At 71.9% G+C, this 113,408-nt stretch carries 99 protein-coding genes and 1 tRNA gene (1 of these 100 running past the window's edge); 43 read left to right on the top strand and 57 right to left on the bottom strand.

What is annotated here, in order from left to right; all coding sequences use genetic code 11:
* The 6 genes from ACFVXJ_RS21510 to ACFVXJ_RS21485 all read right to left on the bottom strand — a co-directional run.
* Positions 1-1,058, bottom strand: the 5' portion of a protein-coding gene (locus ACFVXJ_RS21510) for a cysteine desulfurase (protein ID WP_389663764.1). Its footprint begins 199 nt before the window's first position; only the first 1,058 of its 1,257 coding nucleotides appear in the window; it begins with the start codon at positions 1,056-1,058; its stop codon lies beyond the left edge, outside the window.
* Positions 1,055-1,822 carry a Fe-S cluster assembly ATPase SufC gene (gene sufC / locus ACFVXJ_RS21505; protein ID WP_266630406.1) on the bottom strand — a complete coding sequence of 256 codons (768 nt, stop codon included), beginning with the start codon at positions 1,820-1,822 and terminating at the stop codon, positions 1,055-1,057. The genes ACFVXJ_RS21510 and sufC overlap by 4 nt, the downstream gene beginning before the upstream one ends.
* Before the next feature lie 7 nt (positions 1,823-1,829).
* Positions 1,830-2,147, bottom strand: coding sequence for a bifunctional 3-phenylpropionate/cinnamic acid dioxygenase ferredoxin subunit (locus ACFVXJ_RS21500; RefSeq protein WP_389663763.1), 318 nt, complete (start codon positions 2,145-2,147; stop codon positions 1,830-1,832).
* On the bottom strand, positions 2,147-3,325 hold the full coding sequence (gene sufD / locus ACFVXJ_RS21495) for a Fe-S cluster assembly protein SufD (protein WP_389663761.1): 1,179 nt from the start codon (positions 3,323-3,325) through the stop codon (positions 2,147-2,149). Before sufD ends, ACFVXJ_RS21500 begins: the two co-directional genes overlap by 1 nt.
* Positions 3,326-3,399: 74 nt before the next feature.
* Positions 3,400-4,815, bottom strand: coding sequence for a Fe-S cluster assembly protein SufB (sufB, locus tag ACFVXJ_RS21490; RefSeq protein WP_389663759.1), 1,416 nt, complete (start codon positions 4,813-4,815; stop codon positions 3,400-3,402).
* Entirely contained in the window at positions 4,812-5,588 is a 777-nt protein-coding gene (locus ACFVXJ_RS21485; protein ID WP_389663757.1) for a helix-turn-helix transcriptional regulator, read from the bottom strand. The genes sufB and ACFVXJ_RS21485 overlap by 4 nt, the downstream gene beginning before the upstream one ends.
* Before the next feature lie 186 nt (positions 5,589-5,774).
* Here ACFVXJ_RS21485 and ACFVXJ_RS21480 point away from each other — a divergent pair, with 186 nt between their 5' ends.
* From ACFVXJ_RS21480 to ACFVXJ_RS21465, 4 genes are all read left to right on the top strand, one after another.
* Entirely contained in the window at positions 5,775-6,701 is a 927-nt protein-coding gene (locus ACFVXJ_RS21480; RefSeq protein WP_389663755.1) for an ABC transporter ATP-binding protein, read from the top strand.
* Positions 6,698-7,480: an ABC transporter permease gene (locus tag ACFVXJ_RS21475; RefSeq protein ID WP_389663753.1), complete on the top strand. Its 783-nt coding sequence runs from the start codon at positions 6,698-6,700 to the stop codon at positions 7,478-7,480. Before ACFVXJ_RS21480 ends, ACFVXJ_RS21475 begins: the two co-directional genes overlap by 4 nt.
* 84 nt (positions 7,481-7,564) lie before the next feature.
* Positions 7,565-8,701, top strand: a complete 1,137-nt coding sequence (locus tag ACFVXJ_RS21470; protein ID WP_389663751.1) for a hypothetical protein — start codon at positions 7,565-7,567, stop codon at positions 8,699-8,701.
* 4 nt (positions 8,702-8,705) lie between these two features.
* On the top strand, positions 8,706-9,695 hold the full coding sequence (locus ACFVXJ_RS21465) for a heme A synthase (RefSeq protein ID WP_389663750.1): 990 nt from the start codon (positions 8,706-8,708) through the stop codon (positions 9,693-9,695).
* A gap of 36 nt (positions 9,696-9,731) precedes the next feature.
* Here ACFVXJ_RS21465 and ACFVXJ_RS21460 read toward each other — a convergent pair whose 3' ends face one another.
* The 3 genes from ACFVXJ_RS21460 to ACFVXJ_RS21450 all read right to left on the bottom strand — a co-directional run bounded on the left by ACFVXJ_RS21460 (position 9,732) and on the right by ACFVXJ_RS21450 (position 12,327).
* The gene (locus ACFVXJ_RS21460; RefSeq protein WP_389663748.1) at positions 9,732-10,853 is read right to left on the bottom strand and encodes an amidohydrolase family protein; all 1,122 of its coding nucleotides are present in this window, start codon (positions 10,851-10,853) and stop codon (positions 9,732-9,734) included.
* A gap of 163 nt (positions 10,854-11,016) precedes the next feature.
* A complete protein-coding gene (locus ACFVXJ_RS21455; protein WP_389663747.1) occupies positions 11,017-11,340 on the bottom strand; it encodes a hypothetical protein in 324 nt (107 codons plus the stop codon).
* A 39-nt stretch (positions 11,341-11,379) separates the two neighbouring features.
* A complete protein-coding gene (locus tag ACFVXJ_RS21450; RefSeq protein ID WP_389663745.1) occupies positions 11,380-12,327 on the bottom strand; it encodes a heme o synthase in 948 nt (315 codons plus the stop codon).
* A 272-nt stretch (positions 12,328-12,599) separates the two neighbouring features.
* On the opposite strand from ACFVXJ_RS21450, the gene tkt reads away from it, so the two are divergent.
* The 5 genes from tkt (at position 12,600) to pgl (ending at position 19,334) form a co-directional block, all read left to right on the top strand.
* Positions 12,600-14,705: a transketolase gene (gene tkt, locus ACFVXJ_RS21445; RefSeq protein WP_389663744.1), complete on the top strand. Its 2,106-nt coding sequence runs from the start codon at positions 12,600-12,602 to the stop codon at positions 14,703-14,705.
* Between the two features lie 34 nt (positions 14,706-14,739).
* Positions 14,740-15,858 carry a transaldolase gene (gene tal, locus ACFVXJ_RS21440; RefSeq protein WP_389663742.1) on the top strand — a complete coding sequence of 373 codons (1,119 nt, stop codon included), beginning with the start codon at positions 14,740-14,742 and terminating at the stop codon, positions 15,856-15,858.
* A gap of 2 nt (positions 15,859-15,860) precedes the next feature.
* Positions 15,861-17,390 carry a glucose-6-phosphate dehydrogenase gene (gene zwf, locus ACFVXJ_RS21435; protein ID WP_389663921.1) on the top strand — a complete coding sequence of 510 codons (1,530 nt, stop codon included), beginning with the start codon at positions 15,861-15,863 and terminating at the stop codon, positions 17,388-17,390.
* Positions 17,387-18,439, top strand: coding sequence for a glucose-6-phosphate dehydrogenase assembly protein OpcA (opcA, locus tag ACFVXJ_RS21430; RefSeq protein WP_389663741.1), 1,053 nt, complete (start codon positions 17,387-17,389; stop codon positions 18,437-18,439). The genes zwf and opcA overlap by 4 nt, the downstream gene beginning before the upstream one ends.
* 112 nt (positions 18,440-18,551) lie before the next feature.
* Positions 18,552-19,334 (top strand): 6-phosphogluconolactonase, encoded by a 783-nt coding sequence (gene pgl, locus ACFVXJ_RS21425; protein ID WP_389663919.1) that lies wholly within the window; start codon positions 18,552-18,554, stop codon positions 19,332-19,334.
* A 115-nt stretch (positions 19,335-19,449) separates the two neighbouring features.
* Here the strand turns inward: pgl and pgi are convergent, their stop codons facing one another.
* The 13 genes from pgi to ACFVXJ_RS21360 form a co-directional block, all read right to left on the bottom strand.
* Positions 19,450-21,108, bottom strand: a complete 1,659-nt coding sequence (gene pgi / locus ACFVXJ_RS21420) for a glucose-6-phosphate isomerase (RefSeq protein ID WP_389663917.1) — start codon at positions 21,106-21,108, stop codon at positions 19,450-19,452.
* A 163-nt stretch (positions 21,109-21,271) separates the two neighbouring features.
* A complete protein-coding gene (locus ACFVXJ_RS21415; RefSeq protein WP_007263454.1) occupies positions 21,272-21,607 on the bottom strand; it encodes an RNA polymerase-binding protein RbpA in 336 nt (111 codons plus the stop codon).
* Between the two features lie 181 nt (positions 21,608-21,788).
* Positions 21,789-22,010, bottom strand: a complete 222-nt coding sequence (gene secG, locus ACFVXJ_RS21410) for a preprotein translocase subunit SecG (RefSeq protein WP_190182709.1) — start codon at positions 22,008-22,010, stop codon at positions 21,789-21,791.
* Positions 22,011-22,162: 152 nt separating this feature from the next.
* Positions 22,163-22,939 (bottom strand): triose-phosphate isomerase, encoded by a 777-nt coding sequence (tpiA, locus tag ACFVXJ_RS21405; protein WP_389663739.1) that lies wholly within the window; start codon positions 22,937-22,939, stop codon positions 22,163-22,165.
* A gap of 6 nt (positions 22,940-22,945) precedes the next feature.
* Entirely contained in the window at positions 22,946-24,157 is a 1,212-nt protein-coding gene (locus tag ACFVXJ_RS21400) for a phosphoglycerate kinase (protein WP_389663737.1), read from the bottom strand.
* Positions 24,158-24,297: 140 nt separating this feature from the next.
* Positions 24,298-25,305, bottom strand: coding sequence for a type I glyceraldehyde-3-phosphate dehydrogenase (gap, locus tag ACFVXJ_RS21395; protein WP_136216877.1), 1,008 nt, complete (start codon positions 25,303-25,305; stop codon positions 24,298-24,300).
* Positions 25,306-25,537: 232 nt separating this feature from the next.
* A complete protein-coding gene (locus tag ACFVXJ_RS21390) occupies positions 25,538-28,498 on the bottom strand; it encodes a M14 family zinc carboxypeptidase (protein WP_389663735.1) in 2,961 nt (986 codons plus the stop codon).
* Positions 28,499-28,656: 158 nt separating this feature from the next.
* Positions 28,657-29,652, bottom strand: coding sequence for a DNA-binding protein WhiA (whiA, locus tag ACFVXJ_RS21385; RefSeq protein WP_030237199.1), 996 nt, complete (start codon positions 29,650-29,652; stop codon positions 28,657-28,659).
* Positions 29,643-30,707 (bottom strand): uridine diphosphate-N-acetylglucosamine-binding protein YvcK, encoded by a 1,065-nt coding sequence (yvcK, locus tag ACFVXJ_RS21380; protein ID WP_389663734.1) that lies wholly within the window; start codon positions 30,705-30,707, stop codon positions 29,643-29,645. Before yvcK ends, whiA begins: the two co-directional genes overlap by 10 nt.
* Positions 30,704-31,711: an RNase adapter RapZ gene (gene rapZ, locus ACFVXJ_RS21375; protein WP_389663732.1), complete on the bottom strand. Its 1,008-nt coding sequence runs from the start codon at positions 31,709-31,711 to the stop codon at positions 30,704-30,706. Before rapZ ends, yvcK begins: the two co-directional genes overlap by 4 nt.
* Positions 31,708-33,720 carry an excinuclease ABC subunit UvrC gene (gene uvrC / locus ACFVXJ_RS21370; RefSeq protein WP_389663731.1) on the bottom strand — a complete coding sequence of 671 codons (2,013 nt, stop codon included), beginning with the start codon at positions 33,718-33,720 and terminating at the stop codon, positions 31,708-31,710. The genes rapZ and uvrC overlap by 4 nt, the downstream gene beginning before the upstream one ends.
* A 999-nt stretch (positions 33,721-34,719) precedes the next feature.
* Complete coding sequence (locus tag ACFVXJ_RS21365; protein WP_389663729.1) at positions 34,720-35,520, bottom strand: hypothetical protein; 801 nt, start codon at positions 35,518-35,520, stop codon at positions 34,720-34,722.
* Positions 35,521-35,524: 4 nt separating this feature from the next.
* Entirely contained in the window at positions 35,525-36,142 is a 618-nt protein-coding gene (locus ACFVXJ_RS21360; protein WP_389663728.1) for a papain-like cysteine protease family protein, read from the bottom strand.
* Between the two features lie 231 nt (positions 36,143-36,373).
* Between ACFVXJ_RS21360 and ACFVXJ_RS21355 the strand changes: the two genes are divergently transcribed.
* Positions 36,374-37,312, top strand: a complete 939-nt coding sequence (locus tag ACFVXJ_RS21355; protein ID WP_389663727.1) for a hypothetical protein — start codon at positions 36,374-36,376, stop codon at positions 37,310-37,312.
* Positions 37,313-37,344: 32 nt separating this feature from the next.
* On the opposite strand, the gene ACFVXJ_RS21350 is transcribed toward ACFVXJ_RS21355, so the two are convergent.
* Complete coding sequence (locus ACFVXJ_RS21350) at positions 37,345-37,776, bottom strand: Rieske (2Fe-2S) protein (RefSeq protein WP_389663725.1); 432 nt, start codon at positions 37,774-37,776, stop codon at positions 37,345-37,347.
* 81 nt (positions 37,777-37,857) lie between these two features.
* On the opposite strand from ACFVXJ_RS21350, the gene ACFVXJ_RS21345 reads away from it, so the two are divergent.
* Positions 37,858-38,733, top strand: coding sequence for a carbohydrate kinase (locus ACFVXJ_RS21345; RefSeq protein ID WP_389663724.1), 876 nt, complete (start codon positions 37,858-37,860; stop codon positions 38,731-38,733).
* Here ACFVXJ_RS21345 and ACFVXJ_RS21340 read toward each other — a convergent pair.
* Positions 38,723-39,328: a TetR/AcrR family transcriptional regulator gene (locus ACFVXJ_RS21340; RefSeq protein ID WP_389663723.1), complete on the bottom strand. Its 606-nt coding sequence runs from the start codon at positions 39,326-39,328 to the stop codon at positions 38,723-38,725. The two genes, ACFVXJ_RS21345 and ACFVXJ_RS21340, sit on opposite strands and share 11 nt — an antisense overlap.
* A gap of 68 nt (positions 39,329-39,396) precedes the next feature.
* On the opposite strand from ACFVXJ_RS21340, the gene ACFVXJ_RS21335 reads away from it, so the two are divergent.
* Positions 39,397-40,047, top strand: coding sequence for an NAD(P)-dependent oxidoreductase (locus ACFVXJ_RS21335; RefSeq protein ID WP_389663721.1), 651 nt, complete (start codon positions 39,397-39,399; stop codon positions 40,045-40,047).
* Positions 40,048-40,147: 100 nt separating this feature from the next.
* Here ACFVXJ_RS21335 and uvrA read toward each other — a convergent pair whose 3' ends face one another.
* Positions 40,148-43,135, bottom strand: a complete 2,988-nt coding sequence (gene uvrA, locus ACFVXJ_RS21330; protein WP_389663719.1) for an excinuclease ABC subunit UvrA — start codon at positions 43,133-43,135, stop codon at positions 40,148-40,150.
* 186 nt (positions 43,136-43,321) lie between these two features.
* On the opposite strand from uvrA, the gene ACFVXJ_RS21325 reads away from it, so the two are divergent.
* The 3 genes from ACFVXJ_RS21325 (at position 43,322) to ACFVXJ_RS21315 (ending at position 46,130) form a co-directional block, all read left to right on the top strand.
* Positions 43,322-44,011 carry a maleylpyruvate isomerase family mycothiol-dependent enzyme gene (locus ACFVXJ_RS21325; protein ID WP_389663718.1) on the top strand — a complete coding sequence of 230 codons (690 nt, stop codon included), beginning with the start codon at positions 43,322-43,324 and terminating at the stop codon, positions 44,009-44,011.
* A gap of 9 nt (positions 44,012-44,020) precedes the next feature.
* Positions 44,021-44,677 (top strand): MBL fold metallo-hydrolase, encoded by a 657-nt coding sequence (locus ACFVXJ_RS21320; RefSeq protein WP_389663716.1) that lies wholly within the window; start codon positions 44,021-44,023, stop codon positions 44,675-44,677.
* A gap of 136 nt (positions 44,678-44,813) precedes the next feature.
* Positions 44,814-46,130, top strand: coding sequence for an MFS transporter (locus ACFVXJ_RS21315; protein WP_389663915.1), 1,317 nt, complete (start codon positions 44,814-44,816; stop codon positions 46,128-46,130).
* Positions 46,131-46,138: 8 nt separating this feature from the next.
* On the opposite strand, the gene ACFVXJ_RS21310 is transcribed toward ACFVXJ_RS21315, so the two are convergent.
* The 4 genes from ACFVXJ_RS21310 to uvrB all read right to left on the bottom strand — a co-directional run bounded on the left by ACFVXJ_RS21310 (position 46,139) and on the right by uvrB (position 52,223).
* Entirely contained in the window at positions 46,139-47,122 is a 984-nt protein-coding gene (locus tag ACFVXJ_RS21310) for a TerC family protein (protein WP_389663714.1), read from the bottom strand.
* 294 nt (positions 47,123-47,416) lie between these two features.
* Positions 47,417-49,318: a TerD family protein gene (locus ACFVXJ_RS21305; RefSeq protein ID WP_389663713.1), complete on the bottom strand. Its 1,902-nt coding sequence runs from the start codon at positions 49,316-49,318 to the stop codon at positions 47,417-47,419.
* A gap of 85 nt (positions 49,319-49,403) precedes the next feature.
* A complete protein-coding gene (locus ACFVXJ_RS21300; RefSeq protein WP_136217164.1) occupies positions 49,404-49,982 on the bottom strand; it encodes a TerD family protein in 579 nt (192 codons plus the stop codon).
* Positions 49,983-50,072: 90 nt separating this feature from the next.
* Complete coding sequence (gene uvrB, locus ACFVXJ_RS21295; protein WP_389663711.1) at positions 50,073-52,223, bottom strand: excinuclease ABC subunit UvrB; 2,151 nt, start codon at positions 52,221-52,223, stop codon at positions 50,073-50,075.
* Positions 52,224-52,585: 362 nt separating this feature from the next.
* Between uvrB and ACFVXJ_RS21290 the strand changes: the two genes are divergently transcribed.
* From ACFVXJ_RS21290 to ACFVXJ_RS21280, 3 genes are all read left to right on the top strand, one after another.
* Entirely contained in the window at positions 52,586-53,500 is a 915-nt protein-coding gene (locus ACFVXJ_RS21290) for a glycerophosphodiester phosphodiesterase (RefSeq protein ID WP_389663709.1), read from the top strand.
* Positions 53,501-53,547: 47 nt separating this feature from the next.
* Positions 53,548-54,111 (top strand): methylated-DNA--[protein]-cysteine S-methyltransferase, encoded by a 564-nt coding sequence (locus ACFVXJ_RS21285; protein ID WP_389663708.1) that lies wholly within the window; start codon positions 53,548-53,550, stop codon positions 54,109-54,111.
* 247 nt (positions 54,112-54,358) lie between these two features.
* Positions 54,359-55,672: an MFS transporter gene (locus ACFVXJ_RS21280; RefSeq protein ID WP_389663706.1), complete on the top strand. Its 1,314-nt coding sequence runs from the start codon at positions 54,359-54,361 to the stop codon at positions 55,670-55,672.
* Positions 55,673-55,729: 57 nt separating this feature from the next.
* Here the strand turns inward: ACFVXJ_RS21280 and ACFVXJ_RS21275 are convergent, their stop codons facing one another.
* Entirely contained in the window at positions 55,730-56,107 is a 378-nt protein-coding gene (locus tag ACFVXJ_RS21275; RefSeq protein WP_389663705.1) for a cupin domain-containing protein, read from the bottom strand.
* A gap of 158 nt (positions 56,108-56,265) precedes the next feature.
* Here ACFVXJ_RS21275 and ACFVXJ_RS21270 point away from each other — a divergent pair, with 158 nt between their 5' ends.
* Both ACFVXJ_RS21270 and ACFVXJ_RS21265 read left to right on the top strand, forming a co-directional pair.
* Positions 56,266-57,210, top strand: a complete 945-nt coding sequence (locus ACFVXJ_RS21270; RefSeq protein ID WP_389663704.1) for a pseudouridine-5'-phosphate glycosidase — start codon at positions 56,266-56,268, stop codon at positions 57,208-57,210.
* Positions 57,207-58,169 carry a carbohydrate kinase family protein gene (locus ACFVXJ_RS21265; protein ID WP_389663703.1) on the top strand — a complete coding sequence of 321 codons (963 nt, stop codon included), beginning with the start codon at positions 57,207-57,209 and terminating at the stop codon, positions 58,167-58,169. The genes ACFVXJ_RS21270 and ACFVXJ_RS21265 overlap by 4 nt, the downstream gene beginning before the upstream one ends.
* Positions 58,170-58,190: 21 nt before the next feature.
* Here ACFVXJ_RS21265 and ACFVXJ_RS21260 read toward each other — a convergent pair whose 3' ends face one another.
* The 3 genes from ACFVXJ_RS21260 to ACFVXJ_RS21250 all read right to left on the bottom strand — a co-directional run bounded on the left by ACFVXJ_RS21260 (position 58,191) and on the right by ACFVXJ_RS21250 (position 60,180).
* On the bottom strand, positions 58,191-58,826 hold the full coding sequence (locus ACFVXJ_RS21260) for a hypothetical protein (protein ID WP_389663701.1): 636 nt from the start codon (positions 58,824-58,826) through the stop codon (positions 58,191-58,193).
* A gap of 175 nt (positions 58,827-59,001) precedes the next feature.
* Positions 59,002-59,655: a uridine kinase gene (locus ACFVXJ_RS21255; RefSeq protein ID WP_389663700.1), complete on the bottom strand. Its 654-nt coding sequence runs from the start codon at positions 59,653-59,655 to the stop codon at positions 59,002-59,004.
* Positions 59,656-59,808: 153 nt separating this feature from the next.
* On the bottom strand, positions 59,809-60,180 hold the full coding sequence (locus tag ACFVXJ_RS21250) for a cupin domain-containing protein (RefSeq protein ID WP_389663698.1): 372 nt from the start codon (positions 60,178-60,180) through the stop codon (positions 59,809-59,811).
* A gap of 141 nt (positions 60,181-60,321) precedes the next feature.
* On the opposite strand from ACFVXJ_RS21250, the gene ACFVXJ_RS21245 reads away from it, so the two are divergent.
* Positions 60,322-61,017 (top strand): DUF2293 domain-containing protein, encoded by a 696-nt coding sequence (locus ACFVXJ_RS21245; protein WP_389663697.1) that lies wholly within the window; start codon positions 60,322-60,324, stop codon positions 61,015-61,017.
* A 102-nt stretch (positions 61,018-61,119) separates the two neighbouring features.
* On the opposite strand, the gene ACFVXJ_RS21240 is transcribed toward ACFVXJ_RS21245, so the two are convergent.
* The 3 genes from ACFVXJ_RS21240 to ACFVXJ_RS21230 form a co-directional block, all read right to left on the bottom strand.
* Complete coding sequence (locus tag ACFVXJ_RS21240) at positions 61,120-61,815, bottom strand: chaplin (protein WP_389663695.1); 696 nt, start codon at positions 61,813-61,815, stop codon at positions 61,120-61,122.
* 147 nt (positions 61,816-61,962) lie between these two features.
* Entirely contained in the window at positions 61,963-63,168 is a 1,206-nt protein-coding gene (locus tag ACFVXJ_RS21235; protein WP_389663694.1) for an SWIM zinc finger family protein, read from the bottom strand.
* Positions 63,165-66,167: an SNF2-related protein gene (locus ACFVXJ_RS21230; protein ID WP_389663692.1), complete on the bottom strand. Its 3,003-nt coding sequence runs from the start codon at positions 66,165-66,167 to the stop codon at positions 63,165-63,167. The genes ACFVXJ_RS21235 and ACFVXJ_RS21230 overlap by 4 nt, the downstream gene beginning before the upstream one ends.
* Positions 66,168-66,406: 239 nt before the next feature.
* On the opposite strand from ACFVXJ_RS21230, the gene ACFVXJ_RS21225 reads away from it, so the two are divergent.
* Positions 66,407-66,667: a DUF6343 family protein gene (locus ACFVXJ_RS21225; protein ID WP_389663691.1), complete on the top strand. Its 261-nt coding sequence runs from the start codon at positions 66,407-66,409 to the stop codon at positions 66,665-66,667.
* A 30-nt stretch (positions 66,668-66,697) separates the two neighbouring features.
* Here the strand turns inward: ACFVXJ_RS21225 and ACFVXJ_RS21220 are convergent, their stop codons facing one another.
* The 4 genes from ACFVXJ_RS21220 to rpsA form a co-directional block, all read right to left on the bottom strand.
* Positions 66,698-67,030, bottom strand: coding sequence for a tetratricopeptide repeat protein (locus tag ACFVXJ_RS21220; protein WP_389663913.1), 333 nt, complete (start codon positions 67,028-67,030; stop codon positions 66,698-66,700).
* A 164-nt stretch (positions 67,031-67,194) separates the two neighbouring features.
* The gene (gene coaE / locus ACFVXJ_RS21215) at positions 67,195-67,803 is read right to left on the bottom strand and encodes a dephospho-CoA kinase (protein WP_389663689.1); all 609 of its coding nucleotides are present in this window, start codon (positions 67,801-67,803) and stop codon (positions 67,195-67,197) included.
* Positions 67,804-67,845: 42 nt separating this feature from the next.
* Positions 67,846-68,784 carry a PAC2 family protein gene (locus tag ACFVXJ_RS21210; protein ID WP_136217145.1) on the bottom strand — a complete coding sequence of 313 codons (939 nt, stop codon included), beginning with the start codon at positions 68,782-68,784 and terminating at the stop codon, positions 67,846-67,848.
* A gap of 197 nt (positions 68,785-68,981) precedes the next feature.
* Positions 68,982-70,499 (bottom strand): 30S ribosomal protein S1, encoded by a 1,518-nt coding sequence (rpsA, locus tag ACFVXJ_RS21205; protein WP_329194365.1) that lies wholly within the window; start codon positions 70,497-70,499, stop codon positions 68,982-68,984.
* 296 nt (positions 70,500-70,795) lie between these two features.
* Here rpsA and ACFVXJ_RS21200 point away from each other — a divergent pair, with 296 nt between their 5' ends.
* Complete coding sequence (locus ACFVXJ_RS21200) at positions 70,796-71,722, top strand: class I SAM-dependent methyltransferase (RefSeq protein ID WP_389663687.1); 927 nt, start codon at positions 70,796-70,798, stop codon at positions 71,720-71,722.
* Positions 71,723-71,726: 4 nt separating this feature from the next.
* Positions 71,727-74,279 carry an ATP-dependent helicase HrpB gene (gene hrpB, locus ACFVXJ_RS21195; RefSeq protein ID WP_389663685.1) on the top strand — a complete coding sequence of 851 codons (2,553 nt, stop codon included), beginning with the start codon at positions 71,727-71,729 and terminating at the stop codon, positions 74,277-74,279.
* On the opposite strand, the gene ACFVXJ_RS21190 is transcribed toward hrpB, so the two are convergent.
* From ACFVXJ_RS21190 to ACFVXJ_RS21180, 3 genes are all read right to left on the bottom strand, one after another.
* On the bottom strand, positions 74,269-75,240 hold the full coding sequence (locus ACFVXJ_RS21190) for a DUF3068 domain-containing protein (RefSeq protein WP_389663683.1): 972 nt from the start codon (positions 75,238-75,240) through the stop codon (positions 74,269-74,271). The genes hrpB and ACFVXJ_RS21190 overlap by 11 nt on opposite strands.
* A 14-nt stretch (positions 75,241-75,254) precedes the next feature.
* On the bottom strand, positions 75,255-75,395 hold the full coding sequence (locus ACFVXJ_RS21185; RefSeq protein ID WP_361313605.1) for an SPW_0924 family protein: 141 nt from the start codon (positions 75,393-75,395) through the stop codon (positions 75,255-75,257).
* Positions 75,396-75,471: 76 nt separating this feature from the next.
* A complete protein-coding gene (locus ACFVXJ_RS21180) occupies positions 75,472-76,695 on the bottom strand; it encodes a lytic transglycosylase domain-containing protein (RefSeq protein WP_389663681.1) in 1,224 nt (407 codons plus the stop codon).
* Between the two features lie 148 nt (positions 76,696-76,843).
* Here ACFVXJ_RS21180 and ACFVXJ_RS21175 point away from each other — a divergent pair, with 148 nt between their 5' ends.
* Positions 76,844-77,743 (top strand): DUF4184 family protein, encoded by a 900-nt coding sequence (locus ACFVXJ_RS21175; protein ID WP_389663680.1) that lies wholly within the window; start codon positions 76,844-76,846, stop codon positions 77,741-77,743.
* 41 nt (positions 77,744-77,784) lie between these two features.
* Here the strand turns inward: ACFVXJ_RS21175 and polA are convergent, their stop codons facing one another.
* Positions 77,785-80,505 (bottom strand): DNA polymerase I, encoded by a 2,721-nt coding sequence (polA, locus tag ACFVXJ_RS21170; protein WP_389663678.1) that lies wholly within the window; start codon positions 80,503-80,505, stop codon positions 77,785-77,787.
* A gap of 146 nt (positions 80,506-80,651) precedes the next feature.
* On the opposite strand from polA, the gene ACFVXJ_RS21165 reads away from it, so the two are divergent.
* The 8 genes from ACFVXJ_RS21165 (at position 80,652) to ACFVXJ_RS21130 (ending at position 90,341) form a co-directional block, all read left to right on the top strand.
* The gene (locus tag ACFVXJ_RS21165) at positions 80,652-82,940 is read left to right on the top strand and encodes an FdhF/YdeP family oxidoreductase (protein ID WP_389663676.1); all 2,289 of its coding nucleotides are present in this window, start codon (positions 80,652-80,654) and stop codon (positions 82,938-82,940) included.
* 58 nt (positions 82,941-82,998) lie between these two features.
* The gene (locus tag ACFVXJ_RS21160) at positions 82,999-83,475 is read left to right on the top strand and encodes a PaaI family thioesterase (protein WP_389663675.1); all 477 of its coding nucleotides are present in this window, start codon (positions 82,999-83,001) and stop codon (positions 83,473-83,475) included.
* A gap of 156 nt (positions 83,476-83,631) precedes the next feature.
* On the top strand, positions 83,632-84,048 hold the full coding sequence (locus ACFVXJ_RS21155; protein WP_389663673.1) for a hypothetical protein: 417 nt from the start codon (positions 83,632-83,634) through the stop codon (positions 84,046-84,048).
* A gap of 531 nt (positions 84,049-84,579) precedes the next feature.
* The gene (locus ACFVXJ_RS21150) at positions 84,580-85,815 is read left to right on the top strand and encodes a branched-chain amino acid ABC transporter substrate-binding protein (RefSeq protein ID WP_389663671.1); all 1,236 of its coding nucleotides are present in this window, start codon (positions 84,580-84,582) and stop codon (positions 85,813-85,815) included.
* Between the two features lie 111 nt (positions 85,816-85,926).
* Entirely contained in the window at positions 85,927-86,859 is a 933-nt protein-coding gene (locus ACFVXJ_RS21145; RefSeq protein WP_389663670.1) for a branched-chain amino acid ABC transporter permease, read from the top strand.
* Positions 86,860-86,864: 5 nt separating this feature from the next.
* Complete coding sequence (locus ACFVXJ_RS21140) at positions 86,865-88,595, top strand: branched-chain amino acid ABC transporter permease (protein WP_389663668.1); 1,731 nt, start codon at positions 86,865-86,867, stop codon at positions 88,593-88,595.
* Positions 88,596-88,599: 4 nt separating this feature from the next.
* Positions 88,600-89,628 (top strand): ABC transporter ATP-binding protein, encoded by a 1,029-nt coding sequence (locus ACFVXJ_RS21135; protein ID WP_389663666.1) that lies wholly within the window; start codon positions 88,600-88,602, stop codon positions 89,626-89,628.
* Positions 89,625-90,341, top strand: a complete 717-nt coding sequence (locus ACFVXJ_RS21130) for an ABC transporter ATP-binding protein (protein ID WP_389663664.1) — start codon at positions 89,625-89,627, stop codon at positions 90,339-90,341. Before ACFVXJ_RS21135 ends, ACFVXJ_RS21130 begins: the two co-directional genes overlap by 4 nt.
* Positions 90,342-90,413: 72 nt before the next feature.
* Here the strand turns inward: ACFVXJ_RS21130 and ACFVXJ_RS21125 are convergent, their stop codons facing one another.
* Positions 90,414-91,091, bottom strand: coding sequence for an ANTAR domain-containing response regulator (locus ACFVXJ_RS21125; protein ID WP_136217190.1), 678 nt, complete (start codon positions 91,089-91,091; stop codon positions 90,414-90,416).
* Between the two features lie 75 nt (positions 91,092-91,166).
* Here ACFVXJ_RS21125 and ACFVXJ_RS21120 point away from each other — a divergent pair.
* Together ACFVXJ_RS21120 and ACFVXJ_RS21115 are read left to right on the top strand one after the other, a co-directional pair.
* Positions 91,167-91,241: transfer RNA gene (locus ACFVXJ_RS21120), tRNA-Leu, on the top strand.
* Between the two features lie 110 nt (positions 91,242-91,351).
* Positions 91,352-92,038 carry a transcriptional regulator gene (locus ACFVXJ_RS21115; protein ID WP_389663663.1) on the top strand — a complete coding sequence of 229 codons (687 nt, stop codon included), beginning with the start codon at positions 91,352-91,354 and terminating at the stop codon, positions 92,036-92,038.
* Here ACFVXJ_RS21115 and ACFVXJ_RS21110 read toward each other — a convergent pair.
* Positions 92,035-92,652 (bottom strand): hypothetical protein, encoded by a 618-nt coding sequence (locus ACFVXJ_RS21110; protein WP_389663661.1) that lies wholly within the window; start codon positions 92,650-92,652, stop codon positions 92,035-92,037. The genes ACFVXJ_RS21115 and ACFVXJ_RS21110 overlap by 4 nt on opposite strands.
* 36 nt (positions 92,653-92,688) lie before the next feature.
* On the bottom strand, positions 92,689-93,150 hold the full coding sequence (locus ACFVXJ_RS21105; protein WP_389663660.1) for a MarR family transcriptional regulator: 462 nt from the start codon (positions 93,148-93,150) through the stop codon (positions 92,689-92,691).
* A 64-nt stretch (positions 93,151-93,214) separates the two neighbouring features.
* Here ACFVXJ_RS21105 and ACFVXJ_RS21100 point away from each other — a divergent pair, with 64 nt between their 5' ends.
* Positions 93,215-93,724 carry a GNAT family N-acetyltransferase gene (locus ACFVXJ_RS21100; RefSeq protein WP_389663658.1) on the top strand — a complete coding sequence of 170 codons (510 nt, stop codon included), beginning with the start codon at positions 93,215-93,217 and terminating at the stop codon, positions 93,722-93,724.
* A gap of 114 nt (positions 93,725-93,838) precedes the next feature.
* Here the strand turns inward: ACFVXJ_RS21100 and pyk are convergent, their stop codons facing one another.
* Positions 93,839-95,266 carry a pyruvate kinase gene (gene pyk / locus ACFVXJ_RS21095; RefSeq protein ID WP_389663656.1) on the bottom strand — a complete coding sequence of 476 codons (1,428 nt, stop codon included), beginning with the start codon at positions 95,264-95,266 and terminating at the stop codon, positions 93,839-93,841.
* A 156-nt stretch (positions 95,267-95,422) separates the two neighbouring features.
* Positions 95,423-96,127 (bottom strand): SIMPL domain-containing protein, encoded by a 705-nt coding sequence (locus ACFVXJ_RS21090; protein WP_389663654.1) that lies wholly within the window; start codon positions 96,125-96,127, stop codon positions 95,423-95,425.
* Between the two features lie 128 nt (positions 96,128-96,255).
* On the opposite strand from ACFVXJ_RS21090, the gene ACFVXJ_RS21085 reads away from it, so the two are divergent.
* Positions 96,256-98,070, top strand: a complete 1,815-nt coding sequence (locus tag ACFVXJ_RS21085; RefSeq protein ID WP_389663652.1) for a bifunctional metallophosphatase/5'-nucleotidase — start codon at positions 96,256-96,258, stop codon at positions 98,068-98,070.
* Between the two features lie 22 nt (positions 98,071-98,092).
* Here the strand turns inward: ACFVXJ_RS21085 and ACFVXJ_RS21080 are convergent, their stop codons facing one another.
* From ACFVXJ_RS21080 to ACFVXJ_RS21060, 5 genes are all read right to left on the bottom strand, one after another.
* Positions 98,093-99,502 carry a lysine N(6)-hydroxylase/L-ornithine N(5)-oxygenase family protein gene (locus ACFVXJ_RS21080; RefSeq protein WP_389663650.1) on the bottom strand — a complete coding sequence of 470 codons (1,410 nt, stop codon included), beginning with the start codon at positions 99,500-99,502 and terminating at the stop codon, positions 98,093-98,095.
* An 85-nt stretch (positions 99,503-99,587) separates the two neighbouring features.
* On the bottom strand, positions 99,588-100,982 hold the full coding sequence (locus ACFVXJ_RS21075; protein ID WP_389663649.1) for a pyridoxal phosphate-dependent decarboxylase family protein: 1,395 nt from the start codon (positions 100,980-100,982) through the stop codon (positions 99,588-99,590).
* 174 nt (positions 100,983-101,156) lie between these two features.
* Positions 101,157-103,685 carry an aminopeptidase N gene (pepN, locus tag ACFVXJ_RS21070; RefSeq protein ID WP_389663647.1) on the bottom strand — a complete coding sequence of 843 codons (2,529 nt, stop codon included), beginning with the start codon at positions 103,683-103,685 and terminating at the stop codon, positions 101,157-101,159.
* A gap of 32 nt (positions 103,686-103,717) precedes the next feature.
* On the bottom strand, positions 103,718-104,050 hold the full coding sequence (locus ACFVXJ_RS21065; RefSeq protein ID WP_389663646.1) for a chorismate mutase: 333 nt from the start codon (positions 104,048-104,050) through the stop codon (positions 103,718-103,720).
* Between the two features lie 244 nt (positions 104,051-104,294).
* Positions 104,295-105,113: a serine protease gene (locus ACFVXJ_RS21060; protein WP_389663644.1), complete on the bottom strand. Its 819-nt coding sequence runs from the start codon at positions 105,111-105,113 to the stop codon at positions 104,295-104,297.
* 120 nt (positions 105,114-105,233) lie between these two features.
* Here ACFVXJ_RS21060 and ACFVXJ_RS21055 point away from each other — a divergent pair, with 120 nt between their 5' ends.
* Positions 105,234-106,124 (top strand): hypothetical protein, encoded by an 891-nt coding sequence (locus ACFVXJ_RS21055; RefSeq protein ID WP_389663642.1) that lies wholly within the window; start codon positions 105,234-105,236, stop codon positions 106,122-106,124.
* Between the two features lie 35 nt (positions 106,125-106,159).
* Here ACFVXJ_RS21055 and ACFVXJ_RS21050 read toward each other — a convergent pair whose 3' ends face one another.
* The 3 genes from ACFVXJ_RS21050 to ACFVXJ_RS21040 form a co-directional block, all read right to left on the bottom strand.
* Positions 106,160-107,014 (bottom strand): alpha/beta fold hydrolase, encoded by an 855-nt coding sequence (locus tag ACFVXJ_RS21050; protein ID WP_389663640.1) that lies wholly within the window; start codon positions 107,012-107,014, stop codon positions 106,160-106,162.
* Between the two features lie 174 nt (positions 107,015-107,188).
* Positions 107,189-108,100, bottom strand: coding sequence for an SDR family oxidoreductase (locus ACFVXJ_RS21045; RefSeq protein WP_389663638.1), 912 nt, complete (start codon positions 108,098-108,100; stop codon positions 107,189-107,191).
* A 1-nt stretch (position 108,101) separates the two neighbouring features.
* Positions 108,102-108,890, bottom strand: coding sequence for an SDR family oxidoreductase (locus ACFVXJ_RS21040; RefSeq protein WP_389663636.1), 789 nt, complete (start codon positions 108,888-108,890; stop codon positions 108,102-108,104).
* 56 nt (positions 108,891-108,946) lie between these two features.
* Here ACFVXJ_RS21040 and ACFVXJ_RS21035 point away from each other — a divergent pair, with 56 nt between their 5' ends.
* From ACFVXJ_RS21035 to ACFVXJ_RS21015, 5 genes are read left to right on the top strand one after another with little or no spacing between them, the layout of a single operon-like run.
* Positions 108,947-109,696: an enoyl-CoA hydratase family protein gene (locus tag ACFVXJ_RS21035; RefSeq protein WP_389663634.1), complete on the top strand. Its 750-nt coding sequence runs from the start codon at positions 108,947-108,949 to the stop codon at positions 109,694-109,696.
* The gene (locus ACFVXJ_RS21030; RefSeq protein WP_389663632.1) at positions 109,693-110,547 is read left to right on the top strand and encodes a CoA transferase subunit A; all 855 of its coding nucleotides are present in this window, start codon (positions 109,693-109,695) and stop codon (positions 110,545-110,547) included. The genes ACFVXJ_RS21035 and ACFVXJ_RS21030 overlap by 4 nt, the downstream gene beginning before the upstream one ends.
* Positions 110,544-111,275, top strand: coding sequence for a CoA-transferase subunit beta (locus tag ACFVXJ_RS21025; protein ID WP_389663630.1), 732 nt, complete (start codon positions 110,544-110,546; stop codon positions 111,273-111,275). The genes ACFVXJ_RS21030 and ACFVXJ_RS21025 overlap by 4 nt, the downstream gene beginning before the upstream one ends.
* A 4-nt stretch (positions 111,276-111,279) precedes the next feature.
* On the top strand, positions 111,280-112,347 hold the full coding sequence (locus ACFVXJ_RS21020) for an NAD(P)H-dependent flavin oxidoreductase (RefSeq protein ID WP_389663628.1): 1,068 nt from the start codon (positions 111,280-111,282) through the stop codon (positions 112,345-112,347).
* Between the two features lie 31 nt (positions 112,348-112,378).
* Positions 112,379-113,326, top strand: a complete 948-nt coding sequence (locus ACFVXJ_RS21015) for a tyrosine-protein phosphatase (RefSeq protein WP_389663626.1) — start codon at positions 112,379-112,381, stop codon at positions 113,324-113,326.
* Positions 113,327-113,408 lie beyond the last annotated feature (82 nt).

The raw sequence follows: 113,408 nt of genomic DNA, 5'->3' as shown, positions 1-113,408 counted from the left end.
TCCCCGAGGACGAAGGAGATCGCGGCGCCGCGGTCCTCGGCCGTGGTCGGGCCGATGATCCGCAGGTCCGGCACCTCGGCGAGGCGCTTGACCGCGTATTCGGTGATCGCGTGCTCATGGGCGGCGATCTTGTCCATGCCGATCGCGGTCAGGTAGTCCACGGCCGCGCCGAGGCCGACGGCCTGGGCGATCGGGGGCGTACCCGCCTCGAACTTGTGCGGCGCGGGAGCGTAGGTCGAGGCGTGCATCGACACGGTCTCGATCATCTCGCCGCCGCCGAGGAACGGCGGCAGGTCCTCCAGGAGCTCCTGGCGGCCCCACAGGACGCCGATGCCGGTCGGGCCGCACATCTTGTGGCCGGTGAAGGCCACGAAGTCGGCGCCGAGCGCCTGTACGTCGAGCGGCATGTGCGGCGCGGCCTGCGAGGCGTCGATCAGCACGAGGGCGCCGACGTCCTGGGCGCGCCGGACGATCGCCTCGACCGGGTTGACGGTGCCCATGATGTTGGAGACCAGCGTGAAGGAGACGATCTTCGTCTTCTCCGTGATGACCTCTTCGATGTTGGACAGGTCGAGCCGGCCGTCGTCGGTGAGGCCGAACCACTTCAACTTCGCGCCGGTGCGCTGCGACAGCAGCTGCCACGGGACGATGTTGGAGTGGTGCTCCATCTCCGTGATGGCGATCTCGGTCTCGCGGTCGACCCGGTAGGGCTCGTCCGCCCAACCGAGCATGTTCGCGACCAGGTTGAGCGACTCCGAGGCGTTCTTGGTGAAGATCACCTCATCGCGGCTCGGCGCGTTGATGAAGGCGGCGACCTTGTCGCGGGCGCCCTCGTACAGCGCCGTGGCCTCCTCGGCGAGCACGTGAACGCCGCGGTGGACGTTGGCGTTGTGCTGCTCGTAATACTCGTTCAGCGCGTCGAGCACCTGGCGCGGCTTCTGCGAGGTCGCCGCGTTGTCCAGGTAAACGATCTTCTTCCCGTCGTGGACCACACGATCCAGCAGGGGGAAGTCCTTGCGGATCGCCTCGATGTCGAGGAGGCCAGGCAGCTGTGTCACGCGGTCGCGCCACCCTTCGTGCTGTACGCCTCGTAGCCTTCCGCCTCCAGCTTGTCGGCGAGCTCGGCGCCGCCGGACTCGACGATGCGGCCTTCCGAGAAGACGTGGACGAAGTCGGGCTTGATGTAGCGGAGGATCCGCGTGTAGTGCGTGATCAGCAGCGTGCCGACCTCGCCGGTCGCGCGGACGCGGTTGACGCCCTCGGAGACCTGGCGCAGGGCGTCGACGTCGAGGCCGGAGTCCGTCTCGTCGAGGATCGCGATCTTCGGCTTGAGGAGCTCCAGCTGGAGGATCTCGTGGCGCTTCTTCTCACCGCCGGAGAAGCCCTCGTTGACGTTGCGCTCGGCGAAGGCCGGGTCCATCTGGAGCTGCTCCATGGCGGACTTGACCTCCTTCACCCAGGTGCGCAGCTTCGGCGCCTCGCCGCGGATGGCGGTGGCGGAGGTGCGCAGGAAGTTGGAGACCGAGACGCCGGGGACCTCGACCGGGTACTGCATGGCGAGGAAGACGCCGGCGCGGGCGCGCTCGTCGACGGACATCTCCAGGACGTCTTCGCCGTCGAGGGTCACGGTGCCACCGGTGATGGTGTACTTCGGGTGACCGGCCAGCGAGTACGCGAGCGTGGACTTGCCGGAGCCGTTGGGACCCATGATGGCGTGCGTCTCACCCTGCTTGACGGTGAGGTCGACGCCCTTGAGGATCTCGCGGGCACCATTCTCGGCCTCGACGGAGACGTGCAGGTCGTGGATTTCAAGCGTTGCCATGGATACCTCAGGACTCCTGGGTGAGGGAGACGAGCACGTCGTCCCCTTCGATCTTTACGGGGTATACGGGGACGGGGCGCGTGGCGGGGAGGCCGGACGGCTTGCCGGTGCGCAGGTCGAAGGCCGAGCCGTGCAACCAGCACTCGATCATGCAGTCCTCGACCTCGCCCTCCGAGAGGGAGACGTTCGCGTGCGAGCAGATGTCGTTGATCGCGAACACCTCCCCCTCGGCGCGGACGATGGACACCGGCGTGCCGTCGAGCTCCACCCGCTTGGGGGTGCTCTCCTCCAGCTCGCTCAGCGCGCATGCCTTGACGAAATTCATCAGACGGAACCCTGGAGCTCGGCCTCGATCTTGGCGAGCAGGCGCTCCTCGATGTCGGGGACACCGATGTGCTGGACGAGCTCGGCGAAGAAGCCGCGCACGACCAGGCGCCGCGCCTCGTCGGCCGGGATGCCGCGGGCCTGGAGGTAGAAGAGCTGCTCGTCGTCGAAGCGGCCGGTCGCGGAGGCGTGGCCGGCGCCGACGATCTCGCCGGTCTCGATCTCCAGGTTCGGCACGGAGTCGACCCGGGCGCCGTCCGTGAGGACGAGGTTGCGGTTCATCTCGTACGTGTCGGTGCCCTCGGCGGTCTTCTCGATGAGCACGTCACCGATCCAGACGGCGTGGGCGTCCTGGCCCTGGAGCGCGCCCTTGTAGACCACGTGGGACTTGCAGTGCGGGGCGTCGTGCGTGACCAGGAGGCGGTGCTCCTGGTGCTGGCCGGCGTCCGTGAAGTACAGGCCGAGCAGCTCGGCCTCGCCGCCGGGGCCCGCGTAGCTGATCCGCGGGTGCAGGCGCACGACGTCGCCGCCGAAGGTGACGACGATCGACTTGAAGCTCGCGTCGCGGCCGACCAGCGTGTTGTGCTGGGAGCAGTGCACGGCGGTGTCGTCCCAGTCCTGGACCGACACGACGGTGAGCTTGGCGCCGTCGCCGACGACGAACTCGACGTTGGCGGCGCGCACGCCGTCACCGGTGTGGTCGATGACGATGACGGCCTCGGCGAAGGCCTGCACGTCGAAGACGGTGTGACCGAAGGTGGTGCCGCCCTCTCCGTGCAGCGAGACGCGCACGGGCTCGTCCAGGACGGTCTCCTTGGGCACGGTGACGACCGTGGCCTTGGCGAAGGAGGAGAACGCCTGGGCGGCGACCCGGTCCACGGGGGCGCCGGCCCTGCCGATGCGGGCGTCATCGCGCTCGACCGACTCGATCGTGACGACGTCGGGGGCGTCGATCTGGGCCTTCATGGTGCCGTTGGCGACCGCGGTGCCGTCGTGGAGACCACGCAGGCGCGCCAGCGGAGTGAAGCGCCACTCCTCCTCGCGGCCGTGGGGGACGGGGAAGTCCGCCACGTCGAAGGACGGGGGTGCACTCATCCGGGTGGCGACGGTGGACTCTGCGGCCACCGCGATCGCGCCGGCGGTGGTCGAGCCCGCCGGGATGTTCTGAGCCTCAGCCATGGCTGTCGTGTTGCTCACTCTCTTGTAAAGCGCTGCCTGCGTCGAAGAATTGCCGCTGATGCGGGGTGGTCGGACTAACCGACCGATCCCTCCATCTGCAGTTCGATCAGCCGGTTCAGCTCCAGCGCGTACTCCATGGGCAGCTCACGCGCGATGGGCTCGACGAAGCCGCGCACGATCATGGCCATGGCCTCGAACTCCGTCAGGCCGCGGCTCATCAGGTAGAAGAGCTGGTCGTCGGAGACCTTGGAGACGGTGGCCTCGTGGCCCATGGAGACGTCGTCCTCGCGGACGTCGACGTACGGGTACGTGTCCGACCGGGAGATCGTGTCGACCAGCAGCGCGTCGCACAGCACGTTGGACTTGGAGCCGTGCGCGCCCTCGCCGATCTCGACCAGGCCGCGGTAGGAGGTGCGGCCGCCGCCCCGCGCCACCGACTTGGAGACGATGTTGGAGGAGGTGTGCGGCGCCATGTGGACCATCTTGGAGCCGGCGTCCTGGTGCTGGCCCTCGCCCGCGAAGGCGATGGACAGGGTCTCGCCCTTGGCGTGCTCGCCCATCAGGTAGACGGCCGGGTACTTCATGGTGACCTTGGAGCCGATGTTGCCGTCGATCCACTCCATGGTCGCGCCCTCGTACGCCACGGCACGCTTGGTGACCAGGTTGTAGACGTTGTTCGACCAGTTCTGGATGGTCGTGTAGCGGCAGCGGCCGCCCTTCTTGACGATGATCTCGACCACGGCGCTGTGCAGCGAGTCCGAGGAGTAGATCGGGGCGGTGCAACCCTCGACGTAGTGGACGTAGGCGTCCTCGTCCACGATGATCAGCGTCCGCTCGAACTGGCCCATGTTCTCCGTGTTGATACGGAAGTAGGCCTGGAGCGGGATGTCGACCTTGACGCCCTTGGGGACGTAGATGAACGAGCCGCCCGACCACACGGCGGTGTTCAGCGACGCGAACTTGTTGTCGCCGACCGGGATGACCGTGCCGAAGTACTCCTGGAAGAGCTCCGGGTGCTCCTTGAGCGCGGTGTCCGTGTCGAGGAAGATCACGCCCTGCTCCTCCAGGTCCTCGCGGATCTGGTGGTAGACGACCTCGGACTCGTACTGGGCCGCGACACCGGCGACGAGGCGCTGCTTCTCCGCCTCGGGGATGCCGAGCTTGTCGTAGGTGTTCTTGATGTCCTGCGGCAGGTCCTCCCAGGAAGCGGCCTGCTTCTCGGTGGAGCGCACGAAGTACTTGATGTTGTCGAAGTCGATGCCGGAGAGGTCGGAGCCCCAGTTCGGCATGGGCTTCTTGGCGAACAGCTTGAGGCCCTTGAGGCGGAGGTTCAGCATCCACTCCGGCTCGGACTTCTTGCCGGAGATGTCGCGGACGACCTCTTCGGACAGACCCCGCTTGGCAGCGGCACCGGCCGCGTCGGAGTCGGCCCAGCCGTATTCGTAGGTGCCCAGGCCATCGAGCTCAGGGTGAGCAGTCTCCGTGGTCATGCGGGGTTCCTCCCGGCCGTGCTTGCAGATACTGATGTGTCGGTCTGTGCGGCGCCCGTGGCGCCGGCGCTTCCGCTTCGCGGAATGAACGTCGTGCACACCCCGTCGCCGTGGGCGATGGTGGCGAGTCGCTGCACATGTGTCCCGAGCAGGCGGGAGAAGACCTCGGTCTCCGCCTCGCAGAGCTGCGGGAACTGCTCGGCTACGTGGGCCACCGGGCAGTGGTGCTGGCAGAGCTGTTCACCGCTGTGCGGACCGGGAGCGCTCTTCGCCGTAGCAGCGTACCCGTCCGCGGTCAACGCCTTGGCCAGGGCCTCGGTGCGGGCCTCGGGGGCGGCCGACGCGACGGATTCCCGGTAGGTCTCCGCCTGTGCGGCCATGCGCGCCCGGGCGAAGGCGGCGACGGCCGCTTCGCCCTGCTCGCCCCCGCCGGCGGCCTGCGCGATCCAGCGCATGGCGTCCACGGCGAGCGAGTCGTAGGACTGGTCGAAGGCGTCCCGACCGCAGTCGGTGAGTGCGAAGACCTTGGCGGGCCGCCCCCGGGTGCGCGCCCCGTAGACGCGCTGCGCGCGGGGTGCGACCACGTCGTCCGCGACGAGTGCGTCGAGGTGACGGCGCACGGCGGCCTGGGTGAGGCCGAGGCGCTGCGCGAGGTCGGCGACGGTGGACGGACCGTGGTCCAGGATGGAGCGAGCGACCCGGTCGCGGGTTGACCGCTCCCCGGTTGCGAGCTCCCCCTGAGGGGTCTCGATCATCCGTCCGCCGTATTTCACAACGCCATTGTTGCGTAATTAGTCGAGGCCAGACAAGCCGTGACGGACGCCACTCCTGGTGTCCTCCATCACTAAGGGTTACCTTATTTACTTAAAAGATCACCGAAAGCCGCACGTGAGAGCGAGTTCCGGCCCCCTTCACCCCACGGCCCGGGGGGCCGTCCGGCCCTCCGTAGACTCACCCGCATGAGTAACGACCCCGCCGTGGAGATCCGCGGACTGGTGAAGCGGTACGGCCCGAAAACCGCGGTGGACGGCCTCGACCTCACCGTCCGCAAGGCCTCGGTCACCGCCGTCCTCGGCCCCAACGGCGCGGGCAAGACCACCACCGTCGAGATCTGCGAGGGCTACCTGCGCCCCGACGCCGGCGCCGTGCGCGTCCTCGGCCTCGACCCGATCGCCCAGGCCCCGGCCCTGCGCCCGCGGGTCGGCGTGATGCTCCAGTCCGGCGGCGTGTACTCCGGCGCCCGGGCCGTGGAGATGCTGCGCCACATGGCGAGCCTCTACGCCGACCCGCTCGATGTCGCCGGCCTGGTGGAACGCCTCGGCCTCGGCGGCTGCGGACGCACCCCCTACCGCCGGCTCTCCGGCGGCCAGCAACAGCGCCTGGCCCTGGCCATGGCCGTCGTGGGCCGCCCCGAGCTGGTCTTCCTGGACGAGCCGACCGCCGGCCTCGACCCGCAGGCCCGCCGCGCGACCTGGGACCTGGTACGGGAACTGCGCGCCGACGGCGTCGGCGTCGTGCTCACCACCCACCACATGGACGAGGCCGAACAGCTCGCCGACGAGGTCGCCATCGTGGACGCGGGCAAGGTCATCGCCCACGGCAGCCCCGAGCTGCTGTGCCGCGGCGGCGCCGAGAACACCCTGCGCTTCACCGGCCGTCCCTCCCTCGACCTGGCCTCGCTGCTCAAGGCGCTGCCCGACGGCACCCAGGCGGCCGAGCTCGGCGCGGGCGTCTACCGGGTCACCGGAGAGGTCGACCCGCAGTTGCTGGCGACCGTGGCCTCCTGGTGCGCGCAGAACGGGGTGATGCCGGACAGCCTCACGGTGGAGCGGCACACCCTCGAAGACGTCTTCCTGGAACTCACGGGCAAGGAGCTGCGCGCATGAGCGCCGGTACGTTCACCCCCCGCCCCGCGGCCGCCCCCGTCTCCCGGATGATCAGGGCGCAGGCCCTGCTGGAGACGCGGATGCTGCTGCGCAACGGCGAGCAACTGCTGCTGACCGTGATCATCCCGGCCCTGCTGCTGGTGCTGTTCTCGACCGTGGACATCGTCGATGTGCCCGTCACCGGCGGCGGAACCGGCAAGTCGGTCGACTTCCTCGCGCCCGGCGTCCTCGCCCTCGCCGTGATGTCCACCGCCTTCACCGGCCAGGCCATCGCCACCGGCTTCGACCGTCGCTACGGGGTGCTCAAGCGGCTCGGCGCCTCCCCGTTGCCGCGCTGGGCGCTGATGGCCGCCAAGACCCTGTCGGTCCTGGTCACCGAGGTGCTCCAGGTCGCCCTGCTCACGGTGATCGCCCTGGCGCTGGGCTGGTCGCCGCACGGGAACCCGCTCGCCGTCGCCGCGCTGCTCCTGCTGGGCACCGCCGCCTTCTCCGGGCTCGGGCTGCTGATGGCGGGCACGCTGAAGGCCGAGGTGACCCTGGCCGGCGCGAACCTGGTGTTCCTGCTGCTGCTGGTCGGCGGCGGGGTCATCGTGCCGCTGGAGAAGTTCCCGGGCGCGGTGCGCTCCGTACTGGAACTGCTGCCCATCTCGGCGCTGTCCGACGGGCTGCGCGAGGTACTCCGGCACGGGGCGGCGATGCCGTGGGGCGACGCGGCCGTGCTGGCCTGCTGGGCGGTGCTGGGCCTGGGCGCCGCCGCCCGCTTCTTCCGCTGGGAGTGAATCCCTTCCCCCGTTCGTTGTCCGGGCGCGAGGATGGGCGCCGCCGCACATCGGCGACGCACTCCAGGACACCGGGAGCGGGGCATGGGACAGCGCGAAGCCGTTCTGCGGCTGGACCGGCAGTGGGCGAGGATCCGCTCGGGGGCCGCGCAGGCCGAGCCCGGCGAGGACGACCGGCTGCTCGCCGAGCTGATCGGCGCCCTGCGCGAGCCCGCCCGCACCGATGCCGAGTGTGCGGCGCGTCTCGGCCTGCGCCTGGGTGACCTCGCGGCCCGCCGGTTCGCCGCCGGGGACCGCGCGGGGGCCCTGTCCGCCGTCGAGGAGGCGCTGCGGCACGCCGGGGACGCGGCCGGGCACGATCCCGAGTACGCCCGCTGGTACGCCCGGGCCCTCATCAACCAGGGCGTCTGGCTGGCCTGGCCGCTGAGCGACGCGGACCGACTGCCCCGCTATCCGCTCGGCTCGGCCGGGGAGACCGGCCCGAGCCCCATGGAACGGGCGGCCGGTGAGCGCGCCCGGGACGTGACCCGGGCCGCCGTCGAGGTCTGGGCGGCCCTCGACCGCGACGATCCGGTCAACCGGCGCGGGCTCGCGCAGGCCGAGGTGTTCCTCGGGGACCGGCTCGCCGAGCTGGGCTCCACCGAGGACGCGGTGGCCTGGGCGGTGGACGCGGAGGCCGGCTTCCGTCGCATCCTGCGCTCCGCGCCGGGCCCGGAGGAGGCGGAGGAGGCCGAGGCCGCGCTCGACCACATCGGCCGCCAGGTGGAGCTGCGGCTGCGCCACCTGACCTTCGACTCCCTCGCCCGCCTGCGCGCCGGCGGGCGGCTGCCCGATCGGCTGTTGCCCCTGGCCGTGGTGGCCGCCCGCGTCCAGGGCGCCCCGGAACCCGAGATCGCGGCGCGCTTGGGCCTGGGAGCCGAGCAGGTCGCCACGATGCTGGAGGTGACGCCCTGGACGGCGGTGTGGCGCGTCGAGGTGCGCGGCGCGGACGGACTGTGGACCGTCCCGGGGCAGCCCTGGCACGGCGCGTCCGAGGTCCGCGACCGTACGGCCGAGGAGGTCGCGACCGAGTTGATCCGCGGGTTCCGGGCCTCCGCGCGGTACCCGGGCGAGGAGGGCTTCTGGCGCGTGCGGGTGTGGTGGCACGAGGAGGGCGACCCGGCCGCCGCCAAGTTCCGCCTGGTCATCGGCCCGGACGCACCTCTGGGCACCCCCTCGTGAAACTTTGCACAAGGCGCGGCCTACGATAGGGGCCGTGTTGAACCCCCTCGCCTTCCTCGCCCGCCGCTGGACCCCGTCACCCCGGATCGTCCGCCGGGCCGCGTTCGCCGCGCTCCTCATGAGCGTGGCCATCGTGGTCACCGGTGGCGCGGTGCGGCTGACCGGATCGGGTCTCGGCTGCGACACCTGGCCCAAGTGCACCGGCGACAGCCTGATCGTCACCCAGGAACAGGGGTTCCACGGGGCGATCGAGTTCGGCAACCGCATGCTGACGTACGTGCTCTGCGCGGCCGTCGGCTGGTGCATCCTGGCCGCCCGCTCCGCCAAGCCGTGGCGCCGCTCGCTCACCGGGCTCGGCTGGCTCCAGTTCGCCCTCGTGATGGGCAACGCCGTTCTCGGCGGCATCACGGTGCTGACCGGCCTGAACCCGTACAGCGTGGCCGGGCACTTCCTGCTCGCCACCTCCCTGCTCACGGTCACCACGGTCACCTGGCAGCGCACCGGCGAGGGCGACTCCGCCCCCCGGCCCCGGGTGCCCGCGCCGGTGCGCAGGCTCTCCTGGGCGCTGGTCGCGGCCACCTTGGTCCTGATCGCGGCGGGCACGGTCGTCACCGGTTCCGGCCCGCACGCGGGTGACAGCAGCGAGATCAAGCGGATGCCGTTCGACTGGGCGACCACCGCGCACGTCCACGCCGTCTCCGCCTGGGTCGTGTGCGCGCTGGCGCTGGCCATGTGGCTGGTGCTGCGCGTGGCCGACGCCCCCGTCGACACCCGGGCGCGCGCCCGTGACCTGCTGGTCGTGCTGCTGGCCCAGGGCGCCGTCGGTTACGTGCAGTACTTCACCCACGTGCCCGAGGTGCTGGTGGCGGTGCACATGCTCGGCTCGTGCCTGGTGTGGATCTCGGTCCTGCGCGTGGTGCTGAGCCTGCGCGAGCGGTCGCCGGAGCGGGCGGGCATCCCGGCCCAGGGCGACAGCCGGCTCTCCTCCGTCTGAGCCGCGCGGGCCTGCCCGAGCCCGCGCGAGCCGGGGTCAGGCCCGCTCGTCCAGCCGGTAGACGCGGCGGGCGTTGCCCGCCGCGATCATCGCCGCCACCCGGTCCGCGTCCCGCCAGGACCAGGCCCCGTCGCCGACCCACCCGCGCAGCACCCGGCCCAGCGCGTCGCGGAACGCCAGGGCGCCCACCGCGTGCAGCTCGGGCACCTGCCGGCCCCCGCTGGAGAACAGCAGCTTCCCGAACGGCGCGAGCTCCAGCAGCTCCGCGAGCACGGAGGCGGCTCCCGGGCCGGCCCGCGCCAGGAACGGTCCCAGGTCGGCGTGCACGTGCGCGAACGCCTCGGCCAGCCGGGCGGCGGCGCGGTGGTGCGGGTAGCCGCCGAGCAGCACCAGCGGGGCGCCCAGCCCGGCTGTGGCCCGTACGAAGCCGGTCAGCAACGCGGGGTCGGCGTGCTCGGGCCGCTGCCCCGGCTCCCCGGCGCCGGTGTGGAGCTGGATCGGCAGCCTGGTCGCCACGGCGCTCCACAGCAGGTGCCGCAGGAGGACGGGGTCGCGTACGGCGCCGCCCTTGGTCCGGCCGGCCAACCACCGCCCGGCGGCCGCGCGCACCTCTCCCGGGCCGGGCGGCTCCGGGGACTGGGCCAGGGCGGCGGGATACCGGGCGTCGGCCCCGCAGGTGAAGGCGACGGCCCCGGCGGCGGCGTGGTGGACGGCCTCCGCGAGGTTGGCGAGGAAGGCGGCGACGGTCCCGGAGGTGTCGGCGACCTGCTCGGCCAGCGGCTCCAGCCGGACGACCTCGAACGCCTCGGCGTCACCCGCGCGGGCCAGCTCCTTGGGCGGGGTGAGGTCGCCGGGCACCCCGGTGTCGACGAGGTAGACCCCGACCCCGGCGCCCCGCAGCAGCCGCCGCCCGGCTTCGGCGACACCGAGCTCGCGTCGCCGGGCGAGGTAGCGGGCGGGCGGGCAGTGGGGTTCGAGCCCGAGCAGCGGCGGGCACCAGCGGCGCACGGCGAAGCCGGTCTGTGTGTCGAAGAAGGTGGTGCCCGCGGCGGGCGGTCCGGCCGAGCGGATCAGCTGGGCCTCGAAGGTGCCGAGGCCCAGCTCCGTGCGGAGCACTCCCTGGCAGTGCTGGTCCACCAGGGGCGGCGTTTCGATCATCCGGGCATCCCGTTGCGGACGTGAGGAAGCGGCTTCCACACGTCCTAACGGGTGAGCGGCGCGCCAGGTGTTGCTCGCGCGCTTGACCGAGCCGCCCCTCTTCCGGACCGCGGGCGGGAAGCTCCGTTGCACCACCGGAGTCGGCACGCGAACCGAGCCCCGATCAGAGCTGGATTCCGGCCATGCGCGACCACTCGTAGGGGCCGGTCCTCACCCGGGCGGCGAACTCGCCGTCGAACTCCTCGTGGAGGGTCAGGCCCGCCTTCTCGGCGGCCCGCTCGGCCACCGCGTAGGTCGGGGCGACCAGGTCGCCCCAGCCGCCGTCCGTGCCGACGAGCACGATCCGGGTGCCGGCCTGGCCGATGTGCGCGAGCTGCCCCTCGGCGCCGCCGTGCCGCGCGGCGAACGCGCCGATCCGCTTGGCCAGCTTCGCGGCCTTACGGTCCTGCTTCTTGGTGTCTGCGGTGTCCGCGGTGGTGTCTGCCATGAACGGCATGCTACCGGCGGGTAATGAAGGGAGGAAGTATTAGCGGAGGAAGGGATCCACGGCCACGGCGACGAAGAGCAGCGACACGTAGGTGATCGACCAGTGGAACAGCCGCATCTCCTTGAGCTTCGCGCCCGTCACGCCGGCCTTGGCCCGCGCGTTCAGCGCGTGCGCCTCCCACAGCCACCAGCCGCCCGCCAGCAGCGCGACCGAGGTGTAGAACCAGCCCGTGTAGCCCAGCGGCGTCAGCAGCAGCGAGACGGCCACCATCACCCAGCTGTAGAGGACGATCTGACGGGCCACGACCTTGTTGCCCGCGACGACCGGCAGCATCGGCACGCCGACCCGCGCGTAGTCGTCCTTGACCTTCATCGACAGCGGCCAGTAGTGCGGCGGCGTCCAGAAGAAGATGACGAGGAAGAGGATGACCGCGGCCCAGGAGACCTCGTTCTTCACCGCCGACCAGCCGATGAGCACCGGCATGCAGCCCGCGATGCCGCCCCAGACGATGTTCTGGGCGGTGCGCCGCTTCAACAGCATCGTGTAGACGACGACGTAGAAGAGGAGCGCGCCGAGCGAGAGCGCGGCGGACAGCCAGTTGATCAGCAGGCCGAAGAACAGGGTCGACACGACGCCGAGGGTGATGCCGAAGACCAGGCACTCGCGCGGGCTCACCATGCCGGTGACCAGCGGGCGCTGCGACGTACGGTCCATCAGCGCGTCGATGTCGCGGTCGATGTACATGTTCAGCGCGTTGGCGCCGCCGGCCGACAGGTATCCGCCGAAACAGGTCGCGAGGACCAGCCACAGGGACGGCACGCCCTGTTCGGCGAGGAACATCACCGGCACTGTGGTGATCAGCAGAAGTTCGATGATCCGCGGCTTGGTCAAAGCCACGAAAGCCATGACCCTGGCCCCGAACGGCCGGTGACCGGGAGGGCTCCCCAGCACCCCCGCTGGACGGGATTCGACGGCCGTCACACGCACCCCTGACAGAGAATTCAGCGAGCCGCGGGCAGGAGGCCCGGCAAGGCTCGCACGTACCACGCCACTCTAGACGTTGCCCTCACCCCGCCCGGCGCCGGGGTCGCCTCGTGTTGGGCCGATCGGCCCGAGCGCAGGTGAACACCTGTGGCCGACAAGGCGACGCACTACCGGCTCTCGAATAGTGGCACGCCGTCTCGGGGGTAGGCTCGGAATCGCGCCGGTGCACCGTTCGTCACCGGGAAACAACATGTGGAGAGGAGCCCTGACTCACGGTGAGCACCAAGCCGACCACCACAGAGCTCGAGTGGACCGAACTGGACCAGCGGGCCGTCGACACCGCCCGCATCCTGGCCGCCGACGCGGTCCAGAAGGTCGGAAACGGCCACCCGGGAACGGCGATGAGCCTGGCCCCCGCCGCGTACACCCTGTTCCAGAAGGTCATGCGCCACGATCCGGCGGACCCCCAGTGGGTCGGCCGCGACCGTTTCGTGCTCTCCGCGGGGCACTCGTCCCTCACCCTCTACACCCAGCTCTACTTCGGCGGCTTCGGCCTGGAGCTGGACGACCTCAAGGCGTTCCGGACGTGGGGCTCCAAGACGCCCGGCCACCCGGAGTACGGGCACACCGCCGGTGTCGAGACCACGACCGGCCCGCTCGGCCAGGGCGTCGCCAACGCGGTGGGCATGGCCATGGCCGCCCGCTACGAGCGCGGCCTGTTCGACCCGGACGCCGCCCCGGGCACCTCCCCGTTCGACCACATGATCTACGCGATCGCGGGCGACGGCTGCCTCCAGGAGGGCATCTCCCACGAGGCGTCCGCACTGGCCGGCCACCAGAAGCTCGGCAACCTGGTGCTGCTGTGGGACGACAACCACATCTCCATCGAGGGCGACACGGAGACGGCCGTCTCGGAGGACACCCTCAAGCGCTACGAGGCGTACGGCTGGCACGTCCAGCGCGTCGCCCCGAAGGAGAACGGCGACCTCGACCCGAAGGCGCTGTTCGAGGCGCTCAAGGCGGCGAAGGCCGAGACCCGGCGTCCGTCCTTCATCGCCATGCGCTCGATCATCGCCTGGCCGGCCCCCGACGCCCAGGGCACCGAGGCCGCGCACGGCTCGGCCCTCGGTGACGACGAGGTCGCCGCCACCAAGCGCGTCCTCGGCTTCGACCCGGAGCAGACCTTCGAGGTCTCCGACGAGGTCATCGCGCACACCCGCAAGGCGCTGGACCGCGGCCGCGAGGCCAAGGCCGCCTGGGAGAAGGACTACTCCGCCTGGCGCACCGCCAACCCGGAGCGCGCCGCCGAGTTCGACCGCATCGAGGCCAACGAGCTGCCCGCGGGCTGGGAGGACAAGCTCCCCGTCTTCGAGCCCGGCAAGGGCGTCGCGACCCGCGCGGCCTCCGGCAAGGTGCTCCAGGCGCTCGGCCCGGTCATCCCGGAGCTGTGGGGCGGCTCGGCCGACCTGGCCGGCTCCAACAACACCACCATCGACAAGAACTCCTCGTTCCTGCCGGAGGGCAACCCGCTGCCGGAGGCCGACCCGTACGGCCGCACGATCCACTTCGGCATCCGCGAGCACGCCATGGCCGCGTCCATGAACGGCATCGCGCTGCACGGTCACACGCGCATCTACGGCGGCACCTTCCTGGTGTTCTCCGACTACATGCGCAACGCCGTGCGGCTGTCGGCGCTGATGCACGTGCCGGTCACCTACGTGTGGACGCACGACTCCATCGGCCTCGGCGAGGACGGCCCGACCCACCAGCCGGTCGAGCACCTCGCCTCGCTGCGCGCCATCCCGGGCCTGAACGTGGTCCGGCCGGCCGACGCGAACGAGACCGTCGTCGCCTGGCGCGAGATCCTGCGCCGGCACACCAAGGTGTTCGGCAAGGGCGCCCCGCACGGGCTGGCGCTGACCCGTCAGGGCGTGCCGACGTACGAGCTGAACGACGACGCCGCCAAGGGCGGGTACGTGCTGTTCGAGGCGGAGGGCGGTGCGCCCGAGGTCGTCCTCATCGGCACCGGTTCCGAGGTCCAGCTCGCCGTGGCCGCCCGCGAGGCGCTGCAGGCCGAGGGCATCCCGACCCGGGTGGTCTCGATGCCGTCCGTCGAGTGGTTCGAGGAGCAGGACCAGGCGTACAAGGACAGCGTCCTGCCGCCCTCCGTCCGCGCCCGCGTCGCGGTCGAGGCCGGCATCGGCCTGACCTGGCACCGCTACGTCGGTGACGCGGGCCGCATCGTGTCGCTGGAGCACTTCGGTGCCTCGGCCGACGCGAAGGTGCTGTTCCGCGAGTTCGGCTTCACCCCCGAGGCCGTGGCCGCCGCCGCCCGGGCCTCCCTCGACGAAAGCCGTGGCACCGCAGCCGCTGCGCGCTGACGCCCGTACCCGACCAGTAGGAGATGCAATTCCCATGACAGACGCACTCAAGCGCCTCTCCGACGAGGGCGTGGCGATCTGGCTGGACGACCTGTCCCGCAAGCGCATCACGTCCGGCAACCTCGCCGAGCTGATCGACCAGCAGCACGTGGTCGGTGTCACCACCAACCCGTCGATCTTCCAGAAGGCGATCAGCCAGGGCGACGGCTACGACCAGCAGCTCTCGGACCTCGCCGCCCGCAAGGTGACCGTCGAGGAAGCCATCCGCATGATCACCACGGCGGACGTCCGCGACGCCGCCGACATCCTGCGGCCGGTCTTCGACGCGACCGAGGGCCAGGACGGCCGGGTCTCGATCGAGGTCGACCCGCGCCTCGCGCACCACACGAAGCCGACCGTCGCCGAGGCCAAGCAGCTGGCCTGGCTGGTGGACCGCCCGAACACCCTGATCAAGATCCCGGCGACCATGGGCGGCCTGCCCGCGATCACCGAGGTCATCGGCCGGGGCATCAGCGTCAACGTGACGCTGATCTTCTCCCTGGAGCGCTACCGCCAGGTCATGGACGCCTACCTGGCGGGCCTGGAGAAGGCCAAGGCCGCGGGCTTGGACCTCTCTCAAATCCACTCGGTGGCCTCCTTCTTCGTGTCCCGCGTGGACACCGAGATCGACAAGCGGCTGGACGAGATCGGCACCCCCGAGGCGAAGGCCCTCAAGGGCAAGGCGGCGCTGGCCAATGCCCGGCTGGCCTACGAGGCGTACGAAGAGGTCTTCTCCTCCGAGCGCTGGGCCGCCCTGGACCGGGCACACGCCAACAAGCAGCGCCCGCTGTGGGCCTCGACCGGCGTGAAGGACCCGGCGTACAAGGACACCCTGTACGTGGTGGACCTGGTCGCCCCCGGCACCGTCAACACCATGCCGGAAGCCACCCTGGAGGCCACGGCCGACCACGGCGAGATCACCGGCGACACCATCCGCGGCACCTACGAGCAGGCCCGCGCCGAGCTCGACGCGATCGCCAAGCTTGGCATCTCGTACGACGATGTGGTGCAGCTGCTGGAGGAAGAAGGCGTCGAGAAGTTCGAGGCGTCGTGGAACGACCTGCTGAAGTCGACCCAGGCGGAGCTCGAGCGCCTCGCCCCCGCGGAGGACTGAGTATTTTGTCGGTGAACGGAGCGAACCCGCTTCGTGACGCACAGGACCGGCGGCTCCCGCGCATCGCGGGGCCGTCCGGCCTGGTCATTTTCGGCGTTACGGGTGACCTGTCGCGCAAGAAGCTGATGCCCGCCGTCTACGACCTCGCGAACCGCGGCCTGCTGCCCCCGGGCTTCTCGCTGATCGGGTTCGCCCGTCGCGAGTGGCAGGACGAGGACTTCGCCCACGAGGTGTACGAGGCCGTCAAGCAGCACTCCCGCACCCCCTTCCGCGAGGAGGTCTGGCAGCAGCTGGTCCAGGGCTGCCGGTTCGTCCAGGGCGAGTTCGACGACGACGCGGCCTTCGAGACCCTCAAGGCCACGATCGAGGAGCTCGACAAGGCGCAGGGCACGGGCGGCAACTTCGCCTTCTACCTGTCCGTGCCGCCCAAGTTCTTCCCCAAGGTGGTCCAGCAGCTCAAGGACCACGGTCTGGCGCAGAAGGAGGGCTCCTGGCGGCGTGCCGTCATCGAGAAGCCCTTCGGCCACGACCTCAAGAGCGCCGAGGAACTCAACAAGGTCGTCCACGAGGTCTTCCCCCGTGACGAGGTCTTCCGGATCGACCACTACCTCGGCAAGGAGACCGTCCAGAACATCCTGGCGCTCCGCTTCGCCAACACCATGTTCGAGCCCATCTGGAACCGGTCGTACGTCGACCACGTACAGATCACGATGGCCGAGGACATCGGCATCGGCGGCCGGGCCGGGTACTACGACGGCATCGGCGCGGCCCGTGACGTCATCCAGAACCACCTGCTGCAACTGCTGGCGCTCACCGCGATGGAGGAGCCGGGCTCCTTCCACCCCAAGGCGCTGGTGGCCGAGAAGCTCAAGGTGCTGACCGCCGTGGAGCTGCCGGAGGACCTGGGCAAGCACACCGTGCGCGGCCAGTACTCGGCGGCGTGGCAGGGCGGCGAGAAGGTCGTCGGCTACCTCGAAGAGGACGGCATCGACCCCAAGTCGAAGACCGACACGTACGCGGCGATCCGGTTGGAGATCAACAACCGCCGTTGGGCGGGCGTTCCGTTCTACTTGCGGACGGGCAAGCGCCTGGGCCGTCGGGTGACCGAGATCGCGGTCGTCTTCAAGCGGGCGCCGTACCTGCCGTTCGAGTCGGGTGCGACCGAGGAGCTGGGGCAGAACGCCCTGGTCATCCGGGTCCAGCCGGACGAGGGCGTCACGGTGCGGTTCGGCTCGAAGGTTCCGGGCACCTCCATGGAGGTCCGCGACGTGACGATGGACTTCGCGTACGGCGAGTCCTTCACCGAGTCCAGCCCCGAGGCGTACGAGCGGCTGATCCTCGATGTCCTGCTGGGTGACGCGAACCTCTTCCCGCGCCACCAGGAGGTGGAACTGTCCTGGAACATCCTCGACCCGATCGAGGAGTACTGGGACAAGCACGGGAAGCCCGCGCAGTACCCGGCGGGCACCTGGGGGCCGGTCGAGGCGGACGAGATGCTCGCACGAGACGGACGGAGCTGGCGCCGGCCATGAAGATCGATCTTACGGAGACCACCTCCAGCAAGATCAACGCCGCGTTGGTGCAGGCGCGCCGGGACATCGGCACGCCGGCCATCGGCATGGTCCTCACGCTGGTGATCGTGACCGACGAGGAGAACGCGTACGACGCGCTCAAATCGGCGAACGACGCGTCCCACGAACACCCTTCGCGGATCATCGTCGCGGTCAGGCGGGTCAGCCGCTCCCCCCGCAGCCGTCGCGACGCCCGGCTCGACGCGGAGCTCCGCGTCGGGGCGGACTCGGGCACCGGCGAGACGGTGGTGCTGCGCCTGCACGGTGAACTGGTCCACCACGCCCAGTCGGTGGTCCTCCCGCTCCTCCTGCCCGACGCCCCCGTGGTCGTCTGGTGGCCGGAGGGGGCGCCGACGGACCTCGCCGGCGACCCGCTCGGTGCGCTCGGTCAGCGCCGGATCACGGACACGTACTCCTCCGAGGACCCCATCGGCGCCCTCGGTGCCCGGGCGGAGGCCTACGCGCCCGGCGACACGGACCTGGCCTGGACCCGGATCACTCCCTGGCGCTCGATGCTGGCCGCCGCCCTGGACCAGCAGACGGTGTCGGTCGTCTCCGCCACCGTCGAGGGCGAGGACGAGAACCCGAGCTGCGAGTTGCTGGCCATGTGGCTGGCGGACCGGCTGGACGTGCCGGTGACGCGCACCCTGTCCCAGGGGCCGGGTCTGACCGCCGTACGCCTGGAGACCAAGGACGGCCAGATCGTCCTGGACCGCGCGGACGGCGCCCTGGCAACGCTGTGCATGCCGGGTCAGCCCGACCGGTCGGTGGCGCTCAAGCGCCGCGAGACCGCCGAGCTGCTGGCGGAGGAGTTGCGCCGGCTGGACCCGGACAACACCTACGAGGCGTCGCTGAAGTTCGGTGTGACCCGGCTGGAGACGGCGCCGGCGCCGGTCGCCGCCGCGCCGGCCGCCGAGGCCCCCGCGGCGACCGGCGGCGCGTCCGCCGACGCTCCGGCGGCGAAGCCGGCCGCCAAGTCCGCGGCGAAGAAGGCCGCGGCCAAGCAGTGACGTTCCACGGCCGCCGGTCGGGCCCCCGCACGGGGGTCCGACCGGCGGCCGTTTCCGTTCCGTCCGGCGCCGAGGCGTCCGGCACGAGCAAGAAGGCGGCACGCACATGGGTATGACGACTCCGCAGGTCGTCGTCCACCGGGACAAGGAGCTGATGGCCCAGGCGGCCGCGGCCCGGCTGATCACGAAGGTCGTGGACGCGCAGGCGGCCCGCGGCAGCGCCTCGGTGGTGCTGACCGGAGGCCGCAACGGCAACGGGCTGCTCGCCGCGCTCGCGGCGGCCCCGGCCCGGGACGCCATCGACTGGTCCCGGCTCGACCTGTGGTGGGGCGACGAGCGCTACGTCCCCGCCGACGACCCCGAGCGCAATCACGTCCAGGCCCGGGAGGCGCTGCTGGACGCGGTCCCCGTCGATCCGGCACGGGTCCACGTGATGCCGGCCTCGGACGGCCCGTACGGGGCGGACGTGGACGCGGCCGCCGCGGCCTACGCCGAGGAGCTCCGCAAGGCCGCGGGGCCTGAGGACCACGGCCCCGTTCCCCGTTTCGACGTGCTGATGCTGGGCGTGGGCCCGGACACGCACGTGGCGTCCCTGTTCCCGGAGCACCCGGCGGCGCGCGAGAGCGACCGCACGGTGGTCGGGGTGCACGGTGCGCCGAAGCCGCCGCCGACCCGGGTGTCACTGACCCTCCCGGCGATCCGGGCCGCGCGTGAGGTCTGGCTCCTCGCGGCGGGCGAGGACAAGGCGGGCGCGGTGGCCATCGCGCTCGGCGGCGCGGGGAGCGTCCAGGCCCCGGCCGCGGCCGCGTACGGGCGCAGCCGCACCCTGTGGCTGCTGGACCGTCCGGCGGCGGCCAAGCTGCCGCCGGGCCTCTACCCGCCGGCCTCGGCCTGACGGGGCGCCCGGGAGCCCTACGGGTCGCCCCGGCCCGACGGTCGCCCCGGTCTGACGGACGGCTGCCGGACGGCGGGGGCGAGGGCTCCGGGCCCCCGCCCCCGCCGTCACCGGGTCAGGACCGGCCGCGCAGCTCCCGGTAGGTGGTGACCAGCGCCCGGGTGGACGGGTCGAGATCCTCCAGGTGGGAGCCGTCGACCAGGGCGGGCTCGACCCGCTTGGCCAGCACCTTGCCCAGTTCCACACCCCACTGGTCGAACGAGTCGATGTTCCACACCGCCCCCTGGACGAACACCTTGTGCTCGTACAGGGCGATCAGCTGGCCGAGGACCGCCGGCGTCAGCTCCTCCGCGAGGATCGTCGTCGTCGGGTGGTTCCCCCGGAACGTCTTGTGCGGGACCAGCGCCTCGGGAACGCCCTCGGCCCGCACCTCCTCTTCCGTCTTGCCGAAGGCCAGCGCCTGGGTCTGCGCGAAGAAGTTCGCCATCAGCAGGTCGTGCTGGGCCGTCAACTCCGGTTCCAGCTCCGCCACCGGACGGGCGAAGCCGATGAAGTCCGCCGGGATCATCCGGGTGCCCTGGTGGAGCAACTGGTAGTAGGCGTGTTGCCCGTTGGTGCCCGGCGTGCCCCAGACGACCGGCCCGGTGTTCCAGTCCACCGGGTTGCCGTCCCGGTCCACGGACTTGCCGTTGGACTCCATGTCGAGCTGCTGCAAGTAGGCCGTGAACCGGGAGAGGTAGTGGCTGTAGGGCAGCACCGCGTGCGACTGCGCGTCGAAGAAGCCCCCGTACCAGACGCCCAGCATGCCCATCAGCAGGGGCGCGTTCCGCTCCGGCGGCGCCGTACGGAAGTGTTCGTCCACGGTGTGGAAGCCGCCCAGCATCTCCCGGAAGGCGTCCGGGCCGATCGCGATCATCAGGGAGAGTCCGATGGCGGAGTCGAAGGAGTAGCGGCCTCCGACCCAGTCCCAGAACCCGAACATGTTGGCCGGGTCGATGCCGAACTCCTCGACCTTCTCGGCGTTGGTCGACAGGGCCACGAAGTGCCGTGCCACCGCGGCGTCTTCGCCGCCCAGTCCGGCCAGCAGCCAGGTGCGCGCAGAGGTGGCGTTGGTGATGGTCTCGATCGTCGTGAACGTCTTGGAGGCGATGATGAACAACGTCTCGGCGGGGTCGAGGTCCCGTACCGCCTCGTGCAGGTCGGCGCCGTCCACGTTGGACACGAACCGCACGGTCAGGTCGCGGTCGGTGAAGGCGCGCAGTGCCTCGTAGGCCATCGCCGGACCGAGGTCGGAACCGCCGATCCCGATGTTGACGACGTTCTTGATGCGCTTGCCGGTGGACCCGGTCCACTCCCCCGACCTGACCTGCTCGGAGAAGGCGGCCATCTTGTCGAGGACGGCGTGGACGGCGGGGACGACGTTCTCGCCGTCCACCTCGACCACCGCGTCCCGGGGGGCCCGCAGGGCGGTGTGCAGGACCGCCCGGTCCTCCGTCGTGTTGATCTTCTCGCCGCGGAACATCGCGTCGCGCAGCTCGGCCACGCCCGTGGCCGACGCCAGGTCGCGCAGGAGCGCGAGCGTCTCGTCGGTGACGAGGTGCTTCGAGTAGTCGATGTGCAGGTCCCCGACCCGCAGGGTGTAACCGGTGCCCCGGTCCGGATTCGTCTCGAACAGCTCCCGCAGATGCGTCTGACCCAGCGCTTCCCGGTGCTTGCCGAGTGCCGACCACTCGGGCGTCCGGTTGAGCCTCGTCCTGCGGCCGTCTGCGTTCATCTCGGACATCAACCCACTTCTTCCGTCCTGTTGTGCCCCGCCACGCCCCAACTTAAGGGATGTGAAGGGGGACAACGCGCACAAAGGGGCCCGGCCCGCGGGATTGTCTCTTCCGCGGGCCGGGCCCCAAGTCACTCTCCGGTGCGACGGCGTGGGCCGACTCTCAGATCTCGCCCCGGAGTTTGGCGAGCGCCTCGGCGAGGATCGCCTCGCCGTCGGCGTCGGTACGCCGCTCCCGCACGTACGCCAGGTGCGTCTTGTACGGTTCGGTGCGCGGCGGCGCCGGCGGGTTGTCCCGGTCCTGTCCGGCGGGGAACCCGCAGCGCGGGCAGTCCCAGGTGTCCGGCACCTGCGCGTCGCTGGCGAAGCTCGGCTGCGTCTCGTGCCCGTTCGAGCACCAGAAGGAGATGCGCAGGCGGGGCGCGGATTCGCCGCGCTCGGCCTCGCCCATCGGCCCCGCTCCGACCCGACTTCCACGGATCGCGTTGCCACTTGCCACGGTCGTAACTCCCTGCCTGATGGTGCCGCGGAGCGTGAGGGGTATTCCGCTGCGGGCGCCCAAGTCTACGTAAGGCCGGGCGGCCGTCCAGCAACTGGAGGGGGCGCCCCCGCAGGAGCCCATGATAGGCCGCAGGGGGCGTACCGGACCGGCACAATGGCCGGAACGGTCGACTTCCGGCTTACTTCCGCAGCAGGCCCAGGGCGACGATGCAGGCGAACCACAGCAGACCGATCACGACGGTGATGCGGTCCAGGTTGCGCTCGGCGACCGAGGAGCCGCCGACCGACGACTGCATGCCACCGCCGAACATGTCGGAAAGGCCACCGCCCTTGCCCTTGTGCATCAGCACGAGCAGCATCAGCAGGGCGCTGAAGACGATCAGGGCGATCGAGAACCCCAAAATCACGGCTGATTCCTACTTTCTGGCTTTCCGGCTTTCCGGTTCCGCCGGGAGGTGCGCGGGGGCCAGTCGCCGGCAGTGCGGCCTCCTGGCCCCCGCAAGGGTACGACGGATCCGTCCCGCCGCCTACTCGCTGCGGGGACGGCCCGGCTCTACTGGTCCCGGAACCGGACGATCTTGACGAACTCGTCCGCGTCCAGTGCCGCGCCGCCGACCAGGGCGCCGTCGACGTCGGGCTGGGCCATGATCGCGGCGATGTTGCCGGCCTTGACGGAGCCGCCGTACTGGATGCGGACCTTGTCGGCCAGCTCCTGCGAGTACAGCTCGGCCAGCCGGCCGCGGATCGCCCCGCAGACCTCCTGGGCGTCCTCGGGGGTGGCGACCTCGCCGGTCCCGATGGCCCAGACGGGCTCGTAGGCGATCACGATGGTCTCGGCCTGCTCGGCCGGGAGGTCCTTCAGACCGCCGTCGACCTGCGCGAGCGTGTGCTCGACCTGGCGGCCGGCCTTGCGGACGTCCAGGCCCTCGCCGACGCACAGGATCGGGGTGATCCCGTGCCGGTAGGCGGCCTTGACCTTGGCGTTGCAGAGCTCGTCGGTCTCGGCGTGGTACTGCCGGCGCTCGCTGTGGCCGACGGCCACAAAGGTGCAGGAGAGCTTGGCCAGCATCGGGCCGGAGATCTCGCCGGTGTAGGCACCGGAGTCGTGCGCCGAGATGTCCTGGGCGCCGTACTTGATCTTCAGCTTGTCGCTGTCGACGAGGGTCTGGACGGAACGCAGGTCGACGAAGGGCGGCAGGACCGCCACCTCGACGGCGTCGTAGTCCTTGTCGGCGAGCGCGAAGGCGAGCTTCTGGACGTGCGCGATGGCCTCGAGGTGGTTGAGGTTCATCTTCCAGTTGCCCGCCATGAGCGGGGTGCGCGTGGTCATTGAGGGTCAGACCTCCAGTGCGGCGAGGCCGGGGAGCGTCTTGCCCTCGAGGTATTCGAGGGAGGCGCCGCCACCGGTCGAGATGTGGCCGAAAGCGTTCTCGTCGAAGCCGAGCGTGCGCACGGCGGCGGCGGAGTCCCCGCCGCCGACGACGGTGAACGCGTCGCTGTCGACGAGGGCCTGCGCGATCGCGCGGGTGCCTCCGGCGTAGTCGGGGTGCTCGAAGACGCCGACGGGACCGTTCCAGAAGACGGTCTCCGCGTCGGCGATCTTCGACGCGTACAGCTCGCGGGTCTTGGGACCGATGTCCAGACCCTCCTTGTCGGCGGGGATCTGGTCCGCGTCGACGGTGGTGAAGTCGGCCGGGGTCTTGCCCTTGAGGTCGGGGAAGTCCGTCGAGGCGAGGATGTCGACCGGCAGGACCAGCTCGACGCCGTTCTTCTCGGCGCGCTCCATGTACTCCTTGACGACGTCCACCTGGTCCTTCTGGAGCAGGGAGATGCCGACCTCATAGCCCTTGGCGTAGAGGAAGGTGTACGCCATGCCGCCGCCGATGAGGATGCGGTCGGCCTTGCCGAGGAGCTGGTCGATGACGGCGAGCTTGTCGGAGACCTTGGCGCCGCCCAGGACGACCACGTACGGGCGCTTGACCTCGGCGGTCAGCTTCTTCAGGACGCCGACCTCGGTGGCGATGAGGTAGCCGGCCGCGTGGGGCAGCCGCGCCGGGAGGTCGAAGACCGAGGCGTGCTTGCGGTGGACGGCGCCGAAGCCGTCGCCGACGTAGAGGTCGGCGAGCGCGGCGAGCTCGTCCGCGAACGCGCCGCGCTCGGCGTCGTCCTTCGAGGTCTCGCCGGCGTTGAAGCGCAGGTTCTCGATGACGGCGACCTTGCCGTCGGCGAGGGCCGCGACGGTCTCCCTGGCGGAGGGGCCGACGGTGTCGGTGGCGAACGCGACGTCGGTGCCGAGCAGCTCGCCGAGCCGCTCGGCGGCCGGGGCCAGCGAGAACGCCGGGTCCGGGGCGCCCTTGGGGCGGCCCAGGTGCGAGGCGACGATCACCCGGGCGCCGGCTTCGGCGAGCTTCGCGATGGTCGGCTGCACGGCACGGATGCGTCCGTCGTCGGTGATCTCGGTGCCCGCGAGCGGCACGTTGAGGTCCGCGCGGACGAACACCCGCTTGCCGGAGACGCCCTCGGCGAGAAGTTCGTCGATCGTCTTCATGTGTTTCTTACTCCTTATCCCCACGCGGGGTTTCCGTCCCGACCTGGGTGAGAGGGTACGAGACAAGCCACAGGGCCCGTGCGGCGCCTCGTCGCGCCACTCGGACCCTGTGCCTCACATCGTGCTGCCTGCCGTGACGATCAGAGCTGACCGCCGACGAACACGGTCAGGTCGACGAGGCGGTTGGAGTAGCCCCACTCGTTGTCGTACCAGCCGATGACCTTGACCTGCGTACCGTCCTGAACCATCGTCAGGGACGCGTCGAAGGTGCAGGACGCGGGCCAGTTCACGATGTCGGAGGAGACGATCGCGTCCTCGGTGTAGTCGAGGATGCCCTTCAGCTGGCCCTCGGCGGCCTTCTGGAAGGCCGCGTTGATCTCTTCCTTGGTGGTCTCGCGGGAGAGCTCCAGGACGAGGTCGGTGACCGAGCCGGTGGGGACCGGGACGCGCATGGCCATGCCGTCCAGCTTGCCCTTGAGCTGCGGCAGGACCAGCGCGGTGGCCTTGGCGGCACCGGTCGAGGTCGGGATGATGTTCTCGGCGGCGGCGCGGGCGCGGCGCAGGTCCGAGTGCGGGAAGTCGAGGATGCGCTGGTCGTTGGTGTAGGCGTGGACCGTCGTCATCATGCCCTTGACGATGCCGAAGTTCTCGTCGAGGACCTTGGCCATCGGCGCCACGCAGTTGGTGGTGCAGGAGGCGTTGGAGATGACGTGGTGGTTGGCCGCGTCGTACTTGTCCTGGTTGACGCCCATCACGATCGTGATGTCCTCGTCCTTGGCCGGGGCCGAGATGAGGACCTTCTTCGCGCCGGCCGCGATGTGCTTGGCGGCGTCGGCCTTCTTGGTGAAGATGCCGGTCGACTCGATGACGATGTCGGCGCCCAGCTCGCCCCAGGGCAGGTTGGCGGGGTCGCGCTCGGCGAACGTCTTGAAGGTGTTGCCGTTGACGGTGATGGTGTCGTCGGTGTGCGAGACCTCGGCCTTGAGGCGGCCGAGGATCGTGTCGTACTTGAGCAGGTGCACCAGAGTGGCGTTGTCAGTCAGGTCGTTGACACCGACGATCTCGATGTCCGCTCCCTGCTCAAGGAGCGCCCGGAAGTAGTTGCGGCCAATTCGGCCAAAACCATTGATGCCTACGCGGATCGTCACGAACCGATCTCCTCGTTGGTGCGCCGGTAAAAGTCCCCCGGCGAGCTGTATGGGATGTCCCCGACCGCTTACGACCCTACCTCTCCGTGAGCTTCTGAGTGACATCGGCCGACGGCTGACACTCCCCTGCTTCCCAGGAATGACACCGCGAGGCCCCGTACCGGACGTACCGGTACGGGACCTCTGGGACCTTGTCCCCGTTACCCGGAGTGAGGGCCCGCTAAGCCTCGGATCAGTGGTTCAGCGAACGGAGTGCCCTACCGACGAGTACGGCTCGGTCCGCCGCCGCCGGGACGTGTTCCAGGCCGAAACCGAAGAGGACGGTGTCACGCGTAGTGACAGCCGCGTACGACTTGAAGAGCTCCCCGGACCTGTACCAATCCCCCGGGATGACGGGACTTCCGGCCGGTGCGCCCTGGGCCGTCCACGCCCCCAGCGAGGTCTCGAAGCCCTCGACGGTCTGGTCCGTCCCGCCGACGGAGAGCCGCGCCTCGTCCGCGAAGACGCCCCGGCCGCCCGCCCCGCCGTCGGTGACGTACGACAGCGAGACCTCGACGGACTTGCCGGCGTAGGCGCTCAGGTCGAAGGAGACCTGCTTCCAACCGCCCGAGGAGCCGGTGAAGCTGTTCCACGCCCCGCTGCTGCCGTGCGGAGTGCAGCCGCCCGCGGTCAGGTCGAGGTAGTGGCGCAGGAAGGGGTGTCCGTTGACGAAGAACCCGGCGTCGCACTCGGCGGGGACGGCGGCGCTGCTGAGGCCGGTGGCCTCGGGGAGCGTGGTCCAGTCCTCCGCCCCGGTGGTGTGCGCCTCCAGGAGGGCGTGGTCGTAGCCCTGCTCGGTGTTCCAGTTGAGGGCCATCTTGAGCTGCGGCCGGTCGGCGGCGGAGACCTTGGTGAGGTCGAGCGTGCGGGTCAGCCGCTTCCACTCGTTGTCCTCGTGGGTGACCGCCGCCATCCCGGTGCCCGCGTAGGGGGCGTACGGGTTCACGACCCCGGCGTACTGGCCCGCCTGCGCGCTCTTGAACTGCGGGAACCGCGCCGGTGGCAGCGTTTCCGAGGTCACCGAGAAGGACCCCGGGGCGTCCAGGGGGTTGCCCGCCGCGTCCCCGAGGCCGCCCTTCGCCCCGGCGAGGGCGCCCGCTCCGGTGAAGGCGGTGGGCCCGCTGACCCCGGCCCGGCCGTAGGCGCCGAGGTAGTACTGGCTGAAGTCGTCGGTGACGGCGCGGCCGACGCGGGCGTTGCCGCCCGCCTGCTCGCCGGCCTCGATCAGCTTGCCGCCCTCGTTGAGGAAGTCGCGTACGGCGAGCTGGGTTTCACCGCCGGGGGTCTTGGCCCCGGTGTAGTGGACGACGGTGCCGAAGTGGGAGAGCACCCCGAGGTGGTGCGGGACGCCTTGGGTGGCGACGTCCCAGACGGCGGCCTTCTTGCCGTTGGCGCGCAGGGCGTCGACGTACTCCTGGGCGTGGGTGGCCTTGGCGCCCTCCTCGGCGATCACCAGGACGTCCGCGTCGCGGGGCCGCTCGGCCACCGTGTAGGTGAAGTGTTCGCTGGAGAGTTCCCTGCCCCGGTCGCGGCCGGTGAACCAGACCTCGACCTTGTCGCCCGGCTTGGCGCCGTCGACCTTGGCCCGGTACTCGTCGAACCAGTTGTTGTCGTCGCCGCCGTAGACGTCACCGCCCTTCCACGCCTTCAGCCCGTCGTCGTGCGTACGGCCGCCGTTGACGCGGAACTTGAGCTGCTTGTCCTGGAGCGCCTTGCGGGCGGTGACCGAGACGGTCTGGTCCTCGCCGCGCTGTACGTAGGAGGTGGTGAAGGGATCCACGGTGAAGTCGGCGGCGCTCAGGCCGACGGAGGACACCGGCCGGTCCGGGTGCGCCGCGCTCTCGGCGACCGACAGCGCGAAGGGGACGTTCTTGGCGAACTCGGCCTGGATGAGCTTCTCGTCGTCCGGGAAGTTGAAGACGGACGGACAGTCCTCGGGCTTCCAACGGTCGTTCGGGTCGACGGCGGAGGCCGTCTGGCAGGTGCTCATCTCCGGGGTGAACATCATGACGCCGTTGACGTTGGCCGCGTGGCCGTCGGCCTCGCCGTTGGTGGTGTAGAGCTCGGAGGACACCTGCGGGTAGTAGCCCGGGATCGCCGAGTGCTCGGGGGTGCCGGCGAGCGCCTTGTAGGCGACGTCGTCGGGGGTGGGGGTGGCGACCTGCCAGCCCACTCCGTAGAGCAGCAGCTCGGCGGCCGAGTGGTAGTTGATCGCGTACCTGAAGCCGACGCGCTTCTCGAACGCGTCGAGGGCGACGGTCTCGGGTTCGGAGTTCGGCTTGGGGCCGCGGTAGGTCTCGCTCGACGGGCTCTCGGAGGAACCCTCGTCGTCGTAGCCCCACCGGTAGGCGAAGTTGCGGTTGGGGTCAACGCCGTCGACGGCCGTGATCTTGCCGTCGCCGTCGTTGTCCCGCAGGTTCTTGCGCCACAGCCGCTGCCCGTCGGGGGCGTGCGTGTAGTCGTAGCCGTCGGGGTTGGCGGAGAGCAGGAACCACATCTCGGTGGAGTCCACCAGCTTGGTGATGCGCTGGTCCTTGCCGTAGCCGTCCAGCGTGGTGTGCATCAGCCGCCGGGTCATCTCGGGGGTGATCCACTCGCGGGCGTGCTGGTTGGACATGTAGAGCACCGACGGCTTGGCGCCGTCCTTGGTCTTCTTGGCGTCCTTGGTGACCTTCAGGGCGAGGATGTCCTTGCCCCGGCCGGTCTTGCCGATGGAGACGACCTTGGTGAGCGACGCGTTGTCCCGGGCGGTCTTGAGGATCTCCTCCTGGAGGCCGCCCTTGCCGCTGTACGGGCGGAAGACGCCGTCGCCGGGGGCCTCCGCCCGGGCGGACGGGGCGATCTTGCGCTCGGCGATCTTGACGCCCTGTGCGGCGAGATCCCCGGCCTGCCGGGCGGTGAGGAACAGTTCGACCTTCGCCGTCCCGGTCGCCGGCGGGCGCTCGGCCAGTTCGTGGGCGTCCTGGCCGGCGGCGAGGACGAGCGGGACCTGTTCCTTGGTGATGTCGGCGTCGTAGACCCGGACCTCGTCGGATGCCGGTCCGGCTCCGCCGTCCGCCGCGGGTCGGGCGTGTGCCGCCACGGGTAACGCGGCGAGTGTGGTTCCGATGACGAGTGCGCTTGCGGCGAGGATCGATCTCGCGCGGTGCCTCATGTGCCCCCCTGGGCGTCGTCTGCCACGAAAGCGTTGGCAGCCAGGCTCACGACAGCCCATGCGCATGTCAATGGGGCATACGGCGGGGGACCCGCACGATCACCCGTGCGGGTCCCTGCCGGCCCTGCTCCGTGACGTGGTCAGCCCGGGGAACGCGGTCAGCCGGCCATGTTGTCGGCCAATTCCTCGCTGAGGTCGAGGTTCGACTCGGTGCCCGGGATGCCCAGGTCCTGCGCCCGCTTGTCGGCCATCGCCAGCAGCCGACGGATCCGGCCCGCGACGGCGTCCTTAGTCAGCGGCGGGTCGGCGAGCGCGCCCAGCTCCTCCAGCGACGCCTGCTTGTGCTCCATGCGCAGCCGGCCGGCCGCGGCGAGGTGCTCGGGGACCTCCTCGCCCAGGATCTCCAGGGCGCGCTGGACCCGGGCACCGGCGGCCACCGCGGCCCGCGCCGAGCGGCGCAGGTTGGCGTCGTCGAAGTTGGCGAGGCGGTTGGCGGTGGCCCGCACCTCGCGCCGCATCCGGCGCTCCTCCCACGCCAGCACCGACTCGTGGGCACCCAACCGGGTCAGCAGCGCGCCGATCGCGTCGCCGTCGCGGACCACGACCCGGTCCACCCCGCGCACCTCGCGCGCCTTGGCGGCGATCGAGAGCCTGCGGGCGGCGCCCACCAGGGCCAGGGCGGCCTCCGGACCCGGGCAGGTGACCTCCAGGGAGGAGGACCGGCCGGGCTCGGTGAGCGAGCCGTGGGCCAGGAAGGCGCCGCGCCAGGCCGCCTCGGCGTCACAGGTGGCCCCGGAGACGACCTGCGGCGGCAGACCCCGGATCGGCCGGCCGCGACCGTCCACGAGGCCGGTCTGGCGGGCCAGCTGGTCCCCGCCGGCGACGACGCGGACGACGAACCGGCTGCCGCGGCGCAACCCGCCCGGGGCCATCACCACCAGGTCGGAGGAGTGCCCGAAGATCTCCAGGATGTCCTTGCGCAGGCGCCGGGCGGCGATGCCCGTATCGAGCTCCGCCTCGATGACGATGCGGCCGCTCACCAGGTGCAGCCCGCCCGCGAACCGAAGGATCGCCGAGACCTCCGCCTTCCTGCAGCAGGTCCGGGTGACGGGGAGGCGGGAGATCTCATCCTTCACCGCGGGCGTCATCGCCATGGGCCGATCCTTCCATGCATCCGAAAAATACGGTCGTACGCGGCGGCCAGCAGCTCCGGATCGTGCTTCGGAGCCCCGTCCCGCCTGGCCACGGGCGCCAGCTCGACCGCGGCGCCGAACCGTTTGGCGGCATCGGCCAGGGAGTCGCGATCGGGCACGGCGGCCTCGTCGGCCAGCACCACGTCCAGGGCGAGTTTAGGGGCGTGTCGGGCCAAAACCTCCAAATGACGCTGCGGAGAGAAGCCCTCTGTTTCACCGGGCTGCGGCGCGAGGTTCAACGAGAGCACCCTGCGGGCCTTCGTCGCGATGAGCGCGTCGAGCAGTTCCGGCACCAGCAGGTGCGGGATCACCGACGAGAACCAGGAGCCCGGACCGAGCACCACCCAGTCGGCGTCGAGCACGGCGGCGACCGCCTCCGGCACGGCCGGCGGATCGCCCGGGACGACCTGTACGGACAACACCTCGCCGGGGGTCAGGGCCACCGTGGCCTGCCCCCGCACGGTGTCCACGTCCTCCGGGCGCGCCGGGTCGTGGCCCTTGACCAGCGCCTGGAGCTCCAGCGGGACCGCGGACATCGGCAGCACCCGGCCCTGCGCGCCGAGCAGTTTGCCGACCAGGTCCAGCGCCTGCACGGGGTCGCCGAGCTGCTCCCACAGGGCGACGATCAGCAGGTTGCCGACCGCGTGCTCGTGGAGGGCGCCGGCGGACTGGAAGCGGTGCTGGATGACGCGGGACCAGGTCTGGCCCCATTCGTCGTCCCCGCACAGCGCGGCGAGCGCCTTGCGCAGGTCGCCGGGCGGCAGCACGCCGAGCTCCTCACGGAGCCGGCCGCTGGAGCCGCCGTCGTCGGCGACGGTGACCACGGCCGTGAGCTCGCCGGTGATCCGGCGCAGCGCGGCGAGCGAGGCCGACAGGCCCATACCGCCGCCGAGGGCGACGACCTTGGGCGCGACCACCTTGGCGGCGGCGCGGCGCCCGGTGCGGCCCGCGCCGTCCTCGCCCCGGCCGGGGGCGAGCCGGCGCAGGCGGCGCAGGCGCAGGGAGCGTCCGGTCACTCGCGCCCCATGTCCCGGTGGACGACGACGGTCTCTACTCCCTCGGCGGCGAGGCGGGCCGCGAGCTTCTCGGACATGGCCACGCTGCGGTGCTTGCCGCCCGTGCAACCGACCGCGATGGTCACGTACCGCTTGCCCTCACGGCGGTAGCCGGTGGCGATGAGCTGGAGCAGCTCGGTGTACCGGTCGAGGAACTCCTTCGCGCCGGGCTGGCTGAAGACGTACCCCGACACCTCCGCGTTGAGCCCGGTGAAGGGGCGCAGCTCCGGGACCCAGTGCGGGTTGGGGATGAAACGACAGTCGACGACGAGGTCGGCGTCGACGGGGAGGCCGTACTTGTAGCCGAAGGACATGACGGTGGCCCGCAGCTCGGGCTCCTCGTCGCCCGCGAACTGGGCGTCCATCTTGGCGCGCAGCTCGTGCACGTTGAGGCTGGAGGTGTCGATGACGAGGTCGGCGTCACCACGCAGCTCGCGCAGCAGGTCGCGCTCGGCGGCGATGCCGTCGACGATGCGCCCGTCGCCCTGGAGGGGGTGCGGGCGGCGGACCGACTCGAAGCGGCGGACCAGCGCGTCGTCGGAGGACTCCAGGAAGACGATGCGACGGGTGACGCCGCGGGCCTCCAGGTCGGCGAGGGACTCGCGCAGGGCGTCGAAGAACTGGCGGCCTCTGACGTCGACGACGACGGCGATGCGTGCCACGTTGCCCTGCGAGCGGGCGCCGAGTTCCACCATGGTGGGGATCAGCGCCGGCGGGAGGTTGTCCACGACGAACCAGCCGAGGTCCTCCAGGCACTTGGCCGCGGTACTGCGGCCGGCCCCGGACATCCCGGAGATGATCACCAGCTCGGGGATGGCCGCCTCGGCGGTATCGCCGGGCTCCACTGTCGTGCCCGTACTCACCTGTGCTCCGTCTCGGTCGTGCTCGGTCTCGTTCTGATCCGCGACGTGTTCGTCGGTCGCGTTCTGGTCGGTCGCGTTCTCGTTGGTCGGGCGCTCGGTCATGGCGTTGTCCCCCGTTCGGACGACGTTCCCGCAGACGCGGGAGTCTCATCCTCAATGATCTCTCCTGTCGCCATGTTGACGGCAGGACGGGCGGGGACGGCCCGGGCGAGCGCGGCGGCCACGGTCTCGGCCGTCTTGCGGCCTATGCCCGGAACCTCGCAGATCTGGTCGATTGTCGCCGCTCTCAGCTTCTTCACCGAACCGAAGTGCTTGATCAGGGCCTGCTTGCGGCTCTCCCCGAGGCCGGGCACCTCGTCCAGCGGACCGGCCTTGAAGCGCTTGCCTCGCTTGTTGCGCTGGTACTGGATGGCGAAGCGGTGGGCTTCGTCACGTACCCGCTGGAGCAGGTAGAGGCCCTCGCTGGTACGGGGCAGCACCACCGGGTCGTCCTCGCCGGGCAGCCACACCTCCTCCAGCCGCTTCGCGAGGCCGCACACCGCCACGTCGTCGATCCCCAGCTCCTCCAGGGCCCGCTGGGCGGCCGTGACCTGCGGCCGGCCGCCGTCGACCACGACGAGCTGCGGCGGGTACGCGAAGCGCTTGGGACGCCCGTCGTCCTCCTCGGGGCCGTCCGTCTCCCCGTCCTCGGGGGACCACTCGCCGGTCTTCAGCTTCTCCTGGAGGTAGCGCCGGAAGCGCCGGGAGACCACCTCGTGCATCGAGCGGACGTCGTCCTGCCCCTCGAAGGACTTGATCTGGAAGCGCCGGTACTCGCTCTTGCGGGCCAGTCCGTCCTCGAAGACGACCATGGAGGCCACCACGTCGTCGCCCTGGAGGTGGGAGATGTCGAAGCACTCGATGCGCAGCGGCGCGCCGTCCAGCTCCAGGGCCTCGGCGATCTCCTCCAGGGCCCGGGAGCGGGTGGTGAGGTCGGCGGCCCGCTTGGTCTTGTGCAGGGCGAGGGACTGCTGCGCGTTGCGGTGGACGGTCTCCATGAGCGCCTTCTTGTCGCCGCGCTGCGGGATGCGCAGGCTGACCTGGGCGCCGCGGCGCTCGGCGAGCCACTGGCTCAGCACCGGCGTGTCCTCGGGCAGGGCGGGGACCAGCACCTCCTTGGGGACGGCCTCGCCCTTCTCCTCCCCGTACAGCTGCTGGAGGGCGTGCTCGACGAGCCCGGCGGTGTCGACGGCCTCCACCTTGTCGGTGACCCATCCGCGCTGGCCGCGGACCCGGCCGCCGCGTACGTGGAAGATCTGCACGGCGGCTTCCAGCTCGTCCTCGGCGACGGCGATGAGGTCGGCGTCGGTGGCGTCGGCGAGCACGACGGCGTTCTTCTCCATGGCCCGGCGCAGCGCCCCTATGTCGTCGCGCAGCCGGGCGGCCTTCTCGTACTCCATGTCCTCGGCGGCCTCGTGCATCCGCGCTTCGAGCCGGGAGAGGTAGGTGCCGGTGCGGCCGGCCATGAAGTCGCAGAAGTCCTCGGCGAGTTCGCGGTGCTCGTCGGGGGTGACGCGGCCGACGCAGGGGGCGGAGCACTTGCCGATGTAGCCGAGCAGACAGGGGCGGCCGATCTGCGCGGAGCGCTTGAACACGCCGGCGGAGCAGGTCCGTACCGGGAACACCCGGAGCATCAGGTCGACGGTCTCGCGGATCGCCCAGGCGTGGCCGTAGGGGCCGAAGTAGCGCACGCCCTTCTTCTTCGGGCCGCGCATGACCTGGACGCGGGGGTACTCCTCGTTCATGGTGACGGCGAGGGAGGGGTAGCTCTTGTCGTCCCGGTACTTGACGTTGAACCGGGGGTCGAACTCCTTGATCCAGGAGTATTCGAGCTGGAGCGCCTCGACCTCGGTGGAGACGACGGTCCATTCGACGGACGCGGCGGTCGTCACCATGGTGGCGGTACGGGGGTGCAGGTTCGCGACGTCCTGGAAGTAGCTGGCCAGGCGCTGGCGCAGGCTCTTGGCCTTCCCGACGTAGATCACCCGGCGGTGCTCGTCGCGGAACTTGTAGACCCCCGGGGAGTCGGGGATCTGTCCCGGCTGGGGGCGGTAGCTGGAAGGGTCGGCCATGCCAACCACCCTACTGTCGCCCACGGACAACCCACCCCACGCCCCGGCCGGGGCCGCCGAGCGGTAGTGCGGGGCCCGGCCTCCCCCGCCCGGGAGGCCGGCCCGAACCCCCCGGGCCCGGCCGGGGTCCGCCCGGGGGCGGTGGCGCGAGCATGCGGACCGCCCCGGCCCGGGGGCCTTGGTGCGGACCGCTCCCGCCGGGGCCCCCGGGGGTGGTGCGGGGCGGACACCGCGCCCCGGGGCCCCTCCACTGGCTCGCTCCGGCCCGGGACGGTGGCGCGCTCACCGGGCCCGGCCGGAGGTCGCGCCCGGGGCCGGTGACGCGAGCATGCGGACCGCCCCGGCCCGGGGGTGGTGGTGCGGACCGCTCCCGCCGGGGGCCATCGGGGGCGGTGTGGGGAACTGGCTCCCGTCGGCCGGGATCGGGACGGTGGCCCGAACCCACTGGGCCCGGACCGGGTCGCGCGGCGGGAGCACCCCGCCGTCCGGGCCCGGGGGGTCACGGCCCCGGGGGCGGGACCCGGGACCCCCCGGGCCCCTGCCGGCGCTCTGTCCGCGGAGGCGCCCCGCCGGTGCCGCCCCGGCGTCGGGGCAAGGCGTCTGGGGTGCAACGCCGAGGCGCGGAGCCGCAGGAGATGGGGAAAGGGCGGGGCCCGTCGCCTTGGCGGGGCGGCGGGGCCGTGTCGCGCGGGCCACCCCTTGGCGCCCGGGCCGGACCGCCGACTTGCCGGAGGCGCGGAGCACGGCCGCGCAGACCACCGAACGGTCCGCCCGGGCGGCCGGGCCCGCCGGCCCCCGACCCACCGAGGCGAGGCTCGGGCGGGTCCGGGCGAGCGGGGCGGGGAGCACCCCGCAGGGGCGCCGGGCTGCGCCGCTCGCGGAGGGAACGGCCCTCGGGGAACCGGGTCGGAGCCACGCTCGCGCTCCGGCCCGGCCCCGCTTCGGAGGGACACCGCCGGACCCGCCGTCCTGGCGGGACGGCGGGTCCGGCGGGGGCGGTTACGCCGGCGCGCGGCGGTGGTGGCGGCGGAGGAACAGCACCCCCGCCCCGCCCAACGCCAGCGCCCCGGCGGCCCCGGCCACCCCCGCGGCGTCACCGGCGGAGCCACCCGCCGAGCCGGCCGCCGAGCCGTCCGCGTACCCCCCGGCCCTGCCGGCCTTCGCGTACGCCGACCCCGGCAGCTTGTCCCCGTACGCCCGCGCGACCCGCGCCCGGTACGCCGCCAGGCTCGTGCCCCCGGCGCCCACGGCCCGCTCCGCGTCCTCGTCCAGCGGCAGCACGCTCGCGCCCCGGGCCACGTACCACGCGTCGATCTGCGGCTCGCGGAACACCGTCCCGCCCGGCAGCCTCCGCTCCCCGAGCCGCGCGTAGCGGAACTCGTCGTCGCCGGTGGCGATGTTCACCACCCGCCAGCCGGCCTCCGTCCGCGCCGTCCACAGCGCGGCCAGTTGGCCGTCCGAGGAGACCGCCTCGCTGGCGAGGAACTCCAGCCGGGCGACCGGCGCCCCGGGCTTGCCCGCCACGAAGTCCGGCGAGAGGTAGTTCACCGGTATCGCCTCGCCCTCCAGCCTCGGCTGCGCCGCGCTCACCGCGACCTTGCCCTCCCGCGCGAAGAACCGGGACAGGGTGGCCAGGGACTCGGGTGCGGCGGCAGCCTGCCCGGCCGCCGCTTTGACCTCGGCGGTCGCGGACAAGGGCTGGGGCACGGGGGCCGCCTGCGCCTGCGCGGGCAGCGCCAGGCAGGCGGCGGCGGTGGCGAGGACCGCGACGGCGGCGGCACGCAGTCGGTCGGCGTTCACGCGGTCACGCTCCGATCCGGTAGAGCGAGTGGGTCCAGGAGAAGGTGCTGTTGTCGACGTACCAGGCGTGGGAGGCCCAGTTGTAGCGGTCGTTGGAGGGCCACGGGTCACCCCAGTACACCCAGCTGTCGGCGGTGTCGTAGCCGTACAGGACGTGCATGTGGCCGCCGCCGTTGGACCACTGGATACGGGTCTCCACCGGGCGGTTGGCATTGATCTCGGTCTGGACGGTGGCGTACTGGAGCCATCCGGTCACGTACGAACCGGAGTTGATGCCCGCCCAGCGCAGGGCCGTCTGGACGTTGCCCAAGGTGGCCTGGTTGTTCGGGCACTCGGTGCCCTGTTGGCGGTTGAAGGCGGCGTTGCAGAACTGGTTCTGGCTGTAGCCGCGGCCGAACCAGGTGGCGATGGTGTTGCCTGAGGCGGCCCAGCACCAGTTGGTCTTCTGCTGGGCCTGCATCGTGATGTTCAGGCGGTTGGCGGACAGGGTGGACACGGTGGACGGGGCGGAGGTGGCCTGCGAGCCGGCATCGGCGGCGGTGGCGGTGCCGGCGGGCAGGGCGAACAGCAGGACGGTGAGCAGGGTGACGGCCAGGGACGGCCGCCGGTGGGGATGGCGCATCGCGTTCCTCCCGTGGGGGGAGTGGGGATGGAGGAGCGCGTCCGGACGCTGGTGAGGAGCATCAGGGTGTTGTTGCGAACAGGTCAACAGGCTTCAATGCGAGGTGACATCGCGGTGTGAACGGCGGGGCGTCGGTGTGAACGGCGGCGGTCCCGTCACCTGGACCACAGCAGTCACCGGCGTGGTCCCCCGCCCCGCCACCCGTGAACGTTCACAGGAAGGAGCGCCGGCGTGCGGCCGACCGTCGAGAGCGACCCGGACCTGCCACGACTGCTGCGCGCGGGCCCCTTCCACCTCGCGCTGCGCGCCGCGCTGACCGCCCGCGGCCTGCCCCTGCACCGGGTGCAGCACCGGCTCGCGGCCCGGGGCATCAAGGTCGGCGTGACCAGCCTCAGCTACTGGCAGCAGGGGGCCCGGCGCCCGCGGCGCCCCGAATCACTGAAGGCCGTGGGCGCCCTGGAGCAGATCCTGGAACTGCCCGAGGGAACGTTACTGCGGCTGCTGTCCGCCCCCGGGACCGCCGGGCCGGTCACCCACCGTCCGGCCGGCCGGCCGTACCGGGCCCTCGTCGACGCCGGCGCGGCGGTGGACGAACTGCTCGCCGGCCTGGAGCTGCCCACCGACGGCGGCCTGCACACGGTGGGACACCACGAACGGGTGCGCGTCGGCGCGGGCGGCGAGCTGCTCGACCGCGCCTCGCAGCACGTCGTACGAGCCCACCGCGACGGCGTCGACCGCTACCTCGCCGTCCACCACGGCGATCCGGGCTGCGACCCGGCGCGGGTCCGGGTCCGCGCGGGCGAGAACTGCCGGACCGGGCGCGTGCGGTGGCACCGCGAGGCCGGGGTGACGGTCGCCGAGCTGCTCTTCGACGCCCGGCTGCGCGCGGGTGACACGTACCTCTTCGGCTACGGCTTCGAGGACGGCACGGGCGGGCGCTGCACCGAGTACGTGCGCGGCTTCACCTACACCGGCGGTCAGTACGTGCTCCAGGTCCGCTTCGACGAGGCCGCCCTGCCGGTGCGCTGCCGGCGCTTCACCCGAACCGGTCCGGGCGCGCCGCGCACGGGACTGGCCGACCTGACCCCGAGCGGGCGCCACCGGGCCGTACACCTCGTGGAGGAGGCGGTACGGCGCGGGATCGTGGGCATCGCCTGGGACTGGGACTGAGCCGTCCCCCGCACCGTCCGCGGACCCGCCGCTCAGCCCGCGACGATCTTGCCGCCCTCCGCCTTGACCGGGACCGGCGTCAGCGGGTCGGCGGCCGGGCCGCGCAGCACCTTGCCGGTGGTCACGTCGAAGCGGCTGCCGTGACAGGGGCAGCTGCCCTGCCCGTCGACGATCTTGTCCAGGATGCAGCCCGCGTGCGTGCACTGGGCGGTGAACGCCTTGTACTGGCCCGCCGCCGGGCAGCTGACGACGAGCTTCTGCTCCCGGTACAGCTTCGCGCCCCCGACCGGGACGTCCGCCACCGCGCCGAGTTCGACCGGCTCGCCCGGCACCGCCGGGGAGCCCGCCGCGCCGCTCGCCGCGGTGGAGCAGGCCGCGAGGGTCAGGCCGGCGCCGGCGGCCCCGGCGAGGGCGGCCGCGCCCTTGAGCACGGTACGGCGGGCGGCGGGCTGGGACGCGGACATGCGCTGCTCCTGGTGTCGGGGGGCCGGCGGCCGGCCGGGCCCACCCGACGATACCGCCGCCCGATGGGGTACTTTCCCCGCGTGATCGTCGTCGGTGGAGAAGCCCTGATCGACCTGGTGCCCCTCGCGGACCCGCCGGGGGCCCTCGTGCCCCGACCGGGCGGCGGGCCGTACAACACCGCGCTGGCGCTCGGGCAGCTCGGGGAGCGGGTCGCCTTCTGCTCCAGGGTGTCGACCGACGGTTTCGGCGAGAGCCTGCTGGCCGGGCTGCGGGCCGCCGGGGTGGACCTCTCGTCGGTCCAGCGCGGGCCCGAGCCGACGACGCTGGCCGTGCCCTCGCTGGCGCCGGACGGCTCGGCACGGTACCGCTTCTACGTCGAGGGCACCGCCGACCGGCTGTTCGCCCTGCCGCCCGCGCTGCCCTCCGGTGCCCGGGCCCTCGCGCTGGGGACCTGTTCGCTGGTGCTGGAGCCGGGGGCGAGCGCGTACGAGGCCCTGCTGCGCCGGGAGTCCGCGCGCGGGCTGCTGACCCTGCTGGACCCCAACATCCGGCCGGCGCTGATCGCGGATCCCGCCGCGTACCGGAGGCGCTTCCTGCGCCGGCTCCCGTACGTCAGCGTGCTGAAGCTGTCGGAGGAGGACGCGGCCTGGCTCGGCGGCCGGGTCGAGGACTGGCTGGCCGCCGGACCCTCGGCGGTGGTGCTGACCCGGGGCGCCGAGGGGCTGACGGTCCGGACGCGGGAGGGGGCGGAGCACACGGCGCCGGCCCGCCCGGTGACCGTGGTCGACACGATCGGCGCGGGCGACACCGTCAACGCGGCGCTGTTGCACCGCCTGGTGGGCTCCGGCGGGCCGGTGGACTGGCCGCGGGTCCTCGCCTACGCCGCCCACGCGGCCGCGCTGACCTGCACCCGGGCGGGCGCGGAGCCCCCGTACGCGGCCGAGCTCAGCGGATAGCCGCCCAGAGGGTGCCGGCCACGGCGGAGGCGAACTCCTCGACGGGGCGCACCACTTCCTCGCCCGAGAAGTGCAGGAAGAAGGCCCGCTGGAAGCAGGCACCGAGCAGCAGTGCGGCGGCGGCCTCCGGATCGGCGTCCGGCCGCAGCCGCCCGCGCTCGCGTTCGCGGCGCAGGTGCCCGGCCAGGGCGTCGCGGATGACGTGGGGCCCGGTGCCGATCTGCTGGACGCCTTCGCGGTGGCGGGTCAGCAGGGTGGGCTCGGCGAAGAGCGAGGCGGCCATGGGCATGGCGTCGGCGTAGAAGAGCGAGGCGTGGCGGGCGATGGAGACGAGGCCCTCCTCGACCGGGCGCCCGTCGTGCTCCGCGCCGAGTTCGGCCATGAGCGGTCCGGCGTTGGGGGTGCGTTCCATGAGGACGCGGACGAACAGTTCCTCCTTGTTGGCGTAATGCTTGTAGAGCGCGGCCTCCGAGCAGCCCGCCTCGCGGGCGATGGCCTTGGTGGTGGTGTTGGCCAGGCCGACGGTGCGCATCAGCGTCTCCGCCGCGTCGAGCAGCCGCTCGGGGGTGGGACGGCTTGACTTCGAGGTGAGCATTCACTCACTCTAAGGGTGTTCCTGGGTGAGTGAATACTCACCCACCTACGGGGAGACAGGAGCCAGACATGAAGCTCACGGTGTTCGGGGCCACGGGCGGGGTGGGCCGCGAGGTCGTCCGCCAAGCGCTCGATGCCGGTCACGAGGTGACCGCGGTGGTCCGCGACCCGGCGCGGCTGCCGGTACCGGCGCACGAACGGCTCCGGGTGGCGGTGGTGCCCGACCTGACCGACGAGAGCGCGCTGGTGCCCGTACTCACGGGGCAGTCGGCGGTCATCTCGACGCTGGGCTCCCCGAGCAACAAGCAGGCGCGGCTGACGCCGGTCACCGGGCCGGCGGTACGGGCCATCGTGGCGGCCATGGCGCAGGCGGGGGTGAGCCGGCTGGCGGCGGTCAGCGCGGCCCCGGTCGGGCCGGACGTGCCGGGAGACGGGGTGCTGGCCCGCAAGGTGTTCCTCCCGCTGCTGCGACGCGCGCTGCGGGACCTGTACGCGGACCTGGCGGTGATGGAGGCGGTGATCCGTTCTAGCGACATCCGGTGGACGGTGGTCCGCCCGCCGCGCCTGCTGAACCGGCCGGGTACGGGGCGCTACCGCCGGGTGATCGGGGCCAACGTGCCGGGCGCCCGGGTCATCGCCCGCGCCGACGTGGCGGACGCCCTGCTGGCCTGCCTGACGGATCCGTCCACCTTCGACCGCCCGGTGGGCGTCGCGGACTGAGCCGCTGCGGGCGCGGGGACGGCGCGGACCGGGAGGCATGCCGGGACGGCGTGCCGGGACGGGGTGGGCCGGGGAACACCCCGGCCCACCTCCTCCCGCGTCAGCTCTTGCGGGCCCGTACCGCCTTCTTCGGCGCGGCGGCGGCCGTCTTGGCCGGTGTCGCCGCCGTCTTCTTGGCCGCGGCCGTCTTCTTCGCCGCGACCCGCTTCCGGGCCGGCGCCGCGACCGGCGCCGCGTCCGAGATCCGGTCCGCCCCCAGGATGTCCCGCAGGAACTTGCCCGTGTGGCTGGCGCCGACCGAGGCGACCTGCTCCGGCGTCCCCTCGGCGACGACGAGGCCGCCCCCGTAACCACCCTCCGGGCCCATGTCCACGACCCAGTCCGCGGTCTTGATGACATCGAGGTTGTGCTCGATGACGATCACCGAGTTCCCCTTGTCCACCAGCCCCGACAGCACCTTGATCAGCTTCGAGATGTCCTCGAAGTGCAGGCCGGTCGTGGGCTCGTCCAGCACGTACACCGTCCGCCCCGTCGACCGCTTCTGCAGCTCCGACGCCAGCTTCACGCGCTGCGCCTCGCCGCCCGACAGCGTCGGCGCCGACTGGCCGAGCCGGACGTACCCGAGGCCCACCTCGTTCAGCGTCCGCAGGTGCCGCGCGATCGTCGGCACCGCCTCGAAGAAGTCCAGGGCCTCCTCGATCGGCATGTTCAGGACCTCGGCGATGGACTTGCCCTTGTAGTGGACCTCCAGCGTCTCGCGGTTGTACCGGTCGCCGTGGCACACCTCGCACGGGACGTACACGTCCGGCAGGAAGTTCATCTCGATCTTGATGGTGCCGTCACCGGAGCAGTTCTCGCACCGGCCGCCCTTGACGTTGAAGGAGAAGCGGCCCGGCAGGTAGCCGCGCACCTTCGCCTCCATCGTCTCCGCGAACAGCCTGCGCACGTGGTCGAAGACCCCGGTGTACGTCGCCGGGTTGGACCGCGGGGTCCGCCCGATCGGCGACTGGTCGACATGCACGACCTTGTCGACCAGGTCGTCGCCCTCCACGCGGGTGTGCCGGCCGGGCACCGACCGGGCGCCGTTCAGCTCGCGCGCCAGGTGCGTGTAGAGGATGTCGTTGACCAGCGTGGACTTGCCGGATCCGGACACACCGGTCACGGCCGTGAGCACACCCAGCGGGAAGGACACGTCGATGTCCCGCAGGTTGTTCTCCTTGGCACCGTGGACGGTGAGCTTCCGCTCCCCGTTCACGGGACGGCGTACGTCCGGCAGCGGGATGGACCGCTTGCCCGACAGGTACTGCCCGGTCATCGACTCGTCGTTCTTGAGCAGTTCCTTGAGCGAGCCGCTGTGCACCACCTTGCCGCCGTGCTCGCCCGCGCCCGGACCGATGTCCACGACCCAGTCGGCCACCTTGATGGTGTCCTCGTCGTGCTCGACGACGATCAGGGTGTTGCCCATGTCGCGCAGCCGCACGAGGGTCTCGATCAGCCGGTGGTTGTCCCGCTGGTGCAGGCCGATGGAGGGCTCGTCCAGGACGTACAGCACGCCGACCAGGCCGGAGCCGATCTGTGTGGCCAGCCGGATGCGCTGGGCCTCGCCGCCCGAGAGGGTGCCGGCGGCGCGGTTCAGGGAGAGGTAGTCCAGGCCCACGTCCACCAGGAAGCGGAGCCGCTCGTTGACCTCCTTGAGGACCCGCTCGGCGATCTTCTTGTCACGGGCGTCGAGCCGCAGCTGCCCGAGGAAGTCGGCGCACTCGCTGATCGACATCGCGGCGACGTCGGCGATGGACTTCTCCATCACCGTCACCGCGAGCACGATCGGCTTGAGCCGGGTGCCCTCACAGGTCGGGCACGGCACCTCGCGCATGTAGCCCTCGAAGCGCTCCCGGCTCGCGTCGCTCTCGGACTCCGCGTGCCGCCGCTTGACGAACGGCACGGCGCCCTCGAAGGCGGTCGTGTACGCCCGCTCGCGCCCGTACCGGTTGCGGTAGCGGACCTCGATCTGGGTGCGGTGGCCGTAGAGCAGGGCCTTCTTGGCGCGCTGCGGCAGCCCGGCCCAGGGGATGTCCGTACGGAAGCCCAGCTCACCCGCGAGGGCGCCGACCAGCCGCTGGAAGTAGTCCTTGGTGTGACCGAGCGACCAGGGGGACACCGCGCCCTCGTCCAGCGACTTGTCCTCGTCCGGGACGATCAGGTCCGGGTCCACCTCCATGCGCGTGCCGATGCCCGTGCACTCGGGGCAGGCGCCGAAGGGCGAGTTGAAGGAGAAGGAGCGCGGCTCCAGCTCCTCGAAGGACAGGTCGTCGTACGGGCAGTAGAGGTGCTCGGAGAACATCCGCTCCCGGTCCGGGTCGTCCTCGGCGAGGTCGACGAAGTCCAGGATCACCATGCCGCCGGACAGGCCGAGGGCCGTCTCCACGGAGTCCGTGAGCCGGCGCTTGGCGGAGTCCTTGACGGTCAGGCGGTCGATGACCACCTCGATGGTGTGCTTCTCCTGCTTCTTGAGCGTGGGCGGCTCGGAGAGCTGGATCGTCTCGCCGTCCACCCGGGCCCGGCTGTATCCCTTGGTCTGGAGGTCGGCGAAGAGGTCGACGAACTCGCCCTTGCGCTCACGCACCAGCGGCGAGAGCACCTGGAAGCGGCTGCCCTCGGGCAGCGCGAGCACCTTGTCGACGATCGCCTGCGGCGACTGGCGCGAGATCGGCCGGCGGCACTCGGGGCAGTGCGGCTTGCCGATGCGGGCGAACAGCAGGCGCAGGTAGTCGTAGACCTCGGTGATCGTGCCGACGGTGGAGCGCGGGTTGCGCGAGGTGGACTTCTGGTCGATGGAGACGGCCGGGGAGAGGCCCTCGATGAAGTCGACGTCGGGCTTGTCCATCTGCCCCAGGAACTGGCGGGCGTACGACGAGAGCGACTCGACGTAGCGGCGCTGGCCCTCGGCGAAGATCGTGTCGAAGGCCAGGGAGGACTTGCCCGAGCCGGAGAGTCCGGTGAAGACGATGAGGGAGTCGCGGGGCAGGTCGAGCGAGACGTTCTTCAGGTTGTGCTCGCGAGCGCCACGAACGATGAGACGGTCGGTCACGCCGGTCCGCACCTTTCTTGAGAGAGCGGGGGGCACGGGCCCCCGTCCCAGGGTATGGGGGGCGCGTTAGCGGTGGAGTCGTGCTTGACTTCCGAGCGTATAGCACGCGCATTCGATTTACGGCACGCGCAAGTGGGCTTCACCCGATCGTGTGGCCGACGCCCCGCGCGCACTAGGCTCGGCCCCATGACTGATCATGTGCACGACCTGCGATCTGTACGTGAAGCCACGGACCGACTGCTGACCGCTGTCGCGAAACTGGACAACGCGGCCCTCGCCGAGGAGTCACTTCTGCCCGGCTGGACCCGCGGCCACATCCTGGCCCACCTCGCCCGTAACGCCGACGCCCTCGTCAATGTCTTCGAGGGTCGGCCGATGTACACGAGCGGGGAGGCGCGGGACGCGGACATCGAGCGCGATTCCGGCCGGCCTCTGGTGGAACAGTCGGAGGACGTCCGTCATTCCGCGGACCGCTTCCTGGCCGTCGCCGAAGCCGACCAGGACTGGTCGCGGACCGTCGAGCTCCGGGGCGGTGTGACCGACCTCGCCTCCAACGTACCGTTCCGCCGGCTCGTGGAGGTGGAGCTGCACCATGTCGACCTCGGGATCGGCTACACGCTCGAAGACCTCCCGCGGGAGTTCACGGGCCGTGAGATCGCCTTCCTCGCGGACCGCTGGTCCGGCCGCCCCGAGGTGCCGCCCACGGCCCTGGTCGCGACCGACGGTCGCACCTGGCGGACCGGGTCCGCCGGGGAGGCGGCCGTCACCGTCTCGGGCAGCGCGGCCCAGCTCCTGGCCTGGCTGGCCGGCCGCGCCGACAAGGGCGCCGCCCTGACCACCACCGGCGGCCCCCTGCCGACCCTTCCCCCGCTCTAGGATCAAGACATGACGTACAGCGGAGCGGTCAAGGTCGGCGGTCCTGCCGACGTGCACGAACTCGCGGACCTGATGATTTCCAAGGTCGCGGTGGGCGAGATGAACAACAACGCCTACCTGTTGCGCTGCCGGGCCACCGGCGAGCAGCTGTTGATCGACGCGGCCGCCGAGGCGGACACGCTGCTGAGCCTGATCGGGGACGACGGCATCGCCTCCGTCCTCACCACCCACCGCCACGGCGACCACTGGGGCGCGCTCCGGGCCGTGGTCGACGCGACGGGCGCCCGCACCTACGCGGGGGCACACGACGCCGAGGGGATCCCGGTCCCCACCGACGTCCTGGTCGAGGACGGCGACACGGTCACGGTGGGGCGGGTCTCGCTGACCGCCCGCCACCTGGTCGGCCACACCCCCGGCTCGATCGCGCTGATCTACGACGACCCGCACGGTCACCCGCACGTGTTCACCGGCGACTGCCTCTTCCCGGGCGGCGTCGGCAACACGTGGGGCGACCCGAAAGCCTTCGTCCGGCTCCTCGACGACGTGGAGGAGAAGCTCTTCGCGCGGCTGCCGGACGAGACCTGGGTCTACCCGGGGCACGGGAACGACACCTCGCTCGGCGCCGAGCGGCCGCACCTGGCCGAGTGGCGCGAGCGCGGCTGGTAGGCACCGTGGCGCGGGTCAACACGGCTCGCGCGGGCACTCCTTCCGGTCGTTCATGACCGAGCGCACGCCCTGAGGCTCCGGGGCGGGGTATTGCCGCACCATGCGACAAGACCCCTCCCCGGGCCACTCCCCCTCGATGCCGCGCCTCGCCCTGGCCTCGCTCGCCGGGACCGCCATCGAGTTCTACGACTTCTTCGTCTACGGCACGGCCGCCGCCCTGGTGCTCGGCCCGCTCTTCTTCCCGTCCCTCTCGCCCCTCGCCGGGACCCTCGCCGCCTTCGGCACCTTCGGCATCGGCTTCCTCGCCCGCCCGGTCGGCTCCGCCCTGTTCGGCCACATCGGCGACCGCCACGGGCGCCGCCCGGTGCTGCTCGGCTCCCTCCTGCTCACCGGCCTGGCCACGGTGGCGGTCGGATGCGTGCCCTCCTACGCCTCCATCGGCACGGCCGCGCCGGTGCTGCTGCTCCTGCTGCGCTTCCTCCAGGGGCTCGGGCTGGGCGGCGAGTGGGGCGGCGCGGTCCTGCTGACCGCCGAGCACGCGCCCGAGGGCCGGCGCGGACTGTGGTCGAGCTTCCCGCAGATGGGGCCGCCGGTGGGTTTCGTCCTGGCCAACGGCATGATCCTGGCGCTGTCGGCCGGCCTGACAGAGGGTCAGTTCATTTCGTGGGGCTGGCGGGTGCCGTTCTGGGCCGCCGGGCTGCTCGCGCTGACCGGGCTGTGGCTGCGCCGATCGGTGGAGGAGACGCCGGAGTTCCGGGCGCTCGCGGAGACGGGGCGGCGCTCACGGGCCCCGCTCGCCGAGGTGGTGCGCGGCCACTGGCGGCTGCTCCTGCTGACCGGCGGGGCCCTCGCTTCGGGCTACTCCGTCTTCTACGCGACCACCACCTGGTCCTTGGCGTACGCGACGACGCACCTCGGCCTGGATCGCACGGTTCTGCTGGCCTGCGTCATGACGGCCGTCGCACTCACGGGTTCGCTGACCCCGCTGCTCGCGGTGCTGGGCGACCGCTACGGCCGCAAGCCGCTGTGCCTGATCGGCTGCGCGCTCTGCGCGGTGTGCATGCCGGCCTTCGTCGCGCTGTTGTGCACGGGCGATCCGCTGCCGATGACGCTGGGCTTCCTGGGCGCGCTGCTGGGCATGGTGACCACCGTCGCCGTGGTGGGGGCCTACCTGCCCGAGCTGTACGCCCCGCGCGTGCGGTGCACCGGGGCGGCCGTCGGCTACAACCTGGGCGGCGTGCTGGGCGGCGCCCTCACCCCGATCGTGGCGACGGCGCTGGCGGACGGCGCCGGTCCGCCGTGGGGCGTGGCCGGGTACTTGAGCGGTATGGCCCTGCTCAGCCTGGCCTGCTTCGCGCTGCTGCCGGAGACGAACCCCCACGTCGCGGGACCCGGGGCGGACCGGGGCGCGGGTACGGAGAAGAGGGCGGCCGAGACGGCCGCCCCCGCATAGCCGTCGGGTCAGGCGTCGACGCTCTCCGTGCGGGCGGTCGCCTCGGCGGCCTCCTGCTTCCCGGACGCGATCAGGCTGGTGGCGGTCGTGACGACCAGGACACCGCAGATGACGCCGAGGGACACCGGGATGGAGATCTGCGGGACGTGCACCCCGGTCTCGTGCAGCGCGTGCAGCACCAGCTTGACGCCGATGAAGCCGAGGATGACGGACAGGCCGTAGCTGAGGTGGACCAGCTTCTTGAGCAGCCCGCCGATGAGGAAGTACAGCTGGCGCAGACCCATCAGGGCGAAGGCGTTGGCGGTGAAGACGATGTACGGGTCCTGGGTGAGACCGAAGATCGCGGGGATCGAGTCCAGGGCGAACAGCACGTCGGTGGTGCCGATGGCGAGCATGACGACCATCAGCGGGGTCAGGACGCGCTTGCCGTTGCCGCGGATGAAGAGCTTGGTGCCGTGGTACTTGTCGGCGACGCCGAACTTCTTCTCGACCGACTTGAGGAGACGGTTCTCCTCGAACTCCTCCTCGGCTTCGTCCTTGCGTGCCTCCTGGATCAGCTTCCAGGCGGTGTAGATCAGGAAGGCGCCGAAGAGGAAGAAGACCCACGAGAAGCTCGCGATGATCGCGGCGCCGGCCGCGATGAAGACCGCGCGGAGCACCAGGGCGATCAGTACGCCGATCAGCAGGACGCGTTGTTGGAGGTGGGACGGTACGGCGAACTTCGCCATGATCAGGACGAAGACGAAGAGGTTGTCCACACTCAGGGACTTCTCGGTGACGAAGCCGGCGAAGAACTCCTGGGATGCCTGGCCGTTGCCGAAGACCGACAGGCCGAGGCCGAAGAGCACGGCGAGGACGATCCAGACGACCGTCCAGACGCCGGCCTCCTTGACCGATACGTCATGCGGCTTGCGGCCGATCAGGAAATCGGCGCCGATGAGGATGCCCAGACCCACGATGGTCAGCACCCAGAGGGTCAACGAAACGTCCATGTCTACACGCCTCCGGCGGATGGCTCAGCACTGTGTCAGCGTCATCGCTGCCGGAGGTCTCTTCCACCCGGGCGGCCTGGAGGCCGGGGGCCGGCGCCCCGGGACCGGCCGCGGTCGGATGACCGGGCGGGGTCCGTATTGACGGGAACGCCGTAGCAGGAAAGCAGGAATACTCCCCTCCGCGCTCCTCACAGTAGCCGCCGGGAGGGGCAAAGGTAAAGAGGAGACCAAAGAAAGGTCAGCGAACGGTCACTGTGAGGTCATGGGACAGCCGGGTCGCGTGGCGCCGCGGCCTCATGGCCGGGCGCCCCGTCGGGCCTGCGCGATCCGCTCCAGCGCCCGGTCGAGGACCGCGCTCCGCTGCGGGGGCAGGTCCGGTTCGAAGGTCCAGGCGTGGTGCACCCACGGGTCGGCCAGGTGGTGGTCCGGTACGGGCGACAGGCGCGTCAGCGACCGCCACAGCGGATCGAGCAGCGGTCCGTAGGCCGACGCCTCGTCGCGGTCGGCCACCATCAGCAGGTGTACGCCGACCGCCGGCCCCTCGTCCGCCAGGTAGCGCAGCCGGGTGACGGCGCGGTCGTCGAAGCCGTGCGGGAAGTCGTGGACGATCAGCAGTCGGTCGGCCGGGTCCACGTCCGGGGGCAAATCCTCGGGTGCCCCGGCGCGCACCGCCATCTGTACGAGGTCCACCCGACGGGTCAGCCGCTCCAGGGTCTCGGCGACGCCCTCGGCCCCGGCGGCGGGCGGGGCCGCGAGCACACCCGCTCGTACGAGGGGTGCCAGCGCGGCGCTCCCGGCGCCGGCCGCGTCGATGACGTGGACGGAGAACCGGCCGGCGGGCTGGACGGCGAGCAGCCGGACCGCGTGGGCCACGGCCATGTCCATCGCGAGGCGGCGCAGCCGGTCGGTGTCCATGGTCATGGCGGCCTCGGAGCCGGTGCGGCCGTTGTCGATCCACAGGCCGCGCTCCAGCGGGAGCCGCATCAGCATCGGTACCCGCAGGCCCGGCGCCTCGGGCAGGCTCAGGTCGCCCAGGCGCAGCGCGAGCGGGCTCTCCGCGGGTACGCCGGCGCCGTGCCAGACGGGGTTGTCCCAGCGGGCGTACGCGGCCGGCAGCGCGGGTTCGACGACATCGGATTCGGCGCGCAGTTGGGCGAGGTCCCGGTCGAGGACGGCTTGGGCCCGGGCGACGAGTTCGTCACGGCGGGTGCGGGCGGCGTCCCGTGCCGCGTTGCCGGCCCCGCCGAGGCGGGCGCGCGGGTCGGACAACGCCGCGTCGAGTTCCCGGTCGAGCCGGGAGTCGGCGAAGTCGACGGCGCCGCGGTAGGCGGCCACCGTGCGGGCCAGATCCTCGAACATGCCCCAGACCTGGTTGTAGAGCCGCTCCTCCATGGACCAGCCGCTCGCGTCCCCGGCGACGGGGCGCGGGGGTGTCCCGGGCTCCCGGGGCGCCTCGGGGGCGGCCGCCGGCTCGGGCGGCTCGGTGGTGGTGCGGCGGCGGCGCGGGTGGGCGTAGTCGATGGCCGTCGGGCCGGGGGCGTCGGCCATGGCCGCACCGCCCCGGGTTTCGCCGGACCGGGCGTCCCCGGACCGGGATGGTCCGGGCAGGCCGGGCGGGGCGGTGGGCGCCGGCGTCGTCACGGCAGCCGCGAGGGAGAAGTCCTCCAGGGCCGCCGTGGCCAGCGCGCCGGCGGTCGGGCCGGCCAGTCCGGCGTCGGCGAGCAGGGCGCTCAGCCCGTCGGCGTAACCCTGGCCGACGGCGCGGACCTTCCAGGCGCCCTGCCTGCGGTACAGCTCAAGGGCCACCACGGCGGTCTCGGAATCGAGGCCGGTGATGGTGTAGCCGGCGACCTCGACGCCATCGGGGCCGGCCACCACCACGTGCGGCGCCGGCACCGCGCCGAAGCGGGCCGGTCCGCCCGGCGGTAGCGCGAGCACCAGGCGGACCCGGTGGACGGCCGCACCGACGGCGTCGAGATCGACGGGGAACCGGTGCCGGTCGGCGGCCGACCCCGGCACCCTGAGCCCGGGCAGGGTGCGGGCCCCCGGGTGCGCCAGCGCCTCCGGGCCGGGCAGCCGGCCCTCGTCGTCACCGGCCGAGACCAGGGCCAGTACGGGCGCACCCGCGACGACCCCGATCTCCACCTGATGCCGGGACAGGGGGTGGTTCTGCCCCCGGACCAGTTCGGCCGTCATCGTGCAGCCCTCCCCCGTGCCCTCTGTGCTCTTGGTCGCCCGCGTGCTCTTGGTCGTCCGCGCCGTTCGTTACAGGTGCGGCTCTTTACAGGTGCGGCAGGATCGCCGGCATCAGGTCCTGGAAGGTCCGGCCGTTCGCCGGGGTCCCCAGGGCCGTCATCTGCCAGCCCGCGCCGACGCGCGACACCTTCGCCATGATCTGCGCGGTGTACGCGCCGCCGCCGTCGAGGGTGTAGCGGGCCAGTTCCTGGCCGTTGGTCTCGTCGACGATGCGGCAGAAGGCGTTCTGCACCTCTTGGAAGGTCTGCCCGGTGAAGGAGTTCACCGTGAAGACGATCTGGTCGATGTGCACCGGAACGCGCTGGAGGTCGACCAGGATCGCCTCGTCGTCGCCTCCCTGGCCGACGCCGCCGACGAGGTTGTCACCGGTGTGCCGCACGGAGCCGTCGTCGCTCTGCAGGTGCCGGAAGAACACCACGTCCACCGGCTGCTTGTCGGCGAAGAGCACCGCCGACGCGTCCAGGTCGATCTCGCGGGTCCGCGAGCCGAACAGCCCGCGGCGCTTCGCCGCCTGCCAGCCGAGACCCATCCGGACCGCGGTCAGCGTGCCCCCGTCCTGCTTCTGCAGACTGATGGCCTGACCCTTGGTCATGTTGACCGTCACGCGCTGTCCCCTCTCCTCTACCCGCCCCGATGAGGGCCCGCGGCACGTACCCGCGGCTGCCCGTGGCCCACCCTACTGACCTGCCCCGGGTCAGGCGAGGCCCGCTTCCCTCATCTGACGGAGCTCCTTCTTCAGCTCGCCGACCTCGTCCCGGATCCGGGCCGCGACCTCGAACTGGAGCTCGGCCGCCGCGGCCCGCATCCGCTGCGTCATCTCCTCGATGATCCCGGCCAGTTCGGCGGCCGGACGGTCGGTCAGCACCTCGGCGGCCTTGGCCCCCTTGGCGCCCTTCGCCTTGGCCGCCTTGCCGCCGGTCACCGCCCCGCCCAGGGCCGGTACCGGCGTCTTCGCGCCCTTGCCGTCCCGCGCCTGGCGGTAGCCGGTCCCGAGCAGCTGTTCGGTGTCGAGCTCCTCGCGGGCGATGGTGGCGACGATGTCGTTGATCTTCTTGCGCAGCGGCTGGGGGTCGATGCCGTTGGCCGTGTTGTAGGCGATCTGCTTCTCGCGGCGCCGGTTCGTCTCCTCGATGGCCTTCTCCATCGCCGGGGTCATCTTGTCCGCGTACATGTGGACCTGGCCGGAGACGTTGCGCGCGGCGCGGCCGATGGTCTGGATCAGGGAGGTCCCCGAGCGCAGGAACCCCTCCTTGTCGGCGTCGAGGATCGCCACCAGGGACACCTCGGGCAGGTCGAGGCCCTCGCGCAGCAGGTTGATGCCGACCAGTACGTCGTACTCGCCGGCGCGCAGCTCGCGCAGCAGCTCGATGCGGCGCAGCGTGTCGACGTCGCTGTGCAGGTAGCGGACCTGGATGCCGAGCTCCAGGAAGTAGTCGGTCAGGTCCTCGGCCATCTTCTTGGTGAGGGTGGTGACCAGGACCCGTTCGTCCTTCTCCGTCCGCTGACGGATCTCGTGCACCAGGTCGTCGATCTGGCCCTCCGTCGGCTTGACCACCACTTCGGGATCGATGAGGCCGGTGGGGCGGATGATCTGCTCGACGAAGCCGTCGCCGCGCGAGAGCTCGTACTTGCCGGGGGTGGCCGACAGGTACACCGTCTGGCCGATCCGCTCCTGGAACTCCTCCCACTTGAGCGGCCGGTTGTCCAGCGCCGACGGGAGCCGGAAGCCATGGTCGACCAGGGTCCGCTTGCGGGAGGCGTCACCCTCGTACATCGCGCCGATCTGCGGCACGGTGACGTGGGACTCGTCGATGACGAGGAGGAAATCCTCGGGGAAGTAGTCGATGAGGGTGTTGGGGGCGGAGCCGGGCGCCCGGTCGTCCATGTGGAGCGAGTAGTTCTCGATCCCGGAGCAGGACCCGATCTGGCGCATCATCTCCAGGTCGTAGGTGGTGCGCATGCGCAGTCGCTGCGCCTCCAGCAGCTTGCCCTGCTTCTCCAGCTCGGCGAGGCGTTCGGTCAGTTCCGCCTCGATGCCGCGGACCGCCTTCTCCATGCGTTCGGGGCCGGCGACGTAGTGGCTGGCGGGGAAGACGTACAGCTCGCGGTCCTCGCTGATGACCTCGCCGGTCAGCGGGTGGAGGGTGGAGAGGGCCTCGATCTCGTCGCCGAACATTTCGATGCGGACGGCGAGTTCCTCGTAGACCGGGAAGATCTCGATGGTGTCGCCGCGGACCCGGAAGGTGCCGCGGGTGAAGGCCAGGTCGTTGCGCGTGTACTGGATGTCGACGAAGCGGCGCAGCAACTGGTCCCGGTCGATCTCCTCGCCGACCTTGAGGGCGACCATCCGGTCGACGTACTCCTGCGGGGTGCCGAGGCCGTAGATGCAGGACACGGACGCGACGACGATGACGTCGCGCCGGGTCAGCAGCGAGTTGGTCGCGGAGTGGCGCAGCCGCTCCACCTCCTCGTTGATCGAGGAGTCCTTCTCGATGTAGGTGTCCGACTGCGGTACGTACGCCTCGGGCTGGTAGTAGTCGTAGTACGAGACGAAGTACTCGACGGCGTTGTTCGGCAGCAGCTCGCGGAACTCGTTCGCGAGCTGGGCGGCGAGGGTCTTGTTCGGGGCCATCACCAGGGTGGGGCGCTGGAGCCGCTCGATCATCCAGGCGGTGGTCGCCGACTTGCCGGTGCCGGTCGCACCCAGGAGCACGACGTCCTTCTCACCCGCACGGATGCGCTTCTCCAGCTCGGCGATGGCCGCCGGCTGGTCGCCGCTGGGCTGGTAGGGGCTGACGACCTCGAAAGGCGCCACCGTGCGTTCGATCTTCGATACGGGCCGCATGACTCCACCGTACGACCCTCCACTGACACTCACGCACTCGCGCCGGTCGGCCGGGTCGGGCGCGGGCGCCCGGACCGATCGCCGTACCCGTCCGGTCGGCGGTGGCCTGGTCCGTTTGTCGTAGTTCGGTGGCGGCGCGGTGATCTTCACGCCCATGATCGCCATACAGCGGATCTCCATGGGGCAGATCTCCGTGAAGCGCATCTCCGTGAAGCGCGTCGCCGTCCACCGCATCACCGTCGACCACACAGCCGTCCACCGCACAGCCGTGAAGTGCATCGCAGTGAAGTGCACCGCCGCAACGTCTGCCGCTTCGCGCCTGTTTGAGGCAGGGGCAGGGGCTCACGACCCGAGGAGAACGCATGTACGTCGTCCGACCCGCCGCCGCGGCCGCGGCCGCCTTCCTGGGCCTGACCCTCACCGTGCTCGGCACGACGGTCTCGTCCGCCGCCGGCCCCACCGGCCGCCCCGCCTCGGGCAACGGCCCGCTCGGCTCGGCCGCCCCCGTCGTGTACGCCCACCGGGGGGCTTCGGCGTACGCCCCGGAGAACACCCTGGAGTCGATCGACCTCGCCATGCGGCTCGGCGTGACCTGGGTCGAGAACGACGTCCAGCGCACCAAGGACGGCGAACTCGTGGTCGTCCACGACGACAGTCTGGCCCGCACCACCAATGTCGAGCAGCTGTTCCCCGATCGCAAGCCGTGGCTCGTCAAGGACTTCACGGCGGCTGAGATCGCCCGGCTGGACGCGGGCAGTTGGTTCAGCGAGGAGTACACGGGCGCCCGGGTGCCGACCTTGCGGGACTACATGAACCGGGTCCAGCGCAACCGCCAGCGACTGCTGCTGGAGATCAAGAAGCCGGAGCTCTACCCCGGGATCGAGCGGCAGACCCTCGACCTGCTGGATCGGCTCGGCTGGCTCGACGAGGCGCACGTCGGCCGCCGGCTGGTGGTGCAGAGCTTCAGCGCCGACTCCATCCGGATCGTGCACGACCTGCGCCCGGACATCGTGACGGCCTTCCTGGGCACCCCCAAGGTCGCCGACCTGCCGCGCTACGCCGCCTTCACCGACCGGATCAACCCCTGGCACACCACGATCTCGGCCGACTGGGTCGCGGCGGTGCACCGGCTGCGGGGCGCACACGGCAAGGCGATGGAGGTGGACACCTGGATCGTGGACGACGCGGCGACGGCCCGGAAGGTCCAGGACATGGGGGTGGACGGGATCATCACCAACGCGCCCGACGTGGTGCGGGACGCGGTCGGCTGGTTCTGATCCGCGGGCGGGGCCGGGCTGTCGGTGGCGGGCCGTACGGTGGACGCGTGGACAGCTCCGAGCGGCCCCGCGGGCCGCATCTCGAATGGACGGTCGTCGCCGGTGGCGTCGGCCCCCTGCTCCTTGCCGCGACCCCGGAAGGACTGGTCCGGGTCGGGTTCCATGCCGGGCCGGACCGGGTCGACCGGATGATCGGCTCGCTGGTTTCCCGGCTCGGCGCGGACCCCTGGCGGCCCGAGCCGGGCCGCGAGGTGCTGCTCGCCGAGCCGATACGCCAGGTGGAGGCGTACTTCGTCGGTTCGCTGCGGCGCTTCGAGCTTCCGCTGGACTGGCGGCTCAGCTCCGGGTTCAACCGCCAGGTGCTGCTGGAGCTCGACCGCTCGGTGCCCTACGGCCAGGTCGTCGGGTACGGGGAGCTGGCCGCCCGGGTCGGGCAACCGGGCGCGGCCCAGGCGGTGGGCAACGCCATGGGCTCCAATCCGCTGCCGGTGGTGGTCCCCTGCCACCGGGTCGTGGAGAACGACGGCGGTATCGGGGGCTTCGGGGGCGGGGTGGAGGCCAAGCGGACGCTGCTCGCGCTGGAGGGGGTGCTGCCCGAGCCGCTGTTCTGAGGTCCGGAGCGGGCACGCGGGCGGCGCGGCTCGCGGGGACTCGCAGAGGAGCGGCGCGGGGCTCGGGGCTCGCATGGCGGCGCGGGGGTCGGGGCTCCCTTGGCGGCGGGGTTGACTCGGGCTCGTGTGGGGCTGCCTGCCGGGTTCCGCCCCGCGGTAAGGGGTGGGAAACTGCGGCGGTGACTACTCCTGCCGCCGCGCGCGGTCGCCTCACCCCCTCCGTCCGCGTCCCGCTCCCGGCCGGGAGGTGTGGCGCGTGACGGCGTCCCTCGGTACGGAGCGCACCGCCGCGCCGGTCACGGCCGCGGACGTGCCCCGGCTGCGACGGCGGATCACCGGGGTGCTGATCGCCAGTCAGATGCTGGGCGGCCTCGGCGTGCCCATCAGCATCGCCCTGGCCCCGGTCCTGGCCACCGAGGTCAGTGGCACGGAGTCCCTGTCCGGCTTCGCCTCCACCGCCGCCGTCATCGGCACCGCCCTGGTCTCGCTGCCGCTGGCCGCCTTCATGACGGCGCGGGGCCGCCGGGCCGGGCTGGTCCTGGGGTACGCCATCGGCACCTGCGGGGCCCTCCTCGTGGTGCTGGCCGCCTCGGTCAAGAGCTTCCCGCTGCTGATGCTGGGCATGGCCTGCTTCGGCGCCGCCTCGTCCGCCAATCTCCAGGCCCGCTTCGCCGCTGCGGACCTCGCCGACCCGGACCGCCGCGCGCGGGCGATCTCCGTGGTCGTCTGGGCCTCCACGATCGGGGCGGTCGCCGGGCCGAACCTCTCCGCCCCGGCCGCCGCCGGCTTCGCCGGCACCTCCATACCCCGGACGGCGGGCCCCTTCCTGTGGGCCGCCGTCGTCTTCGTGCTCACCGGGACGCTGCTCGCCGTCTTCCTGCGGCCCGACCCGCTGCTGACGGCGCGTGCGCTGTCGGCGCCGACCGCGCTGCCCGCGGCGGGCCGCTCGCTGCGCGCCGGGCTCGCCGCCGTCAAGGCCACGCCGCGGGCCCGTCTCGCCCTGCTCACCGTCGCGGTGTCCCACACCACCATGGTCTCGATCATGGTGATGACACCGATGGACCTCGGGCACCACGGAGCCGGGCTGAAACTGGTGGGGCTCGTCATCAGCGGCCACATCGCCGGCATGTTCGCCTTCTCGCCGGTCATGGGGTGGCTCTCGGACCGGCTCGGGCGGCTGTCCGTGATCGGTCTCGGGGCCGGGCTGCTGTCGCTCGCCGCGCTGCTCGCGGGCACGGCGGGCGACCGCCACGGGCAGAGCGCACTCGGGTTGTTCCTGCTCGGACTGGGCTGGTCCGCCGGGATGGTGTCCGGCTCGGCGCTGCTGACCGACTCGGTGCCGCAGGCCGCCCGGGCCGCCGTACAGGGCCTGAGCGACCTCACGATGAACACCGCAGCGGGCGTGGGCGGCGCCGCGGCCGGTCTGGTCATGTCCCGGGCCGGCTACGGCTGGCTCAACGCGATCGGCGCCGCGCTGCTGCTGCCGATGGCGGCGCTGGCCCTGTTCACCGCCCGCCGCCACCCCGGGCCCGTGAAGACGGGGGCGCGGGCGGACGCGTAGGCCCCGTACCGTCCGGACCGCGGCGCTCGCGGCGCCCGGCCGGTGGAGCGGCGGCGCTCAGCAGTTGATGTGGTACGCCTTGCGCAGCGTCTCGTGGACGGTCCAGGTCGTCTTGTCGCCCTCGCGGAGCACACAGGCGGAGCCGGGGCCCACCTCCAGGGTCGCCCCGCCCTCGATCTCGATGGTGGCGCGTCCGCTGACCACCACGAACAGCTCGTCGGCCTCGGTGTCGGTGACCACTCCGGGGGTGATCTGCCAGATGCCGCGGATCTGCGAGCCGTCCTCGGCCTCCCACAGCACCTTGCCGGTCACCACCGGTTCGCCCGCGACGATCCGGGCCGGATCCAGCTCCTCCGTCTCCAGTTCGGCATCCGGGACGTCCGGTACGGAGACGGCGAGGGAGGCGGGGCGGGCGCTGTGATCACTGGTGCTCATGGGGCGCAAGCGTAAGGCCGGTGTAGGGCCTGCGGGGTGGCCAGAGCGTCCAGCGCGGGCGCGTGGAACGCGTCATCCTGTCCAGGGAGCGGGTACGGGCGCGGGTGGGGCGCCGGCCCCGCGTTTGGCGGCGGCGCTCCCGTGCCATGGATGGGGACATGTCACAGCAGAGAGCAGCCGCATCCCCGTCCGGAGTCCCGGTCCTGTCCGAAGAGGTAGGCGAGGCGCTCGCCGGGGGCCGTCCGGTCGTCGCACTGGAGTCGACGATCATCGCCCACGGCCTGCCCCGGCCCCGCAATCTGGCGGTGGGCCTGGAGCTGGAGGCACTGGTCCGCGCGGAGGGCGCGGTCCCGGCGACGGTCGCGGTCCTGGACGGAGTGGCGTACGCGGGCCTCGACAAGGCCGCGTTGGAGCGGATCGCGAGCGGCGACGGCGTGCGCAAGCTCGGTCACCGGGACCTGGCGCCCGCCCTCGCGACGGGCGCGACCGGGGCGACGACGGTGTCGGCGACGGCCTTCCTGGCCGCGCGGGCGGGACTGCGGGTCTTCGCCACGGGCGGGCTGGGCGGCGTACACCGGGACTGGACCCGGAGCCAGGACGAGTCGGCGGACCTGTCGCTGCTGGCCCGCACGCGCCTGACGGTGGTGTGCGCGGGGGTGAAGTCGATCCTGGACGTCCCGGCCACCCTGGAGCGGCTGGAGACCCTGGGCGTGGGGGTGCTCGGGTACGGGACGGACCGATTTCCCGGCTTCTACCTGGCCAGTTCCGGCGAGCCGGTGGACTGGACGGTTACCAGTCCGGAAGAGGTGGCGGAGGTGATGGCCGGCCAGGACGCCCTCGGCGGCCCGGAGTCCGCGCTGCTGGTGGCGAATCCGGTGGCGGAGGCGGAACAGTTGGATCCGGAACTCCACGACCGGGTGCTGGCCGAGGCCCTCGCGGAATGTCGGGAGCGGGGGCTCACGGGGCAGGCGGTGACCCCGTTCCTGCTGGGGTTCCTGGTGCGGGCGACGGGCGGGGCATCGTTGGAGGCGAACCTGGCGGCGGTACGGGGCAACGTGCGGCTCGGCGCGCGGATCGCGCGGGCGTGGGCGGCGCGGGCATGACCGGGGCACGGTTAACCACCGGGCCGGGCCCGGCCGCCGGACCGTGCCCGGCCTCCGGACCGGGCCCGGTCGGGGCGCTGCTGGTCGTCGGGGATGTGGTGACGGACGTGGTCGCGGTGTATCGGGAACCCCTGGCCCCGGCCACCGACACGGCGGCCCGCATCCGGACCCTGCCCGGCGGCGCCGGGGCGAACGCGGCCTGTTGGGCGGCCCGCACGGGCCCGGCGGAAGTACGCCTCCTCGCGCGGGTGGGCGTGGAATCGGCAGGCTGGCACGAGCGGGCGCTGGTCGACGCCGGGGTGCGGCCGAAGCTGGTGATCGACCGGGAGGAGCCGACGGGGACGGTGGTGGCGCTGGTCGGCAAGGACGCGGAGCGCACGTTCCTGACCGACAGTGGGGCCTCCCTGCGGCTGTCCCCCGACGACTGGGCGCCCGCCCTGCTGGACGGGGCCGCGCACCTGCACCTGTCGGGGTACCTGTTCTTCGCCGACTCCAGCCGGGACCTGGCCCTGATCGCGCTGCGGGCGGCGCGCGCCCGGGGGGTGCCGGTGAGCGTCGACCCGGCCTCGGCGGGGTTCCTCGCCGCGCTGGGGCCGGAGCGCTTCCTGGCCGCCGTGGCGAGGGCGGACGTACTCCTGCCCAACGAGGACGAGGCCGGGCTGCTGGCCGGCCTGCCGGAGTCGGCCGGGGTGGCGCGCGCGGCGGTGGAGCTGAGCCGGCGGGTACCGCTGGTGGTGGTCACACGGGGGGCGGCGGGGGCGCTGGTCGCCGAAGCGGGCCGGATCACCGCCGAGGTGGCGGCGGAGGCCGCCGAAGCGGTGGATTCCACGGGCGCCGGGGACGCTTTCACGGGTGGCTTCCTCGCGGCCCGGTTGGCCGGCGCCGACCCCGCGGCGGCCGCCCGCGCGGGTTGCCGCGCCGCGGCCGTGGCGGTCACCCGGCCGGGCGGCCGGCCCTGATCCGTCAGACACCTCTGGCGCTCACACCGTGTACTCCTCCTGCCCGAGGGTCTCGATCGCGCCCGATTTGCCGACGTCGTAGTGGAACACCAGGCCCTTGTCCGGGTGGGCGATGAGCCACTCGGTGAGCTCGTGGAGGGTGATCGGCTTGCTCACGGTGCTCGCGACGATGGGGGTGACGGCGGTGATCTTGGCGTCCTCGGCGATCGGGATGAAGGTCTCCTCGCCGACCGTGTCGAAGTGGGCGCCGCCGCCCGGGCCGGGGCAGCCCCAGTGGCCGTGCTTGACGATCAGGCTGGAGAAGCCGCCTTCGGGGGTGTAGCGGTAGACGGCGATCTCGTTCGGCGAGATCGCCGCCTTGGCGGTGCAGCCGGGCGCGGGGGCCGACGGCGCGGCCTTTTCGGGCATGCCGGCGGACGCGGTGGTGGACGCGGACGCGGCCGGTGTCGACTTCGGCGTCGGCTTCGCGGGCGCCGCCGGCGGACCGCCGACCGGGGCCGAGGACGGGGCCGAGGACGGCGCGGGGGTCGCGCTCGGGGTGCCGCCGGGCGTCGAGCCGGCGGCTCCCGCGTCCGTGTCACCGTTGCAGCCCGTCAGGGCCAGGGTGGCGCACAGGGCCAGTGCGGCCAGTGCCGCTGCCTTGGGACCTCTGCTCATTGCCGTCTCCCTCTGCCAAGGCGCCGGATGTGGCACCCGTTGAAGCGTCCCGGTCAACGTAGCGATGGCTATCGGCCACCACGATGGCCTGATCCGGTTCGTCGCCGTGCGGGGATCGGGCTGTTGCGGAGTGCGGACGTCCGTGACGGTGCGGGAGGGCGCGGGAGGGCCGCCGTCAGCCGGCCTGCCCGCGGATGCCGGTCCACGCCGGGTGGCGCGGGTCGTCGGCCTGCACCAGCGCGTCGGCGATCGAAGCGGGATCGGTCTCGGCCTCGTAGCGCGCGAAGGCGGGCAGGGTCCAGCGCGCGGACTCCTCGGTGCGGCGGGCCAGCGCCCCCGCGGAGAGGCGGATGTGCACGCTGAGGTCGAAGGGGAACCAGTGGCCCAGCAGCAGCGGCCCGTGCACGATCAGCACCGCGCCCGGTGGCAGTTCGATGTACGGGCTGCGCGTGGCCCGGTCGGTCACGGGGTCCCACAGGTCGGGCAGTACCCGCCCGGTACCGCCCGGGTCGGTCGGACCCAGCACCTCGCGCCACAGGGCGGCCGTGTCGTACCAGCCGCCGAGGTACGCGTCCACGTCCTCACGGCCGTACTCGAAACGCAGGGACGCGGGGCGCAGGAAGCCGTCGGCGGCCACCACGAGGACCGGGCGGCCGTGCGAGCGCAGGGCGTCGGCGAGGTGCTCGGCCGCCGCCGCGGTGTCGGCGGCGGGCGCGCCGTCGATGCCGACCCGCTGCCAACCCGCCTCACCCTCGGGTGATTCGCGTGCGTCGAGGTGGTCGGCGAGCCGCTCGGCCAGCCGCTGCCAGGTGATCGGTTCCCACTGCACGAGCCCATTGTCGGGGGTGGCCCGTGGCGTCCGGGCGGGCGGGGAGGTACGCCGACTGCGCCCATGCCCGGCGGCGGGCAGCGGGCAGCGGGCAGCGGGCAGCGGGCAGCGGGCAGCGGGCAGCGGGCAGCGGGATGGCACGAGGGGTTCTCGTCAGCCGTCGTGGCCGGGGCAGCCGCAGTGCGTGGCGGTGGGCGGGGCCGGGGTCGACACCGACCAGGGTGCGTCCTCGGCCAGGGAACAGGTCACCTGGAGCACGACCGGTTCGGTGCCGAGATTGCGGCCGAGGTGGATGTGGTCGATCCCCGGGGGCTCCACGAAGGTGGTCCCGGCCGGATGCACTTCGACCGTGTCGTCGTGCAGGACGCGGGTCAGGGTCCCGCACTTGACCACCGCCATCAGCGGTACGTCGTGGTAGTGCCATCCCGTGCACTCCCCGGGGGCTATGACGATCTCCCGACCGATGAGATCCGATGCCCCGGTCGGTCTCGGACGCCGTACCGTCGCCTGCCCGCCACCACCCATGTGCCCCTCCTTCGTGGGCTGAAAAATGACCCATCCGAGTGACGTTAGGCGGACATGATGACGTCCCGAGTGAATTGATGAAAGGCCAACAACCCATCCCCGCAAGGTGATATAAGCGCCGATCGGCGGTATCACTCCGTCATGAGTCTCGTCGTCTTCGAGTCGCCGAAGCCCGTCCATTGCGCCGAGTGCCGGCGGGGGCCGCAGCGGCTCCTCGTCCGCGAGGCGGGCGTCCCCCGTTGTCTCGACTGCGCCGACCTCGGACACCTGGTGTACCTGCCGCGCGGGGACGCGGCGCTCACCCGGCGGGCCCGGGAGGCCAGTTCGCTGTCCGCCGTCGTGGTCCGTCTCCACAAGCGGCGACACCGCTACGAACGGCAGGGGCTGCTGGTGGAGGAGGCGGCATTGGCCCGCGCGGAACGGGCCTGTCTCGCCGACGCCGACGCACGGGCCCGGCGCCGGGCCCGGGACCGGCTGCGGCGCGCGGCCGAGGACACCCGGTTCACGGCGGCCTTCGCCGCGGAGATCCTGCGGCTGTTCCCCGGGTGCCCCGCCGACCGTGCGCAGGCGATCGCCGCGCACGCCTCCCTGCGGGGCAGCGGCCGGGTGGGACGCACGGCCGCCGGCCGCGCCCTCGACGAACAGGCGGTGTCGGTGGCGGTCCGGGCCGCCGTGCGCCACCTGGACACCGAGTACGACGCGCTGCTGATGGCGGGCGTCCCCCGCTTCACGGCCCGGGCCCGGCTGGCACCGCGGATCGACGCGATCCTCGACGCCTGGCGCGCCTCCCGGCCGGAACCCGCTGCCGGGCCGGTCCTCTCGGACCGGGCGGGTTGAGGACCCGGAGGACCGGTCCGGGCCCGCCGGATCGGGGGGGCGGGGCCGGGGGGGCGGGGCCGGGGGCTGCGACTGCGGGCCCGCCGACCCCGAGCCGCCGGGCTACTGACCGACGCGGAAGCGGCGGTAGAGCAGGACTCCGCCGAGGAGGAGCGCCCCGCCGCCGGGCAGCAGGTACCCGACGGCGTCCGCGCCGGTGTGGGCCAGCGCGCCGGCGGCAGGCTGCGGGGCCGGCGGGGTGACCGGCCGGGAGGTGACGGGCGGTACGGGGGCGGGCGGCCGGACCGGCTCGGCGGGCCCGCCTCCGTTGACGGAGGTGTTGCCGGTGGCTCCGTTGCCCACCCCGACGACACCCACCGAGTTGCCGCTGATGTTCAACGGCAGGTCGACGGGAAGCTGGATGCCGTTGCCGGACAGCACCCCCGGCGAATCCTTTCCGCTCCCATGGGCCACGGCTCCCGAACCGTTGGCCGCCCCGGGTTTCGAGGGATGTGAGGACGGGCCGGGCTGCGATGGCCTCGATCCCGGACGGCTACCGCCGCCCCCGGGCGCGTCGTTCACGCAGCGGTTGCCGGCGGCGGAGTTGAGCACCCCCACGACGCTCACCGTGTTGCCGCACACGTTCACCGGCGTGTGCACGGGCAGCTGCACCAGGTTCCCGGAGAGCAGCCCCGGCGACTGCGACGCGGCGCCGCCCGCGTCCGCATCGGCATAGGCGAAGCCGCTCATTCCCGCGACCGCCACGCCACCTCCCGCGACCACCGCCGCGATCAAGCCGTTCCGTCGACTGTGACGCATCAGTTTCCCTGCCTTCCGGAGGAGTTCACGGGCGACTCACCCGCACCGGAGACAACGGCGTAGGCCCATTCGAGTTATAGAGCCGGTACGTATTTCACTCCATCGTGTACTGGGTAACCCGTACTGAATGACCGCGGGGAACCGGGCTCATTTCCGCAACGCGGTGACCGGGTCCGGGGAGGGCGTGCCGGTGGGCCACCAGTCCTCCTCGTCCGACCTGGACTCGTACGCGTACCAGAGGCCCCGGCGGCCCAGCCGGAGCTGCCGGCTGCGTGCGCTGAGGCGGTTGCGGTCCGGTCGGAAGGAGCCCTGGCCCGCCGCGATCAGAGCGGGCCGGGCCCGGTCGAAGGGACCCGCCGGGGGGTCCCAGGGCTCTTCGAGGACGGTCAGGGCCTCCAGGCCTCCCTGGCGCCAGGCCGCCGCGCCCCGCGCGAGGTCGGTCGTGGTACGCCCGGTGGCGCGGGCCAGGTCCCGGTAGAGGGCGCGGGCGGGCCCGGTGAGGCCGGCCGTGGGGTGCGCGGACGCCAACCGGACGGCGTCCTGCCAGAGCGTGAGCCCCGCGAGGGGGTCCTCGCCGGTCCGCAGCAGCGCCAGCGCCCGGGCGGCGGCGTCCGACGCGAGCTGGTCCAGCACCAGCGGGTCCGGCGCCGCCGGGTCCGACGGATACGCCGGCGGCAGACCCACGGCGCCGGGCACCCCCCACGGGGCCGGCAACGGAGGCAGCGCGGTCCGGGCCAGCGCCGCGCGGGCCGCGACCCCGGGGAACTCGGGCTCGGCGTCGGGCCGTTCGCGGGCGGCGTGGGCGGCGTTGCGCCGGGCCAGCTCCGCCAACAGCTCCCGCTCCCCGCGTCCGCGCAGGAGCAGCAGCACGAACGGGTCCTCGTCCAGGAGCCGGGCCGCCCGGTAACAGAGCGCCGCGGCGTGCTTGCAGGGCGGGCGGCCCACGTCCGGGCAGGAACAGCGGGGGGCCAGTTCCCCCGCGCCCGGCAGGACCGTATCCGCGAGGGACCGCGGTACCTCCCCCTCCAACAGTCCGGCCAGCGCCGCCGGATCGGCCGCCACCGCCTCCAGTACGTCACCCCACTCGGCGTCCGCGAAGGCCGGCAGCGCCAGCTCGGTGCGGTACGGGCGGGCCCGGCTGCCCCGCACGTACGCCACGATCCGACCCGGGGTGATCGTCACCGCGTCGACATGGCCCTCCGCCGCGTACGCCCGCCCGCGGGCCAGCCGGGCCGCGTCGTGCGAGCGCTCCTCCAGGGCGGCCACCCAGGCCCGCCCCCACCACGTCTCGGCTTCGACACCGGGCGGCACGGTCTCGAAGGTCCGACGGCGGTCGTCCCGGGCGGTGATCACGCGGGCCTCCGCAGCGAGACGAGGTCGGCCAGTTCGCGGTCGGTCAGCTCCGTCAGGGCGGACTCGCCCGAGCCGAGGACGGCATCGGCCAGGGCTCGCTTCGCCTCCAGCATCTCGGCGATCCGGTCCTCGACGGTGCCCTCCGCGATGATCCGGTGGACCTGCACGGGCTGTGTCTGCCCGATCCGGTAGGCCCGGTCGGTGGCCTGTTCCTCGACGGCGGGATTCCACCAGCGGTCGAAGTGGATGACGTGTCCGGCCCGGGTCAGGTTGAGGCCGGTGCCCGCCGCTTTCAAGGACAGCAGGAACACGGGGACTTCGCCGGCCTGGAAGCGGTCGACGAGCCGCTCCCGGGCGGCGACGGGCGTCCCCCCGTGCAGGAGCTGATGGGGGACCCCCCGGGCGGCGAGGTGCCGCTCGATGATGCGGGCCATCGTCACGTACTGGGTGAACACCAGCACCGAACCGCCCTCGGACAGGATCGTGTCGAGCAGCTCGTCGAGCAGGGCCAGCTTGCCGGAGCGGTGCGCGATGCGCGGCTGCCCCTCCCGTATGCCGCGCCGGTCCCCCGCATGGTGCCGACCCACGCCGTGCCGACCCACGCCGTGCCGACCCACGCCGTGCTCAGCCAAGCCGTACTCAGCCGAGCCGTGCTCAGCCGAGCCGTACTCACCCAAGCTGTACTCACCCAAGAACTGAGCCGGGTGGTTGCAGATCTGCTTGAGCGAGGTGAGCAGCTTCATGATCATGCCGCGTCGTTCGATGCCCTCGCTCGACTCGATCACCGCCATCGCCTCCTCCACCGCCGCCTGGTACAGCGACGCCTGCTCGCGGGTGAGGGACACCGGGTGGTCGGTCTCCGTCTTGGGCGGCAGCTCGGGGGCGATCCCCGGATCGGACTTCTTGCGGCGCAGCAGGAACGGGCGGACCAGGGCCGCCAGTCGGGCGACGGCCTCCTCGTTGCCGCCGTCCTCCTCCGTCTGGTGCTCCACCGGACGGGCATGGCGGGCCCGGAATGTGGTCAGCGGGCCCAACAGACCGGGCGTGGTCCAGTCGAGCAGCGCCCACAGCTCGGACAGGTTGTTCTCCACCGGGGTGCCGGTCAGCGCCACCCGGGCCGGGGTCGGGATGGTGCGCAGCGCCTTCGCCGTCGCGGAGTGCGGGTTCTTGACGTGCTGGGCCTCGTCCGCGACGACCATGCCCCAGCTCTGCTCCGCCAACTTCGCGGCACTGGCCCGCATGGTCCCGTACGTGGTGAGGACGAACCCGCCGGGCAGGCCCTCCAGACTGCGGCTGCCCCCGTGGAAGCGGCGCACCGGGGTCCCCGGCGCGAACTTCTCGATCTCCCGCTGCCAGTTGCCCAGCAGTGACGCCGGGCACACGACCAGCGTCGGCTCGGGTCGGTCCCGGTGCAGGTGCAGCGCGATCAGGGTGACGGTCTTGCCCAGCCCCATGTCGTCGGCGAGGCAGGCGCCGAGGCCGAGGGAGGTCATCAGGTCCAACCAGGCCAGGCCCCGGGCCTGGTAGTCGCGCAAGGTCGCCCGCAACGCGGCTGGTTGCGCCAGGGGTACCGGCTCGCCCGTGAGCCGCTCGCGCAGCGCGGCCAGCGCGCCGACCGGAACCGCTTGCACCGGCTCGCCGTCGACCTCGGCCGTCCCGGTCAGTACGGTGGCCAGCGCGTCCACCGGGTCCAGCAGCCCCAACTGGCGCTTGCGGGCCTTGCGCACCAGCTCGGGGTCGACCCGCACCCACTGGTCGCGCAGCCGCACCACGGGCCGGTGCGCCTGCGCCAGCGCGTCCATCTCCCCCGGGGTGAGCCGGTCGCCGCCCAGCGCCAGCTCCCAGGAGAAGGAGAAGAGGTTCCGCGCGTCGAAGAAGGCGGTGCCCTCGATCGCGGATCCGGGCGCGGTCGAGCGTACGACGGCGGTCGCCGACAGCGTACGGGCCAACTCGCGCGGCCAGTGGACCGTGACCCCGGCCGCCGCCAGCCGGGTCCCGGCCACCCCCAGCAGGTCGTCCAGCTCGGGATCGGACAGCGCCAGTGCGTCGGGGACGGGCTGGTCCGGCAGGCGCAGCAGCGGCGGCCACACCCGCGCGGCCCGGCGCAGCGCCAGCACGGCGTCGATGCGGGCGCGCGGGCCGAACCCGGCGGCCGCGGTTCCCGCCCAGAGCTGCTCCGCGTCGGTGACCAGCGTCGGGTCGGCGAGGCTGTGCACCTGGACGACGGCGGCCCCGGCGCGGCGGACGTCCTCGGGCTCGGCCTCGTCGAAGAGGCGGAAGGAGGACAGGTCCAGTCGCAGGGAGATCCCCACCCCGGTGTCCGCCCCGGCCGCGACCTGCGCGGCCCATTCCGCCATCCCGGGCACCCGTTGCGGTTCCCGAGCCGCGAAGGGCCGCCCGGCGGCCACCGGCGCGGCCGGGGTGCGGGGCAGGCCGTCCGCGACGGCGTCGAGGAACGCCCTTACCAGGGCCTCCGGTTCGGGTAGCCGGAGCGGGCGGCGACCGGCGAGCGGGGTGGCGTACCCCTCGGGGGGCAGCGCGGCGGCGATCGCGCGCAGGTGGGCGACGTCCTGCGCGTCGAGCGGGCCGGCGCGCCAGGCGTCGATGCCGTCGGGGGTCAGGCCCGGCAGCAGCCGCCCGCGCGCGACCAGCGCGAGCGCCTGCACGGCGGCGGTACCCCACGCGCGGGTGGCGGGGTGGGCGGCGCGGCTGCGGGCCGCCCGGACCAGCAGCGGCAGCGCGGCGCTCACCGACAGGCTGACGGAGGCGACCGTACGGGTACGGACACCTTCGCCGTGCGGCCGCACGACCGCGAGCGGGGCCGCCTTACCGGCCTCGGGAAGCGCGTCCCCCTCGGGGCACCAGAACGCCACCCGCCCCTCGCGGGGGACGGCCGCGGGGAGGAACACGGCGGCGTGCCGCAGCAGCGCCTCCGGCGCGGTCGCCGCCGGTTCCCCCGGCCGCGCGTACGCCCGGGGTGCCGGTGTCGCGGTACTCACAGTGCCCTCCCTCCGGGTCGGTTCGCCTGGTTCTCTTCTGCCGCCGAGTCTAGGCGGGCCCACCGACAACGGCCCTGACCTGCGTTTTCACCGATCCGCGCGGCCCGGTGAGACGGCCCCCGTCGGCTTCCCGTGTCCCGATTCCGCCCTGATCCGCTCCCCGCCGTCCGCCTCCCTACCGGTCCGCGCGGCGGGTGGGACGATGGAACCGAGGACTACGGTGATCCGAGGCGATGGTCATGCGAACCGGAAACGAGCCGGTGACCGCCCGCAGTCCGCTGCGGCTGCGGCTCTGGCTCAGCTTGTGGGGGCTGCTCTGGGCGGCGGGCGGGGCGGCCGTCTTCGCGCTGGCCGGCCGGCCCGGGTGGGCGGCCGCCTGCGGGGCGCTCGCCGTGCTGGCGGCGGTGGACCTGATCGTGGTGGTCCACCACATCCGCCAGGGCCCGCACTACCAGCCCGGCCGCGACGTGCCCCCGTACGAGCCCCCGCGCTCCCGCTGAAGGGCGGCGCCGCCGGCGTCGGCCGACGGCCTAATCCTCGAAGCGCGCCGCGGCCAGGTACTCGGGCTGCGGGTCGAGCGCGGCGGCCAGCCGGAAGTGCTTGCGGGCCTGCGCGCGCCGCCCGGACCGCTCATGGGTCCGGGCGAGCGCGAAGTGCGCGTACGCGTTGTCCGGTTCCCGCTCCAGCACCAGCTCGAACTCCAGCGCGGCCGGGCGCAGTTGCGCGGCCGCGAAGAAGGCCCGGGCGCGCAGCAGCCGGGCCGCGGTGTTCTCGGGGTGGGCGGCTATCACCGAGTCGAGGAGTTTGACGGCGCCGCGCGGGTCGCGGGCGGCCAGGAGGCGCTCGGCGGCGCGGAAGTCGATGACGTACGTCTCCGGGCTGGTGGCGCCGGAGGGGCCCGGCGCGCCGGACGGGCCGGAGGGCCCGGACGACGGCGGCTGCGACGGAGGCGTGGTGTCGGACACGTTGTCTTACCTTCCCCCTGCGGGCGCCTTCACGCCCCTTCCGGCTCCGCCCGCGGGCCCCCTCAGCCCCGCTTGGGGGCGGCCCGCTCGGTCAGCGTTTCCCAGACCTTCCGGACCTGCGGTTCCAAAGCCTCCAGCGGCCCGTCGTTGTCGATCACGAGCGTCGCCACCGCCAGCCGCCGCTCCCGGGTGGCCTGCGCCGCCATCCGGGCCCGCGCCTCTTCCTCGGCCATGGCGCGCAGCCCGGTCAGGCGTGCCAGTTGGGTCTCCGGCGCCGCGTCCACCACCACGACCAGGTCGTACAGCGGGGCCAGGCCGTTCTCCGCGAGCAGTGGTACGTCGTGCACCACGATGGCGTCGGCGCCCGCCGCGGCTTCCAGCTCGGCGGACCGGGCCCCGACCAGCGGGTGCACGATCGCGTTGAGCGTCCGCAGTTTCTCCGGGTCGGAGAAGACGATCGCCCCCAGCTTCGGCCGGTCCAGCACCCCGTCCGCGGTGAGCACGGACTCCCCGAACGCCGCGACGACGGCCGCGAGCCCGGGCGTCCCGGGCTCCACGACCTCCCGCGCGATGCGGTCGGCGTCCACGACGACCGCCCCGTACCCCGCCAGCAGCCGCGACACTTCGCTCTTGCCGGCTCCGATTCCGCCCGTCAGGCCCACTTTCAGCATGCCCGGCAGCCTAGTGCTGTGGCCCGTGCGAACGCCGGCGGATCAGCCTTCGCCCTCGCGCTCCGCCAGGAACCGCTCGAACTCGCGCCCGAGCTCCTCGGCGGAAGGGATCTCCGCGGGCTCCGCGATCATGTTGCCGCGGCTCTCGGCCCCGGCCGCCGCGTCGTACTGGTGCTCCAGCCCCTGGACCAGGGCGACCAGCTCCTCGTCGCCCTCCCGGATCTGCCGGTCGATCTCCGTCTGCGTGCGGTGGGCCTCGGTGCGCAGGGCGTGCGCCACGGCCGGCAGGACGAGTCCCGTCGCCGCGGTGATCGCCTCCAGGACGGTCAGCGCCGCGTCCGGGTACGGGGAGCGGGCGACGTAGTGCGGTACGTGGGCGGCGACGCCGAGTACGTCGTGCCCGGCCTGGCCGAGCCGGAACTCGACCAGCGACTCCGCGCTGCCCGGCACCTGCGCCTCGTCGAACGGGCTGCGGTGCCCGGGCATCAGGTCGGTGCGGTTGCCGTGCGGGGTGATGCCCACGGGGCGGGTGTGCGGGACGCCCATCGGGATTCCGTGGAAGTTGACCGAGAGCCGCACGCCCAGGCGCTCGACGATCTGCCGGACGGCGACCGCGAAGCGCTCCCATTCCACGTCCGGCTCGGGGCCGGACAGCAGCAGGAACGGCGCGCCGGTGGCGTCCTGCACGAGGCGGACCTCCAGCTTGGGCTCCTCGAAGTCCGTCCAGTGGTCGCGCTGGAAGGTCAGCAGCGGGCGCCGGGCCCGGTAGTCCACGAGCCGGTCGGCGTCGAAGCGCGCCACGACCTGGTGGGGCAGGGTGTCCAGGAGCCGCTCGACGATCTGCTCGCCGGCCTCACCCGCGTCGATGTACCCCTCCAGGTGGTAGAGCATGACCAGCCCGGCCGAGTCCTGGGCGAGCGCCAGGTCGGCCACCGCCAGGCCCTTGGCGTCCCATTCGTACAAACCCTGTGGATCAAGCACCGCCACCACTCCTCCTCGCCGCGTTCTCTGCAAGAACGCCCAAGGGGGCGTCGCCATTCCCCAGTTGGCCGCTTTCACAGGAATCAACCCCCCGGGCCCGGGAACGCGGTAAGGCCCGCCCCCCGAAGGGGACGGGCCTTACCGTTCGGCTCAGCTCACTCGCGCGCCGGGGCGCGGAGCGTGGCGCGCTGCTGCGATCAGCTCTGGCCGCCGGCCAGCTTCTCGCGGAGCGCGGCGAGGGCCTCGTCCGACGCCAGGGCGCCGGAGGTCTCGTCCGAACCCTCGGAGGAGTAGGAGCCACCCGAGATGTTGCCCGCACCGGCGTTGCCACCGGCGGCCGGGGCGGCAGCGCCCTCGGCGGCAGCGGCCTCGTCGGCCTCGCGGCTCTTGATGACCTGCGCCTGGTGCTGCTCGAAGCGGACCTGCGCCTCGGCGTACTGGCGCTCCCACGTCTCGCGCTGGGTCTCGTAGCCCTCGAGCCAGTCGTTGGTCTCGGGGTCGAAGCCCTCGGGGTAGATGTAGTTGCCCTGGTCGTCGTAGGACGCGGCCATGCCGTACAGGGTCGGGTCGAACTCGACCGACGCCGGGTCGGCACCGAAGGACTCGTTGGCCTGCTTGAGGGACAGCGAGATCCGGCGACGCTCGAGGTCGATGTCGATGACCTTGACGAAGATCTCGTCGTTGACCTGGACGACCTGCTCCGGGATCTCCACGTGGCGCTCGGCCAGCTCGGAGATGTGGACCAGACCCTCGATGCCCTCGTCCACGCGGACGAACGCACCGAACGGGACGAGCTTGGTGACCTTACCCGGGACGACCTGACCGATCTGGTGGGTCCGGGCGAACTGCTGCCACGGGTCCTCCTGCGTCGCCTTCAGCGACAGGGAGACACGCTCGCGGTCCATGTCGACGTCGAGGACCTCGACGGTGACTTCCTGACCGACCTCGACAACCTCGGAGGGGTGGTCGATGTGCTTCCAGGACAGCTCGGAGACGTGCACGAGACCGTCGACGCCACCCAGGTCCACGAAGGCACCGAAGTTGACGATCGAGGAGACGACGCCGGAGCGGACCTGACCCTTCTGCAGGGTGGTGAGGAACGTCTGGCGAACCTCGGACTGGGTCTGCTCGAGCCAGGCACGGCGGGACAGGACCACGTTGTTGCGGTTCTTGTCCAGCTCGATGATCTTCGCCTCGAGCTCCTTGCCCACGTAGGGCTGGAGGTCGCGGACGCGACGCATCTCGACGAGGGAGGCCGGCAGGAAGCCGCGGAGGCCGATGTCGAGGATGAGACCACCCTTGACGACCTCGATGACGGTACCGGTGACGATGCCGTCTTCTTCCTTGATCTTCTCGATCGTGCCCCAGGCACGCTCGTACTGAGCGCGCTTCTTGGACAGGATCAGACGGCCTTCCTTGTCCTCCTTCTGGAGAACCAGGGCCTCGATCTCGTCGCCGACCTTGACGACCTCGTTCGGGTCGACGTCGTGCTTGATCGAGAGCTCGCGGCTCGGGATCACGCCCTCGGTCTTGTAACCGATGTCGAGGAGAACCTCGTCCCGGTCCACCTTGACGATGACGCCGTCGACGATGTCGCCGTCGTTGAAGTACTTGATCGTCTCGTCGATCGCCGCGAGGAACGCGTCCGCGTCGCCGATGTCGTTGACCGCTACCTGCGGAGGGGTGGTGGCGGTGGTCTCGGTGCTGCTCGTCATGTGGGAAAGGGCTCCGGTTACGGACAGAAAGTCGTAGGTACTGCTACGCCGGGAGCCCTTATCGGCAACTGCCGAAGCCGGACAGCCAAGGAAGCCCCTTTCCGCGAGAGCGGGGAGGGCCTCGAAAACCGAGGGGACATCAACAGAAGCAAGCGCAGCCTGCTAGGTCTGAGGAGCACAGGCTCGCAGCGCAACTTGTAGCATACGGGGGCAGCCGGACAGGGTCAATGCGCGAAGGCGCACACCCCGGGCACATCGCCGCATTACCGGCACAAATCGCCGACGCGGAAGGCCCGATGGCCCTCGCCCCCCACTTCTCGCAGACTACGACGACGGGCCCCATGAACAAAGAGGACTATCTCCCCGAAGACGCGTTCGAAATCGCCGCCGCCGACACGGTCGCCGAGGGCGACGAGGGCGACGAGGGTGACGACGGCGCCGAGGCGACCCGCCGCGAGGCGGGCGAGGCCGAGAGCAGCCGGGCGAGCCGGGGCTGGTGGGACCGCAACGCCGACGAGTACCAGAGCGAGCACGGCGCGTTCCTGGGCGACGACCGCTTCGTCTGGGGGCCCGAGGGCCTGGACGAGGAGCAGGCGGCCCTCCTGGGCCCGGCCGCCTCGCTCCAGGGCAAGGACGTCCTGGAGATCGGGGCCGGCGCGGCCCAGTGCTCGCGCTGGCTGGCCGCCCGGGGCGCCCGCCCGGTCGCGCTCGACCTCTCGCACCGCCAGCTCCAGCACGCCCTGCGCATCGGCGATGACGTCCCGCTCGTGGAGGCCGACGCCGGCCGGCTGCCCTTCCGCGACGCCTCCTTCGACCTGGCGTGCTCCGCCTACGGTGCCGTCCCCTTCGTGTCCGACCCGGTGAACGTCATGCGCGAGGTCCACCGCGTGCTGCGCCCCGGCGGCCGCTGGGTCTTCTCCGTCACCCACCCCATCCGCTGGGCCTTCCCCGACGAGCCCGGCCCGGAGGGGCTGTCCGTCGCCGCCTCCTACTTCGACCGGACGCCGTACGTGGAGCAGGACGAGCAGGGCCGCGCGGTGTACGTGGAACACCACCGCACCCTCGGGGACCGGGTCCGGGACGTGGTCGCGGGCGGGTTCCGCCTGGTGGACCTGGTCGAGCCGGAGTGGCCGGCCTGGAACAGCCAGGAGTGGGGCGGCTGGTCCCCGCTGCGCGGCAACCTGATCCCCGGCACCGCGATCTTCGTGTGCGAGAGGGACTGAGCCCTTGATCCGCACCACCGACCTCGACGCCCTCCCGGTACGGGAGGCCGTGCCCGCCCTCGTCTCGGCACTGGACGCACACGGCGCGGCCGTGCTGTGCGCACCGCCCGGGACGGGCAAGACCACGCTGGTGCCACTGGTGCTGGCGGGACTGGTGGGAGGCGGCGAGCGGCGCCGGGTCGTGGTGGCCGAGCCCCGGCGGATCGCCGCCCGGGCCGCCGCGCGCCGGATGGCGTGGCTCCTGGGCGAGACCGTCGGGGAGTCGGTCGGCTTCACCGTGCGGGGCGAGCGGACGGTCGGCCCGCGCACGACGGTGGAGGTGGTGACCACCGGGGTGCTGCTCCAGCGGCTCCAGCGCGACCAGGAGCTGACCGGCGTCGACGTGGTGATCCTGGACGAATGCCACGAGCGGCACCTCGACGCGGACACGGTCGCCGCCTTCCTCTTGGACGTACGCGCGACCCTCCGCCCGGAGCTGCGGCTGGTCGCGGCCTCCGCGACGACCGACACGGCCGGCTGGGCCCGGCTGCTGGGGGACGCGCCGGTGGTGGCGGCCGAGGGGGTCTCGTACCCGGTGGAGACGGTCTGGGCGCCCCCGGCGCGGCCGGTGCGGCCCCCGCACGGGACGCGGGTGGACCCGGCGCAGCTGGCGCACGTGGCGTCGGTGGTGCGGCGGGCGCTGGCGGAACGTTCCGGCGATGTGCTGTGCTTCCTGCCCGGAGTCGGCGAGCTCGCCCGGGTCGCCGGGCAGCTCGACGGCGTGGCCGCGGAGGTGCTCCAGGTCCACGGCCGGGCGCCGGCCCCGGTGCAGGAGGCCGTGCTGACGCGGGCCGCCCACCGCCGGGTGATCCTGGCGACGGCGGTCGCGGAGTCGAGCCTGACCGTGCCCGGCGTACGGGTGGTCGTGGACTCGGGACTGGCCCGCGAACCCCGCGTGGACCACGCGCGGGGGCTGGGCGCCCTGGCGACCGTACGGGCGTCCCGCGCGGCGGGCCGCCAGCGCGCCGGGCGGGCCGGGCGCGAGGCGCCGGGCACGGTGTACCGCTGCTGGTCCGAAGCCGAGGACGGGCGGTTGACGGCGTACCCGTCGCCGGAGATCCGGCTCGCGGACCTCTCTGCGTTCGCGCTCCAGGCCGCCTGCTGGGGCGATCCCGACGCGTCCGGGCTGGCCTTGCCGGACCCGCCGCCCGCCGGGGCGATGGCCGCCGCGCGGGAGGTCCTCACCGCGGTCGGCGCGGTGGACGGCGCCGGCCGGCCGACCCCGCGCGGGCTGCGCATGGCCCGGCTGGGACTGCACCCGCGACTGGCGCGGGCCCTGCTGGACGGCGCGGCGGCGCTGGGCGCGCGGCCGGCCGCGCAGTTGGTGGCGCTGCTGAGCGAGGAGCCACCGCGCGGGTACGGGGACGACCTGGCCGCCGCCTGGCGCGCGGCCCGGAGCGGTGGCGACGCCTACGCGGCGCGCTGGCGCGCGGAGACCCGCCGGCTGGAGCGCGCGGTGGGTGACGCCGCCCCGGACTCCCGCACCTCGCACGCCGACGGGACGCGGGCTCCGGGACGGAGCCCCGGCTCGCTCCCCGACGACGCCGCCGCCGGGCTCGTCGCCGCGCTGGCGTTTCCCGAGCGGGTGGCGAAGGCCAAGGGCGCCGGCGCCTTCCTCATGGCCTCCGGGACCGGAGCCGAGCTCGGCGAGGGGTCGCCGCTGCGCTCCGCGCCCTGGCTGGCGGTGGCCGTCGCCGACCGGGCCCCGCACTCCGCCTCCGCCCGGGTCCGGCTGGCCGCCGTCCTCGACGAGGATGGCGCCCGGACGGCCGCCGCGCACCTGCTGACCTCCGGCGCGGAGGTGCGCTGGGAGAGCGGGGACGTGGTGGCCCGGGCGGTGGAGCGGCTCGGGGCGATCGAGCTGGTCGCCCGGCCCCTGCGCGACCCCGACCCCGGGTCGGTCCGGGACGCGCTGCTCGACGGGCTGCGCGCCGAGGGGCTCGGCCTGCTGCGCTGGTCCCCGGACGCGCGGGCGCTGCGGGCCCGGCTGGGCTTCCTGCACCGCACCCTGGGCGGCGCGTGGCCCGACGTACAGGGCGACGGAGCGCTGCTGGAGCGCGCCGACGACTGGCTGGAGCCGGAGCTGTCGCGGGCCCGACGCCGGGCCGATCTCGCGCGGATCGACGCCGGCCAGGCCCTGAACCGACTGCTGCCCTGGACGACCGGCGAGGCCGCCCGTCTCGACGAGCTGGCCCCGGAGCGGATCGAGGTGCCCAGCGGTTCGCGGATCCGGGTCGACTACACGGCGGAGCACGGGCAGCCGGTGCTGGCCGTGAAGCTCCAGGAGCTGTTCGGGCTGGCCGAGACCCCGCGTGTGGCCGGGGTGCCCGTCCTCGTCCACCTGCTGTCCCCCGCCGGGCGGCCCGCGGCCGTCACGGCCGACCTGGCCTCCTTCTGGCAGGGCGGCTACCGCGCCGTCCGCGCGGAGCTGCGCGGACGCTACCCCAAGCACCCCTGGCCGGAGGACCCCGCCACCGCCGAGCCGACCCGGCACACCAACGCCCGGCTCAGACGGTGAGTTCCCCCGCCCGGCGCCGGCCGCGCGCTTCCAGCCACAGCGCGAGGGCCAGGAAGGCGAGCGCGCCGACCGCCAGACCGACGGGCGCGTAGGTGTGCAGGGCGAGGACTTTCACCCGGTTCGACCGCACCAGGTCCACGGTGTAAGCGGAGTAGTCCGGGCGGATCTTCACGTCGCCGGCGAAGACGGTCAGCCTGCCGTCGGGCGCGCCGGCCGCGATGCCGCCCCGCATCTCCTGCCGGATCCGCTGCTCGGCGTTGACGGGCGCGCCGGTCACCGGGTCGACCCAGAACATCGCCTTGACCGTGTACCAGAGGCTGGTTCCGGTGCTCGCCTCGAACGTCTTGGGGTCGATGCCCTCGATCGGCATCTTCTTCGGCAGGGGGACCTTCGTCCAGGGCACGGTCTGCTCGAAGTAGTAGACGTCCATGCCCTTGAACGTGCGCGGGCCGACGTAGTGGATGGGTGAGGAGCTGCGCGTCTGGGCGTCGAAGTAGAGGTAGTCGCGCGGCTCGGTGAAGAAGGGCCACTTGAACTCGATGCCCTCGCGCCTGACCGGGTCGCCGTCGACCATCTCGCCGGTGGCGTGCACCGGGTCCTGGGTGTGGGCGTCGAAGATGTACCGCTCGGGGATCCGGGAGACCATCTTGCCGTCCGGGCCCATGATGTAGGACAGCGTGTCCCAGACGACGACGTCCTTGCCGGCGCTCGCCTCGATCTCCTTCGACGCCTCGACGTTGCCCTTGAGCGTCTGGACGATCGTGACCTTGTCGACCTTCTTCGGCTGCATGCCGGCCGTGTAGTCGAGGAGGGTCGCGTCCTTCGCCTCCAGGACCATCTCCTGGTACTGGTTCGGCGGGATCTTGGCGAGACGGGGGTACGCATACCAGCGCAGCAGCGGTGCGAGGGCTGCGCAGAACACGGCTACGGCAAGCAGGACGAGGCTCGCTCCGCGTCGCATGGCCGGGCCCTCCTCTACTTTCCGGGCGCGGCGGGCGCGGTGGTGAGCAGGGGCTTGGGGGAGGTCGTACCTTCGGGCACCCCGAGCGCCGTGACGGCGAGGACGAGGGCCAGCGCGGCGGCCAGCCCGATGGCGGCGGCGAGGAGTGCGCGCATGCCGGGCCTCCGGATCTGATGGGGTGTCAGGGAGGGGGCACCGTAGCAACGCGGGGCGGAGATGAGAACCGTTCGACTACGGGGTTTCGGACGGGCTCGGAAGGCTCGCGGTGGGTGTGGGGCTCGACTTCGGGGTGGCCTTGGCGGTGCGGGTGGGGGAAGGCTTCGGCGTCGTGCTGGAGGTGGGACTCGGGGTGGGCTTGGGCGTGGGCTTGGGGGTGGGCTTGGGGGTGGACGTCGGGCTGGGCGTCGGAGTCGGGGTGGGCTTGGGGGTCGGGGTCGGGGTCGGCGTGGGGCTGGGGGTGGGCGTGGGCTTCGGCGTCGGGGTCGGGGTCGGTGTGGGCGTCGGGGTGGGGCTGGGCGAAGGCGTGGGGGTCGGCTTGGAGGCCGGTGCAGAGGGGCTTTCGGTGCCCGTGCCGCTCCCCTTCGTACCGCCTTCGTCCGGGATCTCGTGCGTCCCGCCCAGGTAGTACGCGTACCAGGACCGGAGGGTCCTCAGGTACTCCCCGGACTGGTTGTACGACAGCACCGCCCGGTCGAGGTCGGCGCCCACCCGCAGGTCCCGGCCGCCCGCGCACAGGTAGCGACCGGCGGCCAGCGCCGCGTCGTACACGTTGTTCGGGTCCCGGCGGCCGTCGCCGTTGCCGTCCTGGCCCCACGCCGCCCAGGTGGAGGGGATGAACTGCATGGGCCCGACGGCCCGGTCGTGGCGGGTGTCGCCGTCGTACGCCCCGGCATCGGTGTCCGATATGTTCGCGAAGCCGTTGCCGTCGAGCACGGGGCCGAGGATCGGCCACAGCGTGGTCCCCGCGGCGTCCACCCGGCCGCCCCGCGCCTGCCCCGACTCGACCTTGCCGATCGCGGCGAGCAGCTGCCAGGGCAGTCCGCAGCCGGGGTCGGTGCCCGCGATCGTCCGCTCGGCGCGCCGGTACGCCGCGAGCACGCTCGCCGGTATCCCCCGCGCGCCCTGCACCCCGTCATCGAGGGCCACCTGCTCGGTGTGCGCCGGCCCGGCCGGCTCCGTGGGCGCGGCCGGTGCGGCCGACCCCTGGGCCGCCGGGCCCTGGGTCCGCCGCGGTTCGACGGGGGGCGGCAGTTCGGTGGAGTAGGCGGAGTCCCCGCCCCGGGACGTGGTCGCCGAGGGGGCCCCGCCCTCACCGGCGGCGACGGGCGCCCGGTCCTCGCTGCCCGAGGCCGGCCCCTGGGAGGCGCTCACGGCGGCCACCACCAGCGCGGACACCAGGGCGGCGGCGCCGCTCCGGCGCAGCCGACCGAACCGGGCCGATATTCGTCCCCGCATGAGCGTGACTCCTCCCCGTCGACGTCCGCGTGACCCTACGTCAACTGCCTGCACAAGGCACGTACAGGCGGGGTGGCTTCACCAATTCCCCACGTCCTGCGCGGGTCCCGCATACTGTGCGGACCGTTCGGGGACCGGAAGGGGCGCCATGCCGTTCACTCTCAGCCATGCGGCGGCCGTACTTCCGGCCGTCCGGCGGACCGGGCGGGCCCGTGGGCCGCTGGTCGCCAGTGCGCTGGTGCTGGGTTCGTTCGCCCCGGACACGTTCTACTTCCTGGACGCGATCGTGCAAGGCGTCATGGGGTACGGCGACTTCACCCACTCGCTGCTCGGTGTGGTGACGGCCGACGCCGCGCTGACCGCCGCCCTGGCCGGCTGCTGGCTGCTCCTGCGCGAGCCGTTGATCGCCCTGTTGCCGCGTGCCTGGCGGGGCAGGACGTACGCCTTCGTACGCGGTGAGAAGTGGCGCGCGGGCCGTCGGCTGCCGGGGCTCGCGCTGCGGTTCTACCTCTCGGCGGTGCTCGGTTCGCTGACGCACGTGGTGTGGGACAGCTTCACCCACCTCGACCGGTGGGGCACCGACGCGCTGCCCGCGCTGGGTGAACCGCTCGCCTTCGGACTTCCCCTCTACTCCTTCCTCCAGTACGGCAGTTCGGCGCTGGCCGGGTGCGCCCTGCTGTGGTTCACGGTGACGGCGCTGCGCCGGCTGCCGGAGTCCCCGGTTCCGCCGTCCGTGCCGTCGCCGGGGCGGGCGGAGCTCTGGTGCGCGGTCGCGCTGGTGGTGGTGTGCGTGGGGGCCGGGGTCACGCTGCGGGTGCTGCGCTTCTTCACGTTCTTCGACCGGATCCGTACGCCCCTGGACATCGTCCCGACCGTCTGTTTCGGCGCGGGTGGCGGCCTGATGGTGGCGCTGCTGCTCTACGGGACCTTCGTCCGGCTCCGCCGGCGCGGCGGCGGGCCGGCCGGGAACGGCCACGCGGGGGATGGGCACGCCGACGACCCGCACCGCACCGACGAGGAGACGCGGACGCCCGTCCCCACCAGGTAGTGGGGACGGGCGCGGTGCCGGGGCCGGGGGGCCGGGCCGGGTCAGTGCGCGGCGGACTCCCAGTCCGGGCCGACGCCCACGGACACGTCCAGCGGGGCGCGCAGCTCGACGGCTGCCCCCATCTCGCGGCGCACCAGCTCCTCCGTCTTCTTGCGCTCGCCGGGCGCGATCTCCAGCACGATTTCGTCGTGGACCTGGAGCAGCATGCGCGAGGTGAGCCCGGCCTCGGTGAGGGCCCGGTCGACGCGCAGCATCGCGACCTTGACGATGTCGGCGGCGGTGCCCTGGATCGGCGCGTTCAGCGCCATCCGCTCGGCGGCCTCGCGGCGCAGCCGGTTGTCGCTGTTGAGGTCCGGCAGGTAGCGGCGGCGCCCCAGGACGGTCTCGGTGTACCCGGTGGCGCGGGCTTCCTCCACGACGCGCTGGAGGTAGTCGCGCACTCCGCCGAACCGCTCGAAGAACGTCTCCATCAGCCCGCGCGCCTCGGCGGGCTCGATGTTCAGCTGCTGCGAGAGACCGAACGCGGAGAGCCCGTAGGCGAGGCCGTACGACATGGCCTTGATCTTGCGGCGCATCTCGGCGTCGACCGCCGACCGCTGCACGCCGAACACCTGTGAGGCGACGGTGGTGTGCAGGTCCTCACCCGACAGGAACGCCTCGATCAGGCCCTCGTCCTCGGAGAGGTGGGCCATGACGCGCAGCTCGATCTGGCTGTAGTCGGCGGTCATGAGGGACTCGTAGCCCTCGCCGACGACGAAGCCCCGGCGGATGGCGCGGCCCTCGTCGGTGCGCACCGGCACGTTCTGCAGGTTCGGGTCGGTGGAGGACAGCCGTCCGGTGGCGGCGACGGTCTGGCTGAAGCTGGTGTGCACCCGGCCGTCGGCGGCGATCGACTTGACCAGGCCCTCGACGGTGACGCGCAGCTTGGCCTGCTCGCGGTGCCGGAGCATGATCACGGGCAGTTCGTGGTCGGTCTGCGTCGCCAGCCAGGCCAGCGCGTCCGCGTCCGTGGTGTAGCCGGTCTTGGTCTTCTTCGTCTTGGGCAGGTCCAGCTCGCCGAAGAACACCTCCTGGAGCTGCTTGGGCGAGCCGAGGTTGAACTCGTGGCCGACCGCCGCGTGCGCCTCCTTCACCGCCTGTTGCACGGCGCCCGCGAACTGCTGCTCCATGCCCTCCAGGTGGTCGCGGTCGGCGGCGATGCCGGCCCGCTCCATCCGCGCCAGCAGCTCGGAGGTCGGCAGTTCCATGTCGTGGAGCAGTTCGAGGGCCCCCACCTCGGCGAGCTTGTCGGTGAAGGCGTCCCCCAGGTCCAGGACGGCGCGGGCCTGCGCCATCAGGGCCTCCGCCTCGGCGGTCTCGTCGGCGCCGAAGGCGAGCTGGCCGTCTGCGGCGGCCGGGGCGAGTTCCCGGTGCAGGTACTCGTTGGACAGGGCGTCCAGGGCGAAGGAGCGGCGGCCGGGCTTGACCAGGTACGCGGCGAGCGCGGTGTCCATGGTGACGCCGGCCAGCGTCCAGCCGTGTTCGGGGAAGACCCGCATCAAACCCTTGGCGTTGTGGACGACCTTCGGCTTGGTCTCGTCGGCCGCCCAGGCGGCGAAGGCCCGCTCGTCGGCCTCGTCCAGTTCGGACGGTTCGAACCAGGCGGCGGGGCCGCCCGCCGACGCCAGCGCGATCTCGCTGATGTTGCCCTGGCCCAGGCCCCAGCTGTCGACGGTCGCGACGCCGAGGGCCGCACCCGCGTGGCTCTCCAGCCAGGGGGCGAGCTCGCCCGCACCCAGCACCGATCCGTCCAGCTCCACGCCGGCCGCCGGGGCCGGGGCCGGCTCCTCGGCCGCGCCCGGGTCCATCGCCAGCAGCCGCTCGCGCAGCGAGGCGTTGCGGATCTCCAGCACGTCCAGCACGCCGGTCACGGCCTGCCGGTCGTAGGGCAGGCGCCCCAGATCGGCGGGGCCCTTGTCCAACTCGACGTCCTTGACCATCTCCGTCAGGACGCGGTTGAGCTTCACCGACTCCAGGTGGTCACGGAAGTTCTGCCCGGCCTTCCCCTTGACCTCCTCGGCGCGCTCCACCAACTCCTTGAACGACCCGAACTGCGTGATCCACTTGGCCGCCGTCTTCTCACCGACGCCCGGGATGCCCGGCAGGTTGTCGGACGGGTCGCCGCGCAGCGCCGCGAAGTCCGGGTACTGCTGCGGGGTGAGCCCGTACTTCTCCTCGACCTTCTCCGGGGTGAACCGGGTCAGCTCGGAGACGCCCTTGGTCGGGTACAGGACGGTGGTGTGCTCGGAGACGAGCTGGAAGGAGTCCCGGTCGCCGGTGACGATCAGCACCTCGAAGCCCGCCGCCTCGGCCTGCGTGGCCAGCGTCGCGATGACGTCGTCGGCCTCGAAACCGTCGATCGCGAACCGCGGCACCTTCATCGCGTCCAGGAGCTCGCCGATCAGCTCGACCTGCCCCTTGAACTCGTCGGGCGTCTTGGAACGGTTCGCCTTGTACTCGGGGAACTCCGTCGCCCGCCACGTCTTGCGGGACACGTCGAAGGCCACCGCGAAGTGCGTGGGCGCCTCGTCGCGCAGCGTGTTCGCCAGCATCGACGCGAAGCCGTAGATGGCGTTGGTCGGCTGGCCCGTCGCGGTCGTGAAGTTCTCCGCGGGCAGCGCGAAGAACGCCCGGTACGCCAGGGAGTGCCCGTCCATGAGCATCAGGCGGGGGCGGTCCGCTGCGGTCGGCTGGTCGGTCTTCTTCGATGCTGAATCTGCCACGCCTCCGATCCTAGGCGCCCCCTGTGACATTCCCGGCCGGCCCCTCTCGCCGCCCGGGATGTCGGCGGGGCGTGACAGGATCCCTCCGATACGCGAACGCGCCCGGCCCCGCCGACGCGATGCCCGACTGCTCAAAGGGGAGCGACATGGCCACGAAGCCGCCCGCAGGTGATCCCGTACAGGACGCGCCGCAGGTCGCGCCCCCGCAGCACGCGGCGGCCGGCCTGCCCGCGATCGTGCACACCCTCAAGATCGCCGAGCGGCAGATGGGCCTGACCCGCACCGCCCGCACCCTCCTCAAGGTCAACCAGAAGGACGGCTTCGACTGCCCCGGCTGCGCCTGGCCCGAGGGCGACAAGCGCCACACCGCCGAATTCTGCGAGAACGGCGCGAAGGCCGTCGCCGAGGAGGCGACGCTGCGCCGGGTGACCCCGGACTTCTTCGCCGAGCACCCGGTGTCCGAACTCGCCGCCCGCAGCGGGTACTGGCTCGGCCAGCAGGGCCGCATCACGCAGCCCATGTACCTGGCCGAAGGCTCCGACCACTACGAGGCCGTGCCCTGGCAGCGGGCCTTCGAGATCATCGCGGACGAGCTGCGCGCCCTGGACTCCCCCGACGAGGCCCTCTTCTACACCTCCGGCCGCACCAGCAACGAGGCGGCGTTCCTCTTCCAGCTCTTCGCCCGCGAGTTCGGCACCAACAACCTGCCCGACTGCTCCAACATGTGCCACGAGTCCTCGGGCTCCGCGCTGAACGAGACCATCGGCATCGGCAAGGGCAGCGTCTCCCTCGAAGACCTCCACCAGGCCGACCTGATCATCGTCGCCGGGCAGAACCCGGGCACCAACCACCCGCGCATGCTCTCCGCCCTGGAGCAGGCCAAGTCCGCGGGCGCGAAGATCATCTCGGTGAACCCGCTGCCCGAGGCCGGCACCGAACGGTTCAAGAACCCGCAGAAGCCGCTCGGCATGCTCAAGGGCACCGCACTGACCGACCTGTTCCTCCAGATCCGCATCGGCGGCGACCAGGCCCTCTTCCGCCTCCTGAACCGGCTCGTCGTCGAGACCGACGGCGCCACCGACGAGCAGTTCATCCGCGAGCACACCCACGGCTACGAGGACTTCGCGGCCATCGCCAAGAAGGCCGACTGGGACGAGACCCTCACCGCCACCGGCCTGACCCGCCCCGAGATCGAACGCGCCCTGGCCATGATCCTGGCCTCCGAGCGCACCATCGTCTGCTGGGCCATGGGCCTCACCCAGCACAAGCACGCCGTCGCCACCATCCGCGAGGTCGTGAACCTGCTCCTGCTGCGCGGCAACATCGGCCGGCCCGGCGCCGGCGTCTGCCCCGTCCGCGGCCACTCCAACGTCCAGGGCGACCGCACCATGGGCATCTTCGAACGGCCCGCGCCCGCCTTCCTCGACGCCCTCGACCGGGAATTCGGCATCACCTCGCCCCGCCACCACGGCTACGACGTGGTCCGCTCCATCGAGGCGCTGCGCGACGGCAAGGCCAAGGTCCTCTTCGCCATGGGCGGCAACTTCGTCGGGGCCACCCCCGACACCGAGGTCACCGAAGCCGCGATCCGCCGCGCCCGCCTCACCGTGCACGTCTCCACCAAGCTGAACCGCTCCCACGCGGTCACCGGCGAGCGCGCCCTGATCCTGCCCACCCTCGGCCGCACCGACAAGGACGTGCAGCCCTCCACTCCCGGTAAAAAGGGCACAGCGCAGTTCGTCACCGTCGAGGACTCCATGGGCATGGTCCACGCCTCGCGCGGCAACCTCCCGCCCGCCTCCCCCCACCTGCTCTCCGAGCCCGCGATCGTCGCCCGCCTCGCCCGCGCCGTCCTCGGCGACGCCTCGCACACCCCGTGGGAGGAGTTCGAGCAGGACTACGCCGCCATCCGAGACCGGATCTCCCGCGTCGTCCCCGGCTTCGAGGACTTCAACGCCCGCGCCGCCCGCCCCGGGGGATTCCGGCTCCCGCACGCCCCGCGCGACGAGCGCCGCTTCCCCACCACCACCGGCAAGGCCAACTTCACCGCCGCGCCCGTGGAGTACCCGAAGGTCCCGGCGGGCCGGCTGCTGCTGCAGACCCTGCGCAGCCACGACCAGTACAACACCACCATCTACGGCCTCGACGACCGCTACCGCGGCATCACCGGCGGCCGGCGCGTCGTCATGGTCCACCCCGAGGACGCGGCCGAGCTGGGTCTGGCCGACGGCGCCTACACCGACCTCGTCGGCGAGTGGTCGGACGGCGTGGAGCGGCGCGCCCCCGGCTTCCGCGTGGTGCACTACCCGACGGCCCGCGGCTGCGCCGCCGCGTACTACCCGGAGACCAACGTGCTGGTCCCGCTGGACTCCACCGCCGACACCAGCAACACCCCCGCGAGCAAGTCCGTCGTCGTGCGCTTCGAACCGGCCTGATAGAACGACCTCAGGACAAGATGGTTAACGAACGTTGACACACGAACGGAGCCGGCCCATGGGCGAGCAGCACGCAGTGAAGTTCCCGCAGGAGGTCCTCGACGAGTACGCGGCCCTGGGCATCGACCTGCCGGCCCTGTTCTCGGCGGGCGACCTCGGCGCCCGCATGGACATCCGCATCCTGGAGGCCTCCGCCGACCGCGTGGTCGGCACCATGCCGGTCAAGGGCAACACCCAGCCCTACGGCCTCCTGCACGGCGGCGCCTCCGCCGTCCTCGCCGAGACCCTCGGCTCGGTGGGCGCGATGATGCACGGCGGCATCAACAAGATCGCCGTCGGCGTCGACCTGAACTGCACCCACCACCGCGGCGCCCGCTCCGGCCTGGTCACCGGCGTCGCCACCCCCGTCCACAAGGGCCGCTCCACCACCACCTTCGAGATCGTCATCACCGACGAGCAGGACAAGCGCGTCTGCACGGCCCGCCTCACCTGCCTCCTGCGCGACGCCGCCCCGGCCGGCGGAACCGGCGCCTGAACGCGTCCACAGGCCCACCCCGCGGGCCCGGACCCGCCCCCGCGAGGGGCGGATCCGGGCCCGCGGCGCGCCACCGGCCGCCCGGAATCCGCCAGTCCGCACCCGCCGCGCCCGCGACTGTTGTGTCACCGAAGGTGACCGCCTACCGTCCTTCCCATGGGCACCCCGCCAGGCACGACCCTCCGGTACGGCGCCGCCGCCCTCCTGTGGGCGCTCGCCCTCTCCGGTTGCACCGCGTCCGCCCCCCGCACCCCACCGACCACACCGTCCCCCACCCCCGACTCACCTGCCCAGATCTGCACGAGCCTGGTCTCGTACTGGGTCGGGGAGACGCTCAAGGGCGGCAAATGGGCCGGACTCGACTGGGAACAGAAGGGCCTGTCCAACGAGCAGTACGCGATCCACGAGGACGCCGTCGCGGCCGGCCGAGCCGAGGAGCGAACTGCCGGACCGGACAAGGCACTTGAGGTCGCCGACCGCGTCGTCGCGCAGCGCTGCGCGGCCCAGAACGGGGCGACGTGGAGCTCGGAGAACTGGCGACCGCCGAGCGAGGCCGGCCACTCCCCCCGGTGACCGGAATCCCGCGTTCACTGTCCGCCTTCCGGGCACCCCCGACGCGAGGACGGAACCGCAGGTCGCATGCGGTGCGCGCCGATCCCGAAGATCCACCGGAGCGAAGTGGATCAAGAAGTTCAATTACCGTCAGTAATGCGCACGCCCCACAGAATCCCCTTTTTCCCCGGCGGAATGGCACCGCCCGGATTCTTTCGGACACGGACCGCGACATTCCGCACGACCACCCCCATGACAGGAGCATGAGCCCCTCAAGCCCCTTAGAGGCACTATCAATTCTCACCATGCGGACGTTCTCGGAAGTGGCCAAACGTCCGATCTGTCCACACTCCCACCACACATTCTTGGCCTTGGCATAACAAGACAGTCACATCCTCCTTTCTCCGCTCCCCGCACTCGCCACCCCCGCCTAGAGTCACGGCCAGTCACCGCGCCGCAAGGCGCGACCAGCACGGCCGTGAACATCCCAGTGCGGCCCGGCGACCCAACGGCACCTCATCTGAGGGGGCCGCGCCAGGGAAAGGAAGAATCGTGCGACACCGTTCTCTGCTCGTCCTCACCACCGTGATCACCACGGGAGCACTGACCCTCACCGCTTGCGGATCGCGCGACGAGGCGAAGGGCGGGGACAAGGCCGACGGCTCCAAGACCGTCGTCGTCATCGGCGTGGACGCCCCCCTCACCGGCTCGCTCTCCGCGCTCGGCCAGGGAATCAAGAACTCCGTGGACCTCGCGGCCAAAACGGCCAACAAGAACAACGAAGTCCCCGGCATCGAATTCAAGGTCGAAGCCCTCGACGACCAGGCAGTTCCCGCCTCCGGCCAGGCCAACGCCACCAAGCTCGTCGGCGACAAGGACGTCCTCAGCGTCGTCGGCCCGCTCAACTCCGGCGTCGCCCAGTCCATGCAGGGCGTCTTCGGCGCCGCCAACCTCGCGCAGGTCTCCCCCGCCAACACCAACCCCTCGCTCAGCCAGGGCGACAACTGGGGCAAGGGCGAATTCAAGCGCCCCTTCAAGACCTACTTCCGCACCGCCGCCACCGACGTGGTCCAGGGCAAGTTCGCCGCCCAGTACCTCTTCAAGGACGCCGGCAAGAAGAAGGTCTTCGTCGTCGACGACAAGCAGACCTACGGCGCCGGCCTCGCCGCGATCTTCTCCGACGAGTTCAAGCGCCTCGGCGGCGAGGTCGTCGGCACCGACCACATCACCGTGAAGGAGACCGACTTCTCCTCCACCGCCGACAAGGTCAAGTCCTCCGGCGCCGACTCCGTCTACTTCGGCGGCCAGTACCCCGAAGGCGGCCTGCTCGCCGACCAGGTCAAGAAGGCCGGCGCCAACATCCCGCTCATGGGCGGCGACGGCATCCAGGACCCCGCCTTCATCAGCGCCTCCGGCGAGGCCAACGAAGGCGACCTCTCCACCTCCATCGGCTACCCCGTCGAGAAGCTGGACACCGCCAAGACCTTCATCGCCGACTACAAGGCAGCCGGCTACAAGGACCCCTACGCGGCCTACGGCGGCTACTCCTACGACGCCGGCTGGTCCGTCGTCCAGGCCGTCAAGGCCGTCGTCGCCGCCAACGGCGGCAAGCTGCCCACCGACGCCCGCGCCAAGGTCGTCGAAGCCCTCGGCAAGGTCTCCTTCGACGGCGTGACCGGCAAGGTCGCCTTCGACGAGTACGGCGACACCACCAACAAGCAGCTCACGGTCTACAAGGTCGAGGGCGGCAAGTGGGTCGACGTCAAGAGCGACACCTTCAACCAGTAACACCAACGCTCCGACCGCCTGACCCACACACCACCTGAACCAGCCCGCGCGAGGGCGCAAACAGCGCCCTCGCGCGGAGTCATATCCGACACGCTCATCGGAGGCCCTGCGGTGCACGAACTGCCGCAACAGCTGGCCAACGGCCTTGCCCTCGGTGCCCTTTATGGCCTCATAGCCATCGGGTACACCATGGTCTACGGCATCGTCCAGCTCATCAACTTCGCCCACGGCGAGATCTTCATGATCGGCGGCTTCGGTGCCGTCACCATCTACACCGCTCTCCCGAGCGGAACCTCCCTGCTGGTGGCGATACCGCTCATGATCGTCGGAGGCGCCCTCGCCTCCGTGGCCGTTGCCACCGCCGCGGAGCGGTTCGCGTACCGCCCCCTCCGCAACGCCCCCCGACTGGCCCCGCTCATCACCGCGATCGGCCTGTCCATCGTCCTTCAGCAGCTCGTCTGGGGCTTCTACCCCGACGCCAAGAAGGCCGTCAGCTTCCCCGAGTTCACCGGCGCGGCCTTCAAGATCACGTCCAACCTCTCCATCCAGCGCTCCGACGCCTTCGTGCTCATCCTCGCGCCGCTCTGCATGCTCGCCCTCGGCGTCTTCGTCTCCAAGAGCCGCAGCGGCCGCGCCATGCAGGCCACCGCCCAGGACCCCGACACCGCCAAGCTCATGGGCATCAACACCGACCGCATCATCGTCATGGCCTTCGCCATCGGTGCCGCGTTCGCCGCCGTCGCCGCCGTCGCCTACGGCCTCGACAAGGGCCAGATCAACTTCGAGATGGGCTTCATCCTCGGCCTCAAGGCATTCACCGCCGCCGTCCTCGGCGGCATCGGCAACATCTACGGAGCCATGGTCGGCGGCATCGTCCTCGGCCTCGCCGAAGCCCTCTCCATCGCCTACATCGAACACATCCCCGGCATGCAGCAGCTCGGCGGCGGCGCCTGGTCCAACGTGTGGGCCTTCGTACTCCTCATCGTCGTCCTCCTCGTGCGGCCACAAGGCCTGCTCGGCGAACGCGTCGCGGATCGGGCGTGACAACCATGACCAACGAAGCAATCACCATAGAGCCCGCCGCGGCCGACGAAGCCGCCGCGACCTCCAGCACCGCCCTGCACTACACGATCATCGGCGGCAGCCTCCTCGCCATCGTCTCCACCTTCCTCGCCTGGACCTGGACCACCAAGTTCCCCGGCGACCTGACGATCTACGGCAACCCCGCCCCCCTCCAGATCCTCACCCTGCTCGGCGCCGCCCTGACCGCCCTGCACGCCCTCTCCGCCCTCGGCGTCAAGGGCCTCGGCTGGCTCACCCCCGCCGGCTCCCGCAAAGCCCTGACGATCCTCTCCCTCGGCGCCTTCGCGACCGCCCTCTACACAGTCCTCGCCATCGCGTGGGTCCTCGGCGGCCTCGTCAACCTCGAACCCGGCGCCTATCTCGCCGTCATCGCCACGCTCGTCCCGGCCCTCGCCGCGTACAAGCTCCCCGACGACACCCGCAAGCCGGCCCCGGCCACAAAGCTGTCCTCCTGGACCGAAATCCTCATCATCGTCGGCGTCTTCGCCCTCGGCCTCTACGTCGTCACCTTCGGCATCGGCACCGACGACAAGGAACCGCAGCTCTTCACCGCCTACCTCATCCTCGTAGGCTTCGCCGCCTACGCCCTCACCAAGTCCGGCCTCAACGCCCGACTCACCGCGATCACCGCGAACAACCGGCAGATCACCGTCATCGCCGCCTTCGTCGCAGCCATCGCCTTCCCGCTCACCCAGCAGGGCGGCGACACCTACACCCTCCTCGCGGTCAACATCCTCATCTTCGCGACCGTCGCCCTCGGCCTCAACGTCGTCGTCGGCCTCGCCGGCCTCCTCGACCTCGGCTACGTCGCCTTCCTCGGCGTCGGCGCCTACACCGCCGCCCTGGTCTCCGGAAGCACCTCCTCCGCCTTCCACATCCAATTCCCCTTCTGGGCAGCCGTCCTCACGGGCGCCCTCGCCTCCCTGGTGTTCGGCGTCATCATCGGCGCCCCCACCCTCCGCCTGCGCGGCGACTACCTCGCCATCGTCACCCTCGGCTTCGGAGAAATCTTCCGCATCGCCATGGGCAACCTCGACGGCGTCTCCGGCCCCAAGATCACCAACGGGCCCAACGGCATCACCAACATCCCCGACCTCGACCTCTTCGGCTGGAACTTCGGCGAAGCCCACACCGTCTTCGGCATCGAACTCGGCGCCTACGCCAACTACTACCTGCTCATGCTGCTCGTGATGGTCCTCGTGGTCGTCGTCTTCAGCCGAGCCGGCAGCAGCCGCATCGGACGCGCCTGGGTCGCCATCCGCGAAGACGAAACCGCCGCCACCGCCATGGGCATCAACGGCTTCCGCGTCAAACTCATCGCCTTCGCCCTCGGCGCCACCCTCGCCGGCCTCGCCGGCACCGTGCAGGCCCACGTCCAGCACACCGTGGTCCCCGAGATGTACCAGTTCGCCGGCCCCGTGCCCCCCAACAGCGCCTTCCTCCTCGCCGCCGTCATCCTCGGCGGCATGGGAACCATCCGCGGCCCCCTCCTCGGCGCCTCCCTCCTCTTCCTGATCCCGGCCAAGCTGTCCTTCCTCCAGGACTACCAGCTCCTCGGCTTCGGCATCGCCCTCATCATCCTCATGCGCTTCCGCCCCGAAGGCCTCATCGCCAACAAGCGCGCGCAACTCGAGTACCACGACGACACCGCTGACCAGGCCCCCACGGACCTGGCCACCGCCAAGGCGGGGGCGTAACACCATGACGAACACCACCGAAACCACCACCCCCGCCGCCACCCCGACCGGCGAAACCGTCCTCGAAGCCAGCGGCGTCACCATGCGCTTCGGCGGCCTCACCGCCGTCCGCTCCGTCGACCTCAAAGTCAACGCGGGCGAAATCGTCGGCCTCATCGGCCCCAACGGCGCCGGCAAGACCACCTTCTTCAACTGCCTCACCGGGCTGTACGTCCCCACCGAAGGCACCGTCAGCTACAAGGGCACCGTCCTGCCCCCCAAGCCCCACCTCGTCACCAAAGCCGGGATCGCCCGCACCTTCCAGAACATCCGACTCTTCTCCAACATGACCGTCATGGAGAACGTCCTCGTCGGACGCCACACCCGCACCAAGGAAGGCCTCTGGTCCGCCCTCGTACGCGGACCCGGCTTCAAGAAGGCCGAAGCCGCGAGCGAAGCCCGCGCCATGGAACTCCTCGCCTTCATCGGCCTCGAACACAAGGCCCAACACCTGGCGAAGAACCTCCCCTACGGCGAACAGCGCAAGCTCGAAATCGCCCGCGCCCTCGCCAGCGACCCCGGCCTCCTGCTCCTCGACGAGCCCACCGCCGGCATGAACCCCCAAGAAACCCGCGCCGCCGAAGAACTCATCTTCGCCATCCGCGACATGGGCATCGCCGTCCTCGTCATCGAGCACGACATGCGCTTCATCTTCAACCTCTGCGACCGCGTCGCCTGCCTCGTCCAAGGCGAAAAGCTCATCGAAGGCACCGCCGCCGAAGTCCAAGGAGACGAACGCGTCATCGCCGCCTACCTCGGCGAACCCTTCGAAGGCGACCCCGGCGCAGCCGAAGCCGCCGAAGTCGAAGCCGCCGAAGCGCACGCCGCCTCCGACCCGGACGCCGCGAAGACGGACGCAGTGGAGACGGACGTAACAGAGACGGACGCAACGGACACCGACGCAGCCGACACCGAAACGGCCGCCGACGCACCCGACACCACCAGCACCACCGGCACCACCGGCACCACCAGCACGGAAGGAGAGGCCAAATGACCGCGCTGCTCAAGGTCGAAGACCTCAAAGTCGCCTACGGCAAGATCGAAGCCGTCAAGGGCATCTCCTTCGAAGTCAACGAAGGCGAAATCGTCTGCCTCGTCGGCACCAACGGCGCCGGCAAGACCACCACCCTGCGCACCCTCTCCGGGCTCCTCAAGCCCACCGCGGGAACCGTCACCTTCGACGGCAAACCCCTCACCAACGTCCCCGCCCACAAGATCGTCTCCATGAAGCTGGCCCACTCCCCCGAGGGACGCCACATCTTCCCCCGGCTGACGATCACCGAAAACCTCCAACTCGGCGCGTTCCTCCGCACCGACAAGGACGGCATCGAAAAGGACATCCAGCGCGCCTACGACCTCTTCCCCATCCTGGGAGAGCGCCGCAAGCAGGCCGCCGGCACCCTCTCGGGCGGCGAACAGCAAATGCTCGCCATGGGCCGCGCCCTCATGTGCCAACCCAAACTGCTCATGCTGGACGAGCCCTCCATGGGCCTCTCCCCGCTCATGATGCAGAAGATCATGGCCACGATCGTCGAACTCAAGGCCACCGGCACCACCATCCTGCTCGTCGAGCAGAACGCCCAGGCCGCCCTCTCCCTGGCCGACCAGGCCCACGTCATGGAGATCGGCAAGATCGTGCTCTCGGGCACCGGCCAGGAACTCCTGCACAACGAGGACGTCCGCAAGGCATACCTCGGCGAGGACTGAGCCCTCCCCGCGCAGACACACGTGAGGCCCGCCACCGCGATCCGGTGACGGGCCTCACACACGTTCCACGCCCTACTGTGCGGCGTTCTGCTTCTTCTCCTCGGCGTCCTCGATGACCGCCTCCGCGACCTGCTGCATGGACATACGACGATCCATCGAGGTCTTCTGGATCCACCGGAACGCCGCCGGCTCCGTCAGCCCGTACTGCGTCTGCAGGATGCTCTTCGCCCGGTCCACCAGCTTGCGGGTCTCCAGCCGCAGCGAGAGATCCGCGACCTCCTTCTCCAACGCCTTCAGCTCCGCGAAACGAGACACGGCCATCTCGATGGCCGGGACGACGTCGCTCTTGCTGAACGGCTTCACCAGGTACGCCATGGCACCGGCATCCCGGGCCCGCTCCACCAGGTCCCGCTGCGAGAACGCGGTCAGCATCAGGACCGGGGCGATGGACTCCTCCGCGATCTTCTCGGCGGCGGAGATCCCGTCCAGGACCGGCATCTTCACATCGAGGATCACCAGGTCCGGCCGGTGCTCCCGGGCCAGCTCGACGGCGGCCTGGCCGTCCCCGGCCTCACCGACGACCGAGTACCCCTCCTCTTCGAGCATCTCTTTCAGGTCGAGACGGATGAGCGCCTCGTCCTCGGCGATGACGACGCGGGTCGTCAGCGGCGGAACGTGCGACTGGTCGGCGTCGGGCGTGGGCGTCGACTCGTGCTCGGCGGTCACGGGTGGCTCCTCGTTGCGGGGCATTCAAACTCCCATGAGCCTACCGAGCTGCGGTAAGGTGGTCTCGCAGCGGGTCGAGGGCAACCTTCGATTCGTTGGGCCCCGGTAGCCCAATTGGCAGCAGGCGATGGATTCAAAACCCATTCAGTGTCGGTTCGAGTCCGACCCGGGGCACTTTTCCTTTCTTTCGAAGGTCACGCGCGAAACGCGTGACCTTCACTCGTTCCAGCGAAGCTCGCCGAAATCGTCCACGTGCGCGAAACGCTCACGCCAGCGTCGGGCGTATGTACGACATGCTCACCCGGAACCACGTGATCGGGCTGCTCGCCGGCGGACGCAGTCTGAACTCCGTCAGCAAAGAGACCGGCATATCCCGGTCGGCCATCCGGGCCTGGCAAACCCGGCTCGAACCCCGGCCCCACCTGTTCAACCAGGCAGCGCACTGCTCGGCCTCCACCGACACGCCCGCCTACGCCTATTTGCTCGGCCTCTACCTCGGCGACGGGTGCATCAGTCCTCACCCCCGGGGCGGGCACCACCTGCGCATAGCCTGCGCAGATGCCTGGCCGGGTCTTATCGAACAGTGCGTGGCCGTCACGAGCTACGGACGGCACTGGACGTGCATGTTCCCCCAGCACGGCCCCGGCAAGAAACACGAGCGGCGGATCGTCCTCGAAGACTGGCAGCAGGAGATCGTCGACGCTCACCCCTGGGAGTTCCTGCGGGGGCTGATCCATTCCGACGGGTGTCGGGTCACCAACTGGACCGTGCGGAACGGGAAGCGCTACGAGTACCCGCGGTACTTCTTCACCAACAGGTCCGATGACATCCGGCGGCTGTGTACGGACACCCTCACCAAGGTCGGCGTGCGGTACACGGTCCTCGCCCGGGGCAGTGACCCCTTCAACGTCTCCGTCGCCCGCAAGGAGTCGGTGGCCCTGATGGACGCGCACATCGGGCCCAAGCACTAACCGAGGTGGACCGCCACGCCGCAGAGGCCGAGGTTGCTCTCGGCGGCGGTGCGCCAGACGCGGAGGGGGCCGTCGAGGACGCTTTCCTCGTCCTTCGCGTAGTCGAGCCAGTCCCGGGCTTCGGCGAGGGCCCGCTCGGGCGGGGTGAAGGTCAGGGCTTGCTCCACCTGGGGCAGGGCCTGGCGGGCCTGGGCGGCGCTGAGGAGGAAGTTGCCGCACCAGCCCGGGAGGAGGGCCGCCCGGGTGGGTCCGATGGCGTGGAAGAGGGAGGTGACGGCGTAGTCCTTGCGGTGGACGGAGAGGAAGATGCCGTCCTGCTCCTGGCCCTCCCAGACGTCGTCGACGACGTAGAAGGTCGGGTCGGTGATGCCGGCGCAGACGTCGTCGACGTGGCGGCCGGGTGCGGTGAGGGCGTGGAAGGAGTCGACGGCCGCGCGGTCGGTGTCGTGCCACGTGTGGTGGTCGGGGAGGGGTGCCCGTTGCCACTGGTGCCATCGGCGTCGGGCGTCGGGGTGGTCGCTGTCGGCGCGCAGGGCGGGCAGGAGGTGGGGGGTGAGTTCGGCGATGGTGTCGTCGGTGTGGCTGCTGATGGCCCAAGCGCTGGTGAAGCCCATGGGTGGGACGGTAGCGCCCGGGTCTGACAGCGGGCGTCAGGGGAGGTCGGCGTTGCCGCCGAGGTTGGCGACCATGTGGCGCAGGGTGTCGATGGTGGTGGCGTAGGCGGGGTCGTCGATGCCTTGGCGGATGCGGGCGTGGACGGCGGCGTTGCGGTCGTGGGCGCGGAGGCGGCCGGCTTCGCCTTCGACGGTGAGGGCGAGGGTGTGGGTGTCGTGGGTGGTGGTGAGCCAGCCTCGGGTGGTGAGGTCGTCGTAGACGGCTTCGAAGTCGGTGTTCTGGTCGTCGAAGCGGGTGAGTTTCGCGGTGAGGGCGGTGCGGGTCCAGGCGCCGGGGGCGCCGGCTACGTGGTTGAGGATCCACCAGTGGGGTTGGGTGAGGTGTTCTTCGGCGAGGGCGGTGCGCAGGCCGGTGATGACGTGGTGGGCGGTTTCGCGGCTCCAGTAGCCGATGGCTTGGGCTGCGAGCTGTTCTTGGGGGTAGGGCTTGATGTCCATGCGGTGAAGGTAGGACCTCAGGTTTGGTTGAGGTCAAGTGTGGTGGCGATGTGGAGGAGTGCGCGTGTTGTTGCGGAACGTGGAGTTGGGGGATGTGGAGGCGTATGTGCGGATGCGGTGTGATCCGGTGATGATGGCGGATCTGGGGGGGCCGTTGCCGCGTGCGGGCATGGCGGAGAAGGTCGCGCGGGATGTGTTGGGGGCGGCGGCGGATGTCGATTGGATCAGGATGATCGTGCCTGATCCGGCGGTGCCGGAGGTGGTGGCGGGGTCGGTGACGCTGTGGTCTCACGATTCGGCGGAGGGGCCGGTGTCGGAGATCGGGTGGATGGTCCTGCCGGAGTTCCAGGGGCGGGGTCTGGGGAAGCGTGCCGTCCGTGCGTTGCTCGAAGAGGCGCGGGAGGACGGTCGTTGGGGGGTGGTGAACGCGTTTCCGGCGGTGGGCAATGGTGCTTCGAACGGGATCTGCCGGTCTCTTGGTTTTCGGTTCGTGGCCGCGCGGGAGGTGGAGTTCGCGGGGCGGGTTTTGGCGGCCAACCATTGGGCCGTTGATCCTCGGACCGATTTGGGGTGAGGGTCGCCCCGCCGGGGGTTTTCCCGGCGGGGTGTTCGCGGCCCCCGGGCCCGGTGGCTCGGTGGCACGGCGAGCCCCCGGGCCCGGGGGCCGGTGGGCTGTCGGCTCGGTCGGTCAGCTGACGGCGTCGCCGATGTGGTGCACGCGGACGAGGTTGGTGGAGCCGGTGACGCCGGGGGGTGAGCCGGCGGTGATGACGACGATGTCGCCGGGTACGCAGCGGCCGATCCGCAGGAGTTCTTCTTCGACTTGGTCGACCATGGCGTCGGTGGAGTCGACGTGGGGTCCGAGGAAGGTTTCGACGCCCCAGGTGAGGTTGAGCTGGGAGCGGGTGGCGGGGTCGGGGGTGAAGGCGAGGAGGGGGATGGGTGAGCGGTAGCGGGAGAGTCGGCGGACGGTGTCTCCGCTCTGGGTGAAGGCGACGAGGAACTTGGCGCCGAGGAAGTCGCCCATTTCGGCGGCTGCGCGGGCGACGGCGCCGCCTTGGGTGCGGGGTTTGCTGCGTTCGGTGAGGGGTGGCAGGCCTTTGGCGAGGATGTCTTCTTCGGCGGCTTCGACGATGCGGGCCATGGTGCGGACGGTTTCGACGGGGTATTTGCCGACGCTGGTTTCGCCGGAGAGCATCACGGCGTCGGTTCCGTCGATGATGGCGTTGGCGACGTCGGAGGCTTCGGCGCGGGTGGGTCGGGAGTTGTCGATCATCGAGTCGAGCATTTGGGTGGCGACGATGACGGGTTTGGCGTTGCGCTTGGCGAGTTTGACGGCGCGCTTTTGGACGATGGGGACTTGTTCGAGGGGCATTTCGACGCCGAGGTCGCCGCGGGCGACCATGATTCCGTCGAACGCGGCGACGATGTCGTCGATGTTGTCGACGGCCTGGGGTTTTTCGATCTTGGCGATGACGGGGAGGCGGCGGCCTTCTTCGTCCATGACGCGGTGGACGTCTTCGATGTCGCGGCCGCTGCGGACGAAGGAGAGGGCGATGATGTCGGCGCCCGCGCGCAGGGCCCAGCGGAGGTCGTCGATGTCTTTTTCGGAGAGGGCGGGGACGGAGACGGCGACGCCGGGGAGGTTGAGTCCCTTGTGGTCGGAGACCATGCCGCCTTCGATGACGAGGGTGTGGACGCGGGGGCCGTCGACGCCGGTGACCTGGAGGGTGACGCGGCCGTCGTCTACGAGGATGCGTTCGCCGGTGGTGACGTCGGCGGCGAGGCCCTTGTAGGTGGTGCCGCAGGTGTGGCGGTCGCCTTCGTGGTCTTCGACGGTGATGGTGAATTCGTCACCGCGTTCAAGGAGTACGGGTCCTTCGTGGAAGCGGCCGAGTCGGATCTTCGGGCCTTGAAGGTCGGCGAGGATGCCGACGCTGCGGCCGGTCTCGTCGGATGCCTTGCGTACGCGCTGGTAGCGCTCCTCGTGTTCGGCGTAGGTGCCGTGGCTGAGGTTGAAGCGGGCGATGTCCATTCCGGCTTCGACCAGGGCTTTGATCTGGTCGTACGAGTCGGTGGCGGGCCCCAGGGTGCAAACGATTTTCGCTCGGCGCATGGAGCGAGCGTATGCCCCTACCAGGGAGTAGGAAATTGGTTCCGGGTGACCGGGCAACAACCGTTGGGTAAAAGGTTGTTGACATTTGTTGAATGTGCGTGGGGGTGCTCCGATGAGCACCCCCGGGGGTGGCGTGGAGGGGGTTTTCCGGGGCGGTCAGAGCTGGGGAGGGGTCATGGTGAAGCGGGCGTTGACTTGGGCGTAGACGGTCTGGCGTTGGGGTTCCAGGTCGAGGGGGGGTGCGCCTGCGTCTTCGGCGGGGGCGCCGTAGGCCATGGTGCGCATGCCGGAGCCGGGGGCGGCGGGGAAGGGGGTGGCGTTCTCGGCGCCGAGGTCGGCGAGTTCGACGAGGGCGGCGAGTCGGGCGCCGAGGGCTTCGGCGTATTCGCGGGCGCGTTGGACGGCTTCGAGTACGGCTTGGCGGCGGGCTTGGCCGTGGGCGGGTGAGGTGGGTCGCAGGGCCCACCAGGGGCCGTCGACGCGGGTGAGTTCGAGGTCGGCGAGGCGGGTGGTGAGTTCGCCGAGGGTGGTGAAGTCGCTGAGTTCGGCGGTGATGTGGACGCGGCCGTGGTAGGCGCGGACGCGTTCGGCGCGGCCGTGGCGGGTGAGTTCGGGGGTGATGGAGAAGGCGCCGGTTTCGAGTTTTTCGACGGGTTCGCCGTAGCTCTTGACGAGGTCGAGTACGGCGTTGTTGCGGCGGGTGAGGTCTTCGAGGGCGGTGCGGCGGTCGGTGCCGCGGGCGTTGACGGTGATGCCGATGCGGGCGATCTCGGGGTCGACTTCGAGTCGGGCTTCGCCGCGGACGGCGACGCGGGGGACTTCGGGGGTTCCGTAGGGCTGGTGCGTGGGGTCCTGGGTCATGGCTTCACTCTCGCACTGCCGCCCGTACGGGTGTGGTCATCGGATCGAAACCTGGCGGGGGTGTTGTGCCTTGTTACCTGTCGGTCAGAATCTACGCGCGTTGTTCACGCCTCAAAAGGGGAGATGGCATGGCGTTCGACCGCAGGACATTTCTGGGTACTTCGGCCGCGACCGGTGCGGCCGTGGCATTGACGGGGGCCGCGGGCGCCCCGGCGGCGGCCGCGGGGGACGGGGTCGCGGCGGGCGGGTCGTCCGGGCAGCGGACGTACTCGTTCACGGTGATGGGGACGACCGACCTGCACGGGAACGTCTTCAACTGGGACTACTTCACCGACAAGGAGTTCGACGACAAGGCGCACAACGACGTCGGTCTGGCGAAGATCTCCACGCTGGTGGAGCAGGTGCGGGCGCACAAGGGGCGTGGCAACACGCTGTTGATCGACGCCGGCGACACGATCCAGGGCACGCAGTTGGCGTACTACTACGCGAAGGTGGATCCGATCACGGCGCGTCGGGGTCCGGTGCATCCGATGGCGCAGGCGATGAACGCGATCGGGTACGACGCGGCGGCGCTGGGCAATCACGAGTTCAACTACGGCATTCCGGTGTTGCGCAAGTTCCAGGAGCAGTGTCGTTTTCCGCTGCTGGGGGCGAACGCGTTGGACGCGAAGTCGTTGCGGCCGGCGTTCCCGCCGTACAGCGTGCACCGGTTGTGCACTCCGCACGGGCGGGACGTGAAGGTGGCGGTGTTGGGGTTGACGAACCCGGGGATCGCGATCTGGGACAAGGCGAACGTGGCGGGGAAGATGACGTTCCCGGGTCTGGAGGAGCAGGCGGCGAAGTACGTGCCGAGGCTGCGTTCGATGGGTGCGGACGTGGTGATCGTGGCGGCGCATTCGGGGTCGAGCGGTACGTCGAGCTACGGGGACCAGTTGCCGTACATCGAGAACGCGGCCGGGTTGGTGGCGGAGCAGGTGCCGGGGATCGACGCGATCCTGGTGGGTCACGCGCACACGGAGATCCCGGAGTACCGGGTGCGGAACAAGGCGACCGGTAAGGACGTGGTGCTGTCGGAGCCGTTGAAGTGGGGGCAGCGGCTGACGCTGTTCGACTTCGATCTGGTGTGGGAGCGGGGCCGGTGGTCGGTGGCGAAGGTCGCGGCGCGGGTGGTGGACTCGAACACGGCGGTGGAGGATCCGAAGATCACGCGGTTGTTGTCGGACGAGCACCGAAAGGTCGTGGCGTATGTGAACCAGGTGATCGGGACGTCGACGGGGGCGATGGATTCGTCGGAGGGTCCGGTGAAGGACGTTCCGATCATCGACCTGATCAATCATGTGCAGGTGGAGACGGTGAAGGCGGCTCTGGCGGGTACCCAGTGGGCTTCGCTGCCGGTGCTGTCGCAGGCTTCGTGCTTCTCACGGACGGCGTCGATCCCGGCCGGCCGGGTGACGATCAAGGACGCGGCGGGGCTGTACCCGTTCGAGAACACCCTTGAGGCGCGGGTGCTGACCGGCGCGCAGGTGAAGGACTACCTGGAGTTCTCGGCGCGGTACTACGTGCGTACCGCTCCGGGTGATGTGGTGGATCCGGCGAGGCTGACGAACTCCGAGGGCGTCCCGGACTACAACTACGACGCGGTGTACGGGTTGACGTACGACATCGACATCGCGCAGCCGGTGGGGTCGCGGATCACGGGGTTGTCGTTCGGGGGGAAGGCCCTGGATCCGGCGGCGCGGTTCGTGTTGGCGGTGAACAATTACCGGGCGTCGGGCGGGGGGAACTTCCCGCACGTCCCGCGGGCCGAGCAGGTGTGGTCGAACTCGGAGGAGATCCGCACGACGATCATCCAGTGGGTGAAGGCGAAGGGGACGATCGACCCGGCGGCCTTCGCGTCGGTGGACTGGCGGTTGACGCGGGCCGGGGTGCCGGTCTTCCCGTAGTCGTCGCTTGGCCCGGTTGCCGTCAGGGGTGTTCGACCAGCGGGAGCAGTTCGCTCGTGGGGTGGGGGCGGGCGTGTTCTCGCTGGTCGAGGCCGAAGGTGGTGAAGGCGGTGCGGGTGGGCTGGGGATAGGCGTCTTTGCCGGTGAGTGTGTTGAGGATGGCGGCGCTGCGCCAGGCGGCGAGTCCGAGGTCGGGGGCTCCGACGCCGTGGGTGTGGCGTTCGCCGTTTTGGACGTAGACGCTGCCGGTGATGCTGGGGTCGAGGATCATGCGGTAGCGGTCGTCGATGCGGGGGCGGCCGGCGGAGTCCTTGCGGAGGTAGGGGTCGAGGCCGGCGAGGAGGCTGGTGAGGGGGCGTTCGCGGTAGCCGGTGGCGAGGACGACGGCGTCGGTGGTGAGGCGGGAGCGGGTGCCTTGCTGGGTGTGTTCGAGGTGGAGTTCGACCTTGGTGGTGGCGACGCGGCCGGCGGTGCGGACGCTGACGCCGGGGGTGAGGACGGCGTCGGGCCAGCCGCCGTGGAGGGTGCGGCGGTAGAGCTCTTCGTGGATGGCGGCGACGGTGTCGGTGTCGATGCCCTTGTGGAGTTGCCACTGGGTGGGGACGAGTTGGTCGCGGACGGGTTCGGGCAGGGAGTGGAAGTAGCGGGTGTAGTCGGGGGTGAAGTGTTCCAGGCCGAGCTTGGAGTACTCCATGGGGGCGAAGGCGGGGGTGCGGGCGAGCCAGGTGAGGCGTTCGCGGCCGGCCGGGCGGGCGCGGAGCAGGTCGAGGAAGACTTCGGCTCCGGACTGGCCTGAGCCGATGACGGTGACGTGTTCGGCGCCGAGGATGCGTTCGCGGTGGTCGAGGTAGTCGCAGGAGTGGATGACGGGGACGGTGGGGGCTTCGGCGAGGGGGCGTAGGGGTTCGGGGACGTAGGGGGCGGTGCCGATGCCGAGGGCGAGGTTGCGGCTGTAGGTGCGGCCGAGGGCTTCGGCTTCTCCGTCGGCGTCGAGCTGGGTGAAGTCGACTTCGAAGAGGTCGCGTTCGGGGTTCCAGCGGACGGCGTCGACCTGGTGGCCGAAGTGGAGTCCGGGGAGGCGGTCGGCGACCCAGCGGCAGTAGGCGTCGTATTCGGTGCGCTGGATGTGGAACTGCTCGGCGAAGTAGAAGGGGAAGAGCCGTTCCTTGTGTCGGAGGTAGTTGAGGAAGGTCCAGGGGCTGGTGGGGTCGGCGAGGGTGACGAGGTCGGCGAGGAAGGGGACTTGGAGGGTGGCTCCGTCGATGAGGAGTCCGGGGTGCCAGCGGAAGTCGCGGCGTTGGTCGTAGAAGGCGGTGGCGAGTTCGCCGGCGCCTTGGCGGGGGAGGCCGTGGGCGAGGGCGGCGAGGGAGAGGTTGAAGGGGCCGATGCCGATTCCTACGAGGTCATGGGGTGCGTCGGGTTGCGCGGTCATCGGTGGGTGCTGCCTTCCGGGAGGGTGGCGGGGTCGGGGTGGCGGGTCATGGGGCCGGGGGCCGGTCAGGGGGGCGGGGGCCGGGTCAGGGCGGTGAGGGGGTCAGGAGGGTGATGAGGGCGTGCAGGTCCTGGGGGGTGGTGTGGGGGTTGAGCAGGGTGGCTTTGAGCCAGAGCTTGCCGTCGGCGGTGGCGCGGCCGAGTACGGCGGTGCCGTCGAGGAGGAGGGTGCGGCGCAGGGTCGCGAGCCGGTCGTCGTCCGTGGGGGTGGGGCGGAAGAGGACCGTGCTGATGGTGGGGGGTGCGTGGAGTTCGAAGCGGGGGTGCGCGTCGAGGAGTTCGGCGAGTCGGTGGGCCGCGGCGCAGGTGAGGTCGATGAGGTGGGCGAGGCCGTCGCGACCGAGTGAGCGCAGGGTGGTGGCGATCTTGAGGGCGTCGGGGCGGCGGGTGGTGCGCAGGGAGCGGCCGAGGAGGTCGGGGAGGCCGGCTTCGGTGTCGTCGGTGGCGTTGAGGTAGTCGGCCTGGTGGGCGAGGGGGGCCAGCAGGGCGGTGTCGGGGACGGCGAGGAGTCCGGCGGCTACGGGTTGCCAGCCGAGTTTGTGCAGGTCGAGGGTGAGGGAGTGGGCGCGGGAGACTCCGTCGAGCTTGGGGCGGTGGCGGGGGCTGAGGGCGAGGAGGCCGCCGTAGGCGGCGTCGATGTGGAGGTCGGCGCCGTGGTGGTGGCAGAGGTCGGCGAGGGGGCCGAGGGGGTCGATGAGGCCGGCGTCGGTGGTGCCCGCGGTGGCGGTGACGAGGACGGGGCCGGTGGTGCGGGTGAGGGCTTCGGCGAGGCGGTCGGGGTCGAGTGTTCCGGTGGGGGTGGGCAGGGCGCGGGTGGGGGGTAGTCCGAGGAGCCATGCGGAGCGGGGGATGGAGTGGTGGGCGTTGGCTCCGTGGAGGACGGTGAGGCGGGGTCCGTGGCGTTCGCGGGCCAGGAGGAGGGCGAGTTGGTTGGCTTCGGTGCCGCCGGTGGTGACGAGGGCGTCGGCGTGGGGGGTGTCGTAGAACTCGGCGGCGAGGGTGCGGGTGAGGAGCGCTTCGAGGGCGGAGGCGGCGGGGGCCTGGTCCCAGGAGTCGAGGGAGGGGTTGAGCGCGGAGGCGGCGAGGTCGGCGGCGGCGGCGACGGCCAGCGGCGGGCAGTGCAGGTGGGCCGCGCACAGGGGGTCGGCGGGGTCGGCGGCGCCGGCGGTGAGGGTGTGGACGAGGGTGCGCAGGGCTTCGTGGTCGCCGGTGCCGTGGGCGGGCAGTACGTCGCCCAGTGCGGCTCGGACGTGGGCGGTGACGGCTTCGGGTCCGCCGGCCGGGAGGGGTCCGTCGCGGGTTTCGGCTCCGGTGCGCAGGGCGTCGAGGACGGTGTCGAGCAGGGGCCGCAGGGCGTCGGCGCCGCCGGGGCCGCCGGCGAGCGGGGGCAGGGGCGGCGGGGTGCCGGGCGGGCTGGTCATCCGGGTGTCCTTACGCGGGGGCGGGGCGGGGACGGCCTGGTCCCCGCCCAGCACAACGATCAGACCCGAATGGGGTAACCGCCGGGGTTTGTCCGATCGCCCCGCACGGGTGGGGTGTACGGCCGGTGTTCGACCGGTGGTGGGCCCGGTCCGTGCGGGGTGGCGGTGTCGGGGTCAGTCGGCGGTGCGTACGCGCAGGGCGCGGGCGAGGTCGTCGAGTTCGTCGACGAGTTTGCGTCGCAGCAGCGGGATGAGTTCGGGGTCTTCGAGGCAGGCCCGCCCGGCCCGCAGGTTGTCGGCGTCGACGGCGTGGGCGGGGAACGCCCAGCGGCCGGCGGCGTCGCCGATGGCGGGTCCGCGGCGGGCGGCGACGGCGATGGCGGCGGGATAGTAGCGCGGGACGTAGTCCTGGAGGAGGTCGGCCTGTTCGGGCTGCCAGAAGCCTTGGGCGGTGGCTTTGAACAGGTAGTTGGACAGGGTGTCGTCGTGGAAGAGCCGGTTCCAGGCGGCTTCCTTGGCCTCGGCGGCGGGCAGTGCGGCGCGGCAGCGGGCAGCGCCTTCCGCTCCGGTGGCGGTGGGGTCGGCGGCGAGGGCGGCGGTGATCTCGGCGTCGCCGACGGCGCCGAGGACGCTGAGCCGGGCGAGGATGCGCCAGCGCAGTTCGGGGTCGAGTTCGGGGCCGCCGGGGACGGTGCCGTCGGCCAGCCAGCCGGCGAGGGTGTCGGGTTGGGTGGCGCTGTCGATGTGGGCGCGTACGGCGGCCAGGCGCAGGCCGGGGTCGGAGCCGTCCTCGGTGCGGCGCAGCAGGGCGCGGGCGGTGTCGGTGAGGGTGGCGAGGGCGGCGGTGCGGCGGTCGGGGGCGATGTAGCGGGCGGCGATGTGGGTCCGGGCGAAGGTGAGGACGCCTTGGACGACGGCCAGGTCCGGTTCGTCGGGCAGGTGTGCGCGGGCGGTCTCCAGGTACGCCTCGGGTTCGAGTTCGCCGTCGCGGACCATGTCGCGCAGCGCGTTCCAGACGACGGCGCGGGTGAGGGGGTCGGGGAGGGAGGACAGGGCGCGCAGGGCGGTTTCGAGGGAGTCGGCGTCGAGGCGGATCTTGGCGTAGCCGAGGTCGCCGTCGTTGAGGAGGATGAGGGCGGGGCGGGGGCCGCTGACGGAGAGGACCTCGTCGGTGGGGACGTCGAGGTCGAGGCGTTCGCGCGGTTGGAGGTCGCGGCGGCCGGGGACGCGGTCGTAGAGGCCGACGCCGATGTGGTGGGGGCGGCTGCCGTGGTGGTCGACGGTGAGGGTCCAGCCGGCGGGTCCCTGGTCGGTGTCGGGGTCCTCGACGCGGGGGGTGAGGGTGTCGACGCCGGTGGTGCGCAGCCAGACGTCGGCCCAGGCGTGGACGTCGCGTTCGGTGTGGGCGGCGAGGGAGTCGACGAAGTCGGCGAGTGAGGCGTTGGCGAACTTGTGGCGGGTGAAGTGGGTGTTGATGCCGGCGAGGAAGTCCTTCTCGCCGAGCCAGGCGACGAGTTGGCGTAGTGCGGAGGCGCCCTTGGCGTAGGAGATGCCGTCGAAGTTGAGGAGGGCGGAGGCGGTGTCGGGGACGGCGTCGGGGGCGACGGGGTGGGTGGAGGGCCGCTGGTCGGCGTCGTAGCCCCAGGGTTTGCGTTCCATGGCGAACTCGGTCCACGTGCCGGTGAAGCGGGTGGCTTCGACGAGGGTCTGGTAGCCCATGTACTCGGCGAAGGACTCGTTCAGCCAGATGTCGTCCCACCAGCGCAGGGTGACGAGGTCGCCGAACCACATGTGGGCCATTTCGTGGGCGATGACCATGGCGCGGCGTTGGCGTTCGGTGTCGGTGACGGCGGAGCGGAAGACGAATTCGTCGCGGAAGGTGACGAGGCCGGGGTTCTCCATGGCGCCCGCGTTGAATTCGGGGACGAATGCCTGGTCGTAGGAGTCGAAGGGGTAGGGCTCGGCGAACTTCTCGTGGTAGCGGTCGAAGCAGTCCTTGGTGACGGAGAGGATCTCCTCGGCGTCGGCGTCGAGGTAGCGGGCCAGGGAGCGGCGGCAGTGGAGGGCGAAGGGCAGTCCGGCGTGGTCGGTGCGGACGCTGTGCCAGGGGCCGGCGGCGACGGCGGCGAGGTAGGTGGAGATGACGGGGGTGGGGGCGGAGGTCCAGATCCCGGCGTCGTCTGTGTCGCGGTCGCCGGTGCGGGTGGTGATGCCGTTGGCGAGGACGTACCAGTGGGAGGGGGCGGTGACGGTGAACTCGAAGACGGCTTTGAGGTCGGGCTGGTCGAAGGCGGGGAAGACGCGTTGGACGTCGTCCATGAACATCTGGGTGTAGACGTACGTCTCCCCGTCCTCGGGGTCGGTGAAGCGGTGCAGGCCCTCGCCGGTGCGGGAGTAGCGCATGCGGGTGTCGACGCGGAGTTCGTGGGGGCCTTCGGCGAGGCCGGTGAGGGGGAGGCGGTTGCCGTCGAGGTCGGCGGGGTCGAGGGGCCGGCCGTCGAGTTCGACGGAGCGCAGTTCGTCGGGTTTCAGTTCCAGGAACGTGTCGCCGGCGGTGCGGGCGCTGAACCGGATGACGGCCGCGGAGTCGAAGGTCTCGTCGCCGGTGGTGAGGTCGAGGGTGACCGCGTAGTGGTGGACGTCGAGGAGCTGGGCTCGGAGCTGCGCTTCGTCGCGCGTGAGGGCGGAGGACATGGGGCCCATGCTGCCGGATACGGCGGCCGGGCCCCAGGGGTCTACTCTTCGCCCGCGGCGATCGTCTCGTGGTGGCGGATGACCTCGGCGATGATGAAGTTGAGGAGTTTCTCCGCGAAGGCCGGGTCGAGTTTGGCGTTCTCGGCGAGCTGGCGCAGGCGGGCGATCTGGCTGGCCTCGCGGCCCGGGTCCGCGGGGGGCAGCTGGTGGCGGGCCTTGAGGTGGCCGACCTGCTGGGTGCACTTGAAGCGCTCGGCGAGCATGTGGACCACGGCCGCGTCGATGTTGTCGATGCTGTCCCTGAGGCGGGCCAGTTCGGCGGTGACGTCCTCGCCGGTCGTCTTGCCGGTCTCGTCGGTGTCGCTGGTGTTCATGGTTCCCGAGAATACGTGGCGCGGGCGGCTTCTCCGCTGGTCGGCCGGACAGTGAGACGGGCGGACGGTGAGACGGGCGGGCGCAGTGTGGCGGGCGCGGGTGGGCCGGGCGCCGGGGCGGCAGGCGCGGGTGGGCCGGGCGGTGACGGCGGGGATGCGGGCGGTGACGGCGGGCCGTGCGCCGGGCGGTGACCCGGGGGTGCCTCGGCCTTCCGGTTCGCGCGCCGGAAGGCCGAGGTGGGCGTCACAGGCCCGCGGCCGCGGCCCTGATGTCGGCGGCGAAGGTGGAGACCTCCGTGTAGACGCCGGGGTAGCCGGGCCGGGCGCAGCCCTCGCCCCAGCTGACTATGCCGACCTGGATCCAGGCGTTGGTGTTGTCGCGGCGGAACATCGGGCCGCCGGAGTCGCCCTGGCAGGTGTCGACCCCGCCCTGGTCGTAGCCGGCGCATATCTCGTCGGTGGGGACGAGGTCGTTGCCGTACGCGCTCTGGCAGGCGGCGTCGGAGACGAAGGGGACGGTGGCCTTGAGGAGGTAGCGCTGCTGGCCGCCGCCTTCGCGGGCGGCGCCCCAGCCGGCGATGGTGAAGGTGCCGTTGTCGTAGGTCTTGGTGTCGGCGATCTTGAGGGTGGGCAGGTTGATCGGCTTGGCGAGCTTGATGAGCGCCCAGTCCTTGCCGGCGCCGGTGTAGCCGGGGGCTTGGAGCACCTTGGTGGACTTGACCTTGGTGGCGCCGGTGCTGTTGAGGTCGACGACGCCGGCGGTGGCGGTGATGGAGGTGTTGGCACCGGAGCCGTCCACGCAGTGGGCGGCGGTGAGGACGATCTGCTGGGTGTAGAGGGCGCCGCCGCAGCCCATGGAGAGGCGGACCATGAACGGGAACTCGCCTTGTGCGGCCCTCGTTCCACCGACGACGGGGGTCGGTGAGGCGGTGGCGGAGCCCGGCTGGAGGCTGATGGCCGCGAGGGCGACCGCGCCGACGGCCAGGGTGCGCTTCAGGAGGGTGGCAAGGGTGGACACAGTCGACACACTGCCTTTCGTGGGGGGTTGGGCCGTGCGCGTCATGGGTGGTGACGCGTCCATGACACGTCGCGTCCATGACACAACTGCGGCCCCGGGTCGACAAGAACGCGTTTTCGGACACCTCGCACGGCGGGCCACCGTGATCGCGGCGGCCGGGCCGTCATGACGCCGGACGGCGGGCGGGGCGGCCCGATCGTCCACGGCTTCCCGCATCTGGACACCGTGCGCAAGGCGATCACCGCGCTGTTCCGGCGGCTCTCCTACGAGGGCGTCCTGACCTACGCGGCGAGCCTGGCCCCCGCCGACGCCGCCTTCGGCCCCGACGACGACCTGTACCTCGGCGCACACCGCGTGGCCTCCGCCGTGGTGCGCGCGCTACGGCTGCCCGAGGCCCGGATGGTGGTCGCCTTCCGGACGATGCGCGAGGCGGCCGCCGTGGAGCTGACGGCCGGACCCGAGTACTTCGTCGAGGTCAACGACCGCTTCCGCACCCACCGCCGCGACCTGGCGGCCGCCTTGGCCCACGAGGCGGCCCACGTCCTGCTGCACCGCCTGGACCTGCGCTTCCCCACCACCGCCGAGAACGAGATCCTCACCGACACCACGGCCGCCTACCTCGGGGTGGGATGGCTGCTGCTCGACGCCTACCGCGAGGACGCCCTCACCCACCAGAAGCTCGGCTACCTCACCCCCGAGGAGTTCGGCTACGTCCTCGCCAAGCGGGGCCGGCTGCTCGGCGAGGACCCGTCCACCTGGTTCACCGGCCCCCACGCCTACGACGCCTACGTGCGCGGCCGCGCCCTCGCCGACCGGGACCACCGCCGGCCCCCGCTGGCGGCCGCGCCCTGGTCCGAACGCCGCCGCTATGCCCGCGACCGCCGGGCGGGTACGGCCGCGCCGCAGGCCCCGTACCGCTTCGAGGACCCGGGCGCGGGGCGGCGGGTGAGCTTCGCCTGCCCGGTCTGCGCCCAGTGGCTGCGGCTCCCGGCCGGCCGCGGCTCCTTCACCGCTCGGTGCGGCCTGTGCCGTACCGAGCTCGACGTGGACACCTGAGCGGCGGGCCGCGGCCGGCCGGGAGTCGCGGGGCGTCAGTGCCGGAAGAAGGCGGTGGCGAGACGCTGGAAGTCCTCGGCGGCCTCGCTGTGGACCAGGTGACCGCAGCGGGGGAAGACGTGGAGCCGGGCGTCGGGGATGGCCCCGAGCGCGACGAACGCCCCGTCGAGGGGGGCGACGCGGTCCTCGCGGCCCCAGGTCAGCAGCACCGGGCAGCTGATGCGGTGGGCCTCGCGCCACAGCTGCGCGCCCTCGGGCCACTTGGCGAACGAGGCGGCCATCCGGGCGCTGCCGAGCCTGGCGCGCTCCTCGGTGGCCTCGGCGAAGCGCTCCTCGACGAGTGCCTCGGTGACGCGCGAGGGGTCGTGCACGAGGGTGGTGAGGAGGGTCCGCAGCTGCTCGCGGGTCGGTTCCGGCGTCCGGCCGAACTCGATGAGCCTCCGCAGGCCCTCGCTGGGCGTCGGGGAGAAGAGGCTGAGGGAGATCCCCGCGGGGGCGCTGAGCAGCAGTGTGGCCGCGCGTTCGGGGTGGTCGACGGCGATCCGGGCGGCGGCACCGCCACCGAGCGAGGTGCCGAGGAAGTGCGCCCGGGGTATGGCCAGTTCGTCCATGAGGGCGATGACGGCGCGGGCGCTGTAGGAGAAGTAGTCGCGGTCGGGTTCGGGCAGGTCGGAGCGGCCGTAGCCGGGCTGGTCGATGGCCAGGGTGCGGAAGTGCTCCGCGAAGTGGGGCAGGTTGGCGGCGAAGCTGCCCCAGCCGGAGGCGCCCGGGCCGCCGCCGTGCAGCAGGACGAGCGCCGGGCCGTCGGCGGGGCCGGCCTCGTGGTAGTGGAGGGTGAGCGGACCGGCCTTGGCGGTGCGGGAGGTGTTCTCGTACGAGTGAATCGGCATGACGACAGCATCGCCGATGGGATGTCGGGCCCAAGATGGTTCAGCGGGGATGCGTAGCGGGTAGTCATATCCCAACGCACGCAGGAAACTTCCGGACCCGACCCCTCGCCAGGGGGCCGGGCCCGGGGTGTGTTCGGGCCGCTCCCGCTGCCCGGATACCCCGCCCGCCGCGCCCTACTCCCCCGCGCCGTACACCGCTCCCGGCGCCTGCGACCGGGCCAACAGCTTCGCCGCCGCCTCGCCCGCCTCCGCCGGACTCCAGCGCCCCGCGCGCTCGACCGTCGGACCGGGCCGCCAGCCCTCCATCACCGTGATCCGGCCCCCCTCCGCCTCGAAGACCCGCCCCGTCACCCCGGCCGAGGCGTCCGAGCCCAGCCACACCACCAGCGGCGACACGTTCTCCGGGGCCATCGCGTCGAAGCCGCCCGCCGCCGGCGCCGCCATCGCCTGCGCGAAGGTCCGCTCCGTCATCCGGGTCCGCGCGGCCGGCGCGATGGCGTTGACCTGGACGCCGTACCGGCCCGTCTCCGCCGCCGCGACCAGGGTCAGCGCCAGCACGCCCGCCTTCGCGGCGCTGTAGTTCCCCTGCCCGACGGAGCCCAACAGCCCGGCGCCGGACGAGGTGTTGACCACCCGCGCCGCGACCGGCCGCCCCGCCTTGGCCTCGGCCCGCCAGTAGGCCGCCGCGTGCTTGAGCGGCAGGAAGTGCCCCTTGAGGTGGACGCGGACCACCGCGTCCCAGTCGTCCTCGTCCAGGTTCACCAGCATCCGGTCCCGGAGGAACCCGGCGTTGTTGACCAGTGTGTCGAGGCGCCCGAACGCCGCGAGGGCGCACTCCACCAGGGAGGCGGCGCCCTCACCCGTGGCGATGTCCCCGCCGTGCGCGACGGCCTGCCCTCCCCCTGCCTCGATCTCCGCCACGACGCGGGCGGCCGGGCCGTCCGGGCCGGGCAGCCCGTCCGGTCCCACGCCGAGGTCGTTGACCACGACCCGCGCCCCCTGCTCCGCGAAGGCCAGCGCGTGGGCCCGGCCCAGTCCCCGCCCGGCGCCCGTCACGATGACCACGCGTCCCTCGGCAAGTCCCATGTCAGCTCTCCTTGTTGGTGGTTGCCGCGGCCAGAAAGGCGGGCCGCTCCCCGCCGCCGTGCACGAGCAGGCTCGCCCCGCTCACGTACGCCGCCCGGTCGGAGGCCAGGAACACCGCCGCCGCGCCGATGTCGGAGGGCTCCGCGAGCCGCCCCAGCGGGACGGTCGCGGCGACCGCCTCGACGCCCGCCGCGTCCCCGTAGTGCAGGTGCGCGAGTTCGGTCCGCACCATGCCCGGGACCAGCGTGTTCACCCGTACCTCGGGCGCCCATTCGACGGCCATGGAGCGGGCCAGGTGCTCCAGTCCCGCCTTCGCGGCGCCGTAGGCGGCCGTGCCCGGCGAGGGCCGGGTGCCGCTCACGCTGCCGATCATCACGACCGAGCCGCGGGAGGCCCGCAGCCACGGGTAGGCGGCCAGCGAGGCCGCCATCGGCGCGAGGAGGTTCAGCTCGACGACGCGGACGTGCCGCGCCGCCTCCGCCTCCCGCTCCCCCTCCTCCTCCGCCGCCCCCAGCCGCCGGTACGGGGTGCCGCCCGCGTTGTTGACCAGGCAGTCCAGCCGCCCGTACCGCTGCGCGACCTCCTCGAAGACCCCGTGCACGGCGCCCGTCTCGCGCAGGTCCAGCGGGATGAAGGAGGCCCGGCGGCCGTCCTCCTCGACCGGTCGGTCCGGTGGCCGGCGCGCGCAGACGACGACCCGGGCGCCCGCCGCGAGGAACGCACGCGCGATGCCCGCGCCGACGCCCCGGGTTCCGCCGGTGACGACGACCACCCTCCCCTTGAGCTCCATCGGCTGCTACCTTCCTCACCTAACAAATGTTTGGTGGAAAGGTAGCTGATCCGCCCATGGGTGTCTCCACCGCCGTCCCGGACCGGGGCATCGCCCTGGTCACCGTCGACTTCCCGCCCGTCAACGCGCTCCCGGTGAGCGGCTGGTACGCCCTCGCCGACGCCCTGCGCGCCACGGGCCGCGACCCCGCCGTGCGCTGCGTCGTCCTCGCCGCCGAGGGCCGGGGCTTCAACGCCGGCGTCGACATCAAGGAGCTGCAGCGCGACAGCGGTCACGGCGCCCTGCTGGGTGCCAACCGCGGCTGCTACGAGGCGTTCGCCGCCGTGTACGAGTGCGAGGTGCCGGTGGTGGCCGCCGTCCACGGCTTCTGCCTCGGCGGCGGGATCGGTCTGGCGGGGAACGCCGATGCGATCGTGGCCTCCGACGACGCCGCCTTCGGTCTTCCCGAGCTGGACCGGGGCGCGCTCGGCGCCGCCACGCACCTGGCCCGGCTGGTTCCCCAGCACCTGATGCGGGCCCTGTACTACACCTCCCGTACGGCGACGGCGGCCGAGCTGCACGCGCACGGCTCGGTGTGGAGGGTGGTCCCGCGCGCGGAGGTCCGCGGCGCCGCCCTGGAGCTGGCGGCGGAGATCGCGCGCAAGGACGGTTCGCTGATCCGGTTGGCGAAGGCGGCCATCAACGGCATCGATCCCGTCGACGTGCGGCGCAGCTACCGCTTCGAGCAGGGGTTCACCTTCGAGGCAAATCTCAGCGGGGTCGCCGACCGGGTCCGCGACTCCTTCGGGAAGGAGCCAGGCGCATGACCGACAAGTCGATGACCGCCGAGGAGGTGGTGGGGCGGCTGCGCAGCGGGATGACGCTCGGCATCGGCGGCTGGGGATCGCGGCGCAAGCCCATGGCGCTGGTGCGGGCGCTGCTCCGCTCCGAGATCACCGATCTCACCGTCGTCTCGTACGGCGGCCCGGACGTCGGGCTGCTGGCGGCCGCCGGGCGGATCCGCCGGCTCGTCGCGCCGTTCGCCACCCTCGACTCGATCCCGCTGGAGCCGCATTTCCGGGCCGCCCGGGAGCGGGGCGCGTTCGCCCTGACCGAGCTGGACGAGGCCATGTTCATGTGGGGTCTGCACGCCGCCGCGAACCGGCTGCCGTTCCTGCCCGTCCGCGCCGGCCTCGGCTCCGACGTGATGCGCGTCAACCCCGAGCTGCGGACCGTCACCTCCCCCTACGCCGACGGCGAGGAGTTCGTCGCCGTCCCCGCCCTGCGCATGGACGCGGCCCTGGTCCACCTGAACCGCGCCGACCGCCTCGGCAACGCGCGGTACCTGGGGCCCGACCCGTACTTCGACGACCTGTTCTGCGAGGCCGCCGACGCCGCCTACGTCTCCTGCGAGCAGCTCGTGGAAAGCGCCGACCTCGCCAAGGCCGGCCCCCCGCAGTCCCTGCTCGTCAGCCGCCACAGCGTCACCGGCGTCGTGGAGACCCCCCACGGGGCGCACTTCACGTCCTGTGTCCCCGACTACGGGCGCGACGAGCCGTTCCAGAAGCTGTACGCGGCCACCCCGTGGCCCGAGTTCGCCGCCCGCTTCCTGTCCGGGCGGGACGAGCACGCCTACCAGTCGGCCGTCGCGGCCTGGCACGAGGAGCAGCAGCGGTGACCAGTGAGCCGACCCGCGCCGAATACTGTGTGATCGCCTGCGCCGAGGCCTGGCGCGGCGACGGCGAGGTCCTGGCCAGCCCCATGGGGCTGGTGCCGTCCGTCGGCGCGCGGCTCGCGAAGCGGACCTTCAGCCCGGACCTGCTCCTGACCGACGGCGAGGCGATGCTCGTCGGGCTCGACGGCACGGTGGAGGGCTGGCTCCCGTACCGCCGTCACCTCGCCATGGTCACCGGCGGCCGGCGGCACGTGATGATGGGTGCGAGCCAGATCGACCGGTACGGCAACCAGAACATCTCCTGTGTCGGGAACTGGGAGCGGCCCACCCGTCAGCTCCTGGGGGTGCGTGGCGCTCCGGTCAACACCCTCAACAATCCGGTGAGTTACTGGATCCCCCGGCATTCGCCGCGGGTCTTCGTGGAGCGCGTCGACATGGTCAGCGGCGTGGGGCACGACCGGGCGCGGGCCGCCGGGGTGACCCGCTTCCACCGGCTGCCGCGGGTGGTCAGCGATCTCGGCGTCTTCGACTTCGAGACGCCCGACCGCTCGATGCGCCTGGCCTCCCTGCACCCGGGGGTCACCGTCGAACAGGTGCGGGCCGCCACCGGTTTCGCTCTCGTGGTGACCGAGGACGTCCCGTACACGCGGGAGCCGAGCGCCGAGGAGCTGCGCCTGATCCGCGAGGTGATCGACCCCGAGGGGTCGCGCGAGCGGGAAGTGCGGGTCTGACGCGATGGAGACGGCATTGACCAGGCTGGTCGGGGTCCGGTACCCGATCGTGCAGACGGGCATGGGCTGGGTGGCCGGTCCGCGGCTGGTGTCGGCGGCGGCGAACGCGGGCGCCCTGGGCATCCTGGCGTCGGCGACGATGACGGTGGACCAGCTGCGGGCGGCGGTGCACGAGGTGAAGTCCCGTACGGAGGCGCCGTTCGGGGTGAATCTGCGCGGCGACGCGGGTGACGCCGCCGAGCGGGCCCGGCTGATCATCGACGAGGGGGTGCGGGTCGCGTCGTTCGCGCTCGCGCCGTCCCGGGAGCTGATCGCGCGGCTCAAGGACGCGGGGGTGGTGGTCGTCCCGTCGGTCGGGGCCCGCCGGCACGCGGAGAAGGTCGCGGCGTGGGGCGCGGACGCGGTGATCGTGCAGGGTGGTGAGGGCGGCGGGCACACGGGCGAGGTGGCCACGAGCGTCCTGCTGCCGCAGGTGGTCGACGCCGTGGACATCCCGGTGGTCGCGGCGGGCGGTTTCCACGACGGGCGGGGGTTGGTGGCGGCGCTCGCGTACGGGGCGGCGGGCATCGCGATGGGCACCCGCTTCCTGTTGACCTCCGATTCGACCGTCCCGGACGCGGTCAAGGCCGAGTACCTCAAGGCGGGCGTCAGGGACGTCACCGTCACGACGGCCGTGGACGGGCTGCCGCACCGGATGCTGCGCAGTGAGCTGGTCGCCTCGCTGGAGCGGGCGGGCCGCGCGCGGGCGTTGGTCCGGGCGGTGCGGCACGCGGCCGGTTTCCGGAAGCTGTCGGGTCTGTCCTGGTCGCGGATGGTCCGGGACGGGCTGGCGATGAAACACGGCAAGGACCTGTCCTGGAGCCAGGTCCTGCTCGCCGCGAACACCCCGATGCTCCTCAAGGCGTCCATGGTCGAGGGCCGTACGGACCTCGGCGTCATGGCATCCGGGCAGGTCGCGGGGGTGATCGAGGACCTCCCGTCCTGTGCGGAGCTCGTCGGCCGGGTCATGGCCGAGGCGCAGAGCGCACTCGTACGACTGCACGCGTCCGACGCCCCGCCCGCACCGGGGTGACCCCCTTCCCCTCCTCCCAGGAGCCGCCCTGATGAGCCGTGCCCGTATCCGCCTGGCGACGGTGGTCCTCGCTTCCGCCCTCGCCGTCACCACCGTGTCCGCCACCGCCACCGCGACCGCGACCGCCTCCGCGGCGCCGGCGCCCGTCCGTCCCGCGCACCGGCAGACCTCCGCCGGCGCGGCGGAGACGATCCGTCGGATTCCCCTCCAGGGCGCGGTCAACTTCCGCGACCTGGGCGGCTACCGCACCTACTCCGGCGGGCAGGTCCGCCAGGGGCTGGTCTACCGTTCCGACGCGCTGAGCAAGCTGACCGCCGCCGACGTCACCACCGTCGCCGGTCTGGGCCTCACGAAGGCCGTCGACTTCCGCATCCCGACGGAGGTCCAGTACGACGGCGCCGACCGGCTGCCCGCGGGGCTCACTCCCACCTCGCGCCCGGTCAGCGATCTCGGTCTCTACGCGACCCTGCTCACCGCCATCTCCAGCGGCGACCCCGCCAAGCAGGAGCAGATGCTCGGCGGCGGTCGCGCCGAGGCGTACATGCGCGACATCTACCGCACCTTCGTGACCAGCCCCGAGAACCGGGCGCAGTTCGCGGCGACACTGCGGGAGATCGCGGACGGCCAGGGCCCGTTGCTCTACCACTGCACATCGGGCAAGGACCGGACGGGCTGGACGAGTTACGTCCTGCTGCGCGCGCTGGGCGTCCCCGAGACCACCGCCGGACAGGACCACCTGGCCTCGAACACCTACCGCGCGGCCTACGACGCGCAACTGCGGGCGGCGCTCAAGCAGTCGGGCCGGATGCAGAACCCGGACCTGCTGATCCCGCTCCAGGAGGTCCGCCAGGACTACCTGGACGCCGCGACCGCCCGGATGGCGGCGGACTACGGCGGCTTCTACGGCTACCTGACGGACGGCCTCGGCCTGGATCTGCGAACCCTGGCGAAGCTGCGGGCCAGGCTGGTCAGGTCGTAGACCCTGTCGGAACGGCGGTGAAAAACGCCGGTTGCGGAAACGGCCGAGCGGCGGCGGGCCTGGCCCGGTCCGCCGACGCGGC

This window comes from Streptomyces sp. NPDC058279, from assembly GCF_042881255.1.
Taxonomy (GTDB): domain Bacteria; phylum Actinomycetota; class Actinomycetes; order Streptomycetales; family Streptomycetaceae; genus Streptomyces.
Note: the sequence above shows the minus strand (reverse complement) of the source record. Positions and strands in the feature narration are given on the sequence as shown.

Coding starts and splice junctions, on each gene's coding strand:
- sufC (WP_266630406.1), bottom strand. CDS start 1,822: ATGGCAACGCTTGAAATCCACGACCTGCACGTCTCCGTCGAGGCCGAG.
- ACFVXJ_RS21500 (WP_389663763.1), bottom strand. CDS start 2,147: ATGAATTTCGTCAAGGCATGCGCGCTGAGCGAGCTGGAGGAGAGCACC.
- sufD (WP_389663761.1), bottom strand. CDS start 3,325: ATGGCTGAGGCTCAGAACATCCCGGCGGGCTCGACCACCGCCGGCGCG.
- sufB (WP_389663759.1), bottom strand. CDS start 4,815: ATGACCACGGAGACTGCTCACCCTGAGCTCGATGGCCTGGGCACCTAC.
- ACFVXJ_RS21480 (WP_389663755.1), top strand. CDS start 5,775: ATGAGTAACGACCCCGCCGTGGAGATCCGCGGACTGGTGAAGCGGTAC.
- ACFVXJ_RS21475 (WP_389663753.1), top strand. CDS start 6,698: ATGAGCGCCGGTACGTTCACCCCCCGCCCCGCGGCCGCCCCCGTCTCC.
- ACFVXJ_RS21470 (WP_389663751.1), top strand. CDS start 7,565: ATGGGACAGCGCGAAGCCGTTCTGCGGCTGGACCGGCAGTGGGCGAGG.
- ACFVXJ_RS21460 (WP_389663748.1), bottom strand. CDS start 10,853: ATGATCGAAACGCCGCCCCTGGTGGACCAGCACTGCCAGGGAGTGCTC.
- ACFVXJ_RS21455 (WP_389663747.1), bottom strand. CDS start 11,340: ATGGCAGACACCACCGCGGACACCGCAGACACCAAGAAGCAGGACCGT.
- tal (WP_389663742.1), top strand. CDS start 14,740: ATGACAGACGCACTCAAGCGCCTCTCCGACGAGGGCGTGGCGATCTGG.
- opcA (WP_389663741.1), top strand. CDS start 17,387: ATGAAGATCGATCTTACGGAGACCACCTCCAGCAAGATCAACGCCGCG.
- pgl (WP_389663919.1), top strand. CDS start 18,552: ATGACGACTCCGCAGGTCGTCGTCCACCGGGACAAGGAGCTGATGGCC.
- pgi (WP_389663917.1), bottom strand. CDS start 21,108: ATGAACGCAGACGGCCGCAGGACGAGGCTCAACCGGACGCCCGAGTGG.
- tpiA (WP_389663739.1), bottom strand. CDS start 22,939: ATGACCACGCGCACCCCGCTCATGGCGGGCAACTGGAAGATGAACCTC.
- ACFVXJ_RS21400 (WP_389663737.1), bottom strand. CDS start 24,157: ATGAAGACGATCGACGAACTTCTCGCCGAGGGCGTCTCCGGCAAGCGG.
- ACFVXJ_RS21390 (WP_389663735.1), bottom strand. CDS start 28,498: ATGAGGCACCGCGCGAGATCGATCCTCGCCGCAAGCGCACTCGTCATC.
- whiA (WP_030237199.1), bottom strand. CDS start 29,652: ATGGCGATGACGCCCGCGGTGAAGGATGAGATCTCCCGCCTCCCCGTC.
- rapZ (WP_389663732.1), bottom strand. CDS start 31,711: ATGACCGAGCGCCCGACCAACGAGAACGCGACCGACCAGAACGCGACC.
- uvrC (WP_389663731.1), bottom strand. CDS start 33,720: ATGGCCGACCCTTCCAGCTACCGCCCCCAGCCGGGACAGATCCCCGAC.
- ACFVXJ_RS21360 (WP_389663728.1), bottom strand. CDS start 36,142: ATGCGCCATCCCCACCGGCGGCCGTCCCTGGCCGTCACCCTGCTCACC.
- ACFVXJ_RS21350 (WP_389663725.1), bottom strand. CDS start 37,776: ATGTCCGCGTCCCAGCCCGCCGCCCGCCGTACCGTGCTCAAGGGCGCG.
- ACFVXJ_RS21340 (WP_389663723.1), bottom strand. CDS start 39,328: ATGCTCACCTCGAAGTCAAGCCGTCCCACCCCCGAGCGGCTGCTCGAC.
- ACFVXJ_RS21335 (WP_389663721.1), top strand. CDS start 39,397: ATGAAGCTCACGGTGTTCGGGGCCACGGGCGGGGTGGGCCGCGAGGTC.
- ACFVXJ_RS21325 (WP_389663718.1), top strand. CDS start 43,322: ATGACTGATCATGTGCACGACCTGCGATCTGTACGTGAAGCCACGGAC.
- ACFVXJ_RS21320 (WP_389663716.1), top strand. CDS start 44,021: ATGACGTACAGCGGAGCGGTCAAGGTCGGCGGTCCTGCCGACGTGCAC.
- ACFVXJ_RS21315 (WP_389663915.1), top strand. CDS start 44,814: ATGCCGCGCCTCGCCCTGGCCTCGCTCGCCGGGACCGCCATCGAGTTC.
- ACFVXJ_RS21310 (WP_389663714.1), bottom strand. CDS start 47,122: ATGGACGTTTCGTTGACCCTCTGGGTGCTGACCATCGTGGGTCTGGGC.
- ACFVXJ_RS21305 (WP_389663713.1), bottom strand. CDS start 49,318: ATGACGGCCGAACTGGTCCGGGGGCAGAACCACCCCCTGTCCCGGCAT.
- uvrB (WP_389663711.1), bottom strand. CDS start 52,223: ATGCGGCCCGTATCGAAGATCGAACGCACGGTGGCGCCTTTCGAGGTC.
- ACFVXJ_RS21290 (WP_389663709.1), top strand. CDS start 52,586: ATGTACGTCGTCCGACCCGCCGCCGCGGCCGCGGCCGCCTTCCTGGGC.
- ACFVXJ_RS21275 (WP_389663705.1), bottom strand. CDS start 56,107: ATGAGCACCAGTGATCACAGCGCCCGCCCCGCCTCCCTCGCCGTCTCC.
- ACFVXJ_RS21270 (WP_389663704.1), top strand. CDS start 56,266: ATGTCACAGCAGAGAGCAGCCGCATCCCCGTCCGGAGTCCCGGTCCTG.
- ACFVXJ_RS21265 (WP_389663703.1), top strand. CDS start 57,207: ATGACCGGGGCACGGTTAACCACCGGGCCGGGCCCGGCCGCCGGACCG.
- ACFVXJ_RS21260 (WP_389663701.1), bottom strand. CDS start 58,826: ATGAGCAGAGGTCCCAAGGCAGCGGCACTGGCCGCACTGGCCCTGTGC.
- ACFVXJ_RS21250 (WP_389663698.1), bottom strand. CDS start 60,180: ATGGGTGGTGGCGGGCAGGCGACGGTACGGCGTCCGAGACCGACCGGG.
- ACFVXJ_RS21245 (WP_389663697.1), top strand. CDS start 60,322: ATGAGTCTCGTCGTCTTCGAGTCGCCGAAGCCCGTCCATTGCGCCGAG.
- ACFVXJ_RS21240 (WP_389663695.1), bottom strand. CDS start 61,815: ATGCGTCACAGTCGACGGAACGGCTTGATCGCGGCGGTGGTCGCGGGA.
- ACFVXJ_RS21225 (WP_389663691.1), top strand. CDS start 66,407: ATGCGAACCGGAAACGAGCCGGTGACCGCCCGCAGTCCGCTGCGGCTG.
- coaE (WP_389663689.1), bottom strand. CDS start 67,803: ATGCTGAAAGTGGGCCTGACGGGCGGAATCGGAGCCGGCAAGAGCGAA.
- rpsA (WP_329194365.1), bottom strand. CDS start 70,499: ATGACGAGCAGCACCGAGACCACCGCCACCACCCCTCCGCAGGTAGCG.
- ACFVXJ_RS21200 (WP_389663687.1), top strand. CDS start 70,796: ATGGCCCTCGCCCCCCACTTCTCGCAGACTACGACGACGGGCCCCATG.
- ACFVXJ_RS21190 (WP_389663683.1), bottom strand. CDS start 75,240: ATGCGACGCGGAGCGAGCCTCGTCCTGCTTGCCGTAGCCGTGTTCTGC.
- ACFVXJ_RS21185 (WP_361313605.1), bottom strand. CDS start 75,395: ATGCGCGCACTCCTCGCCGCCGCCATCGGGCTGGCCGCCGCGCTGGCC.
- ACFVXJ_RS21180 (WP_389663681.1), bottom strand. CDS start 76,695: ATGCGGGGACGAATATCGGCCCGGTTCGGTCGGCTGCGCCGGAGCGGC.
- ACFVXJ_RS21175 (WP_389663680.1), top strand. CDS start 76,844: ATGCCGTTCACTCTCAGCCATGCGGCGGCCGTACTTCCGGCCGTCCGG.
- ACFVXJ_RS21165 (WP_389663676.1), top strand. CDS start 80,652: ATGGCCACGAAGCCGCCCGCAGGTGATCCCGTACAGGACGCGCCGCAG.
- ACFVXJ_RS21160 (WP_389663675.1), top strand. CDS start 82,999: ATGGGCGAGCAGCACGCAGTGAAGTTCCCGCAGGAGGTCCTCGACGAG.
- ACFVXJ_RS21155 (WP_389663673.1), top strand. CDS start 83,632: ATGGGCACCCCGCCAGGCACGACCCTCCGGTACGGCGCCGCCGCCCTC.
- ACFVXJ_RS21140 (WP_389663668.1), top strand. CDS start 86,865: ATGACCAACGAAGCAATCACCATAGAGCCCGCCGCGGCCGACGAAGCC.
- ACFVXJ_RS21135 (WP_389663666.1), top strand. CDS start 88,600: ATGACGAACACCACCGAAACCACCACCCCCGCCGCCACCCCGACCGGC.
- ACFVXJ_RS21130 (WP_389663664.1), top strand. CDS start 89,625: ATGACCGCGCTGCTCAAGGTCGAAGACCTCAAAGTCGCCTACGGCAAG.
- ACFVXJ_RS21125 (WP_136217190.1), bottom strand. CDS start 91,091: ATGCCCCGCAACGAGGAGCCACCCGTGACCGCCGAGCACGAGTCGACG.
- ACFVXJ_RS21115 (WP_389663663.1), top strand. CDS start 91,352: ATGTACGACATGCTCACCCGGAACCACGTGATCGGGCTGCTCGCCGGC.
- ACFVXJ_RS21110 (WP_389663661.1), bottom strand. CDS start 92,652: ATGGGCTTCACCAGCGCTTGGGCCATCAGCAGCCACACCGACGACACC.
- ACFVXJ_RS21105 (WP_389663660.1), bottom strand. CDS start 93,150: ATGGACATCAAGCCCTACCCCCAAGAACAGCTCGCAGCCCAAGCCATC.
- pyk (WP_389663656.1), bottom strand. CDS start 95,266: ATGCGCCGAGCGAAAATCGTTTGCACCCTGGGGCCCGCCACCGACTCG.
- ACFVXJ_RS21090 (WP_389663654.1), bottom strand. CDS start 96,127: ATGACCCAGGACCCCACGCACCAGCCCTACGGAACCCCCGAAGTCCCC.
- ACFVXJ_RS21085 (WP_389663652.1), top strand. CDS start 96,256: ATGGCGTTCGACCGCAGGACATTTCTGGGTACTTCGGCCGCGACCGGT.
- ACFVXJ_RS21080 (WP_389663650.1), bottom strand. CDS start 99,502: ATGACCGCGCAACCCGACGCACCCCATGACCTCGTAGGAATCGGCATC.
- ACFVXJ_RS21075 (WP_389663649.1), bottom strand. CDS start 100,982: ATGACCAGCCCGCCCGGCACCCCGCCGCCCCTGCCCCCGCTCGCCGGC.
- pepN (WP_389663647.1), bottom strand. CDS start 103,685: ATGGGCCCCATGTCCTCCGCCCTCACGCGCGACGAAGCGCAGCTCCGA.
- ACFVXJ_RS21065 (WP_389663646.1), bottom strand. CDS start 104,050: ATGAACACCAGCGACACCGACGAGACCGGCAAGACGACCGGCGAGGAC.
- ACFVXJ_RS21060 (WP_389663644.1), bottom strand. CDS start 105,113: ATGACGCGCACGGCCCAACCCCCCACGAAAGGCAGTGTGTCGACTGTG.
- ACFVXJ_RS21055 (WP_389663642.1), top strand. CDS start 105,234: ATGACGCCGGACGGCGGGCGGGGCGGCCCGATCGTCCACGGCTTCCCG.
- ACFVXJ_RS21050 (WP_389663640.1), bottom strand. CDS start 107,014: ATGCCGATTCACTCGTACGAGAACACCTCCCGCACCGCCAAGGCCGGT.
- ACFVXJ_RS21045 (WP_389663638.1), bottom strand. CDS start 108,100: ATGGGACTTGCCGAGGGACGCGTGGTCATCGTGACGGGCGCCGGGCGG.
- ACFVXJ_RS21040 (WP_389663636.1), bottom strand. CDS start 108,890: ATGGAGCTCAAGGGGAGGGTGGTCGTCGTCACCGGCGGAACCCGGGGC.
- ACFVXJ_RS21035 (WP_389663634.1), top strand. CDS start 108,947: ATGGGTGTCTCCACCGCCGTCCCGGACCGGGGCATCGCCCTGGTCACC.
- ACFVXJ_RS21030 (WP_389663632.1), top strand. CDS start 109,693: ATGACCGACAAGTCGATGACCGCCGAGGAGGTGGTGGGGCGGCTGCGC.
- ACFVXJ_RS21020 (WP_389663628.1), top strand. CDS start 111,280: ATGGAGACGGCATTGACCAGGCTGGTCGGGGTCCGGTACCCGATCGTG.
- ACFVXJ_RS21015 (WP_389663626.1), top strand. CDS start 112,379: ATGAGCCGTGCCCGTATCCGCCTGGCGACGGTGGTCCTCGCTTCCGCC.